Annotated in this window: 126 protein-coding genes and 1 riboswitch (2 of these 127 cut by a window edge); of the genes, 84 read left to right on the top strand and 42 right to left on the bottom strand. The window is 45.6% G+C overall.

Translation table 11 applies throughout. The features are described 5' to 3' along the window. Positions 1-280: the final stretch of a hypothetical protein gene (locus tag CL55_RS10305; protein ID WP_052728830.1), read on the top strand. Its footprint begins 665 nt before the window's first position; the window shows 280 of its 945 coding nt (coding positions 666-945); its start codon lies beyond the left edge, outside the window; the stop codon is at positions 278-280. Between the two features lie 2 nt (positions 281-282). On the opposite strand, the gene CL55_RS10300 is transcribed toward CL55_RS10305, so the two are convergent. Further along, positions 283-996 (bottom strand): GGDEF domain-containing protein, encoded by a 714-nt coding sequence (locus tag CL55_RS10300; RefSeq protein WP_052728829.1) that lies wholly within the window; start codon positions 994-996, stop codon positions 283-285. A gap of 272 nt (positions 997-1,268) precedes the next feature. Here CL55_RS10300 and CL55_RS10295 point away from each other — a divergent pair, with 272 nt between their 5' ends. From CL55_RS10295 to CL55_RS10285, 3 genes are all read left to right on the top strand, one after another. Continuing rightward, positions 1,269-2,282: an HD domain-containing phosphohydrolase gene (locus CL55_RS10295; RefSeq protein ID WP_052728828.1), complete on the top strand. Its 1,014-nt coding sequence runs from the start codon at positions 1,269-1,271 to the stop codon at positions 2,280-2,282. Between the two features lie 357 nt (positions 2,283-2,639). Next, complete coding sequence (locus CL55_RS10575) at positions 2,640-3,494, top strand: cupredoxin domain-containing protein (RefSeq protein WP_052728827.1); 855 nt, start codon at positions 2,640-2,642, stop codon at positions 3,492-3,494. A 166-nt stretch (positions 3,495-3,660) separates the two neighbouring features. Then, positions 3,661-4,056 carry a COG4315 family predicted lipoprotein gene (locus CL55_RS10285; RefSeq protein WP_052728826.1) on the top strand — a complete coding sequence of 132 codons (396 nt, stop codon included), beginning with the start codon at positions 3,661-3,663 and terminating at the stop codon, positions 4,054-4,056. Between the two features lie 243 nt (positions 4,057-4,299). Here CL55_RS10285 and CL55_RS10280 read toward each other — a convergent pair whose 3' ends face one another. Further along, positions 4,300-5,091 (bottom strand): energy transducer TonB family protein, encoded by a 792-nt coding sequence (locus tag CL55_RS10280; protein WP_046331003.1) that lies wholly within the window; start codon positions 5,089-5,091, stop codon positions 4,300-4,302. Between the two features lie 176 nt (positions 5,092-5,267). Between CL55_RS10280 and CL55_RS10275 the strand changes: the two genes are divergently transcribed. The 12 genes from CL55_RS10275 to CL55_RS10220 all read left to right on the top strand — a co-directional run bounded on the left by CL55_RS10275 (position 5,268) and on the right by CL55_RS10220 (position 14,103). Next, entirely contained in the window at positions 5,268-6,224 is a 957-nt protein-coding gene (locus tag CL55_RS10275) for a sodium-dependent bicarbonate transport family permease (RefSeq protein WP_046331002.1), read from the top strand. A 254-nt stretch (positions 6,225-6,478) separates the two neighbouring features. Beyond that, entirely contained in the window at positions 6,479-7,213 is a 735-nt protein-coding gene (locus CL55_RS10270; RefSeq protein WP_046331001.1) for a serine aminopeptidase domain-containing protein, read from the top strand. 244 nt (positions 7,214-7,457) lie between these two features. Next, entirely contained in the window at positions 7,458-7,697 is a 240-nt protein-coding gene (locus CL55_RS10265; RefSeq protein ID WP_046331000.1) for a hypothetical protein, read from the top strand. Positions 7,698-7,813: 116 nt separating this feature from the next. Next, entirely contained in the window at positions 7,814-8,665 is an 852-nt protein-coding gene (locus tag CL55_RS10260; protein ID WP_046330999.1) for an LpxL/LpxP family acyltransferase, read from the top strand. Positions 8,666-8,785: 120 nt separating this feature from the next. Next, positions 8,786-9,892 carry a patatin-like phospholipase family protein gene (locus CL55_RS10255; RefSeq protein WP_046330998.1) on the top strand — a complete coding sequence of 369 codons (1,107 nt, stop codon included), beginning with the start codon at positions 8,786-8,788 and terminating at the stop codon, positions 9,890-9,892. A 196-nt stretch (positions 9,893-10,088) separates the two neighbouring features. After that, the gene (locus CL55_RS10250) at positions 10,089-10,484 is read left to right on the top strand and encodes a COG4315 family predicted lipoprotein (RefSeq protein ID WP_052728825.1); all 396 of its coding nucleotides are present in this window, start codon (positions 10,089-10,091) and stop codon (positions 10,482-10,484) included. A gap of 157 nt (positions 10,485-10,641) precedes the next feature. Further along, positions 10,642-11,325: a haloacid dehalogenase type II gene (locus CL55_RS10245; RefSeq protein ID WP_052728858.1), complete on the top strand. Its 684-nt coding sequence runs from the start codon at positions 10,642-10,644 to the stop codon at positions 11,323-11,325. Between the two features lie 75 nt (positions 11,326-11,400). Then, positions 11,401-11,967, top strand: coding sequence for an SRPBCC family protein (locus CL55_RS10240; RefSeq protein ID WP_046330996.1), 567 nt, complete (start codon positions 11,401-11,403; stop codon positions 11,965-11,967). 30 nt (positions 11,968-11,997) lie between these two features. Continuing rightward, positions 11,998-12,558, top strand: a complete 561-nt coding sequence (locus tag CL55_RS10235) for a peroxiredoxin (RefSeq protein ID WP_046330995.1) — start codon at positions 11,998-12,000, stop codon at positions 12,556-12,558. Positions 12,559-12,752: 194 nt separating this feature from the next. Continuing rightward, positions 12,753-13,310 (top strand): phasin family protein, encoded by a 558-nt coding sequence (locus CL55_RS10230; protein ID WP_046330994.1) that lies wholly within the window; start codon positions 12,753-12,755, stop codon positions 13,308-13,310. A 178-nt stretch (positions 13,311-13,488) separates the two neighbouring features. Continuing rightward, complete coding sequence (locus CL55_RS10225; protein ID WP_052728824.1) at positions 13,489-13,683, top strand: hypothetical protein; 195 nt, start codon at positions 13,489-13,491, stop codon at positions 13,681-13,683. A gap of 180 nt (positions 13,684-13,863) precedes the next feature. Next, entirely contained in the window at positions 13,864-14,103 is a 240-nt protein-coding gene (locus CL55_RS10220) for a hypothetical protein (RefSeq protein WP_046330993.1), read from the top strand. A gap of 45 nt (positions 14,104-14,148) precedes the next feature. On the opposite strand, the gene CL55_RS10215 is transcribed toward CL55_RS10220, so the two are convergent. From CL55_RS10215 to CL55_RS10200, 4 genes are read right to left on the bottom strand one after another with little or no spacing between them, the layout of a single operon-like run. After that, positions 14,149-14,796: a histidine phosphatase family protein gene (locus CL55_RS10215; protein WP_046330992.1), complete on the bottom strand. Its 648-nt coding sequence runs from the start codon at positions 14,794-14,796 to the stop codon at positions 14,149-14,151. Between the two features lie 19 nt (positions 14,797-14,815). Beyond that, on the bottom strand, positions 14,816-15,211 hold the full coding sequence (locus CL55_RS10210; protein WP_046330991.1) for a GNAT family N-acetyltransferase: 396 nt from the start codon (positions 15,209-15,211) through the stop codon (positions 14,816-14,818). Continuing rightward, a complete protein-coding gene (locus CL55_RS10205) occupies positions 15,208-15,714 on the bottom strand; it encodes an MOSC domain-containing protein (protein ID WP_046330990.1) in 507 nt (168 codons plus the stop codon). The genes CL55_RS10210 and CL55_RS10205 overlap by 4 nt, the downstream gene beginning before the upstream one ends. Before the next feature lie 52 nt (positions 15,715-15,766). Then, positions 15,767-15,973 carry a hypothetical protein gene (locus tag CL55_RS10200; protein ID WP_046330989.1) on the bottom strand — a complete coding sequence of 69 codons (207 nt, stop codon included), beginning with the start codon at positions 15,971-15,973 and terminating at the stop codon, positions 15,767-15,769. Between the two features lie 129 nt (positions 15,974-16,102). Between CL55_RS10200 and CL55_RS10195 the strand changes: the two genes are divergently transcribed. Continuing rightward, positions 16,103-16,327, top strand: coding sequence for a DUF2798 domain-containing protein (locus CL55_RS10195; protein ID WP_335337479.1), 225 nt, complete (start codon positions 16,103-16,105; stop codon positions 16,325-16,327). A gap of 35 nt (positions 16,328-16,362) precedes the next feature. Further along, the gene (locus tag CL55_RS10190; RefSeq protein ID WP_156156300.1) at positions 16,363-16,611 is read left to right on the top strand and encodes a hypothetical protein; all 249 of its coding nucleotides are present in this window, start codon (positions 16,363-16,365) and stop codon (positions 16,609-16,611) included. Between the two features lie 2 nt (positions 16,612-16,613). Here CL55_RS10190 and CL55_RS10185 read toward each other — a convergent pair whose 3' ends face one another. The 4 genes from CL55_RS10185 to can form a co-directional block, all read right to left on the bottom strand. Then, the gene (locus tag CL55_RS10185) at positions 16,614-18,242 is read right to left on the bottom strand and encodes a peptide chain release factor 3 (RefSeq protein ID WP_046330986.1); all 1,629 of its coding nucleotides are present in this window, start codon (positions 18,240-18,242) and stop codon (positions 16,614-16,616) included. A gap of 51 nt (positions 18,243-18,293) precedes the next feature. Then, positions 18,294-19,031 (bottom strand): pseudouridine synthase, encoded by a 738-nt coding sequence (locus CL55_RS10180; protein WP_046330985.1) that lies wholly within the window; start codon positions 19,029-19,031, stop codon positions 18,294-18,296. Between the two features lie 80 nt (positions 19,032-19,111). Further along, complete coding sequence (locus CL55_RS10175; RefSeq protein WP_046330984.1) at positions 19,112-19,999, bottom strand: LpxL/LpxP family acyltransferase; 888 nt, start codon at positions 19,997-19,999, stop codon at positions 19,112-19,114. An 8-nt stretch (positions 20,000-20,007) separates the two neighbouring features. Next, positions 20,008-20,673, bottom strand: a complete 666-nt coding sequence (gene can / locus CL55_RS10170) for a carbonate dehydratase (RefSeq protein ID WP_046330983.1) — start codon at positions 20,671-20,673, stop codon at positions 20,008-20,010. A gap of 22 nt (positions 20,674-20,695) precedes the next feature. Here can and CL55_RS10165 point away from each other — a divergent pair, with 22 nt between their 5' ends. Next, the gene (locus CL55_RS10165) at positions 20,696-20,992 is read left to right on the top strand and encodes a DUF167 domain-containing protein (protein ID WP_046330982.1); all 297 of its coding nucleotides are present in this window, start codon (positions 20,696-20,698) and stop codon (positions 20,990-20,992) included. 3 nt (positions 20,993-20,995) lie between these two features. Here CL55_RS10165 and CL55_RS10160 read toward each other — a convergent pair whose 3' ends face one another. Continuing rightward, complete coding sequence (locus tag CL55_RS10160) at positions 20,996-21,898, bottom strand: aspartyl/asparaginyl beta-hydroxylase domain-containing protein (protein WP_046330981.1); 903 nt, start codon at positions 21,896-21,898, stop codon at positions 20,996-20,998. A gap of 161 nt (positions 21,899-22,059) precedes the next feature. Here CL55_RS10160 and CL55_RS10155 point away from each other — a divergent pair, with 161 nt between their 5' ends. Together CL55_RS10155 and CL55_RS10150 are read left to right on the top strand one after the other, a co-directional pair. Next, entirely contained in the window at positions 22,060-22,425 is a 366-nt protein-coding gene (locus CL55_RS10155; RefSeq protein WP_046330980.1) for a hypothetical protein, read from the top strand. A gap of 113 nt (positions 22,426-22,538) precedes the next feature. After that, entirely contained in the window at positions 22,539-22,823 is a 285-nt protein-coding gene (locus tag CL55_RS10150; RefSeq protein ID WP_046330979.1) for an HU family DNA-binding protein, read from the top strand. A gap of 93 nt (positions 22,824-22,916) precedes the next feature. On the opposite strand, the gene rodA is transcribed toward CL55_RS10150, so the two are convergent. Genes rodA through CL55_RS10125 form a run of 5 tightly spaced genes read right to left on the bottom strand, consistent with a single transcriptional unit; the run spans position 22,917 to position 28,484 of the window. Next, the gene (rodA, locus tag CL55_RS10145) at positions 22,917-24,068 is read right to left on the bottom strand and encodes a rod shape-determining protein RodA (protein WP_046330978.1); all 1,152 of its coding nucleotides are present in this window, start codon (positions 24,066-24,068) and stop codon (positions 22,917-22,919) included. After that, positions 24,050-25,957 (bottom strand): penicillin-binding protein 2, encoded by a 1,908-nt coding sequence (gene mrdA, locus CL55_RS10140; RefSeq protein WP_046330977.1) that lies wholly within the window; start codon positions 25,955-25,957, stop codon positions 24,050-24,052. Before mrdA ends, rodA begins: the two co-directional genes overlap by 19 nt. 8 nt (positions 25,958-25,965) lie before the next feature. Then, complete coding sequence (gene mreD / locus CL55_RS10135) at positions 25,966-26,490, bottom strand: rod shape-determining protein MreD (RefSeq protein ID WP_046330976.1); 525 nt, start codon at positions 26,488-26,490, stop codon at positions 25,966-25,968. Next, a complete protein-coding gene (mreC, locus tag CL55_RS10130; protein WP_046330975.1) occupies positions 26,487-27,416 on the bottom strand; it encodes a rod shape-determining protein MreC in 930 nt (309 codons plus the stop codon). Before mreC ends, mreD begins: the two co-directional genes overlap by 4 nt. Positions 27,417-27,440: 24 nt before the next feature. Further along, positions 27,441-28,484, bottom strand: coding sequence for a rod shape-determining protein (locus tag CL55_RS10125; protein WP_046330974.1), 1,044 nt, complete (start codon positions 28,482-28,484; stop codon positions 27,441-27,443). Positions 28,485-28,546: 62 nt separating this feature from the next. Here CL55_RS10125 and gatC point away from each other — a divergent pair, with 62 nt between their 5' ends. From gatC to CL55_RS10065, 12 genes are all read left to right on the top strand, one after another. Beyond that, complete coding sequence (gene gatC / locus CL55_RS10120; RefSeq protein WP_046330973.1) at positions 28,547-28,840, top strand: Asp-tRNA(Asn)/Glu-tRNA(Gln) amidotransferase subunit GatC; 294 nt, start codon at positions 28,547-28,549, stop codon at positions 28,838-28,840. Further along, positions 28,837-30,354: an Asp-tRNA(Asn)/Glu-tRNA(Gln) amidotransferase subunit GatA gene (gene gatA / locus CL55_RS10115; RefSeq protein WP_046330972.1), complete on the top strand. Its 1,518-nt coding sequence runs from the start codon at positions 28,837-28,839 to the stop codon at positions 30,352-30,354. Before gatC ends, gatA begins: the two co-directional genes overlap by 4 nt. Beyond that, entirely contained in the window at positions 30,351-31,823 is a 1,473-nt protein-coding gene (gene gatB / locus CL55_RS10110) for an Asp-tRNA(Asn)/Glu-tRNA(Gln) amidotransferase subunit GatB (RefSeq protein ID WP_205621276.1), read from the top strand. The genes gatA and gatB overlap by 4 nt, the downstream gene beginning before the upstream one ends. A 35-nt stretch (positions 31,824-31,858) precedes the next feature. Further along, a complete protein-coding gene (locus CL55_RS10105; RefSeq protein WP_046330971.1) occupies positions 31,859-32,533 on the top strand; it encodes a DUF484 family protein in 675 nt (224 codons plus the stop codon). Further along, entirely contained in the window at positions 32,514-33,515 is a 1,002-nt protein-coding gene (locus tag CL55_RS10100; protein WP_046330970.1) for a tyrosine recombinase XerC, read from the top strand. The genes CL55_RS10105 and CL55_RS10100 overlap by 20 nt, the downstream gene beginning before the upstream one ends. Before the next feature lie 66 nt (positions 33,516-33,581). Continuing rightward, positions 33,582-34,643 carry a CobW family GTP-binding protein gene (locus tag CL55_RS10095; protein WP_046330969.1) on the top strand — a complete coding sequence of 354 codons (1,062 nt, stop codon included), beginning with the start codon at positions 33,582-33,584 and terminating at the stop codon, positions 34,641-34,643. 225 nt (positions 34,644-34,868) lie between these two features. Then, positions 34,869-35,246, top strand: coding sequence for an RNA polymerase-binding protein DksA (gene dksA, locus CL55_RS10090; RefSeq protein WP_046331310.1), 378 nt, complete (start codon positions 34,869-34,871; stop codon positions 35,244-35,246). 26 nt (positions 35,247-35,272) lie between these two features. After that, positions 35,273-36,175 carry an acetylglutamate kinase gene (argB, locus tag CL55_RS10085; RefSeq protein WP_046330968.1) on the top strand — a complete coding sequence of 301 codons (903 nt, stop codon included), beginning with the start codon at positions 35,273-35,275 and terminating at the stop codon, positions 36,173-36,175. A gap of 22 nt (positions 36,176-36,197) precedes the next feature. After that, positions 36,198-36,854 (top strand): nucleoid occlusion factor SlmA, encoded by a 657-nt coding sequence (gene slmA / locus CL55_RS10080; protein ID WP_046330967.1) that lies wholly within the window; start codon positions 36,198-36,200, stop codon positions 36,852-36,854. Further along, the gene (gene metX / locus CL55_RS10075) at positions 36,851-37,990 is read left to right on the top strand and encodes a homoserine O-succinyltransferase MetX (RefSeq protein WP_046330966.1); all 1,140 of its coding nucleotides are present in this window, start codon (positions 36,851-36,853) and stop codon (positions 37,988-37,990) included. The genes slmA and metX overlap by 4 nt, the downstream gene beginning before the upstream one ends. Then, positions 37,987-38,568 carry a methionine biosynthesis protein MetW gene (metW, locus tag CL55_RS10070; protein WP_046330965.1) on the top strand — a complete coding sequence of 194 codons (582 nt, stop codon included), beginning with the start codon at positions 37,987-37,989 and terminating at the stop codon, positions 38,566-38,568. Before metX ends, metW begins: the two co-directional genes overlap by 4 nt. Then, positions 38,561-39,895 carry an AmpG family muropeptide MFS transporter gene (locus CL55_RS10065; RefSeq protein WP_046330964.1) on the top strand — a complete coding sequence of 445 codons (1,335 nt, stop codon included), beginning with the start codon at positions 38,561-38,563 and terminating at the stop codon, positions 39,893-39,895. Before metW ends, CL55_RS10065 begins: the two co-directional genes overlap by 8 nt. Here CL55_RS10065 and CL55_RS10060 read toward each other — a convergent pair. Then, positions 39,888-40,670, bottom strand: coding sequence for an exodeoxyribonuclease III (locus CL55_RS10060; RefSeq protein ID WP_046330963.1), 783 nt, complete (start codon positions 40,668-40,670; stop codon positions 39,888-39,890). The two genes, CL55_RS10065 and CL55_RS10060, sit on opposite strands and share 8 nt — an antisense overlap. Before the next feature lie 8 nt (positions 40,671-40,678). On the opposite strand from CL55_RS10060, the gene pyrE reads away from it, so the two are divergent. Further along, positions 40,679-41,347 (top strand): orotate phosphoribosyltransferase, encoded by a 669-nt coding sequence (gene pyrE, locus CL55_RS10055; RefSeq protein ID WP_046330962.1) that lies wholly within the window; start codon positions 40,679-40,681, stop codon positions 41,345-41,347. A 36-nt stretch (positions 41,348-41,383) separates the two neighbouring features. Here pyrE and dapF read toward each other — a convergent pair whose 3' ends face one another. From dapF to CL55_RS10040, 3 genes are read right to left on the bottom strand one after another with little or no spacing between them, the layout of a single operon-like run. Beyond that, positions 41,384-42,238, bottom strand: coding sequence for a diaminopimelate epimerase (gene dapF, locus CL55_RS10050; RefSeq protein WP_046331309.1), 855 nt, complete (start codon positions 42,236-42,238; stop codon positions 41,384-41,386). Positions 42,239-42,297: 59 nt separating this feature from the next. Next, positions 42,298-43,197, bottom strand: coding sequence for an LpxL/LpxP family acyltransferase (locus CL55_RS10045; protein WP_046330961.1), 900 nt, complete (start codon positions 43,195-43,197; stop codon positions 42,298-42,300). 24 nt (positions 43,198-43,221) lie between these two features. Next, entirely contained in the window at positions 43,222-44,082 is an 861-nt protein-coding gene (locus CL55_RS10040) for a lysophospholipid acyltransferase family protein (protein ID WP_046330960.1), read from the bottom strand. 202 nt (positions 44,083-44,284) lie between these two features. On the opposite strand from CL55_RS10040, the gene metK reads away from it, so the two are divergent. The 3 genes from metK to metF all read left to right on the top strand — a co-directional run bounded on the left by metK (position 44,285) and on the right by metF (position 48,033). Then, positions 44,285-45,451, top strand: coding sequence for a methionine adenosyltransferase (metK, locus tag CL55_RS10035; protein ID WP_046330959.1), 1,167 nt, complete (start codon positions 44,285-44,287; stop codon positions 45,449-45,451). A gap of 78 nt (positions 45,452-45,529) precedes the next feature. After that, a riboswitch (S-adenosyl-L-homocysteine riboswitch) is annotated at positions 45,530-45,641 on the top strand. A gap of 61 nt (positions 45,642-45,702) precedes the next feature. Continuing rightward, entirely contained in the window at positions 45,703-47,148 is a 1,446-nt protein-coding gene (ahcY, locus tag CL55_RS10030; protein WP_046330958.1) for an adenosylhomocysteinase, read from the top strand. A gap of 54 nt (positions 47,149-47,202) precedes the next feature. Next, entirely contained in the window at positions 47,203-48,033 is an 831-nt protein-coding gene (metF, locus tag CL55_RS10025) for a methylenetetrahydrofolate reductase [NAD(P)H] (protein WP_046330957.1), read from the top strand. On the opposite strand, the gene CL55_RS10020 is transcribed toward metF, so the two are convergent. Next, complete coding sequence (locus tag CL55_RS10020; protein ID WP_237150502.1) at positions 48,023-48,646, bottom strand: 5-formyltetrahydrofolate cyclo-ligase; 624 nt, start codon at positions 48,644-48,646, stop codon at positions 48,023-48,025. The genes metF and CL55_RS10020 overlap by 11 nt on opposite strands. Before the next feature lie 106 nt (positions 48,647-48,752). Here CL55_RS10020 and CL55_RS10015 point away from each other — a divergent pair, with 106 nt between their 5' ends. From CL55_RS10015 to CL55_RS10005, 3 genes are read left to right on the top strand one after another with little or no spacing between them, the layout of a single operon-like run. Continuing rightward, on the top strand, positions 48,753-50,660 hold the full coding sequence (locus CL55_RS10015) for a lytic transglycosylase domain-containing protein (protein WP_046331308.1): 1,908 nt from the start codon (positions 48,753-48,755) through the stop codon (positions 50,658-50,660). Positions 50,661-50,683: 23 nt separating this feature from the next. Further along, entirely contained in the window at positions 50,684-51,592 is a 909-nt protein-coding gene (locus CL55_RS10010) for a complex I NDUFA9 subunit family protein (RefSeq protein WP_046330955.1), read from the top strand. Between the two features lie 4 nt (positions 51,593-51,596). Beyond that, positions 51,597-52,736: a tRNA nucleotidyltransferase/poly(A) polymerase-related protein gene (locus CL55_RS10005; RefSeq protein WP_046330954.1), complete on the top strand. Its 1,140-nt coding sequence runs from the start codon at positions 51,597-51,599 to the stop codon at positions 52,734-52,736. Here the strand turns inward: CL55_RS10005 and CL55_RS10000 are convergent. Further along, positions 52,733-53,860, bottom strand: a complete 1,128-nt coding sequence (locus CL55_RS10000; RefSeq protein ID WP_237150501.1) for a class I SAM-dependent methyltransferase — start codon at positions 53,858-53,860, stop codon at positions 52,733-52,735. The two genes, CL55_RS10005 and CL55_RS10000, sit on opposite strands and share 4 nt — an antisense overlap. A gap of 90 nt (positions 53,861-53,950) precedes the next feature. On the opposite strand from CL55_RS10000, the gene CL55_RS09995 reads away from it, so the two are divergent. The 9 genes from CL55_RS09995 to CL55_RS09955 all read left to right on the top strand — a co-directional run bounded on the left by CL55_RS09995 (position 53,951) and on the right by CL55_RS09955 (position 66,339). Continuing rightward, entirely contained in the window at positions 53,951-54,766 is an 816-nt protein-coding gene (locus CL55_RS09995) for an SDR family oxidoreductase (RefSeq protein WP_046330952.1), read from the top strand. 44 nt (positions 54,767-54,810) lie between these two features. After that, the gene (locus CL55_RS09990; protein WP_046330951.1) at positions 54,811-55,206 is read left to right on the top strand and encodes a dihydroneopterin aldolase; all 396 of its coding nucleotides are present in this window, start codon (positions 54,811-54,813) and stop codon (positions 55,204-55,206) included. A gap of 28 nt (positions 55,207-55,234) precedes the next feature. Beyond that, positions 55,235-56,143 carry a tRNA 2-thiocytidine(32) synthetase TtcA gene (gene ttcA, locus CL55_RS09985; protein WP_046330950.1) on the top strand — a complete coding sequence of 303 codons (909 nt, stop codon included), beginning with the start codon at positions 55,235-55,237 and terminating at the stop codon, positions 56,141-56,143. Beyond that, positions 56,140-57,600 (top strand): bifunctional UDP-N-acetylglucosamine diphosphorylase/glucosamine-1-phosphate N-acetyltransferase GlmU, encoded by a 1,461-nt coding sequence (gene glmU, locus CL55_RS09980; protein ID WP_046330949.1) that lies wholly within the window; start codon positions 56,140-56,142, stop codon positions 57,598-57,600. Before ttcA ends, glmU begins: the two co-directional genes overlap by 4 nt. Continuing rightward, positions 57,600-59,432: a glutamine--fructose-6-phosphate transaminase (isomerizing) gene (gene glmS / locus CL55_RS09975; RefSeq protein ID WP_046330948.1), complete on the top strand. Its 1,833-nt coding sequence runs from the start codon at positions 57,600-57,602 to the stop codon at positions 59,430-59,432. Before glmU ends, glmS begins: the two co-directional genes overlap by 1 nt. Positions 59,433-59,442: 10 nt before the next feature. Then, a complete protein-coding gene (locus tag CL55_RS09970) occupies positions 59,443-60,306 on the top strand; it encodes a pirin family protein (protein WP_046330947.1) in 864 nt (287 codons plus the stop codon). Positions 60,307-60,451: 145 nt separating this feature from the next. Next, positions 60,452-61,987 (top strand): efflux transporter outer membrane subunit, encoded by a 1,536-nt coding sequence (locus CL55_RS09965; protein ID WP_046330946.1) that lies wholly within the window; start codon positions 60,452-60,454, stop codon positions 61,985-61,987. A 169-nt stretch (positions 61,988-62,156) separates the two neighbouring features. After that, on the top strand, positions 62,157-63,296 hold the full coding sequence (locus CL55_RS09960; RefSeq protein ID WP_046331307.1) for an efflux RND transporter periplasmic adaptor subunit: 1,140 nt from the start codon (positions 62,157-62,159) through the stop codon (positions 63,294-63,296). A gap of 7 nt (positions 63,297-63,303) precedes the next feature. Beyond that, positions 63,304-66,339, top strand: a complete 3,036-nt coding sequence (locus tag CL55_RS09955; RefSeq protein WP_046330945.1) for an efflux RND transporter permease subunit — start codon at positions 63,304-63,306, stop codon at positions 66,337-66,339. A gap of 92 nt (positions 66,340-66,431) precedes the next feature. Here CL55_RS09955 and CL55_RS09950 read toward each other — a convergent pair whose 3' ends face one another. Genes CL55_RS09950 through CL55_RS09940 form a run of 3 tightly spaced genes read right to left on the bottom strand, consistent with a single transcriptional unit; the run spans position 66,432 to position 67,911 of the window. Then, the gene (locus tag CL55_RS09950; protein WP_046330944.1) at positions 66,432-67,094 is read right to left on the bottom strand and encodes a glutathione S-transferase family protein; all 663 of its coding nucleotides are present in this window, start codon (positions 67,092-67,094) and stop codon (positions 66,432-66,434) included. 22 nt (positions 67,095-67,116) lie between these two features. After that, on the bottom strand, positions 67,117-67,605 hold the full coding sequence (locus tag CL55_RS09945; protein ID WP_046330943.1) for a flavin reductase family protein: 489 nt from the start codon (positions 67,603-67,605) through the stop codon (positions 67,117-67,119). Positions 67,606-67,626: 21 nt separating this feature from the next. Then, positions 67,627-67,911, bottom strand: a complete 285-nt coding sequence (locus tag CL55_RS09940) for a hypothetical protein (protein WP_046330942.1) — start codon at positions 67,909-67,911, stop codon at positions 67,627-67,629. 87 nt (positions 67,912-67,998) lie between these two features. On the opposite strand from CL55_RS09940, the gene acuI reads away from it, so the two are divergent. Continuing rightward, entirely contained in the window at positions 67,999-68,982 is a 984-nt protein-coding gene (gene acuI, locus CL55_RS09935) for an acrylyl-CoA reductase (NADPH) (RefSeq protein ID WP_046330941.1), read from the top strand. Between the two features lie 21 nt (positions 68,983-69,003). Here acuI and CL55_RS10570 read toward each other — a convergent pair whose 3' ends face one another. Beyond that, a complete protein-coding gene (locus tag CL55_RS10570) occupies positions 69,004-69,180 on the bottom strand; it encodes a DUF1289 domain-containing protein (protein WP_205621275.1) in 177 nt (58 codons plus the stop codon). 22 nt (positions 69,181-69,202) lie between these two features. On the opposite strand from CL55_RS10570, the gene CL55_RS09930 reads away from it, so the two are divergent. Continuing rightward, on the top strand, positions 69,203-70,288 hold the full coding sequence (locus tag CL55_RS09930; RefSeq protein ID WP_046330940.1) for an MBL fold metallo-hydrolase: 1,086 nt from the start codon (positions 69,203-69,205) through the stop codon (positions 70,286-70,288). Here CL55_RS09930 and CL55_RS09925 read toward each other — a convergent pair. After that, positions 70,200-70,649, bottom strand: a complete 450-nt coding sequence (locus tag CL55_RS09925; RefSeq protein WP_046330939.1) for a PhaM family polyhydroxyalkanoate granule multifunctional regulatory protein — start codon at positions 70,647-70,649, stop codon at positions 70,200-70,202. The genes CL55_RS09930 and CL55_RS09925 overlap by 89 nt on opposite strands. 78 nt (positions 70,650-70,727) lie before the next feature. Between CL55_RS09925 and CL55_RS09920 the strand changes: the two genes are divergently transcribed. Together CL55_RS09920 and metH are read left to right on the top strand one after the other, a co-directional pair. Beyond that, the gene (locus tag CL55_RS09920; RefSeq protein WP_046330938.1) at positions 70,728-71,792 is read left to right on the top strand and encodes a homocysteine S-methyltransferase family protein; all 1,065 of its coding nucleotides are present in this window, start codon (positions 70,728-70,730) and stop codon (positions 71,790-71,792) included. Beyond that, positions 71,789-74,536 (top strand): methionine synthase, encoded by a 2,748-nt coding sequence (metH, locus tag CL55_RS09915; protein WP_082091932.1) that lies wholly within the window; start codon positions 71,789-71,791, stop codon positions 74,534-74,536. The genes CL55_RS09920 and metH overlap by 4 nt, the downstream gene beginning before the upstream one ends. 30 nt (positions 74,537-74,566) lie before the next feature. On the opposite strand, the gene CL55_RS09910 is transcribed toward metH, so the two are convergent. After that, positions 74,567-74,884, bottom strand: coding sequence for a DUF1840 domain-containing protein (locus CL55_RS09910; protein ID WP_046330936.1), 318 nt, complete (start codon positions 74,882-74,884; stop codon positions 74,567-74,569). 35 nt (positions 74,885-74,919) lie between these two features. Here CL55_RS09910 and argS point away from each other — a divergent pair, with 35 nt between their 5' ends. The 3 genes from argS to CL55_RS09895 are packed head-to-tail and all read left to right on the top strand — an operon-like array spanning position 74,920 to position 77,971. Continuing rightward, a complete protein-coding gene (gene argS / locus CL55_RS09905) occupies positions 74,920-76,647 on the top strand; it encodes an arginine--tRNA ligase (protein ID WP_046330935.1) in 1,728 nt (575 codons plus the stop codon). A 50-nt stretch (positions 76,648-76,697) separates the two neighbouring features. Next, positions 76,698-77,312: an SPOR domain-containing protein gene (locus CL55_RS09900; protein WP_046330934.1), complete on the top strand. Its 615-nt coding sequence runs from the start codon at positions 76,698-76,700 to the stop codon at positions 77,310-77,312. Beyond that, positions 77,309-77,971 carry a thiol:disulfide interchange protein DsbA/DsbL gene (locus CL55_RS09895; protein WP_156156298.1) on the top strand — a complete coding sequence of 221 codons (663 nt, stop codon included), beginning with the start codon at positions 77,309-77,311 and terminating at the stop codon, positions 77,969-77,971. Before CL55_RS09900 ends, CL55_RS09895 begins: the two co-directional genes overlap by 4 nt. Positions 77,972-77,980: 9 nt before the next feature. Here the strand turns inward: CL55_RS09895 and CL55_RS09890 are convergent, their stop codons facing one another. The 5 genes from CL55_RS09890 to CL55_RS09870 are packed head-to-tail and all read right to left on the bottom strand — an operon-like array spanning position 77,981 to position 82,780. Further along, on the bottom strand, positions 77,981-78,757 hold the full coding sequence (locus tag CL55_RS09890; protein WP_046330933.1) for an SDR family NAD(P)-dependent oxidoreductase: 777 nt from the start codon (positions 78,755-78,757) through the stop codon (positions 77,981-77,983). Beyond that, positions 78,754-80,049 (bottom strand): SAM-dependent methyltransferase, encoded by a 1,296-nt coding sequence (locus CL55_RS09885; protein ID WP_046330932.1) that lies wholly within the window; start codon positions 80,047-80,049, stop codon positions 78,754-78,756. Before CL55_RS09885 ends, CL55_RS09890 begins: the two co-directional genes overlap by 4 nt. After that, positions 80,046-80,831: a DUF1365 domain-containing protein gene (locus CL55_RS09880; RefSeq protein WP_046330931.1), complete on the bottom strand. Its 786-nt coding sequence runs from the start codon at positions 80,829-80,831 to the stop codon at positions 80,046-80,048. The genes CL55_RS09885 and CL55_RS09880 overlap by 4 nt, the downstream gene beginning before the upstream one ends. After that, entirely contained in the window at positions 80,832-82,220 is a 1,389-nt protein-coding gene (locus CL55_RS09875) for an NAD(P)/FAD-dependent oxidoreductase (RefSeq protein WP_046330930.1), read from the bottom strand. Next, entirely contained in the window at positions 82,220-82,780 is a 561-nt protein-coding gene (locus CL55_RS09870; protein WP_418054936.1) for a glutathione peroxidase, read from the bottom strand. The genes CL55_RS09875 and CL55_RS09870 overlap by 1 nt, the downstream gene beginning before the upstream one ends. Before the next feature lie 102 nt (positions 82,781-82,882). Here CL55_RS09870 and rfaE2 point away from each other — a divergent pair, with 102 nt between their 5' ends. Next, positions 82,883-83,374 carry a D-glycero-beta-D-manno-heptose 1-phosphate adenylyltransferase gene (gene rfaE2 / locus CL55_RS09865; protein WP_046330928.1) on the top strand — a complete coding sequence of 164 codons (492 nt, stop codon included), beginning with the start codon at positions 82,883-82,885 and terminating at the stop codon, positions 83,372-83,374. Positions 83,375-83,387: 13 nt separating this feature from the next. On the opposite strand, the gene CL55_RS09860 is transcribed toward rfaE2, so the two are convergent. After that, a complete protein-coding gene (locus tag CL55_RS09860; protein ID WP_046330927.1) occupies positions 83,388-84,209 on the bottom strand; it encodes a type III pantothenate kinase in 822 nt (273 codons plus the stop codon). Continuing rightward, a complete protein-coding gene (locus tag CL55_RS09855) occupies positions 84,206-85,006 on the bottom strand; it encodes a biotin--[acetyl-CoA-carboxylase] ligase (protein ID WP_046330926.1) in 801 nt (266 codons plus the stop codon). Before CL55_RS09855 ends, CL55_RS09860 begins: the two co-directional genes overlap by 4 nt. Positions 85,007-85,052: 46 nt before the next feature. On the opposite strand from CL55_RS09855, the gene CL55_RS09850 reads away from it, so the two are divergent. Genes CL55_RS09850 through CL55_RS09820 form a run of 7 tightly spaced genes read left to right on the top strand, consistent with a single transcriptional unit; the run spans position 85,053 to position 89,760 of the window. Next, entirely contained in the window at positions 85,053-86,147 is a 1,095-nt protein-coding gene (locus tag CL55_RS09850; protein WP_046330925.1) for a VanZ family protein, read from the top strand. 12 nt (positions 86,148-86,159) lie between these two features. Continuing rightward, entirely contained in the window at positions 86,160-86,468 is a 309-nt protein-coding gene (locus tag CL55_RS09845) for a (2Fe-2S) ferredoxin domain-containing protein (protein WP_046330924.1), read from the top strand. A gap of 22 nt (positions 86,469-86,490) precedes the next feature. Continuing rightward, on the top strand, positions 86,491-87,207 hold the full coding sequence (locus tag CL55_RS09840; protein WP_046330923.1) for an alpha/beta hydrolase: 717 nt from the start codon (positions 86,491-86,493) through the stop codon (positions 87,205-87,207). Between the two features lie 36 nt (positions 87,208-87,243). Further along, positions 87,244-87,513, top strand: coding sequence for a YbeD family protein (locus CL55_RS09835; RefSeq protein WP_046330922.1), 270 nt, complete (start codon positions 87,244-87,246; stop codon positions 87,511-87,513). A 9-nt stretch (positions 87,514-87,522) separates the two neighbouring features. Next, positions 87,523-88,167, top strand: a complete 645-nt coding sequence (gene lipB / locus CL55_RS09830; protein WP_046330921.1) for a lipoyl(octanoyl) transferase LipB — start codon at positions 87,523-87,525, stop codon at positions 88,165-88,167. After that, positions 88,164-89,180 carry a lipoyl synthase gene (gene lipA / locus CL55_RS09825; protein ID WP_046330920.1) on the top strand — a complete coding sequence of 339 codons (1,017 nt, stop codon included), beginning with the start codon at positions 88,164-88,166 and terminating at the stop codon, positions 89,178-89,180. Before lipB ends, lipA begins: the two co-directional genes overlap by 4 nt. A gap of 4 nt (positions 89,181-89,184) precedes the next feature. After that, complete coding sequence (locus CL55_RS09820; RefSeq protein ID WP_046330919.1) at positions 89,185-89,760, top strand: hypothetical protein; 576 nt, start codon at positions 89,185-89,187, stop codon at positions 89,758-89,760. A gap of 25 nt (positions 89,761-89,785) precedes the next feature. On the opposite strand, the gene CL55_RS09815 is transcribed toward CL55_RS09820, so the two are convergent. Continuing rightward, positions 89,786-90,040: an accessory factor UbiK family protein gene (locus CL55_RS09815; protein ID WP_046330918.1), complete on the bottom strand. Its 255-nt coding sequence runs from the start codon at positions 90,038-90,040 to the stop codon at positions 89,786-89,788. Positions 90,041-90,303: 263 nt separating this feature from the next. Here CL55_RS09815 and CL55_RS09810 point away from each other — a divergent pair, with 263 nt between their 5' ends. From CL55_RS09810 to ptsP, 8 genes are all read left to right on the top strand, one after another. Then, positions 90,304-91,146 carry a TorF family putative porin gene (locus CL55_RS09810; RefSeq protein WP_052728822.1) on the top strand — a complete coding sequence of 281 codons (843 nt, stop codon included), beginning with the start codon at positions 90,304-90,306 and terminating at the stop codon, positions 91,144-91,146. A 25-nt stretch (positions 91,147-91,171) separates the two neighbouring features. Next, entirely contained in the window at positions 91,172-91,510 is a 339-nt protein-coding gene (locus tag CL55_RS09805; protein WP_011903792.1) for a P-II family nitrogen regulator, read from the top strand. Between the two features lie 13 nt (positions 91,511-91,523). Beyond that, positions 91,524-92,984: an ammonium transporter gene (locus CL55_RS09800; RefSeq protein WP_046330917.1), complete on the top strand. Its 1,461-nt coding sequence runs from the start codon at positions 91,524-91,526 to the stop codon at positions 92,982-92,984. Between the two features lie 106 nt (positions 92,985-93,090). Continuing rightward, positions 93,091-94,389, top strand: a complete 1,299-nt coding sequence (gene gshA, locus CL55_RS09795) for a glutamate--cysteine ligase (RefSeq protein WP_046330916.1) — start codon at positions 93,091-93,093, stop codon at positions 94,387-94,389. A 17-nt stretch (positions 94,390-94,406) separates the two neighbouring features. Next, positions 94,407-95,348 (top strand): glutathione synthase, encoded by a 942-nt coding sequence (gene gshB, locus CL55_RS09790; protein WP_046330915.1) that lies wholly within the window; start codon positions 94,407-94,409, stop codon positions 95,346-95,348. A gap of 2 nt (positions 95,349-95,350) precedes the next feature. Then, positions 95,351-95,785 carry a PTS sugar transporter subunit IIA gene (locus tag CL55_RS09785; protein WP_046330914.1) on the top strand — a complete coding sequence of 145 codons (435 nt, stop codon included), beginning with the start codon at positions 95,351-95,353 and terminating at the stop codon, positions 95,783-95,785. 8 nt (positions 95,786-95,793) lie between these two features. Beyond that, entirely contained in the window at positions 95,794-96,063 is a 270-nt protein-coding gene (locus CL55_RS09780) for an HPr family phosphocarrier protein (RefSeq protein ID WP_046330913.1), read from the top strand. A gap of 2 nt (positions 96,064-96,065) precedes the next feature. Then, positions 96,066-97,817, top strand: coding sequence for a phosphoenolpyruvate--protein phosphotransferase (gene ptsP / locus CL55_RS09775; protein WP_046330912.1), 1,752 nt, complete (start codon positions 96,066-96,068; stop codon positions 97,815-97,817). A gap of 4 nt (positions 97,818-97,821) precedes the next feature. Here the strand turns inward: ptsP and CL55_RS09770 are convergent, their stop codons facing one another. The 3 genes from CL55_RS09770 to gpmA are packed head-to-tail and all read right to left on the bottom strand — an operon-like array spanning position 97,822 to position 100,733. Next, positions 97,822-98,574: a HesA/MoeB/ThiF family protein gene (locus CL55_RS09770; RefSeq protein ID WP_046330911.1), complete on the bottom strand. Its 753-nt coding sequence runs from the start codon at positions 98,572-98,574 to the stop codon at positions 97,822-97,824. Between the two features lie 21 nt (positions 98,575-98,595). Next, positions 98,596-100,029, bottom strand: a complete 1,434-nt coding sequence (locus tag CL55_RS09765; protein ID WP_046330910.1) for a S41 family peptidase — start codon at positions 100,027-100,029, stop codon at positions 98,596-98,598. A 14-nt stretch (positions 100,030-100,043) separates the two neighbouring features. After that, complete coding sequence (gpmA, locus tag CL55_RS09760) at positions 100,044-100,733, bottom strand: 2,3-diphosphoglycerate-dependent phosphoglycerate mutase (protein WP_046330909.1); 690 nt, start codon at positions 100,731-100,733, stop codon at positions 100,044-100,046. A 22-nt stretch (positions 100,734-100,755) separates the two neighbouring features. Between gpmA and CL55_RS09755 the strand changes: the two genes are divergently transcribed. The 4 genes from CL55_RS09755 to CL55_RS09740 are packed head-to-tail and all read left to right on the top strand — an operon-like array spanning position 100,756 to position 103,033. Further along, positions 100,756-101,169, top strand: coding sequence for a rhodanese-like domain-containing protein (locus tag CL55_RS09755; RefSeq protein ID WP_046330908.1), 414 nt, complete (start codon positions 100,756-100,758; stop codon positions 101,167-101,169). A gap of 17 nt (positions 101,170-101,186) precedes the next feature. Further along, the gene (gene grxC, locus CL55_RS09750; RefSeq protein WP_046330907.1) at positions 101,187-101,441 is read left to right on the top strand and encodes a glutaredoxin 3; all 255 of its coding nucleotides are present in this window, start codon (positions 101,187-101,189) and stop codon (positions 101,439-101,441) included. A gap of 21 nt (positions 101,442-101,462) precedes the next feature. After that, positions 101,463-101,984: a protein-export chaperone SecB gene (gene secB / locus CL55_RS09745; protein ID WP_046330906.1), complete on the top strand. Its 522-nt coding sequence runs from the start codon at positions 101,463-101,465 to the stop codon at positions 101,982-101,984. A gap of 26 nt (positions 101,985-102,010) precedes the next feature. Next, positions 102,011-103,033, top strand: coding sequence for an NAD(P)H-dependent glycerol-3-phosphate dehydrogenase (locus CL55_RS09740; RefSeq protein ID WP_046330905.1), 1,023 nt, complete (start codon positions 102,011-102,013; stop codon positions 103,031-103,033). A 4-nt stretch (positions 103,034-103,037) separates the two neighbouring features. On the opposite strand, the gene trmL is transcribed toward CL55_RS09740, so the two are convergent. Both trmL and CL55_RS10815 read right to left on the bottom strand, forming a co-directional pair. Further along, the gene (trmL, locus tag CL55_RS09735; protein ID WP_046330904.1) at positions 103,038-103,508 is read right to left on the bottom strand and encodes a tRNA (uridine(34)/cytosine(34)/5-carboxymethylaminomethyluridine(34)-2'-O)-methyltransferase TrmL; all 471 of its coding nucleotides are present in this window, start codon (positions 103,506-103,508) and stop codon (positions 103,038-103,040) included. A 15-nt stretch (positions 103,509-103,523) separates the two neighbouring features. After that, a complete protein-coding gene (locus tag CL55_RS10815; RefSeq protein WP_237150500.1) occupies positions 103,524-103,928 on the bottom strand; it encodes a ComF family protein in 405 nt (134 codons plus the stop codon). A 371-nt stretch (positions 103,929-104,299) separates the two neighbouring features. Between CL55_RS10815 and CL55_RS09725 the strand changes: the two genes are divergently transcribed. The 7 genes from CL55_RS09725 (at position 104,300) to CL55_RS09700 (ending at position 109,904) form a co-directional block, all read left to right on the top strand. Next, on the top strand, positions 104,300-105,103 hold the full coding sequence (locus tag CL55_RS09725) for a class I SAM-dependent methyltransferase (protein WP_046331304.1): 804 nt from the start codon (positions 104,300-104,302) through the stop codon (positions 105,101-105,103). 264 nt (positions 105,104-105,367) lie between these two features. Beyond that, positions 105,368-106,441 (top strand): cytochrome c oxidase subunit II, encoded by a 1,074-nt coding sequence (gene coxB, locus CL55_RS09720; RefSeq protein ID WP_418054935.1) that lies wholly within the window; start codon positions 105,368-105,370, stop codon positions 106,439-106,441. A gap of 43 nt (positions 106,442-106,484) precedes the next feature. Beyond that, positions 106,485-108,104, top strand: a complete 1,620-nt coding sequence (gene ctaD / locus CL55_RS09715) for a cytochrome c oxidase subunit I (protein WP_046330901.1) — start codon at positions 106,485-106,487, stop codon at positions 108,102-108,104. After that, a complete protein-coding gene (locus tag CL55_RS10810) occupies positions 108,088-108,219 on the top strand; it encodes a cytochrome oxidase small assembly protein (RefSeq protein WP_215305446.1) in 132 nt (43 codons plus the stop codon). The genes ctaD and CL55_RS10810 overlap by 17 nt, the downstream gene beginning before the upstream one ends. Before the next feature lie 16 nt (positions 108,220-108,235). Beyond that, positions 108,236-108,829, top strand: a complete 594-nt coding sequence (locus CL55_RS09710) for a cytochrome c oxidase assembly protein (RefSeq protein ID WP_046330900.1) — start codon at positions 108,236-108,238, stop codon at positions 108,827-108,829. Beyond that, positions 108,826-109,020 carry a DUF2970 domain-containing protein gene (locus CL55_RS09705; RefSeq protein ID WP_046330899.1) on the top strand — a complete coding sequence of 65 codons (195 nt, stop codon included), beginning with the start codon at positions 108,826-108,828 and terminating at the stop codon, positions 109,018-109,020. The genes CL55_RS09710 and CL55_RS09705 overlap by 4 nt, the downstream gene beginning before the upstream one ends. Positions 109,021-109,049: 29 nt before the next feature. Beyond that, a complete protein-coding gene (locus CL55_RS09700) occupies positions 109,050-109,904 on the top strand; it encodes a cytochrome c oxidase subunit 3 (protein WP_046330898.1) in 855 nt (284 codons plus the stop codon). A gap of 64 nt (positions 109,905-109,968) precedes the next feature. On the opposite strand, the gene CL55_RS09695 is transcribed toward CL55_RS09700, so the two are convergent. After that, complete coding sequence (locus CL55_RS09695) at positions 109,969-110,181, bottom strand: twin transmembrane helix small protein (protein ID WP_046330897.1); 213 nt, start codon at positions 110,179-110,181, stop codon at positions 109,969-109,971. 14 nt (positions 110,182-110,195) lie between these two features. Here CL55_RS09695 and CL55_RS09690 point away from each other — a divergent pair, with 14 nt between their 5' ends. Beyond that, positions 110,196-110,838, top strand: partial view of an SURF1 family protein gene (locus CL55_RS09690; RefSeq protein ID WP_082091930.1) — the 5' portion only. The gene runs 140 nt beyond the window's last position; 643 of the gene's 783 nt are visible here — the first part of the coding sequence; it begins with the start codon at positions 110,196-110,198; its stop codon lies beyond the right edge, outside the window.

The following is a 110,838-nucleotide window of genomic DNA, read 5'->3' as shown; positions in this document are numbered from 1 at the left end:
TTACTTTAATCCATCAACCTATAACGAGACGATGATTGCGTTTGGCGCAAGAAAAAGAATTGCGGGATGGGTGCTCAGCGGCACAGCAGGTGTTGGGCGGCAAACGGTGAATCAGGATCCAAGCACTACTACACAGCTCTATGAGTTCGCGGCTACTAGCCCAGTAGCATCAAATGATTATTATTTTAAGACTCGAGCAGGATATGGAAAATCGGCTGGTTTTTTAGGCCCTAATTACTTTTATCGCTACATTATGGAAGAGCTCATCATTCCGTTTTAACATCATGCCATTTTTAAAGGTGGGGTAGAGGCACTCCAAAAGGAAACACGATTGCGCCCTTCATTCTTTGCTTGATACATTGCTAAGTCAGCCTTACTTATGAGTTCATTGAGTGCGATGCTACGCGACATTCGAGGATTGTCGTCGGGATTAAAAATGGCAATTCCAATGCTAATGGTGATTCTTATTGGCGTTAGAGCACTCGTTTCATTTGTTGTATTAGCAATGTGTTCACGCAAACGCTCAGCAATTTGAGCGGCTCCATCGGCTCCTGTTTCTGGCAATAGAATCAGAAATTCTTCTCCACTTATTCGACCAACTGTATCGATGGAGCGAATTGCTTCTTGAGAGTGCCGAACTAGGTTTAATAGGACTTCATCGCCAACATGATGCCCATATTGATCATTTACATTTTTAAAGTGGTCAATGTCCATCTCTAATAAAGCAAAAGTATGCTTATTTCTCCGTGATCGATCAATTTCTTCCGAGATTCGATAGAGTATTTCGGTACGACTTAAACTATTAGTGAGGGGGTCGTGCTGAGCAAGAGTCTCGAGCATCAGTTGATTGTTGTCAGCCTTGAGAAGCAATTTTCTTAGACCAAGAACGCCGAGTAATAAGAATCCTGAAATTGGTAGCGATAGTATCGCGTCCAATAAGTCGAAGCGGCCAGATTCAAAGACGTGGAATATCGGACCAATCCTTCGGCCGATCATTAAACTAAGGCCGATAGCTAAAAATAACCAGCCCCAGCGATATATGGTTGCTGAATGTCGAAATAATGAAAGGCTAATAAGCGAGGCAAAGACCTGGCAGAGTAGTGATAAGCAGTAAAGGCCAATTGCTATATACAAAGCGTGCCTTAAATTTCATGATTAGATTAGATAGATTACAACTAAAAATTTAAAGAAAGTCTATAGATGTAAGAAATAATGGGTATACACTCAAATAAAGGGTGAGAGTCTTCAAAGAACTCACAAAAAATCATATGGCAGATGAATTAAGCAAAGAGCAGTTAGCTAAACAATCAGAGCTACGCTACAGGCGATTATTTGAGACAGCTCAAGATGGCATCTTGATCCTTGATTTTCAAACAGGAGTCATTCAAGACGCCAATCCATTCATCACTAATTTACTTGGGTTTACAAGAGAAGAGCTCATCGGTAAAGAGCTTTGGGAAATTGGCGCGATGGTAGATAAAGCCGCGGCTTTAACAGCCTTTACTGTGCTTAAAGACAAAGGCTACATACGATACGAAGACCTTCCATTAAAAAGAAAAGATGAGAAGATTGTTAATGTAGAGTTTGTCAGCAATGCTTATGGTGTTAACGGTGATCGCGTTATTCAATGTAATATTCGCGACATTTCAGATAGAAAAAAACTAGAAAAAGAATTGCTTGAGTATCAACACTCCGTCAATATTTCTATGAATGAAATGGTCGATACTCTTGCCAACGTCATTGTTGCTCGAGACCCCTATACTGGAGGACATCAAAAGCGTGTAGCAAATCTAGCTGTAGCAATTGCTGCCGAAATGAATTTACCTTTACATACTATTGAAGGTATTCGAATGGCCGCTTTAGTTCACGACATTGGCAAAATTACAATTCCCGCAGAAATTCTAACGAAGCCTATTGCCTTAAGCAACTTCGAAGTTGCCATGTTAAGAAACCATGTTCAAGCCGGTTACGACATGCTCAAACATATTCACTTTCCTTGGAATATTGCTCAAGCAGTTCTTCAGCATCATGAGCGTTTGGATGGCAGTGGCTACCCCAACGCAATTAAAGGCGATATAGTCTGTGAAGAGGCCCGAATTCTAGGTGTGGCTGATACTGTAGAGGCAATGTCATCAGATCGCCCTTACCGAAAAGGTAAGGGTATAGATGCCGCATTAGAAGAGATCGCTATGGGCAGTGACAAGCTATTTGATGCTGACGTCGTAAATGCTTGCTTAAAAGTATTTAAAGTTGATGGATATACATTTCCACCGCTAATTTAAAGACTCTTCCAGAGATGTCGTTTTAAACGACATTTCAATACGCTATGGCTATTTACTGGAAGGGTATGGCAACACAATCTGTACACACAGAAAAATTGCCCCTCGCAAGATTCTGATTTCATTGCTAAATTTGACCGGCACAAGGACGCACAATTTTTAGACAAGTCAAGACTGGTGACCCAAGCCCTTGAAATCAAAGCGAAAGCGGTCTATCGGAGGATATTTGAAAATCCTTGTGTCGGTGGTTCGATTCCGCCCCGGGCCACCAAGAAACACTAAAACCACCTTCGGGTGGTTTTTTATTTATGGGTAATGGTGTTTTAGGCAAGATTCGTTAATTTCTCTTAAGATACGCCCATGAACTTTCCACTCAGCCACATCGCCTCTCTTTGTAAATATACGGGAATTAGCTTTACTGCTGGCGCCATTACCCATGGATTTTTCAGTGAAGAACGAGCATTCTTGACTGCCGTATTCGGAGTCGTGATTTATCTCGTTGGGGGCACATTAGAAAAAATTGCCAACCCTGATAAAGATCACAGCTGGACCGATGTTCTGGCCATTGGTATTGTTGCCTCAATCGGTTTGGGTTTCTTTACTGGAGGGCTCCAGCATTTCCCAGACTCCCCCGGTAGAAGCTCATGGGTCGTGCCTGTCGGATTTGCCATGTCTTTGTTGGCCATGTATCTAATGGAAGGCAAGGGCAAAATAAAAGTTAAGGCAGTACTGATTTATGGGGGCATTAGCCTAGCCCTTGTTATTGCCGCATCTTTATATTCCCTTTCCTACTTTAATGAGCATGGTGGGGACGGCCATGGCCACAGTCATGGACATGGAACACCAGCACCAGTGATTACCCAAGCAATGAAAGAAGTTCGTATTGAGGTTGATGACACGATGCGTTTTTCCCCAGCAATATGGGAAGCACAAGCGGGTGAGCCCATTCGCATTATTTTGGTTAATAAGGGCAAGTTAGACCATGAGCTGGTAATTGGAACTGAAAAAGAAATCATTACTCACGCTAAAGAGATGGCAAGTCCTGGAGCTAAGGGGCATCATCATACGAATGAAATCGCTGCAAAACCAGGACAACAATCGGAATTGGTTTGGACTTTTAAAAAGCCCGGGCAATATGCCATGGCATGCTTTGAGCCCGGGCACTATGAAGCTGGAATGAAGGGCGTCATCAATGTAGTGGCAAAAAAGCACTAGGCGGATTGATATCCTCGGCCCTGGTCAATTCCGCCCCGGGCCACCAAGAAACACCTAAACCACCTGCGGGTGGTTTTTTCATTTATGTGGCGAAAGTGTAATGTCGTTTAAAACAACAGACATAAAATAGAGTTAAAGTAGTTACTCAACAAACAAAGGGGTAAACATGAATCGAATTAAAACAGTATTAATGGGCTTAGTCGCAGCAGTTACTCTTGCCGCTTGTGCGTCAATGACTGGAGTGGCATTGGCACCATTTACAAAAGCTAACGACGGTGTATTGGCCGGCAATAACAATATGACCTTATATATCTTTACCAAGGATGTGGCCGGTTCAGGTAAGTCGGTATGTAATGGAATGTGCGCAACGAACTGGCCACCATTATTGGTTGATGGTAGCCCTGCAGTATCTGGCGGCTATTCTATCGTTACTCGCGATGATGGCAAAAAGCAGTTAGCCTTTAATGGCATGCCTTTGTATTTTTATGCCAAGGACACAAAACCAGGGGACAAGATAGGTGATGGCCGCTCAGAAGGTGCGTGGCAGATTATCAAGATGTAACAGTTATTCAGGATTAGTGCCCTGAGGCCCTGGTCGATTCCGCCCCGGGCCACCAAGAACCTCAATAGCCCACTTTTTGGGCTATTTTCTTTTGGGGCTTGGCAGGGTTAATCGCCATTAGTCTTGGATATCCCCATCATGAACTGTCCTTTAAAAGGACAAATCAATTAGACATCCTTGTGTCAGTCATGTCGTTTAAAACGACATTACAAATATATGCGTATATACGTATGTATAGAAACCCTACTTTCTTTGATTAAGTTTTTCCGAGCTCCATATGTCTAGTTGCCGTTGAGCCTCAGCAGTGATGCCATCAATAGAGTCTTGGGGTAATTGCTTTAGGCATTCAGCCAACGCTTCGGGGCTGAGCTTTTCAGCAGGCTTGTTCTTCTTGATTTCTTGGGATGATTTGCCATCCCAGGCAAATGGATTGCTAAACGCTGGTGTATCGGGGAGACAATCATCTCTATAGACTGGCGCATCATTTGTAGCAAATGGCGTAAATGAAATTGTTCTTTCGAAGATGAGTGATTTGCCTGTTGGCGTGGGTGGCAAAGCAGGCATAGACTTCATTGCCTTTCTAGCTAATTGCTCCGCCTTATCGGAAGTTTTCCAAAGCGTTTCTACTTTAGTGACGGTACCATTTGGAGCAATTTCAATACTGAATCTGACTTGCCCTTGATCTGGTCCCTCAACAGCAGTCCCCATCATGCTTCTCACTTGTTGACCAAAAGAGTGACGATAGCCTTTGCTATTTTTTAAAGTATATTTGGATGCGAAAGCCCACTCTTCTGCTGTTGGGGCTGATGGTGCCCCTAATGATGCTGGTTGTTTATCACTATTTAGACTGGTATTTAAGTCGCTATTATTTTTGGCAATAGGCTCTTCAAGCTGAACCTCAATAATGTCTGGATTTTTAACTTTGGGTTTTAAGTAGGTGAAACCTTCATATGATGTCCACAGCAGAAATAGACCTAGGTGGAGGACAACGGATAGAGAGAGCGCAAAAAGGAGCCCGAGTAGATTTTTTCTCATCAATCTAGGAGCTTAGCCGATATTACCCAGTATAGGATAAGGCAACCTCGGCCCTGGTTCGATTCCGCCCCGGGCCACCAAGAAATACCAAAACCACCTTCGGGTGGTTTTTTCATTTAGTCCTCAGGTTCTATGGGGCCAATACAAAAGTCTTAGAAAATAACTAAGATGTTTATATGAGCAATTTCTTGGATCCAGCAATTCTATTCTTTGTTTTTGGTGCCTTTGCTGGCGCGGTGAAATCTAATCTAGAAATTCCTCAGCCCATAGCTAGATTTTTATCTTTATATCTGTTGATGGCTTTGGGGTTGAAGGGAGGCTTTGCGCTTCATAAATCAGGATTTACTCTTGAAATTGGTTTGGCGCTTGGATTGGCAGTATTTCTCGCAATCATTATTCCTTTCATTGGATATTTGGTTTTAAGAACCAAGCTGAATAACTACGATGCCGCCGCCGTTGCCGCAACTTATGGCTCTGTTAGCGCCGTTACTTTCATCACCGCAACACAAGCGCTTGACCAATATGGTATTGCTTTTGGGGGTCATATGGCGGCCGCGATGGCTTTGATGGAGTCCCCAGCAATTATTCTGGCAATCTTATTGGCGAATAAAGCAAGAGCATCAGCTACCAATTCAAAGCAGTCCACAGGAATATCAAAGATTCTTCATGAATCATTTACTGATGGCGCACAGCTTCTTTTGTTGGGCTCGATGTTAGTTGGCCTGGTAAGCGGTGATGATGGACAAAAAATAATGGCCCCATTTTCTATTGATTTGTTCAAGGGTATGCTTGCCTTTTTCCTGCTGGATATGGGCTTAATGGCTGCTAAGAACTTTGAGGGATTAAAAGGTAAACCCCCAATTACTTTGTTTTACGCAATTGGAGCCCCATTAGTTCACGCCTCTATCGCATTGGGGCTGTGTAAGTTGCTAGGCCTACCTCTAGGTGATACTGTTTTATTGATGGTGCTTGCTGCCAGCGCTTCTTACATTGCTGTGCCGGCCGTATTAAGGCACGCACTTCCCGAAGTAAATCCTGCCCTATATATGGGGATGTCATTAGGCATTACTTTCCCTTTCAACATCATCTTGGGAATTCCTCTTTATACCTATGTAGCTGGACTTACTTACTAGGTCGGATGCGCATCCTCGGCCCTGGTTCGATTCCGCCCCGGGCCACCAAGAAACACGATAGCCCACTTGTTGGGCTATTTTCTTTTCAGGGCCTCACAGGCTTAGGCGCAATAAGTCTCGGACATCCCCATCATGAACTGTCCTTTAAAAGGACAGTTTTGTTTGAAGGGATTGTTCATCCATGTGCCAGTCGGTGTCGTTTAAAACGACAACGTAGATGATGCTAATATTTAGAGCCAATGGAGACGCCCTCGATGAAAATAATCATTTGTCTGATATCACTTTTTATGCCGGCTTTTGTCTATGGACAGTTGCTAGAGGTTCCACAGACTGGTGAGACACCTACAAAAACATTTCTAATTGAGACTGCCAAGCCAAAAGCAGTTGTTCTTCTATTCATTGGTGGCGATGGGGTATTAGATTTAAAGTCTGACGGGTCAACCACCAAGCAAAATCCGCTAAATCGTTCGGCAGGATTATGGCAGCAGTATGGAATTAATTCAGTATTGGTGGATTCGCCCTATGATTTGGGTGACGCAAGGCGCGGGAATGTACGCGGCAAATCTGAACACCTAGCACGAGTTGAAAGTGTCGTTAAATATTACAGAAATAAATTCAATGTACCCGTCTGGATTTTTGGACACAGCATGGGAACGGTAACAGCAGTTCAATTTGCCAATCAGAATGAGAAGTCTGGAGCAGTAGCTGGGATCATCATTGCCGGGACACATATTGGGGAAACTTTAGGCAATAACTTTAGTAAGCCGGTAATGGCAATCCACCATAAAAAAGAAGCGTGTGCCGCTACACCAATAAGCGCATCAGAATCAATTATTAAGGGGCGAAGTAAAGAAACTAAATCAGAATTAGTCATGATTGATGGGGGAGAAGACGTAGGCTTGCCATGTATGGGATTGGCATACCATGGGTTCAATAAGGTAGAAGATCAAATGGTAAGTGCTGCCGCTAAATTTATTTTGGCAAATTAGACGAGCGGATAAGCCATCCTCAGCCCTGGTCGATTCCGCCCCGGGCCACCAAGAAACACCAAAACCATCTTCGGGTGGTTTTTTCATTTGGGCTGTCAGGAATTTAATTGTAAAAAAGTATAGAATATTTGGAAATTAAGGATTTATAGACAGTAAGCCAAACGTGAACAAGTTTTCTATTCTTTGCATTGTGGTGTTTTTGATTTCTTGTGCGAGTCAACCTCCGCCACTAGACTCAGCGCCTATGAGCGTTAGCATTACAGGCGATAAGTACTGGACCTTAGATTTTTTCTATTTTCATAAGGGCAAGCAAACCCATACAAAAGCATTTGAGTTTGTGAATAGAAGAGATTGTTTTGAAACAATGTATCAAATGCAGGTAGACGCAAAAAAGCTCGCAAATCAAAGTGGTTCGGGAATATGTAGTAAAAGATTCTTAGAGGGTCAAAAAAGAACTCAGGACGATGTTCTGGGTTATAGATAGACTCATACTCTTAAGGGATTCATATCCTCGGCCCTGGTCGATTCCGCCCCGAGCCACCAAGAATCACCAAAACCACCTTCGGGTGGTTTTTTATTTGATAGCGTCTAGAATGGCAAATGTTATATTTCATATTGAGGCTCTTTAGCTCTCTTCCATTAGCAGCCATTCAAATAATTGGAGCTGGTATAGGTGTATTGGTTTACTTGTTTTCTCCTAGGTACCGACGACGCCTATATAAAAATTATCAGAGCGCGGCTCATTATTCTGGATTCCAATTAACCCCGTGGAGGGTCGCTGCTGAATCGGGAATGATGTTTGCGGATACATTGTGGATTTGGAGGCATCCAAAATCCTCCATTAATAAAGTAACCATAGAAAACTGGAATGAAGTTATTGAGCTATCCAAAAATGGAAAAGGCTTAATTGTTCTTGCTCCACATTTGGGGGGATTTGAAATAGTGCCCCGTATTTTTGCTGAGCATACAAGAGCAACAGTAATGTATAGGCCGGCCCGAAAAAGATGGGTGAATGAGCTTATGCTTAGATCACGCAAACATTCTGAGATTGAGTTTGTTGAAGCAAATATTGGCGGGGTTCGTCAAATTAAGAGGGCTTTATTAAAAGGCGAGGTAGTGGGTCTATTAGCAGATCAGGTGCCAAGCGTTGGCGATGGGGTATGGGCTAAATTTTTTAATCAATATGCGTATACAACATCATTTCCAGTTAAGTTGGCTCGCCAAGCGAACGTGGCAATTCTTTTTGTAGGAGCAGAAAGGCTGGGATTGGGAAAGGGCTGGCTAATTAAGAGCCGATTGATGGCAGAAGCGTTTCCAGATTGTCTAGTTGATGCCTGTACAGAAATGAATCACTATTTTGAAGAGATGATACTTTCAAGACCACATCAATATATGTGGTCTTACAACCGCTACAAAAGACCAGCTGGAGCAGAGATGGCTCCCATAGAGTAAGACCTCCTTATGTCAGTGGTTCGATCCCGCCCTGGCCACCAAGAAACACCAAAACCACCTTCGGGCGGTTTTCTCATTTGCAGATCTGCTATAAATTGATTAACTATCAATGGAGCCGATATGACGCAATCTTCACGCCGTAATTTTTTAAAAACTTCCGCTGTTGGTGCTGTAGCCATTACTGGTGCTTCTGGAATCATGGCTGATGCAGCTAAAGCGCAGTCAACGCACCCAAAGTCAAATATTCAAATTAAGGCTAATGAAATATCTAATAAATTATTTGCCGATGATGGTCTGGCAATTCCTATTGCTACTAAGCCTACAGTTTCAAAACTAGCAAAAGGACTTGACCGAACCATGGTACTCGGCGGCGGCGGAGAATATTACATTGCCTGGTATTGCGGATTCTTTCATGGCCTTATTGAGGCCGGGTTAGACATGGCCCAACTTCCTGAAATGGTGGTGGGCACCTCTGCTGGATCTTATATGGGCTCATCACTACTCTCGGGCGAATTTACTCGCCTACGAACTGAGTTTGATTTCTTTGGGAAGTTCCCCGAGATTTTTGCCAAGATTGCGCCTTTAAATAAGCCCAATACAAGTCAGATGAGAGCCGACCAAATTAATATGAGTGCATCCGATGGAAGCATAGAGACGCGCAAAATAATCGGCCATGCAGCTTTAGCATCTAACAATAAATTAAATGGCAATCACGTTGAAAGACTAGTTGCATTATTAACAGGTGATAGTAAAAAAGATTGGTCTACAAGTCGGATGTACACAACAGGTATTGATTGCTATACAGGTGAGCGCATTGTTGTAGGGCAACAAGTTGCTAGAAAAAATAGCATTCCCTTGGCGCATGGTGCAGCAGCAAGCAGCTCCTTGCCAGGGGTAGCAGGACCAACATTATTGGGCCAACGTTACGTTATGGATGGGGGAATTTGCTCAAATCCAGCCCATGTGGATTTGGTGGCTGGCTCAAAAAGAGCTCTGGTCATTACCTTGACCGATGGGGTGACGGGAGCAATTCTCACAACCATTCCACATCCCGTTGCTCAAAATATTGAAGACATTAAGGCGACCGGTACAAAAGTAAAGTGGATAGTTGCTGGCACCCCCAAGGGTGTTGACTTGCTTGACCCAAAACAAATTGCTGGTGCATTGCGTACCGGCTACGATCGATCAAAAATTGAGGCACCAAAAATAAAAGAATTCTGGGCATAGAATTAGGATCTTTGGTTTTGGTTGATTCCGCCCCGAGTCACCAGGGAGCACTAAAACCACCTTCGGGTGGTTTTTTCATTTGGGCTGGCGAGTGAGACTCCGTTAATTAGGTTGGCACCCTTATTAAGAAATTTCGTGTAAAGCAAAAGACATAAATTAGAGTTAAAGTACAAAATCAACTAACAAAGGGGTAAACATGAATCGAATTAAAAGTCTATTAATAGCCTTAGTGGCTACAGCTACTCTTGCCGCTTGTGCTTCAATGACTGGTGTGGCATTAGCACCATTTACAAAAGCTAACGATGGCGTATTGGCCGGTAATAATAATATGACTCTATATACTTACAGCAAGGATGCGTCAGGCTCAGGTAAGTCGGCTTGTAATGGTATGTGCGCAACGAACTGGCCGCCTCTATTGATTGAAGGAAGCCCTGCAGTTTCTAGCGGCTATTCAGTTATTACCCGTGATGATGGCAAAAAGCAGTTAGCCTTCAATGGTATGCCATTGTATTTCTATGCTAAAGATGCCAAGCCTGGCGATAAGATTGGCGATGGTCGCTCAGAAGGCGCATGGCAGATCATCAAAATGTAATTAATAAGGATTTGACATCTTGGTTCCTTTAGTCGATTCCGCACTGGGCCACTAAGAGATAAGAAAACCACCTTCGGGTGGTTTTCTTATCTGTGAGTTTAAGAAATATTTTTTTAAACGACAATAGAGATTCATAATAAAAAATATGGCAAAAATTATGTACAAGCTAATTGCCTTTGACGCCTATGGAACATTATTCGACGTTTACTCCATGAGTGAGTTGGCTGAAGAATTATTTCCAGGACATGGCCAGGCACTTTCTTTGATGTGGCGCGATCGTCAAATTGAATACACCCGCTTAGTGACGATGAGCGACCCCAACCCAAATGGGAGCAAGCACTATCTCCCATTTTGGGAATTAACCATTCGTTCATTGCGCTATGTTTGCAAGCGGATGAATTTGAATCTCACATCAGAATATGAAAAGCAACTAATGAATCAATATGCCAAGCTAACTGGTTTTGAAGATAGTTTGAGCGTTCTTAAGAGCATTAAAGAAAAAGCTATTTCTACGGCTATATTGTCTAACGGCAGCAAAGACATGCTCGCCACTGTAGTGGACAGTAACGGCCTGAAGCCCTATTTAGATAAAGTAGTGACAGTAGAAGACATTCATTTATTTAAAACTGCTCCGCAAGCCTATGAGCTTCTTTTAAAAGCATTTCCAATTAAAAAAGAAGAGGTTCTTTTTGTATCGAGTAATGCTTGGGATGCGCTAGCTGCCAAGTGGTTCGGTTTTGATGTATTTTGGGTCAATCGCCTAGGTCACCCCTTTGAAGAAATTGGTGAGAAACCAAATTATGAAGGTAGCTCCTTAACCAAAGTCTTGGAAGTAATTTAATCTTCGGATGCCGAGCCACAATCTTTCGCAATGGCATTCGTAAGCGGATCACTTTAATACTGCTAAATTACCAGCATGAAGCAGCTCCTTTACTTTTTTCTGATTGCATCGTTCGGCATTGCTTTGGCGCAAGAGTCATCCAGTGCATATGACTTAAAAGTAGCGGTCACGAGAGCCGGCGATCGCTTTCAGGTAAATGCAAGCTATGAGGTTCCGATCACTATATGTGAAGCTTTTGTTTTTATTACTGACTATGAGGGCGCTAAAAATCTACCCGGAGTAGTCGACTCAAAAGTGCTTTCTAGATCTGGCAACAAGGTGAAGGTCGCTCGTTCGCTTGAGGAAAGAATTCTATTCATTCCATTTGAGATGCGTTCTGAGTTGGAGTATGTAGAGATCCCTAACAGAGCATTACTTTTTGAGCAATTAAGTGGAGATACAAAGTATTACAAGGGAAGTTGGCGGTTATTTTCTGAAAAGGATTTCACTGCCTTTAAGTACGACGCCCAAATTGAACCAAATTCTTTAGTGCCATCAGTAGTGATTGAATTCTTCATTAAAAATATATTACGTCGACAGTTTGAGTCAATGGCCGAGGCCGCATTACTTAAGAGGTCAGTGCCGCCAAAGACTTGTAGATAGACCCTGACTTAGTAGGCTAAGATTACATTTATGACAAATCTCAATGAATTACCTGGCGACTTACCTATCCCTCAAGATGATGGAGCCGCCGATCACTTAGTGGGCATGCGCTTGCCAGCCATTTCACTAGAAACAACGACCCATAGCCAATTTAATCTTGGTCAGACTAAGGGGCGTACCGTGATTTACTGTTACCCAATGACAGGTCAGCCCAACGTTCCATTGCCAGATGGATGGGACCAAATTCCGGGAGCAAGGGGATGTACCCCACAAAGCTGCTCATTTAGGGATCACTATCAAGAGCTTCGGTCACTTGGTGCCGATGTTGTAGGGCTGAGTGTGCAATCTACTGAATATCAGCAAGAAATGGCAGATCGTTTGCATTTGCCATTCCCCGTGCTAAGTGATGCAGATTATCTATTTCAGCAAGCTTTGCGCTTGCCCACCTTTGTTGCTGCTGGAATGACCTTATTAAAGCGCATCACCCTGATCGCAAATGATGGTGTGATCGAGGCTGTTCACTACCCCATTTTTCCAAGCGACAGCGATCCGGCTTGGGTGATTGACTATTTAAAAAATAGAGCTGCTTAATTATTTTTGGGGTGAATGTATTTTGCCCGCTAGGCGCAGATGCGACCTGAGAACGCAGATTCTTATGGTCAATTGAGGTCATAGAGAGCGCTCTCAGAAATAAAATGTTGCTTTGCAGCAAAATTCCCTTGCTAAGCCCCAAATATGCCATTAATATGGTGCAGTGCAACAAATAACCAATTAATGGAAAAATCATGTTTAAAAATCAATTTGCAGAAAACCAAACTAAATCCGTAGAAAGTGCACGTGCACTAGGCCAAACCGCACTTGAAAATGCTCAAGAATTAGCGGAAATCAATTACCAAGCTGCACAACAGGCTGTTGCAAATGCACAAGCCAAAGCAGCTGAGCTAATGAAAGGTAAAGATGCAAAAGCAGCATTAGACCTTCTGCAAAGCCCAGAAGTACAAGAGGCTGTTGCTGAAGTTGCTGATTATCAGAAAAAAGTTGCTGCAGTATTGCGTCGCGGTAACCAAGAATTAGTTGAAGCTGTAGAGGCTGCTATCGATCAATCGCAGGATGGCCTAAAGAGCTTTGTTGCTGCCGCTACATCAAAGGCGCCTGCTGGGTCAGAGGCTTACATCAGTGCCTTTACATCCGCATTCAATACGGCAATGCAAAACTTTGATCAAGTACGTTCAAGCACTCAAGATGCTTTTGCCAACTTTGAAAAAAATGTAGAAACTGCAATGAAGGGTGCGCAGGGCCAATTTAGTCAGACTCCTAAAGCGGCAAAAAGTCGTACTAAATAATTGGTATAACTCAGACAGATAAAAAGCCCCGTGTAAACGGGGTTTTTTATTGGAAACATTGCCCAGCGGGATGGGAAAAAATGAAGGGCTAAAAAGTATTACTCTGACGGTATTGTTAGATTCAATGCTTGATAAGACCATACAATCAAATAAAACTTGAAAACACTATGAGACTTGAATGCATCCTTTCTACTTTCTTCTAGATGGACGCTATAAAGAAGTGCCATCTAAGCTCATTAAGGTTGCCGTATCGCTCACGATCCCACCAATGATGTTTGAGAAAGATGGGAAATATTCAGGCATAGATTCAGAAATATTTGAGGGCTACCGCAAGTCACGAGGTTGTACATTTAAAGTAACTGCCTATGATTAGCTTGGAATGTTGGGAGTGGTAACCAGTACCCAAGCTGATATGACATTTTCAGGAATCTCTATTACAGACAAGCACAAAGAAGTAATGGATTTTTCAAATCTATATAAATTGAAGTGATTCACATAGATTAGGTTAAAGTGTTTCTGAGGTCAATTATTTCAATAATATATAAGGAAAAACATGTCCCATCATGACAAGCTAATGGCTGCTTTTGAGGTGTACCAGTCAGAGAATGAAAAGTTTCACGGAAAAGGGGTTAAAGCTTCTGCAGCGAGAGCCCGTAAAGCTTTGCAAGAGATAGCTGGTTCGTGTAAAGAGCGCCGTAAAGAAATTACCGCCGAGAAAGAAGCCCTTGAAGGAAAGCCAAAGGCTGAGGGTATGTCACAAGATGCTGCTCGTCACGCCCATATTAGAAAGTAAGTCTTCTTTAATAATACAAAAAGTCACCTATGGGTGACTTTTTGCTTAGAGATCTACGCCATCCAAGCTTATACCTTCAAGGTGGCGAGTATCAGCCCATTTCTCGATTGACCAGCCATCATCTGGCTGATGTGTAATCCAATTTAACGAGGCATTTGGTACTGAGGCAACCCGCTCAGTACTCAAATCTTGCTTGCTAGCAATTCGATACATCATATCGAGAGTGCCGCCATGACTAACAAGCAAAATTGTTTTGCCTGAATGCTGTTCTTGTATTTTCTCTAAAGCAGTATGAACGCGCAATGCAAATTGCTGAATACTCTCACCGCCTTCAAGATCATGCTCTAAGTCACGAGTAATATGCGCTTGCCAAATCACAGGCTGCAGTAATGGAGCCTCTTGAATCGTGAGCCCCTGAAGTGCGCCAAAGTGGCGCTCTCGTAAAGCGCTATCCACCCTTGCCTCTACGCCAAACAACTCAACAATGGCATTTGCAGTGTCCGCCGCTCTTTTAAGGTCGCTGGTATATAAAACATCGAACAAGAGTTTTGAGTTTTTAATGGCCTGCGCCATTTGGCGAGCCTGAAGGACGCCTTTTTCATTCAGGGGAATGTCGGTATGCCCTTGAAGGCGTCTTTCAGCATTCCAGGTGGTTTCACCATGGCGAATTAGGCAGAGTTTGGTGGTCGACATATTGCAATATTCAGTTTAATTATTTTTTCATGATCCAAGCGCGTGGATTGTGCTCAAAGCCCAAGTGCTCATAATAGGTATTTGCTTTCGGAGCTGCAAGTAACACAATCATGCAGCCAGGCTCTAAGCGCTCCTGAGTTTCTTCAATGAGTCGCTTGCCTATTCCCTGTCGCTGGTAATGTTCATCTACTGCAAGGTCGGCCAAATATGCCACATAGGCAAAGTCTGTCAGGCTACGACTGATCCCAATTAGATTTTCACCATCCCATGCGGAAATGGTGAGATTTGCATTGGCAAGCATCGCCGCAAAGGTTTCAATGCTATCGATTGGACGGCGCTCACCGAGAGTGGATCGGATATAGAGGTCGATCGCCTGTTCAGGACTAATGCTTGCTTGCTCGGTATAGGTAATCATTTTTCTTGGTCTGGTGAGTAAGTGAGAAAATCCCCGTTGCTAATGCTCCCAGAGTCTAGCGCTTCCGCTCTGAGACCGCCCCTATTATCAAAAGCGTTCATAAAGTCCGGTCTTTTCAGTAAATTAGCCGGTCGCTGACAAGGCTCGCATAATTCAGTGCCTTTAAATGCGAGACCTCCTAAATAGAAAATCCGTCCAACTAGATCATTTAGCTCCCCCTCAGAAATTCCCTTAATTACAAGATTTCTTCTGGTATCACCCTCGCCAAATAAAACTTGCTGTTTAGTGCGCAATTGGTCATTAGCGTTTTCTATAGCTGAGAGGGCAATGAGGGAAACATGGCGAATTTTCGGCTTAGTTTTAGAGAATGCACCTAGACCTAGTGCGTAGCGATCTCCCACAATTCCCTCTCCGGCAATAATTTCAGCTTGCGCAAGCTGCATCATCAAATCACCTGCTCTAGCTGCAATATAAATGGAGTGAATTTGGGGAGATGCTTTCATAGTGACAGCATATTACATAGGAAAAAGCCCCGATAATTTCGGGGCTTAGTACTTATGCTGCGGCTGCTGTTGCAGTGGGCGCCGCGACCGGAGGGCGCTTATTAAGAGCCCTCTGTATCTTTGCCTTTTCTTTAGGCTTGGTGCTGGATTCGAGCAATTTATTGAGTTGAGTAACAGTAAGTGGCCCCAATTTAGCTTTACCAGTTTTGCTCACCATGGGGTCGTTTTTTCTATTTCTTTGATTTTGGCCAACAGCCATATATTTTCCTAGAGTCTTGGAATGATGAACCTCTGAGCTTGCTCAGCAGACTCCCCTATGTAGGGCGCGGAATAGTGATCATAAATCAGAATAACAGCTAAGCAGTCAAGACGCTATGATTAGATCCTGATGAATATACCCAATCTTATTTTTGCCGCCATTATGGGTGGGCTCATGTCAATAAGCATTACTTTGGCCACCACTTTGGTGCGGGTAGGTTTTGCACAGGATTTCTTTTGGGTGTGGCTGGAGGTTTGGGCGGTTGCTTACCCAGTGGCGATGATTTGTATTTTGATCTATCGCCCATTTGCTAGCAAGCTCACTGCCAGTTTGGTCAAGAAGCTGGGGCGATGAGTAGGCGAATGCCTTTATTGAAAAAGAGAATTTTTATGACCCATTTCAAATATATTGTATTGCTAGGCATGGTTGGCTTAAGTGCTTGCGCCGCGGTTTATACCGACGCATCAGATTCGAATCATGTGACCTTTCTAATTAGTCATGGCGAATCTACTGCCTCACTTACACCAAAGGCCAATGCGTATTGCGCACAATATGGCAAGACTGCATCGTTTAGAAAAAGTGATACTCAGTTACTTGCGGTATTTGATTGCAATTGGCCGCAATTGAGCCCACGCTAGATTTAGCCAGCGAGGTCTGATTGATAGATCAGGCCTGCATGCTCTCTTAGGGCATGGAACTGAATAGATTCCCAGCGCTGTTGAGCAACATCTAATTCAGATTTATGGCTAGCTAAAAATACGGAAGCACCCACCACATCCTCTGCCATGCGGTGAATATTTTCTAGTATGAATTTTTTGAGTGCTATAGGATCTTCTGAGCTTACCCAGCGAGCCAAGTTATAGCGTGCCGGTAGTAGGCGCACTTCCGCCCCGTATTCCGTTTGTAGGCGATGGCTTACTACTTCAAACTGCAGTTGTCCAAATGCGCCAAGCAGCATGGTGCCACCAGTCATAGGGCGAAATACTTGAATCGCACCCTCTTCGCCAAGCTGCATTAGGCCCGTGCGTAATTGCTTGGAGCGCAATGGATCTGCAGACTCAACCATACGGAAAATTTCTGGAGCGAAAAATGGTAAGCCTGTAAATTGCAATTGTTCGCCTTCGGTGAGCGTGTCGCCCAATCGAAGTAGGCCATGATTTGGCAATCCAATAATGTCTCCAGGGAAAGCTTCATCCAAGATATCGCGTCGTTGCGATAAGAAAGATAGCGCATTGTTGGTGCGCACTTCTTTGCCGTTACGACAAATCTTCAATTTCATGCCACGCTGAAAATGTCCCGAGCAAATACGCAAGAATGCAACGCGATCTCGATGGGCTGGATCCATGTTTGCTTGAATCTTAAACACCACTGCAGAGAATTTATTCTCTGCAGGACTAACTTCTCGTTGTAAAGCTTTGCGTGATCCCGGTGATGGTGCAAGCTCAACTAAGGTGTTGAGAATTTCACGTACACCGAAATTATTAATTGCTGAACCAAAGAATACCGGTGACTGACGACCTGCTAAAAAGGCTTCTCGATCAAAGGCGGGCATCGCATTTTTAATTAAATCTACTTCAGCAAGTGCATTTTCAAGATCAGTGCCAAGGCGCTCTTTTAGAGCGGGATCATTAATATCAACAATTGCATGAGAATCCTCAGTAACGCGATCCTCACCCGCCTTGAACATACGCATTTGAGAGTTGGCAATATCAATCACGCCTGCGAAGGATTTACCCATACCTACTGGCCAAGTAAAAGGAACTACTTCAATGCCTAGTGCAGTTTCAATCTCATCCATGAGTTCCATGGGCGGCTTTACTTCACGATCCATTTTATTGATGAAAGTCACAATGGGCGTATTGCGCGCACGACAGACTTCAAGCAAACGTAAGGTCTGTGATTCAACACCATTTGCGGCATCAATCACCATGAGTGCAGAATCTACCGCAGTCAATACGCGGTATGTGTCTTCAGAGAAGTCTTGGTGACCCGGGGTATCGAGAAGATTAATAATGCAATCACGATATTCCATTTGCATTACAGAGCTAGCTACAGAAATGCCGCGCTGTTTCTCAATTTCCATCCAGTCTGAGGTCGCGTGTCGGCTAGCCTTGCGAGCTTTTACGCTACCCGCAATTTGAATCGCCCCCGCGTACAGCAAGAGTTTTTCAGTAAGCGTGGTCTTGCCAGCATCTGGGTGGGAGATGATGGCAAAGCTACGGCGCCTTAAAACTTCTGCGCCGGGAGTGCTGGAGGTGGTGGTATCGATGGTAATTCTGCGCTTAATCTAATTGACAGAATTATAGACGGGCAGAGCTTCTTAGAATTGCTCTTCGGGCCTTACAAAGCGCCATTTTCCAGGGGGCAGGGCGCCCAGAGAAATTCGACCCATACGCACGCGCTTGAGACCTAAAACCCTGAGGCCAACCAATTCACACATGCGACGAATTTGACGCTTGCGGCCCTCGCGTAGCACAAAGCGAAGCTGATCTTCGTTCTGCCAGCTGACTTGAGCTGGCTTCAAAACGACACCATCCAATTCCAGACCATGTTTTAGGCGATCTAAATCTTCAAAAGAGAGTGCGCCTTCAACTCGGACTAAGTACTCTTTTTCGATGGGGCTATTTTCACCAATGAGGAGTTTTGCGATGCGACCATCTTGAGTTAAGACTAGCATGCCAGTGGAGTCAATATCCAGGCGACCGGCAGGCGCTAAGCCACGAGTATTAAAGCGTGGATTACGAGCCTTGTCTAATTGGCTTGCAAAGTAATTCTCAGGAGTGATGAGCGAGGCTGCGGGTTGATACTCTTGCTCGTCATCGTAGTGAGAGATGAAGCCGACTGGCTTATTCAAAATAACTGTAATACGCGATGCCTGCTGTGCTTTGGCGCCAGACTGGAGCTCAATCTTCTGGTGGCGAAAAGCCCGGGAGCCTAGCTCATTGACCACTTCACCATCAATAGTAACCAAGCCTTGCTCAATATAGGAGTCTGCCTCACGTCGTGAGCAAAGACCTAGCTCAGAGAGTAGCTTAGATACACGTATTTTTTCTTCCATGACTATATTATCGGGCAATTGCCTCGATAGAGACTAGGTCCTGACAATATGCATGCTGCAAAGGAATCTCGGCAGAAGTGCTAGTAGGGGCTCGCTTCATTGTGAGGTCTGTTTTTGAAGCGCTTATGAACCCAGTAGTATTCGGCTGGCCTGAGCCTAATTTCTTTTTCAAAAATGCTGTTGAGCCGAGCTGTATCAGCTTCAGGATTTTCGGTTGGGAAATTTTCAAGGGGCTTGCTAATAGTGCAAATGTAGCCAGCCTCATCTTTTTTCAGAGTAGTAGTCATCATGCAGACCTGTGCCCCTGTGATTTTGGCTAGACGCGATACGGCTGTGATCGTATTAGTTTGAATATTAAAGAAGGGGACGAAGGCGGAGTCTTTAAGTCCTAAATCAATATCGGGCGCAATAATGATGAAGCTACCTTTGCGGATTTCTCGAATGAGCTCAAGCGAGTTTCCTTGGCGATCAATTGAATTTCCACCGAAACGATTGCGCCATTCAATAATTTTTTTGTTGAAGAAAGGGCTTTTCATTCTTTGAAAAAAGCCAGAGGTGCGTGGCCAACCCTTTTCCTTGGCAAGTGCACTCAAAATAATGCTGCCTTCAATACCAATAAAATGCATATTTACTAAAATACGAGGCCGCCTATCACTTAGATCAATCTCCGAGCGAACCTCAATCATATCGGCAAGCTGTTTTTTGCTGCCCAGCCAAATAATGCTTTTTTCAACCAAGCTACGACCCAGTAGTCGCCAATGTTGCTTTCTAAGTTGGTCAACTTCTGTTGCGCTTAGCTCAGGGAAACAGAGTTCCAAGTTTTTTTGGACTACGCGATTACGATCATTGGGAATGTTGGCTGCCAGATAGCCTAAGCCATAGCCAATAGAGACTAAAGTCTTATAGGGAAGCGAAACCAGAAGTCTTAGGAGTGCTACCCCAGAATAGTTTGAAAAGTTTTTAAACAAAACTCAATTTATTCAGTGTCATAGCGAGATAAAGATTTAGCGTAGCGCACGTTCATTTCTTCGGTAGAGCTAATGGACATGCCTAAATCGTTGACTAGGCCGGTCTCCAGACGGTAAGTCCATCCGTGCACTGTAAGGTCTTGCCCTCTGGACCACGCATCTTGAACAATGGTGGTTTCACAAACATTGACTACTTGCTCAATAACGTTGAGCTCACATAAGCGATCTTGACGTTTTGGAGATGGGATCACTTCACCAAGATAGCGCTCATGTTTTTGATGTACATCTTTCACATGACGTAGCCAATTGTCAGCAAGGCCAACCCGTTTATCAGTTAGGGCGGCATGTACGCCTGAGCACCCGTAATGACCCACCACTAAAATATGTTTGACCTTTAATAAGTCGATGGCAAACTGAATCACGGATAAGCAGTTCAAGTCAGTATGAACCACCACGTTGGCAACATTACGATGTACAAAAAGTTCGCCAGGCAGCAGGTTCACAATGTCGTTCGCGGGTACGCGACTGTCTGAACAGCCAATCCATAAATATTCTGGCGCCTGCTGCGAAACTAAGCGCTTAAAAAAATTAGCATCTTTGGCGACCATTGCTTCTGCCCATTCCCGATTATTGGCAAATAGCTGGTCTAAGGCGTTGGAGTTCTTCATAATCATGGTTTGAGTTTAAAGTAATTTAATGATGCCTATTTGGTTAAAGCAAACCCCTACCGGCATTGTTCTTCATCTACATTGCCAGCCGGGCGCTAAGCTGACTAAGGTGGTTGGCCTGCATGACGGCTGTCTCAAGATATCTCTGCAGGCCCCTGCTCTGGAAAACAAGGCAAATGAAATGCTGCTGTCTTGGCTTTCTAAGCAATTGAGGGTGCCACAAAAACAAATTCAGCTCTTATCGGGACAAAGCAGCCGCATAAAGCGAGTGGAAATCTGGGGCTCAATCACCCCAGAGCAGATTGCTCAAGCATTAAGCCCTTAGGGCTTACCAAAATAGTGCGTACAAAATTCCCAAAATCAAAACCCATTTTCCGATGTAATAGACGCTGCGATGTTTTGCTTTGAGCTTTTTAGCTTGGGCTCTGAGGTGGTAAAAATACTTAAAGAGAACGTTTACAAATCCCACTTTCTCTCCTTCAACGTTCTGGGAAGAGGCTGCGCTCATGACGTAACGCCCAAACCAGCGATTTAGCAGTTGCACCACTTTAGTGTGAACCGGCCGCTCTACATCGCAAAATAAGACAATTCGTTGGTGATCTGTTTCGTTGGCCGCATAGTGGATGTAGGTTTCATCAAACATCACTGGCTCACCATCTTTCCAGTAATACCGCTCCCCATCCACATTAATAAAGCACTTGGGATCATTTGGAGTGACAAGGCCAATGTGATAGCGTAGGGAGCCTGCATAAGGGTCTCGGTGCCTTACCAGCGTTGCTCCGGGGGGTAGTGAGGCAAACATTGCTGCCTTGATCGAGGGGATTGATTTGAGAAGGGCAACAGTTTTAGGGCACTGCAGTTGCGCTGACGGCATTTCTTTGCCATACCAATAGAGGTGAAAACGTTTCCAGCCTGTCCGAAAAAAGGAGTTAAATCCAATATCGTTGTATCCCGTAGCAGCTGCTATGGCTCCATCTGAGTTCAAAGCGAGTGCTTCATCACGGATGATCTGCCAATGATCTTGCAGGGGCTTCATTTCAGGAAAGTCTGATACTGGAATAAATGCCCCAGCCTTGGTTTTTGAAAACAAGTAGAGCAGGCTGTTAATTGGCGCTAAAAGAACTTGGTAGTCTGTTAGAGAGCGAACTAAGCCAAATCGAACCGAACCCCTAAAGTAAACATAGATGGCTGATACAGCAAAGATCAGAAAAATGATGTGACGTAGTTCCATTAAATGTACCAATAAGCGTTAACACTTACATTTTAATTTGTACGGAGCACCATTTCATCCCTATTTTTGCAATGAGTATGCTCCAATGTTAATTGAAGCCCAATGGGCCACAAAAACGCACCTAATCAGTGCTGCAAAGATGATTTGTTAAGGAAATTCACATGAATAGATTCGTAAAATGGCTTTCAAGTTTGATATTGATTGGATTAGTTGGCTTAGTGGCATACACCTGGGTTATGCTTAATTGGAGCTACGGGAGTGGTGAGCGTGCTGGCTATGTGCAAAAGTTTTCCAATCGAGGCTACGTATGTAAGACTTGGGAAGGTGAGCTAGCTATGGTTTCAATGCCTGGAACCATGTCAGAAAAATTCCTCTTTACGGTCCGTGAAGATGCTGTGGCACAAAAAATTAACGCTAATCTAGGTAAAAAAGTTGCCCTTAAATATGAACAGCATATCGGATTGCCTACAAGCTGTTTTGGCGATACTGAGTATTTTGTGTCCGATGTGATAGTTATAGAAGAGTAAAAAATAGGCAATAACAAAATTTGCTGTGCCACAGCTTTATTTTTGTAATTTTTTGTGGTTAAAATCATGTAAGCGCAAGGTGCGCTGATATCAATATCTATAAGGAGCTTCACTTGAACAAAGCAGAACTAATCGCAGCGATTGCTGACGACGCTGAGATCTCAAAAGCCAAAGCTGAATTTGCATTGAATTCTGCTATTGAGCAAATCATTAAAGCTGTTACTAAAGGCGACTCAGTACAGCTGATCGGTTTTGGTACTTTCTCTTCTGGTAAGCGCGCTGCACGTATGGGTCGTAACCCAAAAACTGGTGAGCCACTCAAAATTGCTGCTGCTAAAACTGTTAAGTTTTCTGCTGGTAAAGCATTTAAAGATTCAGTTAACAAGCGTAAGAAGTAATTCTTGCTTTGTTGATGAAAAAGCCCGGCATGCCGGGCTTTTTTGTTTTTAGGGGCTGTAAAAAAATCCCATACACATGCCCAAGCTGAATACTTAACTTTGAACCAGGCGTCGATGGCGATGAATGCTCATCAAAATACCAGCACCAAACCCTAAAGTCACCAAAGCAGTTCCTCCATAGCTGATGAAGGGTAGAGGGACTCCAACTACAGGTAATAAACCGCTTACCATGCCGATGTTGACAAAGGCGTAGGTGAAGAAAATCAGCGTGACAGATCCGCCTAGTAAGCGAGTGAATAGATTGGGTGCACTGGCAGAGATGGCTAAACCTCGTTTAATTAAAGCGAAGAAAAGCGCCAACATAACTAAGTTACCCAGCAAGCCAAACTCTTCTGAGAAAACAGCAAAAACAAAGTCGGTATGTTTTTCAGGAATAAACTCGAGATGCGCTTGCGTACCCTGAAACCAGCCTTTACCAAAAAATCCACCTGAGCCAATTGCGATCATCGATTGAATTGTGTGAAAGCCTTTTCCAAGGGGGTCGCTACTCGGGTCGAGCAAAGTGCACACTCGATTTTTTTGATAGTTATGAACTAATGGCCAGACAACATCGTGCGCACAAATCGTGCTGCCAAAAATAATGATGAGGATGATGCCAAGGGCGCCAATACCTAAGAACGGTAGGATCCATTTCCACGGCAATCCGGCAAGAATAATTGCATACATACCTGCAGCAAACACTAAGAGCGCGGTGCCTAAGTCAGGTTGACGCGCAATGAGCAGCACTGGAATCCCAAGAATGATTGCTGCCACCCCATAGTCCCAAGATTTTTGTATGCCTTCGCGTTTTTGGAAGTACCAAGCCAGCATGAGTGGCATAGCAATCTTCATGAGCTCAGATGGTTGAATTACAAAACCAATATTGAGCCAACGTCTTGCACCTTTTTTAATTAACCCAAATATGGCGACTGCAATCAGCAGTGCAACGCCGATTCCATAAATCCATACTGCAGCCATCTCTAACCACTTTGGTGGAATGCGAGAAACAATCCACATGACTGCAAAAGAAAGCGCTAAATTGCGTAGTTCATCCTCAAAACGGACTGGCGTATTTTGACTTGCAGATAAGAAGGTAATAAATCCAATACCCGCTAAGCCAAGTAGAATAAGACCAAGCTGGCGATCGAGTCCGCTAAAAATACTGAAGAATATTTTCTTTGCTTTATTTATGGCGCTCTTTTCCATTCAGGAATCTCCTTTGGCCATTTACCTTCAAGATAAAAATCTAGCGCTTTGCGCGCAATCGGTGCAGCATGCTGCGCACCAAATCCTGCGTTCTCTACAACCATCGCAAGGACGATTGTCGGCTTTTCTGCAGGGGCAAAAGCAACATACAAAGCATGATCACGTAAAAATTCTGCTGTAGATCCGTGGTGATATTCTTTCGAATTCAAGCTGAATACCTGCGCTGTTCCAGTCTTACCGCCAACTTGGTATCCAGTACCTTTGAAAACAGATGCAGAGGTTCCAGAATTATTTACCTCGACCATTGCTTTCTTAATCATCTCAATATTCTCGGGTACGAGATCAATTCGATAACTTTCCTTAGGCGTAGTCAGGGTGCGATTTCTCGTGAAGGGGTCTTCAATCGCCTTGACTAAATGCGGCTTCATCACAATGCCGTTATTAGCTAAATTGGCCATGCCATGGGCTAGCTGCAAAATAGTAAATGCGTTATAGCCCTGACCAATTCCCAAGGAAATAGTTTCACCTTCATACCATTTTTGCTGCTCCGGCTTTTTGAAGGTATTTTTCTTCCACTCGGTGGATGGCAGTACACCTTTTGATTCACCTTGTAGGTCAATGCCAGTAATTTGACCAAAGCCAAATGGTTTCATGAAGTCATGCATCATGTTGACGCCCATATCGCGCGCCAAATGGTAGTAGTAGGTATCACAAGACTCAACGATCGACTTTTGCATATCAACAATGCCGTGCCCACCTTTTTTATCATCACGGAAGGTATGGTTACCAAAATCAAAATAACCTGGATCAGAGATGGTTTGTGATGGTGTCCGCTTTTTCGTTTCTAAAGCTGCTAGCGCCATAAATGGTTTGTAAGTTGATCCCGGCGGATAAATACCTTTAAGCGGCCGGTTATACAGTGGCTTTTGTGGCGACTCATTCAGCTCTTTCCACGTTACTGAGTCGATACCCTCAACAAAATCATTGGGGTTAAAGTTGGGCTTAGAAACAAATGCCAAGATATCGCCAGTCTCGGGCTCTATCGCAACAAATGCACCTCTAAAATTTCCATACAGTTGCTCAACTAAGTATTGCAACTTGATATCAACCGAAAGGACCACATTTTTACCTGGCACCGATGGTGAGCTAGAAAGTGTGCGCACGGGTTTGCCGCCTGCAGTAATCTCCACCTCATCATATCCTGGCCTACCTCGCAATACTGTTTCGTAACTTTGCTCTATACCAATTTTCCCCACATATTGGATGCCCGGCAGAAATGAAGTTTGTAGCGCATCAGGATCACTCGCTTTGGAGTTATCAATTTCAGTTTGCATGCGCTCGATGTCTTGCTTAGAAGCTCGCCCAATATAGCCAATCAGATGCGAGGCAAGCTCGTTGTAGGGGTACTCTCGAAAGCTTCGGGCGCGTATCTCGACACCCGGAAAGCGGTAGCGATTAACCATAAAGCGAGCTGTTTCCACTTCGGTGAGCATAGATCGGAGGGGAAAGGTGCCCATTTTGCGAGAATCTTCAAGTGAGCGCTTGAAATTTCTTCGATCTCTAGGAGAAATCAATACAATTTGAGAGAGCTCGTCGATCAGCTCATCAACATTGCCTTTAACTTCTTCCGCATTGACATCTAAGGTCAGTGCCGAATAGTTTCTGCCAATCACGATTCCATTGCGGTCTATCAATAGACCGCGATTCGCCGGTGCGGGAACTAAAGCGATTCTATTGCTCTCTGCAAGTAGAGCGTATTTGGTATGACTCACTATTTGCAGCCACACCAATCTCGTCACTAGTAATAAGAAACAGACGGTGACAAACAGGGTCGCAATATGAATGCGCTCTTGAAACGAGTCGAGATCTGGTTTTTTAAAAGAAACCATATGGCGTTTTAAAGCGGACGATTATGATCAACATCAATAGGACGACGTTGAGGCGATAGCAAGATACGTGTTGCTAAAGGCCACAACATTGCCTCAATTAGCGCTTGAATGGCGCCGGTGAGCGCCCACCAATAGACTTCACCACTTAAGAACCAATGGGCGAGTACTGGGAATAATGAAACGAGCAAGAAGATTGGTAGTAAATGCATCGCTTGGGTGAAGGCGGTTAAAGCGACGATCCGTCGATGCCAGGAGATAGCAAAATAAGCCACCAATGAATAGCTAAAAGCGTTAATGCCTAACAAGTCAGAGTTATGAACGTCCATCAACAAGCCAAGAATAAATGCGATGATTACGCCAACGTAGCGATGCTGGTGGATGTTCCAAAATATGATGCAAATAATTAGCCAGTCTGGTACCCAGCCGTAATTACCAATTGGTAAAAGATTGAGTAGTAGTGCGCAAAATAAGCTGAAATAAATAAAGACTGCACTTACCGGGCGAAGAATATAGCCGCTTTGAAAGTCGATCATTGCATGCCTCGCGCACGGGTTTGGCGACGTCCTGGAGTATTCGTCAGCGGTGCATCAGGCTTGCTGTTTGCGGTAGATGCTTTGGCATCCCATTGCGGATCGTAAAGTAATGCTAGAGCTTGTCGGTAGCGGTTTGCCGGTGCAACTGGCACACAAAAGACGTTAGAAGAATTTTTATCAGCATTTCGTTCAATGCGACTAATCACAGCAACTGCAAAGCCAGGTGGATAAACGCCATCAATACCTGAGGTAATCAACACATCGCCTACTTCTAAGTCGCTAGCTACAGGTAGGTAACGCAGCTCAAGCGGGTTAGCGCGCCCAGTTCCAAAAACAGCAGCTCTTAAGCCATTGCGTGCCACTTGTACGGGTACCGCAAAGTCACGATCTTCTAATAGAGACACTTCTGCCGAGTGATCGTATACACGGATTACTTGACCTAAGATACCTGAATCACTTGCAATGGGATTGCCCAGCTTAAGACCGTCATTACGTCCACGATTAATCACAATGCGCTGAGAAATTGGATTGGGTGGATTGAACAGAATTTCAACTGGTAATGTTTCGAATGGAACTTGCTTTTGCAAATCCATTAGCTGACGTAGATTTTGGTTCTCTATCAGCAGAAACTCGGATTGATTTGCAAGCAAAGAGAGTTCCGCTTGCCGCACCTTCATTTCTCGATTTTCTTTTTCTAGAGTTCCGCGGCTAGTGAAGTATTCTGATGTCGCCTCAAATAAATTGCGCGGCATCATCATCACATACTCTAGTGGGCGCAATAACCAATTGACATTATTGCGAATGGGATCGAGTGCTTTGTAGCGAAAATCGATCAACATCAATGCGATGCTAATCGAAAGACAGACAATCAGTTTAACTAAAGCCGGAACGCCTTGTCTAAAAAGAGGTGGAGCGCTATGTTGCAATTCCCTAATCGACGCTTAAGTCAATTACTCTTGTGAGAACACGCCGCCCAGCTTGTCCATGCGCTCTAATGCAATACCGCAACCTCGAGCGACGCAAGTGAGGGGATCTTCAGCAACATGAATTGGCAGACCAGTTTCTTCTAGTAATAGGCGATCGAGATCTCGCAATAGTGCACCGCCACCAGTTAGCATCATGCCGCGCTCGGCGATATCTGATGCTAGCTCTGGTGGAATCTGTTCGAGAGCAGCTTTTACAGCAGTAACGATTTGATTCAATGGATCGGTTAAGGCCTCCAAAATCTCATTACTAGTGACAGTGAAGCTACGGGGAATACCTTCAGAAAGGTTGCGACCCTTCACTTCCATCTCACGTACTTCAGCCCCAGGGAAAGCAGAGCCAATTGTTTTTTTAATTAACTCAGCAGTTTGTTCCCCGATCAACATACCGTAGTTACGACGAATGTAGTTTGTGATGGCTTCATCAAACTTATCGCCGCCAACACGAACAGAGCCCTTGTAAACCATGCCGCCGAGTGACATCACGCCAACCTCAGTTGTGCCGCCGCCGATATCAACGACCATAGAGCCAGCCGCCTCGGAGACTGGCAGACCTGCACCAATCGCGGCAGCCATGGGCTCTTCGATTAAAAATACTTGTGATGCCCCTGCACCTAATGCGGATTCGCGAATAGCGCGACGCTCAACTTGGGTGGAGCCGCAAGGAACGCAAATAATGATGCGTGGGCTTGGCTTGAGCAGTTTACTTTCATGCACCATTTTGATAAATTGCTTGAGCATTTGCTCGGTAATGGTGAAGTCGGCAATAACACCGTCTTTCATTGGGCGAATAGCCTCAATATTTCCCGGAACCCGCCCCAGCATGGCCTTCGCTTCTTTTCCAACGGCCAAAATGGTTTTTTTGCCATTTGGACCACCTTCAGTGCGAATTGCCACAACTGAGGGTTCATCAAGCACAATACCCCGTTCACGCATGTAAATTAAGGTGTTAGCGGTACCTAGGTCGATGGCCAGGTCATTAGAAAAGTAGCTGCGAAAAAAACCAAACATGATGTAGTGAGAAAATAAGTAGGTGTTAAAAAATATATTTATGAATGATACCCTAGCGCCCCATGAAACTGAATGATGTCCAGCGCATTGCGCACCTTTCCAGTCTTGACTTAAGTCAGGCAGAAGCCGAGGCGGTACTACCTCAATTACAGGCGGTTTTTGCTTTAGTTGAGGAGATGCAGGCGGTCGACACGAGCGGTCTCGCCCCCTTGGCACACCCCATCCTCTTTTTACGCGATTTGGCGCAACCCTTGCGAAGTGACGCAGTGACTGAAGTTGATCATCGTGCCGAAAACATGCAATCTGCCCCTGCTGAGCAGGATGGCTACTTCTTAGTTCCACGGGTGATCGAATGAGCTGGCATCAACTCCCTATTGCACTGATGGCCAAAGCATTGGCTGCTAAAGAGGTCTCCAGCGTTGAGCTGACGCAGTACTTTCTGGATCGAATTGAGGCCGGAAAGCATTGGAATGCATATCTTGATGTAAGTGCTCACTTAAGTTTAGACCAAGCCTCTAAAGCAGATAAAATTATCGCCTCCGGTAAAGCTGGAAAGTTAACGGGCATCCCAGTTGCTCATAAGGATGTCTTTGTGACCCGTGGCTGGAAGTCGACAGCCGCTTCTAAAATGCTTGAGGGTTACCAGAGCCCATTTGATGCAACAGTGGTCTCTAATCTCGGAATTCCAGACGAGCTGAACCCAAATGGTGCTGGTATGGTTTGTCTTGGCAAGACCAATATGGATGAGTTTGCAATGGGCTCCTCTAATGAAAATTCAGCCTATGGACCAGTTTTAAATCCTTGGAATTCAGAATATGTTGCTGGCGGTTCATCCGGAGGATCTGCAGCGGCAGTGGCAGCAGGATTAGCCCCCATTGCAACAGGTACTGATACTGGAGGCTCAATACGTCAGCCAGCAGCTTTTTGCGGGCTGACCGGCATCAAGCCCAGTTATGGGCGTGTATCTCGTTACGGGATGATTGCTTATGCCTCTTCACTGGATCAGGCGGGTCCAATGGGAAAAACAGCCGAAGATTGTGCTTTATTGCTCTCGGCGATGTCCTCACACGATCCCCGAGACTCAACCTCTCTGGCAGATTCTGGGGAAGATTATGGGCGCTACCTCACTCAGTCATGGATAAAAGATAGCGCTAACTCAGCAAAGCCCTTAGAAGGTTTGAGAGTGGGCTTGCCGAAGGAATTCTTTGCTGAAGGCCTTGCGCTGGAGGTAGCCAATGCAGTAAATGCCGCAGCAAAAGCTTTACAACAATTAGGCGCAGAGTTGATAGAAGTGAGTTTGCCAAAAACTAAGCTATCAATCCCGGTGTATTACGTTTTAGCTCCAGCTGAAGCCTCAAGTAATTTGAGTCGCTTTGATGGTGTACGTTACGGACACCGCGCAAATGAATATCGTGATTTATCTGACATGTATAAGAAATCACGCACAGAAGGATTTGGCGCAGAAGTAAAGCGCCGCATCTTGGTTGGCACTTATGTACTTTGTCATGGCTATTACGATGCTTACTACTTGCAGGCTCAAAAAATTCGTCGCATTATTGCAGCGGACTTCCAAGCGGCATTTGAGAAATGCGATGTCATCCTAGGGCCAGTTGCCCCAGATGTTGCATGGCGCTTAGGTGAAAAATCAAAAGACCCAGTACAAATGTACTTAGAAGATATTTATACACTCTCCACTAACTTGGCGGGGCTACCTGCAATGAGCGTACCTTGTGGCTTCAATACAAGTAATTTGCCGATCGGTATGCAGTTAATTGGTAATTATTTCTCTGAGGCGCGCTTACTTCAAGTGGCGCATCAATATCAGCAAAACAGTGATTGGCATTTGCGTCAAGCAAGCGAGGGGGCATGATGCAATGGGAAATCGTTATTGGTCTTGAGACCCACGCACAGTTACAAACTCAATCTAAAATTTTTAGCGGTGCTAGTACGCGTTTTGGTGCTGACCCAAATACCCAAGCCTGTGCTGTTGACTTGGCTTTACCAGGGGTATTGCCGGTATTAAATCGTCAAGCGGTTGAGCATGCTATTCGTTTTGGTTTGGCCGTCAATGCCAAGATTTCACCAGCAAGTATTTTTGCTCGTAAGAATTATTTCTATCCTGACTTACCAAAGGGCTACCAGATTAGCCAGATGGACCTCCCCATAGTGGTTGGTGGTCATCTCGAAATATTGGTTGGTGATCAAGTCAAAGTAGTAGAGCTCACGCGCGCCCACATGGAAGAGGATGCTGGTAAGTCAGTTCATGAAGAAGGATTCTTAGGTCCACATGGCGAGGCATCGAGCGGCATCGATTTAAACCGTGCTGGTACACCATTATTGGAAATTGTGACCGAGCCAGTGATGCGCAGTGCAGCCGAAGCAGTGGCATATGCAAAAGCATTACATTCATTGGTAGTGTGGTTGGGTGTGTGCGATGGCAATATGCAAGAGGGCTCTTTCCGTTGCGATGCTAACGTATCTGTTCGACCTGTAGACCAAAAAGAATTTGGTACCCGCTGCGAAATTAAGAACTTAAATTCCTTCCGCTTTTTGGAAGAGGCAATTCAATACGAAGTGCGTAGACAAATTGAATTGATTGAGGATGGTGGCAAAGTTGTCCAAGAAACTCGGCTATACGATCCCGATCGTCAAGAAACTCGCAGTATGCGCAGTAAAGAGGACGCTAATGACTATCGCTATTTCCCGGATCCAGATTTATTGCCGGTAGTAATTGATGATGCCTGGATTGCCGATGTGCGTAGCCAAATGCCAGCTTTACCAGCACAGCTTCGTGAGCAATGGCAAAGTGAATTTGGCTTAAGCGCCTACGACACACAACTACTCACGCAAGATCGCGAGACTGCAAAGATATTTGAAGAGCTACTAGCGATTGTTGGTAATACTTTGGCAAAAGCTGCGGCTAACCTAATTGCAGGTGAGTTTGCTTCATCACTGAATCGCGCAGGAATTGCTACTGCGGATGCACCACTAAAAGCTAAACATTTAGCACCGCTATTAACTCGTGTAGCAGATGGCACGATCTCTAACAAGATTGCAAAAGATATCTTTGCAATCTTGTGGGAAGAGGCTGCAGCAGGTAAAGCCATCAGTACCGTTGATCAAGTGATTGATGCTAAAGGTTTGAAGCAGATTAGCGATAGTAGTGAGCTTGAAGTCATGATTGATCAAGTGTTAGCGGCCAACGAGAAGTCCGTTGAAGAATTCCGTTCTGGCAAAGAAAAGGCATTCAATGCCTTGGTAGGCCAGATTATGAAAGCTTCGCAAGGCAAGGCGAATCCAGGTCAAGTGAATGAGCTGCTACGTAAAAAGCTGAGCTAAAAAATGAAATCAGAACATAAGCGAGAAAGAGATAGATGAGCGCAATCGATCCTAAGCAAGCCGAGCAAGAAGAATTGGTAGCAGAGTGGTTGCGCGCAACCCCCGGCTTCTTTGAGCGTTACGCTAATCTTTTAAATGAAATTCGCTTGAAGCATCCCCATGGGGATCGTGCAGTCTCCTTGCAAGAGCGCCAGATGACTTTGTTGCGTACACAAAACCAAGAACTCAATCGTCGTCTGAGTGAGATGCTTCATTTTGGAAGTCGGAATGATAAAACTCAGCAAAGTCTAGTCGCCTGGCTGTTGCGTCTGATGAGCGCTAATTCGAAGGCAGAAGTAGAGTCTGCGGTGACTTCGGGTTTGGCAGAGGTATTTGAAGTCGAGTCGGCCCAACTCTTGTCGCCCAATACGGCATTCGGACCTTGGATTGATACACCGCTTTGCGGCTCTGCCAAAGAGCTAGCTGCAGCGAGTGTCGATTTGTTGGCAACTCAAGTGAGTATCGATCCTGCCTGGCAAAGCATGGTGGCTATTGGCCTGCCATTGGGCAAAAGTATTGGTATGGCGCAATCACCCGCAGTGCTTTTACTGGCAAGCAAAGACGAGTCCCGTTTTACTGCGGATATGGGCGCGTTCTATTTGCGTCAGATTGCTGAACTTACCGCTGCAGCTTTGGATCGCATCCAGGCTTATGAGCCGAGTACCAGCTAATCTGCATCCCCTGATGCAAGAGTATCTGTACGAGCTGCATGTATTAAGGCAGCTCTCACCGCATACGCTGAAAGCGTACCGCATGGATCTAAGCGAGTTACAAACGCTGGCCGCAGACGATACTATTGACCTGTTAAAGGTAAGCAACGCTCACGTACGTCGCTGGGCTGGTCGCCTACACTCCAAAGGAAAGTCATCTCGCACGATTGCAAGAGCGCTTTCTGCTTGGCGCGGCTGGTATGACTGGTTGACTGAGAAAGATGCACGCAAGGATGCACAGGCAGGCAGGATTACTGCAAACCTAGTCGCCAATCCTGTTGATGATGTAAAAGCACCTAAACGTTTGAAGTCTTTGCCAAAGGCGCTTTCAGTTGAGCAAGCCCTCTCCTTAGTAAATCAGGCCGTCAAAGAAGCTGAGGAAAAAAAGGATCTAGAGACGGTGCGTGATGCTGCGATCATTGATTTGCTTTATTCCTCTGGCCTGCGTTTATCAGAACTATTGGGAATTGATGTGATGCAAAGCAAGGATCGTCAACATGAGTCTGCTGGCTGGCTGGACTGGGATGCTGCAGAGGTGACGGTTTTGGGTAAGGGCGGTAAACGTCGCTCAGTTCCTATTGGTGGACCAGCAATGCAGTCTCTCAAAGTTTGGCGTGCAGCTCGAGACTTGCTTGAACAGGCAGATGCATCAATGGCTTTATTTATTTCCGCTACGGGAGCGCGTTTGTCTCCCCGTACCGTTCAAGCGCGCTTACGCACCTTAGCCATGCGGGCGGGTCTTCCTACCCATGTACACCCGCACATGATGCGCCATAGCTTCGCTAGCCATGTATTGCAGTCTTCTCAGGATTTGAGGGCGGTGCAGGAGATGTTGGGGCACGCCAGCATCGCCAGCACCCAGATTTACACCTCTTTAGACTTCCAGCACCTAGCACAGGCATATGACAAGGCGCATCCTCGTGCGAAAGCCGGCAAAGCTTGAAGAACTCGGTAAGATAGAAGGTTTCCCGTTTGGGAAATGTATTTATAGATTTTGATAGGATCAAAGATGGCGTTAATTCCGGTAACAATTCTCACGGGCTTTTTGGGTAGCGGCAAAACCACTTTGCTCAAACACATACTGACTGCAGAGCATGGCAAAAAAATTGCTGTGATCGAGAACGAGTTTGGCGAAGAGAATATCGACAACGACATCTTGGTTCAAGATAATCAAGAGAACATTGTGCAAATGAGCAATGGTTGTATTTGTTGCACCATCCGTGGAGATCTGGTTGAAGCTCTGAATGAGCTTTGGGAGCAACGTAGGGACAAAAAAATTAGCTTTGAGCGCGTGGTTATTGAAACCACTGGTGTGGCTAATCCGGGCCCGGTAGCTCAAACCTTCTTTATGGATGACGACGTAGCAGACCACTATGTTCTAGATGCCGTAGTCACTTTGGTGGATGCCAAGCATGGCCCGCAACAATTAACCGAACATGAAGAGGCACAGCGCCAAGTGGGCTTTGCTGATCAAATCTTTATTACTAAGACCGATTTGGTGACGCCTGCCCAAGTAGATGCCTTGCGCAATCGCCTAATGCACATGAATCCCCGGGCCCCAATTCAGGGAATTTCTAAAGGGATCGTTCCTCTGGATGCTGTTTTGGATCTTAAGGGCTTTAATTTGAACGCGAAGCTCGATATTGATCCTCACTTTTTAGGACAAGATGATCATGATCACGCTACTTGTGGCCATGATCACAGTCATGACTATCACGATCACAGCACCTGTGGTCATGATCATAGTCACGATCACCATGATCATGCAGGCCATACAGACCGGATCCAATCCTTCGTTTTTCGTAGTGATAAACCCTTTGACCATAAAAAATTAGAAGACTTCCTGGGGGGCATTTTGGAGGTCTTCGGTGAGAAGATGTTGCGCTACAAAGGCGTCCTCTATGTGAAGGGGAGTAACCGAAAAGTCGTGTTCCAGGGCGTCCATCAGATGATGGGCAGTGATATGGCTGGTTTATGGGGTGCAGAGCCCAAGCAAACCCGCATGGTCTTTATTGGAATAGATTTGCCCAAAGACACCCTGCTGGCTGGGCTTGAGGGCTGTTTGGTCTAGGAAATTTAAAGTACAATCCCGCGCCACGGCCAACATTAATAAATATTGGCTAAAAGGGTAGTAAAAATTTGGCAGAATGAAGTAATAATGATTTAGATCCATGGAAAGAATGAAATGACGGTAAAAACACCAACGAAATCTACGGCTGCAGCAAAAGCCCCTAGTAAAGCGGCAAGCACAAAAGCTGCCAAAGGTGCCCCTTTAACAGAAGCTGAATTACTCAAGATGTCCGAAAAGGACTATATGAATGCCGGCCAGTTAGATTTTTTCCGTCAGAAGTTATTGACCTTAAAGGGCGACATTCTGAAAAATGCCTCGGAAACAACAGAGCATTTGCGCGAAAATATTTTAGTTCCTGATCCAGCGGATCGGGCAACGATTGAAGAGGAACATGCTCTAGAGTTGCGCACGCGTGATCGTGAGCGCAAGCTCTTGAAAAAAGTTGAGCAGGCCTTAGCCCGTATTGAGTCTGGTGATTACGGTTGGTGTGAAGAGACTGGTGAGCCGATTGGCCTGAACCGCCTCATTGCACGCCCAACGGCCAATCTCTCGCTAGAGGCGCAAGAACGTCGTGAACTGCGTCAAAAGTTGTTTGGCGATTAATCAGTAGACCGAATATAAAAGTAGCAATGACAAAGCAATCCCCAACTATTAGTGACATCTCTCCTTTATTAAAGGCGGAGATTTTGGCCGAGGCCTTGCCTTACATTCGCGCTTATCACGGTAAGACCATTGTGATTAAGTACGGTGGAAACGCCATGGTTGAAGAGCGCCTGAAGGAAAGCTTTGCACGCGATGTCATTTTGCTGAAGCTGGTTGGTATGAACCCAGTAGTGGTGCATGGCGGCGGCCCACAAATTGATGAAGCTCTGAAAAAGATTGGTAAGACTGGCACTTTTATTCAAGGCATGCGCGTGACCGATGAAGAGACCATGGAAGTGGTTGAGTGGGTTCTGGGCGGTGAAGTGCAGCAAGATATTGTGATGTTGATTAATCACTTTGGTGGCCAAGCGGTTGGTTTGACTGGCAAAGATGGTGGCTTGATTCGTGCAAAGAAGATGCTGGTTGCCGACGAAAAGAAGCCTGGCGGAACTATTGATTTAGGTTTTGTTGGTGAGATTGATACGATTAACCCTGCAGTTGTAAAAGCGTTGCAGGATGATGCCTTTATTCCGGTGATCTCTCCAATCGGATTTAGCGAAGAGGGTCAGGCCTACAATATTAATGCTGACTTGGTGGCTGGCAAGATGGCAGAAATTTTGCATGCAGAAAAATTAGTTATGATGACCAATATTCCAGGTGTAATGGATAAGAGCGGTACGCTTTTAACCGACCTGACTGCACGTGAAATTGATGGCTTATTTGCTGACGGCACCATTTCTGGTGGCATGTTGCCAAAGATTTCTTCTGCATTAGATGCGGCAAAGAGTGGCGTAAATTCAGTACACATTATTGATGGACGAATTGAGCACTCCTTATTACTGGAGATTCTGACAGAGCAAGCATTCGGTACGATGATTCGTTCCCGCTAAGAGTTGAACAAGAGATATAAATATGCGTGATTCTTTTGATCCTAGCGCCTCAGAGATTGAGACGACAACTGCCGAAGAGGGCAAGACACGTAAGCGCCCACGTCCAGGTGAGCGTCGCCTCCAGATTTTGCAAGTATTGGCAGAGATGTTGCAAAACCCCAAGGGTGAGCGAGTAACAACTGCAGCATTGGCAGCAAAAATTCAAGTCTCAGAAGCGGCACTCTATCGACATTTCGCCAGTAAGGCGCAGATGTTTGAGGGTCTGATTTCATTTATTGAGCAAACGGTTTTTGGTCTGATTAACCAGATTAATCAAAAAGAAGAGTCTGGACTTGCGCAAGCGCGTGGAATTTTGCAGATGCTCTTATTCTTTGCAGAAAAGAATCCCGGCATGACCCGCGTACTTTTGGGCGACGCTCTATTGCAAGAAGACGATCGCTTACAAGAGCGCATTACACAAGTGCTTGATCGTGTTGAGACATCTTTAAAGCAGGCACTGCGTATTGCCCAAACTCAAGGCGGTACGTGGGCAAATGTATCTCAAGATGAAGTCAGCATCCGTGCGGCGATGTTGATGAGTTATGTTTTGGGCCGTTGGCATCGCTTTGCTCGTAGCGGCTTTAAAAAGCTTCCAACTGAAGCGTCTGACATCAGTCTTCGCATTCTTCTATCCGAATGAGCGAGCTACATCTCTCTAGAAATACTATCCACTTTGCCGAGCCCTTGCCTTTGCAAAGTGGCGCCATTTTATCGGGCTACGATTTAGTTATTGAAACGTACGGCAAGCTTAATGCCGATAAAAGTAATGCTGTCCTAGTTTGTCACGCACTCAATGCATCACATCATGTGGCTGGACCCAATCCTGATGATGCAAAAGATATCGGATGGTGGGACAACATGATTGGGCCGGGCAAGCCTGTAGATACCAATCACTTCTTTGTGATTGGCGTTAATAATTTAGGATCTTGCTTTGGATCCACTGGTCCTATGAGTATCAATCCTGCCACTAAGAAACCCTATGGCGCAGACTTCCCGGTAATTACGGTGGAAGATTGGGTAAACACCCAAGCGCGCTTGGCCGATAAGTTGGGCATTCGTCGTTTTGCTGCAGTCATGGGCGGAAGCTTAGGTGGCATGCAGGCATTAGCTTGGGCTATCCAGTTCCCAAAACGTCTTGCACATTGTTTAGTAATTGCGTCGACGCCAAAATTGAGTGCACAGAACATTGCATTTAATGAAGTAGCTCGCAATGCAATTTTGTCTGACCCAGATTTTTATGGTGGTAATTACTACGAATATGGCGTAGTGCCTAAGCGCGGCCTCAAGTTGGCTCGCATGGTCGGACATATCACTTATTTATCTGACGATGATATGGCTGAAAAATTTGGGCGCGAGCTGCAAAGACCTAGCGGCGAGTCTCAAGACTATCGCTTTAGCTTTGATGTGGAGTTTGAGGTTGAAAGCTATTTGCGCCATCAAGGTGACAAGTTCTCTGTTTACTTTGATGCCAACACGTATTTGCTAATTACTAGGGCGCTAGATTATTTCGATCCTTCTCGTCGTTATGAAGGCAGCTTAAATCGCGCTCTAGCCGAAGTACAGGCTAAGTTTTTAGTTGTGAGTTTTTCTACTGATTGGCGTTTCCCACCTAATCGTAGTCGTGAGATTGTGGAGTCTTTACTTAGCAATAAGAGTGAAGTCAGTTATGCAGAAATTGATGCTCCGCATGGGCATGATGCTTTCTTGTTGGATGACCCGCGTTATCACAACTTGATTCGTGCTTATTTTGAACAAATGCTCGAGGTGAAGGCATGAAGCGCACAGACTTTGCCGCAATAGCGAATTGGATTGCACCTAATAGTGAAGTGCTTGATCTCGGTTGCGGTGATGGTAGCTTTTTAGAATATTTGCAAAAACAGAAACCTGTGCACGCTTATGGAGTTGAGATTGACGATGCGCGCGTACTTTCTTGTGTGCAAAAAGGTTTGAACGTTATTCAGCAAAATCTGGAAGGGGGCTTGGCGCTCTTTGAGAATAATAGTTTTGATACAGTTGTCCTCTCACAAACGCTGCAAACTATTCATGAAACTGAAAAGATCTTGCGTGAAGTCGTCCGGGTTGGCAAAGAGTCGGTTGTTTCTTTTCCGAACTTTGGTCATTGGTCGCATCGCTTAGCCGTTGGCTTTGGCCGTATGCCAGTTTCTAAAAGCCTGCCATATCAGTGGTACAACACACCCAATGTACGCGTTCTCACAGTGGCTGATTTTGAAAAATTAGCTTCGAGCTTAGGCTTACAGATTCTGGATCAATGCATCCTGCATGAGGGGCGGCAAGTTACCTTGATGCCCAATCTTTTTGGAAGCTTAGCGCTGTTCCGCGTTCGACGTGCTTAGTAGTGCTCAGTCCTGGCTGAAAGATTTTCGGGTTTATCTCGAATGGCCATGTCTTCGAATGCTCTTCTTGGGCTTCTCCGCTGGTCTACCCCTGCTGCTGGTTTTGGGAACACTCAGCTTTTGGTTGCGAGAGGCTGGCATTGATCGCAGCACGATTGGGTACCTCACTTGGGTTGGCTTGATTTATGCCTTTAAGTGGATGTGGGCTCCCTTGGTAGATCGATTATCTATTCCCTTATTGTCAAGATTTTTTGGCAGAAGGCGTAGCTGGCTACTTTTTGCGCAATTTCTAATTATTGTTGGTCTAGTCGGTATGGCCAGTATTGATCCTAAAGTGCAGCTGACGCCGATTGTGTGGTGTGCACTGCTAGTTGCATTTGGTTCTGCAACTCAAGATATTGCTTTGGATGCTTTCCGGATTGAGTCTGCAGATAGTGATCACCAGGCGGCTCTGGCGGCTACTTATCAAACAGGCTATCGATTAGCTTTAATTTGGTCTGGTGCTGGTGTTCTCTGGTTAGCCGCCCGCGCTGAAGCTGGTGCTACTGGCTATGATCCAGCCGCCTGGCAATTTGCTTATCTTTGTATGGCGTTCTCTATCAGTGTTGGTGTGCTTACTACCTTGTTTAGTAAAGAGCCTGTTCGCATTGAGCTAGCAAAAGCCCGAAATGCAAAAGCGTGGCTACATCAAACTTTAATTGAGCCATTTACAGATTTTATTCAACGTTACGGTTGGCACGCTATTTTAATTTTGTCCTTAATTGCCATCTATCGCATTAGTGATGTGGTGATGGGAATTATGGCCAACCCATTTTATGTGGACATGGGTTACACCAAAGATGAAGTGGCAGCAGTGAGCAAAGTCTTTGGGGTAGTGATGACATTGGTCGGCGCCTTCGTCGGAGGCGTCCTTACCTTACGTTTTGGCGTGATGCGGATTTTGTTTCTGGGTGCAATTTTATCGGCTGTCAGTAACTTGTTATTTGCTTGGCTTGCCACGCAGGGCCATGACTTGCATGGCTTGATCTGGGTTATCTCGGCTGATAATCTGAGTTCTGGAATTGCCACAGCTGCTTTCATTGCCTTCTTATCGGCGCTAACGAATATTCAGTACTCCGCAACGCAGTACGCCTTGTTTAGTTCAATGATGCTCTTATTGCCAAAGTGGTTGGCTGGGTTCTCAGGCGTCTTTGTAAATCACTTTGGCTACTCAAACTTTTTTATTAGCACTGCAGTTATTGGTGCGCCAGTATTAATTCTGATTTGGCTCACTATTCATTTCAAAGTGGTGGAATTTAAAAAGCACGACTCACAGGTTTTTAAATAGACCAGTCGTAATCTACTGTCAGTGGCGCGTGATCTGAAAAGCGATCATCTTTATACACAGTAGTATTTTTGGCGCTTGCTGCAATCCCGGGAGTGGTGATGTGATAGTCGATGCGCCAACCAACATTTTTTGCATACGCTTGACCACGATTACTCCACCAGGTGTAGCAGGTATCCGTAGTCTCGGGTTCTAGTTTTCTGTAGACATCTACAAAACCAACTTTACTAAATAGGTTTGTCAACCAAGCGCGCTCTTCTGGTAAAAATCCGGAGTTCTTAAGATTGCCTTTCCAGTTCTTGAGGTCAATCTCATTATGGGCAATATTGACATCCCCGCACAGCACAATCTCACGACCTGATTTCTTAAGTTCTACTAGATGCGGTAAGAAAGAGTCGAGATAACGATACTTAGCTTCCTGCCTTTCTGGTGAGCTTGAGCCTGAGGGCATGTACACGGAAATCACTGAAAGATTTTTAAACCGAGCTTCGACATAACGCCCCTCAGCATCAAACTCTTCATTACCATAGCCATAGAGCACCTTGTCAGGCTGATGTGGGGTATAGATGCCGCAACCGCTGTAGCCCTTTTTTTCGGCATGATGAAAGAAGCCGTGCAGGCCATCTGGGTTGAGGATGGCATCTTCCAAATCGTCTTGTTGAGCCTTAAGCTCCTGCATGCAGACAAAGTCTGCCTTTTGCTTTATGGCCCAGGGCAAGAAGCCTTTTTTGACCGCCGAGCGGATACCGTTGAGGTTGGCAGAAATGATGCGTAACATATAGGCCTATGAGCTCAAAAAATTCAAATCAAGATAACTTTATTCAATTTGCCCTAGAGGCAAATGTTTTGTCATTTGGGGAGTTTAAAACTAAAGCGGGGCGCCTTTCACCTTATTTCTTTAATGCCGGTGGGTTCAACGATGGCGCTCGCTTAAGTGCGCTAGGCCGTTATTACGCCAAAGCCCTGCAAGAGTCTGGTCTCCAGTACGACATGCTGTATGGCCCTGCTTATAAGGGAATTACTTTGGCTGCCGCAACAGCAATTGCATTGGCTGATACTGGTCTTAATGTGCCTTATGCCTACAACCGGAAAGAAGCAAAAGACCATGGCGAGGGCGGTTCATTGGTAGGTGCCCCAGTAAAAGGCAAGGTGGTCATCATTGATGATGTGATTTCTGCAGGTACGTCTGTGCGAGAGTCTGTCAAACTCATTCGTGAGGCGGGTGCTGAGCCTGCAGCAGTATTAATTGCCTTGGATCGTATGGAGAAGTCAGGGACTGCTACTGAAGTTGGTGACAAGTCAGCAGTTCAAGCCGTTGAGCAAGAATTTGGCTTACCAGTGATAGCAATTGCGAGCCTGGCAGACTTGATGACTTTCTTAACCGCCTCGAGCAACGCGGATTTAACAAGTTACCTGCCAGCGGTAAAAGCTTATCGCGAAAAATACGGCATTTAATCTAAGAGTGGTTACAGAAACTGTCTAGCCCCGCTCTTAGATTTTTACCTCGCCTTCGAATACGGTAATGGCTGGACCGGTCATGATCACAGGTTGAATCACTTCATTGATGAGGCCGCCCCAGGCAATTTGTAAATCGCCCCCGCGGGTACGCACCTTCACCGGTGAGTCAAGCAAGCCACGACGAATGCCTGAAACCACTGCAGCGCATGCGCCAGTGCCACAAGCGAGAGTCTCGCCAGCGCCGCGCTCATAGACGCGCAATTGGATTTCATGGCGATTCAGGATTTGCATATAGCCTGCATTCACGCGTTTTGGAAATACAGGATTTTTTTCAATTGATGGACCCTCTTCGAGTACAGGCGCGCTATCGATATCGCCCACTACTTGTACTGCATGAGGATTGCCCATCGAGACAACACCGATCCAGCTGTCGTGTGCGGCAGGAGCTTTAATGGGTAGCGCATACAGCATTTCATGAAACTCTTGCTTACTTGCTAGGTCGCTCGCATTAAAAGGAATTTGGTGATGCTCAAAAATCGGCGTACCCATATCCACTTCCACCTGACCATCATCATGAGACTTCAGGATGAGAACAGTGTGGGCCACTTCTACACGTAAGGGATTCTTCGTAGAAAGGCCTTGGTCGATCACAAAGCGTACAAAGCAACGTGAGCCATTGCCACATTGCTCAACTTCACCGCCATCAGAATTAAAAATGCGATAACGAAAGTCAGCATCGGGGCGCGTAGCTTTTTCAACGAGCAGAATTTGATCGGCGCCAATGCCAAGCTGACGGTGCGCTAGTTTTTGCCATTGCTCGCGGGTGATGTTGGTGAGATCTTGATCAATCCCATTGAGCACAATGAAGTCATTGCCTGCACCATGCATTTTGGTAAAGCGTAATGTGCGTGCAGGCCTGGTTAAATTCGTGCTCACAAGAATTCCAATTAGTTATAAAGACTAGGCTCGCCAGGCGGCCTATACTTAAAGCGTTTGTGTACCCAATAGTACTCTGCCGGCCTTTCTCGAACAAGCTCTTCTATGTATTTATTCAGGCGCGTAGTATCCGCTTCCACATCATCTGTTGGGAAGTTGGGAAGTGGGGTGCTGATATTGCAGGTATAAGCTTTGCGATCAGGATTCAGGGTGGTAGTCATGAGGCAAACTTCTGCGCCACTAAGCCTAGCTAAACGTGACACAGAGGTAATCGTATTTGTCTGAATACCAAAGAAGGGTACAAAAATAGAGTCACGTGGACCGAGATCAATATCGGGTGCAATAAAAATAAAGTTCCCCGTCTGAATTTCCCGAATCAAATCACGTAAGCGGCTTTGTCTCTCAATCGATTTCCCTCCGAAACGATTTCTCCATTCAATCATTTTTTGATTGAAGAAGGGGTTTTTCATATTTTGATAGAGGCCGGCACCGCGAGGCCAGTCATGCTCGCTTGCTAAGACGGAGAGGGCCATAAAGCCACCTTCAAGTCCAATAAAGTGGGGGTTAATCAGGAGTCGTGGCTTACGATCGCCTAGAGTAATAGCAGAGTTGATGGTGACGATATCAGTAATCTGTTTTCCACTGCCAAGCCAGATGCGACTTCTCTCCATCACGCTACGACCAAATAATTTCCAGTGCTCTAGCGCAAGGAAATGAATTTCCTCTTCGCATAGATTGGGAAAGCACAGGCGCAAGTTCGTTTTTACAACCTTGGCACGCTCATTGGATATATGTGCTGCTAACCAGCCAAGACCATAGCCAATCTGAATAGTGAAACTATAGGGTAAAAATGCAAACAGGCGCAGCAAGCTCAGCGCTAGAAAATTAAAAACATTTTGTAACCAGGTCATGAGAGCAAATTATAAATTTACTAACTAATTACTTGGTGGCAATTCTGCTCCGCTTGGATGTTTGTAGCGGTTATACGCCCAGATGAATTGATTGGGTGCAACTAAGATGGCATTCTCAATGGCAACGTTCAGTTCAGCCGCTGCCAGTGTGGAATCTTCAGAAAGTGGCTCTAGCCTCTTGGCTTGCATGAGCCAGCCTTTGCCTAGCCCTTTGCGTTTAGCGGTAAACATGACAACAGGTGTGTTGTTGCGATTGGCTAAGCGTGCTGGCAGTGGCGTTGTATAAGCTAAGCGCCCAAAGAACGGTACCCATACGCCTTCACCGCCACTCGGTACTTGATCTGGAAGAATCCCTATGGCTTCACCGCGGGTGAGGGCGCGCGTCATTTGACGAACGCCATTCAGGTTAGTTGGTACGAAGTGCATATTGGGATAGGCGCGACCCTCTTCCACTACTTCATTGAGCCATTCTTGGCGAGAAGGGCGATAGAGGATGGTGGCCGGAAAGTGCTGAGCCAATACTCGGGGAATGATTTCAAAGCCGCCTAGGTGTGGCGTGAGCATGACTAGGCCATGACCTCCATTAATGGCTGCCTCAACTAGATCCCAGTCTTGTATTTCAACCAGGGAAAGAGCTTTTTTGGGATTTCGCCAAATCCATAAGCTGTCTGAGAAGAGCTGCCCTGAGGCCGCCGCTGCACTCCAGATTTGAAGTGGTAGATGATGGCTTTTAGTAACCGCCTCATATTGAGGACGGAAAAGTGATCGATATTGTTTGGATCCTACGTAGGCGAAGATTCCTAAGGCAGCCCCAATCACCTGAACTACGAATAAGGGCAAGACTGCAATTGCAGCAAGGGTGAGCTTGAGAAGGAGTTTGTACACCCTCTAATGATATTCAATGCGGGCGATAGGGCCAAATTTTCAGCTTCGCTTGATGAATGTGATGTTTTTCGAATAGAATTGACCCATCGCTGAGTTAAGGCAACTTGCAGGGCGATTCATAAATTCTGCTAAAACGTCGCCGTTGAAATTCCTGGCACGTCGAGTTGTCCATAGATCGTGTTAATTTTTAAAGGAATATGCAATGGCAAATGATTACTTCTTCACCTCCGAATCAGTTTCTGAAGGTCACCCCGACAAAGTAGCAGACCAAATCTCTGATGCGATCTTGGATTCGATCCTGGCTCAGGACCCTACTGCGCGCGTTGCTGCAGAAACTTTGTGTAATACCGGCTTGGTAGTGTTGGCTGGTGAGATTACTACAAATGCCAACGTGGACTATATCCAAGTAGCCCGTAACACTTTGCGTGAAATTGGTTACGACAATACTGACTACGGCATTGACTACAAAGGTTGTGCGGTTTTGGTTGCCTATGACAAGCAAAGCCCTGATATCGCTCAAGGCGTTGATAAGGCGCATGACGATGGCTTGGATCAAGGTGCTGGTGATCAAGGCTTGATGTTTGGTTATGCCTGTGATGAAACGACAGAGCTCATGCCTTTACCGATTCATTTGTCACACCGTTTGGTAGAGCGTCAATCTCAATTGCGCCGTGATGGCCGTTTGAACTGGCTGCGCCCAGATGCCAAGTCTCAAGTGACCTTGCGTTATGTGGATGGCAAGCCTGACTCAATCGATACCGTGGTTCTCTCCACGCAGCATGATGAAGATATTTCTCTTGAGAAATTACGTGAAGCAGTGATCGAAGAAATCATCAAACCAGTGCTACCAAAGCACTTGATCAAAGGTGCAATTAACTTCTTGGTGAACCCAACAGGTCGATTTGTGATCGGTGGCCCGCAAGGCGATTGTGGGCTAACAGGTCGTAAGATTATTGTGGACACTTACGGCGGTGCGGCCCCTCACGGTGGTGGTGCATTCTCAGGTAAGGATCCTTCTAAGGTAGATCGTTCTGCTGCCTATGCTGGTCGTTATGTAGCGAAGAACGTAGTTGCTGCTGGTTTGGCAAGCAAGTGCTTGATTCAGATCTCTTACGCAATTGGTGTGGCGAAGCCAACTTCAGTAATGGTCAGCACCTTTGGCACTGGCAAGATCTCTGATGAAAAGATTGCGCAACTGGTATCTGAGCATTTTGACTTGCGTCCAAAAGGCATCGTCAAGATGTTGAACCTCTTGCGTCCGATTTATCGCAAGACTGCTGCATATGGCCACTTTGGTCGTGAAGAGCCAGAATTTACTTGGGAGCAGTGCGATAAGGCGCCTGCATTACGTGCGGCAGCTGGCTTGTAATCTGCTTTCTAGGTAGTAAATTGGCAGTATGTTTTGTTTTGAGGCGAAATATGGCGAAATTGATTACAATTTCGCCATACCTTCAAGGAGCGTTGCAAGGAATACTGAGAACCAGTGTTTCCCCAGGCTTGAAGGGAGTGAACTCCTAGGTAACCCCAGAGTTTGCTAATTGCAACTGCGCTCGCTAACCCATGATTCAATGGCTAGCGAGTTTCTACTCCAGCATTGGATCGTATTTAGCTGGAGCATTCATGAGTACCGTTTCCGATTTAGATAACTTTGTAGCAACCCGTTGCGCTATTGCTGATATTTCTTTGGCTGACTTTGGCCGTAAAGAAATCGCCATTGCTGAAACTGAAATGCCAGGTCTTATCGCCATTCGCGATGAGTTCGCAGCGCAGCAGCCATTGCGTGGTGCGCGCATCACTGGCTCATTGCATATGACCATTCAAACTGCAGTTTTGATCGAGACGCTGGAAGCGCTTGGCGCTGAAGTGCAGTGGGCATCTTGCAATATTTTCTCTACACAAGACCACGCTGCTGCAGCGATTGCTGCTAACGGCACACCGGTGTTTGCGATCAAGGGTGAAACGCTTGAGCAATACTGGGATTACACCCACCGTATTTTTGAGTGGGCTGATGGCGGCTTCACTAATATGATTTTGGATGACGGTGGTGATGCGACTTTGTTGCTGCACCTCGGTGCAAGCGCTGAGAAAGATCAGGCTTGCTTGAATCACCCAACTAGCGAAGAAGAAACTATTTTGTTTGCGGCCATCAAAAAGAAATTGGCGCAAGACCCAACTTGGTATTCCACCCGTTTAGAAAAAGTTAAAGGCGTTACAGAAGAGACCACTACTGGTGTACATCGCCTCTATCAGATGTTTGCTAAGGGCGAATTAAAGTTCCCGGCTATTAACGTCAATGACTCTGTTACCAAGAGTAAGTTTGATAACCTCTATGGTTGCCGCGAGTCTTTGGTCGACGCGATCAAGCGTGCAACTGATGTGATGGTTGCCGGTAAGGTTGCCGTTGTTTGTGGTTATGGCGACGTAGGTAAGGGTTCAGCACAAGCTCTGCGTGCTTTGTCTGCTCAAGTTTGGGTTACTGAAGTGGATCCAATTTGTGCATTGCAAGCTGCGATGGAGGGCTACCGCGTTGTCACAATGGATTACGCTGCAGATAAAGCGGATATCTTTGTTTCGGCAACTGGTAACTACCATGTGATTACACACGACCATATGGTCAAGATGAAGAATCAAGCCATCGTTTGTAACATTGGCCACTTTGATAATGAGATTGATGTTGCTGGTATTGAGAAATACAAGTGGGAAGAAATTAAGCCACAAGTAGATCACGTGATTTTCCCAGCAGCTAACGGCAATCCCGAGAAGCGCATCATCATCTTGGCTAAAGGTCGTTTGGTTAATCTCGGTTGTGGTACCGGACATCCTTCATACGTAATGAGCTCTTCATTTGCAAACCAAGTGATTGCACAGATCGAATTGTGGAATGCAGTTGGTACAGATAAATACCCAGTCGGTGTTTATACCTTGCCTAAGCATTTGGATGAAAAGGTTGCGCGTTTGCAGCTCAAGACATTGAATGCTCAGTTAACTGTATTGTCAGATCAGCAAGCTTCTTACATTGGTGTGACGAAGGAAGGTCCTTATAAGACCGATCACTACCGTTATTAATCCGCTCCTTGCATGAATTGTTTAACAGAGAAATAGAGACACAGGCCCAAGATTATGGAATTAAGCGTTGAATTCTTTCCTCCAAAAACACCTGAAGGTGAGAATAAGTTACATCTCGTGCGTGAGCGTTTTAGTGAAATGCTCAAGCCCGCTTTTTATTCTGTGACCTTTGGCGCTGGTGGCTCTACTCAATCTGGCACATTAAAAGTGGTGAGCGATATTCACGCTGCTGGTGCAGCGGTTGCTCCCCACTTATCTTGTGTTGGTAGCTCACGTGATAACGTGCGCGAGATGTTGAAGCAATATCAAGCTTTAGGTATCAAGCGTATCGTAGCTTTGCGTGGCGACTTACCATCTGGCATGGGTCAGTATGGTGAGTTCCATCATGCGAATGAATTAGTTGAATTTATTCGTACAGAAACTGGCGACTGGTTTCATATTGATGTAGCGGCCTATCCTGAATGCCATCCTCAGGCCAAGTCACCTGCAACGGATGTCGACTTCTTTGTGCAGAAGATGAAGGCTGGAGCAAACTCCGCAGTCACACAATACTTCTATAACAGCGATGCCTATTTCCGTTTTGTCGATGAGGCATATGAATTAGGTGTTACTCAGCCGGTGATTGCAGGAATCATGCCGATTACCAATAGCACTCAGTTGCTCCGCTTCTCGGATGCCTGCGGTGCAGAAATCCCGCGTTGGATTCGTTTGCGTCTACAGTCCTATGGTGATGACACTGCTTCTATTCGTGCATTTGGTGAAGAGGTAGTTACCGATCTTTGCGACCAGCTTTTAGTAGCAGGTGCGCCTGGATTGCATTTCTATTCATTAAATCAGGCCGACGCCGTTTTAGCCATTGCAGATAATTTAAGTCTCAATAAGTAATTACTAAGCCTGACTCAGTCAGCATGGCATCTAAAGGCTCATCATGTGTTTGAGCTTGCCACTGCGCATCATCTAACTTTTGCCAATCAAAGCCAATTCCTATGCAGAGTAGGTTTGGCTTGGCTTTACGCAATTGCGCTAAAGTGCGATCAAAGTAGCCGCCCCCATAGCCCAGCCGCCAATAATGGGTTTTATCCCCCACCTTGGATTGTGACCAACCAACGCAGGGAATCAAAATACAGTCTGGAGTAATTTGAGGTCTGCGGGGATTGTTGGGGTCTGGCTCTGGTACGCCGTGGCGACTTGGAATCAGCAGGTCATCCTCTTCCCAGACATAGAAATCTAAATGTTTATCGGGACGCGCAAAGGGGAGTGCCAGCGTTTTATCCGGATTATTCTTAGCCCAAGCTAATAATGCAGGTCGTAAATCAAGCTCATCTTGTATGGGGCAATACAAGGCAATGGATTGAACTTGGGCGTCATGGTCAGCCAGAAAACTAGCTAGTTCGGCTAAAACGGACTCTTCAATTGTGGAATAGCCTACGCTGGCCGCAAACCGTTTCCTTTGGGCTAACAAGTCCTGCCGTAGCGATTTTGGAGAATTGCCGTGCATATCGACCATTATCAGGCGAAAATTGAGAGATATAGTAAATCGATAAGGTATGACGGTGAAAAAGAGTTTTAATCTTTCTGGTGGCTGGCAAAAAATCGTGGGCGGAATGCTGCTTTTGACCCTGGCAGTTTCTACGCCCAGTATTTCTGCAGAGAAAGTTAAGAAAACTCCTTCGAATAAAGAAAGCAGAATTTCAGCTTTTGAAATCACAGAAGGCGATCGCACTTTTATTGAGTTACGCGAAGCTGCTAAAAGAAATGACGTAGCTCGTGCACAAACATTAGCTGCTAGCCTCTCCAGTTACCCCTATGACGACTATGTAGCTTATTTCCGCATTAAGCCCCAGTTATTTGACAGTGCTGGTAGCGCACGTGCCGATAGTAATGCTGACTCTCAGGTGGCAGCTTTTCTAAATCAATATCAAGGTACGGCTTTGGCTGATCGGATGCGTAATGATTGGTTGCTCGTTTTAGGTAAGCGTAAAGATTGGTCTCGCTTTGATGTTGAATATCCAAAGTTTGTTTTGGATGACGATACTCAGGTGAAATGCTATTCACTGCAGTCGAAATTAGCTCAAGGTGAGAACCCAACCAAAGTGGCGATTGATGCGCGTGCAGTATTGTTGGACCCACGCTATTTTGGCCAAGCTTGCCAAGAGTTAGTGCCCGCCTTGGTTGGTGCCGGAGGTATGACACCGAGTGAAGCAAAAGCAATTGGTCGCGCTGCCAGTGAGATGGGTTTTGACACGATGTCACGTCGCTTAGGTGGTGAAGATTCTATTGCCGAGATCGTGAAAGCTGCCAAGGCGGATCCTGCAAAAGTATTTAAAGATTTTTCACAAAATGCATCACGATACAGCAAAGAAAATCAAGCTGTAGCTTGGGGTGTCATCGGTCAGTTCCTTGCAAAGAAATTAGACCCTAATGCAGACGATGCCTATCGTTTTCAACAAGAGCTTGGTTATAACGAACTGCTCTCTACTGAAGGTCAGGAGTGGAAGGTACGTGCTGGCTTACGCGCTAAGGATTGGACGCTAGTAAAAAATGCGATTGAAGGTATGAATCCTGCTGTACGCAGTAAAGATCCTGCCTGGACTTATTGGTATGCGCGTGCATTAAAAGTCGATGGACAAAATGAAAAGGCACGCGAGAATCTTGAGCTCGTTGCCGATCAATACAATTTTTATGGGCAGCTTGCGCGAGAAGATCTTGGTAAATCCAATCACGTGCCCTCGCGTACTAAGGTTGGTGAAGCGGAAATCGAAGCGATGTCTCAGCGCAAAGGCTTTATCAGAGGTGAGCGTTTCTATGCCATGAATTTGCGCTTTGAAGGTAATCGTGAGTGGAATTGGGAATTGCGTAACATGACTGATAAGCAACTCTTAGCATCTGCTGAGTATGCCAAGCGTATTGGTCTATATGACCGCGTTGTCAATACTGCTGACCGTACAAAGCAAGAGCATGACTTCAGTTTGCGCTACCCCACGCCCTATCGTGATGAGCTATCTCCGATTGCAAAACAAATTGATTTGAACTTGGCCTGGACCTATGGATTGATTCGCCAAGAGTCACGCTTCATCATGAATGCTTCCTCTTCGGTCGGCGCTTCAGGATTGATGCAAGTGATGCCAAACACAGCAAAGTATGTAGCCAAGAAGATTGGCATGACTTCTTACACCAATGACAAGCTCACCGATACCAATACCAACCTGACCTTAGGTAGTAATTACCTGAACATGGTCTTAGTAGATCTAGATGGCTCTTGGGTACTAGCATCTGCAGCTTATAACGCTGGTCCATCGCGTTCTAAAACCTGGCGGGAAAAACTGACTAGCCCAACAGAGGGTGCAATTTTTGCAGAAACAATTCCGTTTAATGAAACACGAACTTACGTAAAAAACGTTTTGGCTAATGCAACGTACTATTCATCGGTAATGCATGGACAAACGCAATCTTTAAAGCAGCGTTTAGGAGTAATCACTCCTAAAGTGGCAAATGCTTCTGAGCTGCCTTAGTCATTTAACTAGATAGGATCTTTATGAAATACGACATTCTGCTAATCGGTGGTAACGGCTTTGTAGGCAGGGTCTTGGCTGCCCAATTACAAGCAGAGGGCTATTCCGTTTTGCTGCCTACTAGACACTTAGCATCTGCACGTGAATTACGCATGTTGCCAAAGATACATTTAGAAGATGCTGATGTGCATGAGTTTGATTCATTACAAGAGCTTTGCTCACGAATCCAGCCTAGCGGTGCCGTCATTAATTTGGTGGGTGTATTGCATGACAAGCCAGCAGAGCCTTATGGAAAAGTATTCCAAGCGGCACATGTTGATCTCCCAAAAAGTATCATTACCGCTATGCAGATGAATGGTCTTAAGCGCTATCTACACATGAGTGCATTAGGGGCAGACTCTCATGGCCCGTCAATGTATCAGCGCAGTAAGGGTGATGGAGAGGCCGTAGTAAAAGCTAGCAATCTCGACTGGACTATTTTTAGACCTTCAGTCATTTTTGGCGCCCACGATCAATTTATTAACTTGTTTGCCAAGTTAACGAAATTATTTCCGGTGATGCCTTTGGCAAACTCAGGAGCGCAGTTTCAGCCGGTGAGCGTGGATGATGTGGCTACTGCATTTACAAGATCTTTAAAAATGCCATCGACGATTCATCAGTCTTATGATTTAGTGGGGCCTACGGTCTACACCATGAAAGAAATTGTGGAATTTGCTTCGCGCAAAGTCGATACAAAATGCGCAATCATTCCCGTGCCCGATTTTGTTGGTTACCTCCAGGCTTTGGCTTTTGAGTTCCTGCCTGTCCCAACGTTAATGTCGCGCGACAATATTGCGTCAATGCAAGTACCCAACATCCTGCCGCTCAATGGAGTGGATGCCCTAAGTAAAGTATTTGGTATCAGTCGTCGCACGCTAGAAGGCATGAAATAAGTCGATGAAGATCTATGCAGTCGGTGGTGCTATTCGGGATACCCTGATGGGTCTGCCAGTGCATGATATTGATTACGTAGTGGTGGGCTCTAGCGTAGAGGAGATGGTTGCGCAGGGATATCGTCCAGTGGGTAAAGATTTCCCCGTCTTTCTGCATCCAGAGACTCAAGCTGAATATGCCTTGGCTCGTACGGAGCGTAAGACAGGCAAGGGCTACAAAGGATTTCTGTTTTATGCCGACCCAACTGTCACGCTAGAACAAGACTTAGAGCGCCGTGATCTGACGATTAATGCAATGGCCCAAGAGGTGGGGGCAAATGGCAAATGGGTGGGACCCATTCTAGATCCCTTCAACGGGCAAGACGATTTGGCGTCAAAAATTTTCCGGCATGTATCTGATGCGTTTGCAGAAGATCCTTTGCGCCTATTGCGTATCGCTCGTTTTGCTGCTCGCTTTCCTGACTTCATAGTTGCGCCAGAAACAATGAATGCTTTGCAGGCCATTGTTCGATCCAATGAATTATCAGCACTCTCAGCCGAAAGAATTTGGCAGGAGTTAGCTAGAGGCTTTACTGCCAGCAAGCCAATGCGAATGCTCCAAGTGTTGCTTGATGCAGATGCCGCTAGAGTGCTGTTGCCATCGAAACTGGTGAGCAACTTAGCTAAAGAAGAATTCCGTGAGCAGCTTATTGCATATTTGCTTACAGCGGATAGCAATCTAGAAGATCGCTGTGCTGTCACTCTCATGCATTTGTCCGCTAGTGAAATTCGATTATGGGCAGCGTGTGTCAAAATGCCTAATGAGGTGCGTGACTTCAGTGAAATATTTAGCGAGCTCAATTTATTAAATGAGCAGATGACAGGAGATACATATCAATCTTCCGATGTACTGGTATGGTTCAATCGTGCGGATGTTTGGCGAAAACCTGATCGTGGTCAGGCTTTATTGGACTTAGCTAAACGCATCGGCTTGAACGTCGACACTTTAATTTTGGCAATGCAAAATGCTCAGGCGCTCAACACAGCTGAAATTATTGATGGTATTCCTGCGCAAGAGCGATCTCATGGTGAAGTTATTCGCCGTGCTGTAGATGCCGCAAGACTCTCGGCAATCACTTCAGCATTAACTAGTCAATCAATTTAAAGCCGATTTCTGCCTCGCAGGCCAGGCAAGTCCTCTAATGTATGGTCTGGCAATATGTCAGATAGTTTCTTTGAGAATGCGAAGACCTTAAAGAGCTCACCCATCTCCGCTTCAGACAGCAGTTTTTGCAGAGAGTTTGAAATGGGTAAAAAAGTTTCTGGATTGCTGGGATCGCCAATCTCTAATGCAATATCGCCAATACCCGCGTCTAACAAATAAGATGCTTGATTACTGAGATAGACATCATCAACTCTTTCTTCTAGCGCACTACGCGCAATCTGTGACCACTCTACATGGGTAGTCACATCAGATAGACCTGGAAGATAAAACGGATCTTGAATCGCATGATGGCGATGGTGCACCATTAAGGTCCCCTCGATTCGTTGAGCGTGATAGTACTCACTCTCTGGAAACCCATAATCAAAAGTGAGGAAGAGGCCAGTATCCAGATGATTAGCCACTTGACCCATCCAAGCATTGGCTGGTGTGTGTAGTTCTGTGACATAGCCTTCAGAAAAACTTCCATTCACCAATGCTTCTGGAAGTAGATCTTGTTCAACGGGCTTTCCTATTGACCAAGTAAGTCTGCCTTTAGCAACTGAAACACCCTGCCAATACCAGAAGCCGTCTTGGAAAATGATGGCATCACAAGGAATGGCATCAATTACCTCATTTGCTAGGATGATGCCTTTGAAGTTTTTGGGTAAAGAGTTAAGCCAGCGGCATTGAGTTGGTAAACTAAGTTCTTTGGAAAGATGTTGAAGTCGCTCTTCTTGCCTTTGGGCTAGGTCGGGCGAGATTTCGATGATGTCGTAGTGATCCAAAGTGAAACCAAGCTCATGTAGTCGGCTGAGAATGGATTGGGCCAACTTACCCGTGCCGGCACCAAATTCTAGAATTTGGGTGGGGAGTCCTTGAGCCTGAAGACCCTCCAAAATAGGAAGCAACGTCTCCACAATGGCAGCGCCGAATAGTGGTGAGAGCTCAGGTGCAGTCGTGAAATCACCACCAGCGCCCAATTTATGGGCCCCAGCACTGTAATAACCCATTCCTGGCTCATAAAGAGCCATTTCCATATATCTTGAAAAGGGTATCCAGCCGCTGTTTGAAGCGATTTCGGCCATTATTTTCTGCCTAAGAAGCTCGATATGAGCCGTTTCAAGGCTGGTCAAGGTAATATCCATAGCTCGCTAGTCTAAGAGAATTTAGGTAACTTGAGTTCAAACCCACAACCCCAAGAAAATAAAGCGGTTTTAGTGACCGGCGCTGCTAAGCGCCTTGGTCGAGAAATTGCTTTAGAGTTTGCTCGTCAAGGCTGGGATGTGGCGGTTCACTATGGCCGGTCAGAATCCGAGGCCCAAGCTACCGTAGCTGAGATTCAAAGGCTAGGGTGTAAAGCTGTGGCAATTAAGGCTGATCTCGCCAGCGAAGCAGAAATCAATTCTCTGTTTAAAGCAGTGTTGGCCAAGTTCAGTAATTTGCAGTGCCTGATCAATAGCGCCTCGATCTTTGAATATGATCGCGCTAACTCAGATACCCCGCTCAATAGTCAGATTTTGCGAGACCACATGCAGGTCAATTTAGCTGCACCTATTTTGTTATCTCAGTTGATGTTTGAACATCAAAAGAGCCAGAAAAAGAAAACAGGAGAGGGTGATTTAACTATCCCCTCAGTAATCCAGCTACTCGATCAAAAATTAATTAATCTCAATCCCGATTATTTGTCTTACACATTATCGAAAGCTGCACTCCTCACTTCGGTTGAGGTCTTGGCGGTAGATTTTGCTCCGCACTTACGAGTGATTGGTTTGGCCCCCGGTATTACGCTGACCTCAGGCGATCAAACCGAAGCTGGTTTTACTAAGGCACATCAGATGACGCCACTAGGAAAGTCATCAACACCCAGTGATATTGCAAAAGTAGCCGTATTTTTAGCTGGCTCGAATGCGATCACGGGCACAACCTTATATGTGGACGGCGGACAACATCTCTTGCCATCATCACGCGATGTGATGTTTAAAACAAGCTAAGAATTGAATACAGAATAAAAAGTTAAAAAGAGTTAATAAAAATTATGCATGCCATTCTTTCTCATCCAGCACTTGCTGATTGTCGCCGCCTATTTCTACGTGACTATGAAATTTATATCAATATTGGTGTCCATGATTTTGAGAAAAAAGCTGAACAGCGCGTTATTCTCAATGTAGACCTCTATGTCCCGCTGAATATGAACACGCCTTCTAAAGACTTATTGGAAGAGGTGGTGGATTACGACTTCATGCGTGAAACCATTAAGACGCTGTCTTCCCGGGGTCATATCCATTTACAGGAAACGTTTTGCGATGACATTGTGACTGCAATGCTATTGCACCCTAAGGTCACCGCTGCGCGCGTTAGTACCGCTAAGCCTGATGTTTATCCAGACTGCCACTCTGTTGGTGTTGAGGTGTTTCGGATGAAGCAGGCTTAAAGAAACTCCAGAAAAGAATTTAGCAGCCATGAGCGATAACCGTAAAGTTGTCTTAGAAGAAAACAAGCTGGAGAAAAAGCTGTGCCGTTTAGTTGGCCAAGCTATTGGTGACTTTGGCATGATCGAAAATGGTGACAAGGTAATGGTTTGCCTGTCAGGTGGTAAAGATAGTTACGCCATGCTCGATATCCTTTTAAAGTTACGCGAGCGCGCCCCAATTGATTTTGAAATTGTGGCTGTCAACCTAGATCAAAAGCAACCAGGATTTCCAGCGGAGATTCTGCCGAATTATTTAAAAGCTTTAGGTGTTCAGTACCATATTGAAAATCAAGATACCTACAGCATCGTCAAGCGTGTAATTCCGGAAGGCAAAACTACTTGTGGACTTTGCTCTCGATTACGTCGTGGCATTTTATATCGCGTAGCGGATGAGTTAGGCGCCACTAAGATTGCCTTAGGCCACCATCGTGATGACATCTTAGAGACATTAATGCTCAATATGTTTTTTGCTGGCAAGCTCAAAGGTATGCCGCCAAAGTTGCGATCTGATGACGGAAAGCACATCGTCATCCGCCCTCTAGCCTACGTTCCTGAAAAGTTACTTGAGCGTTACGCGGTAGATATGAACTTCCCGATTATTCCGTGCAATCTGTGCGGTAGTCAGCCCAATCTTCAGCGTGGCGCTATGAAAGAAATGTTGCGTGAATGGGAGAAAAAGCACCCAGGGCGTGTCGAGAATCTTTTTCGCTCAATGCACCACATCGTGCCATCCCATTTAATGGATGTTGAGGCCTTTAGTTTTAAGAATCTGGAGATTTCTACAGAACTATCGGGTATTGCCGCAAGATCGGCTGGCGATAAGGCAATTGACGAGACAGAAATCGATGAAATAGCCTGTGGAACGCTCATTCAGGGGTCTTATAATCCCTCTTTATGAACATCGTTATTTTGGCTGCTGGGCAGGGAAAGCGGATGAAGTCCGCCTTACCCAAGGTTCTTCAAACCTTGGCTGGGAAACCCCTTCTCCAGCACGTTTTGAATACGGCTTTAGACCTACAAGGTAAAAGCGCAAAAACTGGCCCCATCGTCGTTGTGGGGTATGGCGCTGCTGATGTTAAGGAATTTCTTCAAATTATCAGCGAGCAAGATTCTCGCTATGGCAAAGTGGGTACTGCATTGCAGGCTGAGCAAAAAGGAACGGGCCACGCTTTATTACAAGCTTTGCCTAAGCTAGATGTAAATAAGCCTACTTTGGTTCTGTATGGTGATGTCCCTCTGACAAGTAAGAAGACGCTCTCTAAATTAGCTAAATTGGCTGATGGAGTGCGTGGTCAAGATTCTGCATTGGCGCTTCTAACTCAAAACCTCAATAATCCAGCGGGCTATGGCCGTATCGCACGGAATATTGATGGGTCAGTAAAAGAGATTGTTGAAGAAAAAGATGCTTCACCTGAGCAAAAGCGTATTCAAGAGATCAATACCGGCATCATGGTGCTGCCAACCAACTCACTCAAAAAATGGTTGAAGTCTTTGCGTGCAAGCAATGCCCAAGGTGAATACTATTTAACTGATGTAATTGCAATGGCAGTCAAAGATGGGGTGCCTGTTCGCACTGCACAAGCAGATGCTGTATATGAGATTGTTGGTGTTAACAGTCGCAATCAGTTGGCTGCATTAGAGCGAGTACATCAACTCAATCAAGCAAATGTATTAATGGATGCCGGTGTTTCTTTAGCCGATCCGGCGCGGATTGATATTCGTGGAACTCTAGAGTGCGGCACGGATGTCTTTATTGATGTCGGTTGTGTATTCGAGGGTTGCGTCACTTTGGCTGCGGGTACAGCAGTGGGTCCGTACTGCATTATTCGTAATAGCGTGATTGGAAAGAATGTCACCATTCACCCATACAGCCATTTAGACGGCGCAAAAGTTGGCGCTAGTTCACTGATCGGACCTTATGCTCGCTTGCGTCCTGGTGCAGATTTGTCTAACGATGTGCATATTGGCAACTTTGTAGAAGTGAAGAATAGCAAGATCGCTGCAAATAGTAAGGCTAATCACTTGGCTTATGTGGGTGACTCCATCGTGGGCTCTAGAGTCAATATCGGCGCAGGTACGATTACTTGCAACTACGATGGCGTGAATAAACACCAAACCATTATTGAGGATGACGTTTTCATTGGTTCTGATACTCAGTTAGTTGCCCCAGTTCGTGTTGGCCGTGGTGCTACTTTGGGCGCGGGAACTACCTTAACTAAAGATGCACCCCCCAATCAGTTGACCGTATCACGAGCTAAGCAAATCTCTTTACAGTGGCAGCGCCCAGTAAAGAAAGAAAAGAAAGTAGCTACCAAGAAGGTAGCCACCAAAAAATCCGTGAAGGCTAAAAAATAATGTGCGGAATTGTTGGCGCAGCATCGCGTAAGAATATTGTTGAAGTTTTAATTGAAGGCTTACGTCGCCTTGAGTACCGTGGTTATGATTCTTGTGGCTTTGCTGTAATTAATGGTGATGATGCCAAACATCTGATTGAGCGCGCACGTACTACTGCTCGTGTTTCTGAGTTGGCAGAGCAGGGTAAAGATTTTCATGGCACCTTAGGTATTGCGCATACTCGCTGGGCGACGCACGGTAAGCCAGATACACAAAATGCACATCCGCATATTTCAGGTGGACTTATTGCTGTTGTTCATAACGGCATTATTGAAAACTACGAAGTACTACGCACTGAGTTGAAATCAGCAGGTTATGTATTTACCTCGGAAACTGATACTGAAGTCATTGCGCATCTAATTCATCAAGCCTATGTATCCAGTAAGCCGGTAGATTTAGTTGCTTCAGTCCGTTCTGTATTGCCGCGACTTCATGGTGCTTATGCGATTGGCGTGATTGCACAAGATCGACCAAATATTTTGGTGGGCGCGCGTGTTGGCTCACCATTAGTTGTCGCTCTTGGTGAAAATGAAAACTTTCTTGCTTCTGATGCTTTAGCGCTTGCTGGTCGAGCGCACTCCATGATGTATTTAGAAGAGGGCGATGTTGCTGTTCTCAAGGCAGAGAGTGTTGAGATCATTGATCACGCAGGAAAGACGGTGCAGCGAGAGCAAAAGCCTATGCCCGCTCAGGCTGACTCAGTAGATCTAGGGCCTTATCAGCACTACATGCAAAAAGAGATTTTTGAGCAACCTAGAGCTATTGGTGACACGCTTGCTAATATCGCCAGCTTTGGTCCACAACTCTTTAATGCCGATCCCGAGCAGTGGAAAAAGTTTGATCAAATTTTGATTTTGGCTTGTGGCACTAGTTACTACTCCGCCTGTGTTGCTAAATATTGGCTGGAGGATTTGGCGGGTATTCCGACACAGGTTGAGATTGCTAGTGAATATCGCTATCGCACAACCGTACCCAATCCCAATACATTAATTGTGGTGGTTTCCCAGTCTGGAGAGACTGCGGATACTCTGGCGGCACTACGTCATGCGCAAGCCTTAGGCCATCAATACACTCTCGCGATTTGCAACGTAGCTTCCAGCGCCATGGTTCGTGAAACCAATTGGAGTTTCTTGACCAAGGCTGGTACCGAGATTGGTGTCGCTTCTACTAAAGCTTTTACAACCCAGCTAGTTGCCCTTTATCTATTGGCTGTTTCATTGGCTAAGCGCGCAGGAAAAGTAAGCCCCGAGCGAGAGAAAGAGCTCTTACGTGACTTGCGACATCTTCCAAAAGCATTGCATGCCGTGCTAGCACTTGAGCCACAGATTATTGCTTGGAGCACAGCATTTGCTAAGTGTGAAAACGCTTTATTCCTAGGGCGTGGCATGCACTATCCGATTGCTCTTGAAGGTGCTCTCAAGCTTAAAGAGATTTCGTATATTCATGCTGAAGCCTATCCAGCAGGTGAGTTAAAGCATGGGCCACTAGCGCTGGTTACTGAAAAGATGCCAGTAGTTACAGTAGCTCCTAAGGATGACTTGCTGGAAAAGCTTAAATCCAATATGCAGGAAGTTAAAGCTCGCGGTGGAAAGCTCTATGTCTTTGCTGATCAAGACACCGAGATTACTAGCAGTGAAGGTATTAATGTGATTCGTTTGCCTGAGCACTATGGCAATCTTTCACCAATTTTGCATGTAGTTCCTCTTCAGCTCCTGGCGTATCACACTGCTTGTGCTCTAGGTACTGATGTCGATAAGCCTCGCAACCTCGCAAAGAGCGTTACAGTGGAGTAATCCCAAGAGCATGAAAAAAGTAATCGGCATTCAAGGCAATGATCAGGGTCACTGGGTTGGCGATGGCTTCCCTGTGCGAACCTTGTTTTTCTATCAAGACCTGGGAAAACAGATGAGTCCATTCTTGATGCTGGACTACGCGGGTCCAGCGGAGTTTCCCCCAACAACTGAGCGTAAGGGTGTGGGCTCACATCCCCATCGTGGTTTTGAAACTGTCACGATTGTGTATGAAGGCGAAGTAGCTCATAAGGATTCCACCGGTCAAGGCGGTGTGATTGGCCCTGGAGATGTTCAGTGGATGACTGCGGGCTCCGGCATTATGCATGAAGAGTTTCATTCTGAAGGCTTTGCCAAAAACGGCGGTACTCTGAATATGGTGCAGTTGTGGGTCAATTTGCCGGCCAAACTCAAAATGACCAAGCCAAGTTATCAAGCCATTTTAGATAAACAAATTCCTACGATTGATTTGAAGGGTGGTTCGGGGCAAGCTCGTATCATCGCTGGAGAGTTGGATGGTCATCAAGGTCCTGCTCGTACATTCACTCCTATGCAAGTGATTGACCTGAAGTTGAGGAAGGGTTCGAAAAGTATTCCAGTGCCTGAGGGTTGGAATGTATCTCTAGTCGTGCTTAAGGGTGCTATTGAAGCTGGTGAGGGGGTAGTGGCCAAAGATGCTCAGATGTTGATGTTTAGCAATCAAGGTCAGGATATTCAAGTGAATGTGCTGGAAGACTCTATAGCCCTGCTACTGAGTGGCGAACCTATCGATGAGCCTATCGTTGGCTATGGACCATTTGTCATGAATACCAAAGAAGAGATTGCTCAGGCAATGCAGGATTTCAATAGCGGGAGTTTTGGAAGAATTGCCCACTAAGAAGATGCCAGGGGTATAAAAAATCCGTTTGACTTCTGTGTTTAGCTGTGTGCAAAATTCATTATTTAAATCATGGTGTTACACAGACTGGTTTAGAAAAGTGTGTTCAAATATCTGCTATATAAAAGGATGTTTGTCACAGTTCATGCTCGGCTTCAAAGATTTCTCTAGTTTGCGTTTGCTCTCGCTACTTTTCGCGGGACTTCTCTCTGCATGTGCAGCGGGTCCAGACTTTAAGCAACTTGATGCTCCGAATACATCTAAATATACTGAAGCTACCCTTCCTCAGAAATTAGCTACTGCACCTGGAGTACCTGGCGGAACCAATCAAGAGTTTATTGAAGGCGCTGATATTGAGGCTCAGTGGTGGGAGTTATTTAAGTCTCCTGAATTAGACGCTCTTATCAAAAAGGCCCTGCAGCAAAATCCTAATTTAGGTGCTGCTGATGCTGCTTTACGCGCGAGCCAAGAAAATGTCAGCGCACAAATTGGCGGTCAGTATTTCCCGGCGATTGGTTTAAATGGCGGCGCCACACGGCAGCTACAGCCTTCTGCAATTTATGGTCTGCCTTATGGCTCTGATACCTACAACCTCTATAACGCTTCTGTAAATGTTACATATAAGCTAGACGTCTTTGGTGGAGCACGTCGCGCAGTTGAAGGTGCGAGAGCGCAAGCAGAGATTGCACAGTTTCAGCTTGAAGGCGCCTACCTTTCTTTGACGGCCAACATTGTTACTAGTGCAGTACGTGAAGCTGCTTTGCGTGCACAGATGCAAGCTACAGAAGAAATTCTGAAGGCACAAACGAATTTAGCTGAAGTTACAGAAAAGCAATTGGCAATTGGTACAGTCTCTCGAGTAGATGTAACATCGCAAAGAACCTTGGTCTCTAACTCGCAAGTAGATTTATTTACTTATGAACGCAACCTATCATTTACACGTAATCAGTTAGCGGTGTTGGTTGGTGAATTGCCTAGTAATGCCAACATCACTAAGTTTGACCTGAAGTCTTTGTATTTGCCAGAGAAGTTGCCACTCTCCGTGCCATCAAGCTTAGTGCGTCAGCGTCCAGATGTACGCGCAGCGGAGGCGCAACTGAAGGCTACCAATGCTTTAGTAGGTGTTGCTACTGCTAATTTATTGCCACAATTTAATATCACTGGAGCTATTGGTTCCGCAGCATTAACAAGCTCAGCCTTGTTTGGGCCGAACGCCACTCTATGGTCTATTGCTGGCGGTATCTTTCAGCCACTCTTTCAGGGCGGGCAGTTATTAGCGCAACGCCGCGGTGCGATGGCTAATTACGAACAAGCAGTTTTTCAATATCAAGCTACTGTGCTCAAAGCTTTTCAAGAAGTTGCTGACTCCTTGCGTGCTTTAGAAGCTGGATCACAAGCATTAAAGTCTGCATCGGATGCTGAGCGCTACGCTTATGAAACTTTAGAGTTGGTGCAGCAGCAATACAAGTTAGGCACTGCTAGCTACTTGGCTGTCCTGTATTACCAAAATCAATATCAAATTGCTAAAGTTAAATCGGTTTCTGCGCAAGCAACCCGATTCTCTGATACAGCAGCATTATTTGCAGCATTGGGCGGCGGTTGGTGGAATCGTACCGGCCCAGCCTTTCAACCAAAAGCCATAGCGAACAAAGATCAAAATGAAACTTCTGGAAACAATTAAAACCAAAGTAACTGCTATTGCAGTCGCCTTGTGGGCATGGATGCTTGCGAAGGCGATCGAGTGGAAACTTCGCGACAGGCTCATTGCTCTTTGGGAAAAGATAAAAGGGTTTTGGGTGCGTTTACGCGAACGATTCATGCGTAGCAAGATCAATGCAAAATTACAATCCATGACTCCTTTGGGTCGACGTATGACCATTATGTTATGCGGTGTATTTTTATTATTGGGCTTGATATTTGGATTTAATCAACTCAAGACTTTCATGATTAAGTACTTCATTGCTGGTATGGGTTTGCCGCCAGCAACAGTTTCTACGATGGTTGTGGAAACTTCAGCATGGCAACCTAAATTATCTAGCGTTGGTAATGTGCGTGCATTTAGGGGTGTAGAACTCAGCACTGAAATTGGTGGCTTGGTACAAAACGTATACATTAAATCAGGCATGGATGTTAAAGAAGGCGAGTTACTCATTAAATTGAATGATGCCTCTGATGTTGCCCAACTCAACTCTTTAAAAGCATTAGCAGATTTGGCTCAAGTAATTAATGAGCGCGATAGACAGCAACTAGAGATTCAGGCGATTAGTAAGAACGTGTTCGATACTAGTAAAGCAGATGCAAAGTCAAAGCAAGCTCAGGTGGAGCAGCAAACGGCCTTAGTTGCTAAGAAAAATTTAAAGACTCCTTTTAGTGGACGTGTTGGTATTGTGATGATCAACCCTGGTCAGTTTGTGAATCCAGGTGATAAGTTACTTACTCTTCAAACCTTGGATCCGATTTTTGTGGACTTCAATCTCCCACAAAGTAATGCTGAACAAATTCAGGTTGGGCAAGAAATTGTGGTGACGACGGATGCATTCAAGGGTGCAAGCTTTACTGGAAAGATTACTGCGGTCAGCCCAAAGGTCGATACGAATACACGTAATATTCAGATTGAGGCTCAGTTAGCCAATCCAGATAAAAAGATCTTACCGGGCATGTTTGCTAATGTGAATATCAAGTTAGGTGATCAAGTAAAGCTGCTGACCTTGCCTCAGACGGCGGTAACTTACAACCCGTATGGCTCAACTGTCTTTATTGCTAAGCCCACTGGTAAAAAAGATAAGCAGGGCAAGCCTGCACTGGAGGCTCAACAAGTCTTCGTGACTACTGGGCTAACTCGTGGAGATCAGGTAGCGATCCTCAAAGGAGTTGAAGAGGGCGCCACGGTTGTTACAAGCGGTCAACTCAAGTTAAAGAATGGAACTCCGCTGATTGTGAATAACAAGGTGTTGCCAGCTAATTCACCCAACCCGCAGCCACAGGAATAAGTCCTAGATGAATTGGACTGACATATTTATTCGTAGGCCGGTACTCTCACTGGTAGTGAGTGCACTCGTCTTGGTATTTGGTTTAAAGGCAGTAGGATCTTTGCCGGTTAATCAATATCCCCAAACTCAAAATGCCATTGTTACGATTACAACGGCTTACTATGGAGCTGATCCAGAGACGATTGCTGGATTTATTACGCAGCCCTTAGAGACAGCGATTGCCCAGTCTCAGGGCATTGATTATTTGTCCTCGATGAGCGTGAGTGGTCTCTCAACCATTACGGCTACTCTTAAGCTGAACTACGATTCGAATGCGGCATTGACGCAGATCCAGACCCAAATAAGCTCAGTCAAGAATCAGTTACCCCCGCAAGCCCAGCAACCTGTATTGACTGTACAAATTGGTCAATCGACTGCGGCCATGTACATGGGTTTTTATAGTGACGATATTCCAAACAACGCGATTACTGATTACTTATTGCGGGTAGTGAAACCAAAGCTGGATTCTATAGACGGCGTCCAGAACGCTGAAATTACTGGAGGCAGAAAGTTTGCTTTGCGTGCCTGGCTCGATCGCGAGAAGATGGCTGGGCTTGGTGTGGGTGCGGATGATGTGTATAGCGCCATGGCAGCTAACAACTACTTATCTGCAGTTGGTAGTACTAAAGGCGACATGGTTGCAGTGGACTTGGTGGCAGGCACTGATTTGCATACGCTTGATGAGTTCCGCAAGCTAGTCATCAAAAAAGACGGCATCAACATTGTGTATTTGGATCAAGTAGCCAGCGTGACTATGGGTTCTGAGGATTACAACACCAATGTCGCATTTAGTGGCAAGAGGTCGGTATTTATCGCGATCAAGGTAGCTCCACAGGCGAACTTACTCGATGTAGCCGAACGGGTTCGTGCTGCAGTGCCAGATATTCAGAAGCAGTTGCCAACCGGTATGTCTGGAAAGGTGGTGTATGACTCTACTAAGTTCATTACTACCTCGATTGATGAAGTAGTGGCCACATTGTTAGAGGCGCTGTTGATTGTGACAGTTGTGATCTATCTTTTCTTGGGAAGCGCACGCGCAGTTGCGGTGCCAGTGATTGCGATGCCACTCTCTTTGATTGGCACATTCTTTTTAATGCAGGTCTTGGGTTACTCCATTAATTTACTGACACTACTTGCTCTAGTCTTGGCAATTGGTTTGGTGGTCGACGATGCCATTATTGTGGTTGAGAACGTGGACCGCCATATGAAGGAAGGCAAGTCTCCATTAGAAGCCTCTCTAATTGCTGCGCGTGAGTTGGGCGGCCCTATTTTGGCCATGACCATTGTGCTGATCGCAGTGTATATTCCGATTGGCTTTCAGGGTGGGTTAACGGGCGCGCTTTTTACAGAATTTGCTTTTACCTTGGCTAGCGCAGTCGCAGTATCGGGGTTGATTGCTTTAACGCTTTCTCCCATGATGTGTTCCCGTATCTTTACCGAAGCACAAGAGGCTTCGCCGTTTGTTCAAAAGATTGACCGTATTTTTGAAAAAGTTCACCACAGCTATCAAAATACTTTGCGTGAACTCTTAAGCACTTGGCAGGTCATTATTGTGATGGGTGTGATTTTGCTAGGTGGAGTGGCTTATCTTTATTCCACTGCACGTTCTGAATTAGCGCCAACGGAAGACCAGGGTATTGTGTTGATGCAGGCTTCGGGGCCGCCTAACGGCACAGTCAACCAGATGCAGACTTATGCTGATCAGATTTATCAAATATCAGCAGCGGAGCCTGAGTACGAGCAAATGTTTCAGATCACCAGTCCTACAAGCAGTTTTGGCGGTGTGTTGCTTAAGGATTGGGATCAACGTAGTCGTAATGCTACTAAGTTTCAAGAAGATATGCAGAGTAAGTGGAATTCGATTGCTGGTGCTCGCGTAGCGGCTTTCCAGTTTCCGGCCTTACCTGGCGCACAGGGCTTACCTGTTCAAGTAGTGATTAATACCACTGAGTCTTACGAATTGTTAAATGAGGTATCCCAAGCTGTTTTAGATAAAGCGCGTCGTAGTGGCAATTTCTTTTTCGTAGATTCTGATTTGAAGATTGATAAACCACAAGATGTTTTGGAAATTGATCGGGAAAAAGTGGCTGCACTGGGCATGACCCAACAGCAAGTGGGTAGTGCGCTATCTGCTGCTTTGGGCGGCGGCTATGTCAATTACTTCTCTGTTGCTGGGCGCTCTTACCGCGTCATTCCGCAGGTGAAGCAAGTAGATCGTTTAAATCCAGACCAAATCCTCGACTACTACATACGCACCCCTAGTGGACAGATGATTCAGGCTCGTACCATCGCAACAATTAAGCAAAGAGTAGTGCCGCAGTCAATTAACCACTTTCAGCAACTCAACTCGGCGACGATATTTGGTGTGAGTACCCCATTTATTTCTCAAGCAGATTTACTGGAGTTTATGCGTCAAACTTTAAAAGAAGTTGCCCCTAATGGCTACACCATGGATTATGCCGGCCCGTCCCGTCAGTTCATGGCAGAGTCTGGCGGTTTCTTGGTGACGATGTTCTTTGCGATCTTAATTGTGTTCTTGGTCTTGGCTGCCCAGTTTGAAAGCTTCCGTGACCCAATCGTCATTTTAGTTTCAGTACCACTCGCTTTGTTTGGGGCGCTAATCTTTATTAATTTGGGCTTCACAACCTTAAATGTGTATACCCAGGTTGGACTAGTTACGTTGATGGGGCTGATTAGTAAGCACGGTATTTTGATTGTGGAATTTGCTAATGAATTACAAGAGGCTGGTCGTAGTAAGTTGGACGCTATCGTAGAGGCGAGTAGTGTGCGATTGCGCCCAATCTTGATGACGACTGCTGCAATGGTATTAGGTGTTGTACCTCTAGTAATTGCCTCTGGTGCAGGTGCTGCTGGCCGTCAATCGATGGGTATTGTGATCTTTACTGGCTTATCCATTGGAACGCTATTCACACTCTTTGTAGTACCCGCCATGTACTTATTTATTGGCGCAGATCACCATCAGAAAAAATTTAAGCAACAGTAACTTATTAGTATCGGTAACAGAGAAAAAGGGTGAACTTAGTTCACCCTTTTCTACTTAATGCCTCTGATTCTGATGCTCTAACGTGCTTTGCCTTACTTCACAACATTAAGTTCTTTTTCTGCAACCACACCGTACTTAGTTTCCGCTTCTATGCGCTGCATCCATGCGTCAATATTGTGTAGGGAGGGGCGAGGGCCGGTTTGGTCGGGGAAGGTTTGATTCAATAGAATCCAACGGCTTACGCAAAGTGCTAGCGTAATATCCCCAATGCTGAACGTATTTCCAGAGCAATAGTGCTGGCTTGCCAACTGCTGATCTAGTAAGGTAAATAGTGCATTGCTATCTTGATAAGACTTACGAATTGCTTCGTTGTTTCGTTCGTTTTCAGGCGTACGAGTGAGGCCCAAAAAGGCGGTGCGTAAGGCTGGCCACATAGTGCCCAGCTGCCAGTCCATCCACTTCTCAGATTGATATTGAGAGGCAATATCGCTTGTTAAGCGATTCGATTGATCGTACTGACGAACCAGGTATCGCAAGATCGTATTGGATTCCCAAAGTACCAGCTTACCGTCCTCTAAGGTGGGCACTAGACCATTAGGATTGAGTGCTAGAAATTCAGGTGTACGATTTTTGCCAAAATGAAGGCCGGCATCAATGCGTTCAAAATCCTTACCTTCCTCTAGTCCTAACTCTGCAAGGCACCACAATACTTTTTGAACATTGATGGAACTTTTTCTTCCCCATAAGCGAATCATTTCAATTCCTATTTAATTATTTTTAAAGTGATGAATCTAAACCCATGAACTTACTGTGTGCAAATATGAGTGGATGACTTGTAGGAGCGTGCTTTAGGTTAAGGACTTTTGCAACAATGATATTATGGTCGCCGCCAGTATGTACAGATACGGTCTCACATTCAAAGTAAGCGCAGCATCCTTCAATTTGGGTAAGCCCACTTGCTGCAATTTTATGGGGGATGCTGGTGAATTGATTTTCTTTCACAGTAGCAAAGTGCATCGCCATGGCTTCTTGCGAGCGTTCAAGTACATGAATTAATTGTTTGTGACCCACTTCAAAGTTGGGCATCAAGTTCGAATGCTTCTTAAGGCTCCACAAAATCAGTGGTGGCTCTAAGGAAACCGTATTGAAAGAGCTGATAGTGATGCCATGAGCTTGCTGGTCGGCATCTAGGCAAGTAATTACTGTGACCCCGGTTGCAAAGGAAGCGAAACCCTTGCGGAGCTCTTGGGAGTTAAATGGGGTCATCTTGCCTATTTGTTTGGTGGCTTACTTCGTTGTAGTTGGAATGGTAGTGCCTGGGATGGGGGTCAGAATTTCGTTCTCTTCAGCTTTGACACATTTGAAGCGGTATTCCTTGCCGGCCTTAGAAAGGAAGCTAGCACCTTGGTAAAAATCATTTTTACAAGTTGTGCTGGCAAAATCCATTACCTCTTGCGGTGCGGCGCTGGAGGTGATCAAGCGCATATTGCCCATAGACATATTAATCTGGCTCGATGAGCACCCAATGAGTGCTAGACCACAAGTTGAAGTTAATAGTAGAATTTTTTTCATGGAAACCTCCATAATCAGCAATGCTCGTTAGGATAAACCTATTACGTATTTGCTGTGGAGAATGCAGCGCTTTTAAAAGGAAGAGACATGTTTAAGGCTATTTTGGTAAATAAAGATGATCAAGGTTATCGGGCTGAGCTTGCTCAAGTCGATGAGGCTAGCTTGCCTGAGGGCGATGTCAGGGTTAAGGTGCTCTATTCCACGCTGAACTACAAAGATGGTTTGGCAATTACTGGCAAGGGTCCGGTAGTGCGTAGCTTTCCGATGGTGCCTGGGATTGATTTTGCAGGTGAAGTCTTAGAGAGCGCTAGCCCAGAGTTTAAAGTTAGTGACATGGTGCTGCTCAACGGTTGGGGTGTTGGCGAGGGTCATTGGGGTGGTTTAGCGCAGCAAGCACGTGTGAAGTCAGAATGGCTTATTCCTTTGCCAAAGGGTTTTACTGCTAAGCAAGCTTTAGCTATTGGTACTGCTGGCTACACAGCAATGCTGTGCGTGATGGCTTTACAAAAGCATGGCTTGAAGCCCAGTGATGGCGAAGTACTGGTGACTGGCGCCGCAGGTGGAGTTGGCAGCTTTGCGATTACGCTGTTGAGTAAATTAGGATTCACCGTTGTAGCCAGTACCGGAAGAATGTCCGAAGCTGATTATTTAAAGAAATTGGGCGCTAATGAGGTGATTGATCGTGCAGTACTGTCAGTCCCTGGTAAGCCTTTAGCAAAAGAGCGCTGGGCGGCAGTAGTCGATAGTGTTGGTAGTCATACTTTGGCTAATGCCTGCGCGCAAACCAAGAGTGATGGTGCTATTGCCGCATGTGGCCTTGCTCAAGGCATGGATTTTCCATCGACAGTTGCGCCATTCATTTTGCGTGGCGTAACTTTGTATGGCATTAATAGTGTGACAGTCGCAAAAGTAAAACGTATTGCTGCATACGAGCAGTTAAGTAAGTTGGTGGATCTTAAAACTTTGGAACAGATCTCTCACGAAATTAATTTAGAAGATTCTATAAAGTATGCCGCAGAGCTGATGGCTGGTAATGTACGCGGTCGTTTAATTGTAGATGTAAACAAATAAGTATTGGTTAATGGATAGTGCTTACTGCGAAGCTTGAGGTTTTCGTGCTGTTAGTTTTTCTAAAACCTCAAGCTTGTCTGAGTTAGAAAGTTCAGACCAGTCTGCAATCTCAGGGAGCGTGCGATAGCAGCCACGGCAAAAACCATTGTCGGGGTTGATGTCACACCAGTTGATGCAAGGTGATGGAACTGTTGTCAAAGCAAACCTAAAATAGAAATAGATGAATACTAAAAACCAATCTAGCGATCTGAGTGCCATTCATTATCCCCTAGCGGATGCTTTACCGGAAGCGGGCAGTTCAATCGAGGTCGCGCCTGGTGTACGCTGGCTACGGATGCGCTTACCGTTTGCTTTGGATCACATCAATCTATGGCTAATACGGGATGAGTTCGAGGGTCTTCAAGGCTGGACCATTGTAGATTGTGGCATTGCTAATGATGAGACAAGAGCGGCCTGGGATCGGATCTTTGCTTCGCAGCTAGAGGGATTGCCAGTGTTGAGGGTAATAGTGACCCATATGCATCCAGATCATGTGGGACTCTCTCAGTGGCTCTGTGAGAAGTGGCAAGCACCACTCTGGATCTCCATGACAGATTATTTAACTGCGCAATGGCTTAGTCATAAAGAGGGCGGGGCTGCGGTTGGTGCACGCGCTGGTGGCGGGGGCTCTGCAGACCACTTTCAAAAACATGGACTCAATGCACCAGAGGATTTAGAAAAAATTCGTGCTCGCTCGAATTACTACAGCAATATGGTTCCGGGTGTGCCACGGCAATATCGCCGCATCATTGATGGTGAAATGATTTTGATTGGTGGACATGAGTGGCAAGTGATTATGGGGTTTGGTCATGCGCCTGAACATGCTTCATTATTTTGCAAAGATTTGGAAGTATTGATTTCTGGAGATATGCTGTTGCCACGCATTTCTACTAATGTTAGCGTTTACGATGCAGATCCGGATGCAGATCCCTTAGGCCTGTATTTGAGTTCTTTGGATCGATATCTGCCCTTGCCCGATCACACTCTAGTACTGCCATCTCATGGCAAGCCCTTTACAGGAATGAAGCCCCGGGTTAGTCAGCTAAAAGCGCATCACGATGAGCGCTTGGCGGAAACACTGGGAGCCTGTGTAAAACCAGCAACTGCTCGTGAGATAGTGCCGGTTTTGTTTAGACGTGAATTAGATATTCACCAAATGACATTTGCTATGGGCGAGGCTATTGCCCATCTGAATTACCTACTTCGTCGAGGAAAGTTGAGTCGCCAGCTTTGCGACGACGGCGTGTTGCGGTTTTGCGTGGTTTAGAAGCTTTTGTTCCGGAGTCTTTAGGAGTTTCACCAGTGGCAGCAGTGGCGCTTGCCGAAACGGCATCCCCAAATGATTTGAGTGCCATCATGGTGGCGTGCTGCACTTCTAGTCCCTGAATGGTGGACTTCAAAATATTGAGGTTGAGGTTCAGCCAGTTTTCAACACTTTTCAGGTCTTTGATGCGCTTTTCAAGTTCGTCTGTATCTAGCCCTGGAAAAGCTGAGCCAAAACCCCCTGCAGCCTTGGAGGCGTCCGTGGTGAAGGGAAATTGCCCTGGTGTTTGCCCGCCCGATCCCTGACCCCACATGGTTTTCATCATTTCAAGGCTTTGATTGAATTCTGGGATAGTTCCAAACATAGGGGTGGCTCCGGGTCAGATAAAAGTAGCTTATTGCCAATACAATAGAGGATTCTAGAGATTAATCCCGGTTACGCAATGCAATCTAATGGTTTATCCCAGCCTTACACCCGCGGTCAGGCACTTCCCGAGCTACTAAAGCAGCGCATTCTGATTTTGGATGGCGCCATGGGCACCATGATTCAGCAATACAAGCTGAGTGAGGCGGATTACCGTGGATTACCAGCCAGCACACGCTTTGAGAGTCACCCAGGCGACATTAAAGGCAATAACGAACTCTTGGTGCTGACCCAACCCCAGATTATCAGCAAGATTCATGAGCAGTATTTGGATGCGGGTGCAGACATTATTGAGACTAATACCTTTGGCGCTACCTCAGTTGCGCAAGAGGATTACAAGATGGCTGATTTAGCTCGTGAGATGAATGTCATCTCCGCTCAATTGGCTCGCGCTGCCTGTGAAAAATACTCTACGCCAGATAAACCACGTTTTGCAGCGGGTGCAATTGGACCTACGCCAAAGACTGCAAGTATTTCTCCTGATGTAAATGATCCCGGTGCACGTAATGTGACGTTTGATGCACTGCGAGCTTCCTATCGAGAGCAGATTGAAGGTCTCTTTGAGGGTGGTGTTGATTTATTTTTAGTGGAAACTATTTTCGACACACTCAATGCCAAGGCTGCATTGTTTGCTTTAGATGAGTTCTTTGAGGAAACCGGTGAGCGTTTGCCGGTAATGATTTCAGGTACGGTTACTGATGCCTCTGGTCGAATTCTATCTGGCCAAACAGTAGAAGCATTTTGGAATAGCTTGCGCCACATTAAACCGCTCACCTTTGGCCTGAACTGCGCCTTAGGTGCAGCACTTATGCGCCCTTATATTGCTGAGCTATCCCGCATCTGCGATGTTGCAGTATCTTGCTATCCCAATGCCGGTTTGCCTAACCCAATGAGTGACACAGGCTTTGATGAGACTCCGGATATTACTTCTAATTTGGTTGATGGTTTTGCAAAAGATGGTTTGGTAAACCTAGTAGGTGGCTGCTGTGGAACTACGCCAGATCATATTCGTGCAATCGCTAACGCAGTTGCAAAGCGTAAGCCGCGACCTTTCTACCGTGAAAGTGCGGAGCTGTCAGCATGAGTAAGACTATAAAAGCCATGTCACCGATGAAGCTTTCAGGCCTAGAGCCTTTTAACGTTACAGCCGATATCCGCTTTGTGAACATTGGAGAGCGCACTAACGTAACAGGCTCCAAAGCATTTGCTCGCATGATTTTAAATAATCAATTTGATGAGGCCTTGGTAGTTGCAAGACAGCAAGTTGAGAATGGTGCTCAAGTAATCGACATCAATATGGATGAGGCGATGTTGGATTCGGAAGCGGCAATGACACGCTTCTTGAATTTGATTGCTTCAGAGCCAGACATCGCTCGTGTACCGATCATGATTGACTCTTCTAAATGGAGTGTGATTGAGGCAGGTCTGAAGTGCATTCAGGGTAAGCCGATTGTGAACTCGATTTCACTCAAAGAGGGTGAAGAGCCGTTCAGAAAACAAGCACGTTTGATTCGTCGTTACGGTGCAGCATCTGTAGTGATGGCATTTGATGAAGTGGGTCAAGCAGATACCTTTAAGCGCAAAACAGAAATTTGTCAGCGCTGCTATCAAATTCTCGTTAATGAGATTGGCTTTCCAGCAGAAGACATTATTTTTGACCCTAATATTTTTGCAATTGCTACCGGCATTGAAGAGCATGACAACTATGCTGTAGATTTTATTAATGCTACACGCTGGATTAAAGAAAATCTGCCGGGCGCGAAAGTCAGTGGCGGCGTTTCCAATGTCAGCTTCTCTTTCCGTGGCAACGATCGCGTACGTGAAGCCATTCATACGGTGTTCCTGTATCACGCCATTCAGGCTGGCATGGATATGGGTATTGTGAATGCGGGACAGCTCGGCGTATATGCAGACCTAGATCCTGAATTACGTGAGCGTGTTGAGGATGTGGTACTTAACCGCTTTAAAGAAAAAGATGGTAAGACGCCAACCGAGCGCTTACTGGATATTGCCGACCAATTTAAGGGCGGTGGCGCAAAACAAGTAGAAAACTTGGTGTGGCGTGAGGCCCAGGTGCGTGAGCGTTTAACCCATGCTCTGGTACATGGAATCACGACCTTTATTGAAGGCGACACTGAAGAGCTGCGCGCTCAAATTATGGGTGCAGGTGGTCGTCCGATTGAGGTGATTGAAGGCCCCCTGATGGATGGCATGAATGTCGTTGGTGACCTATTTGGCGCCGGTAAGATGTTTCTACCTCAAGTAGTCAAGAGCGCACGTGTAATGAAGCAAGCGGTAGCCATTTTGATTCCTTATATTGAGGAAGAGAAGCGTCTTCACATTGCCGCTGGTGGTGAAGCAAAAGCCAAAGGCAAGATTGTGATGGCGACTGTTAAGGGTGACGTTCACGATATTGGCAAAAACATTGTGACGGTGGTGCTGCAATGTAATAACTTTGAAGTTGCCAATATGGGTGTGATGGTGCCCTGCTCAGAAATTCTGAAGCGTGCCAAAGAGGAAAAAGCGGATATTGTTGGCTTGTCTGGTTTGATCACGCCATCTCTAGAGGAGATGACCTACGTTGCTCAAGAGATGCAACGTGACGATTATTTCCGTGAGCGTCAAATTCCGCTGATGATTGGTGGTGCCACAACTTCTCGTGTACATACTGCAGTCAAGATTGCGCCGCATTATGATGGACCAGTAGTCTATGTACCTGATGCCTCCCGCTCTGTGTCTGTAGCATCAAGCCTTCTGTCAGATGAAAGCGCCAAGAAATTTATTCAAGATCTGCGCGATGACTATGTACGTATTCGTGAGCAGCATGCCAATAAAAAAGCATCTCCGACTATTTCATTAGAAGCCGCGCGTAAGAATCGGGAGCTGATTGATTGGGCCCAATACGTGCCTGAGAAGCCTAAGTTTATTGGCCGTCGTGTTTTCAAGAATTTTGCTTTAAGTGACATCGCCAAATATATTGACTGGACACCGTTCTTTCAGACTTGGGATTTGGCTGGCAAGTTCCCGGCAATCTTGGATGATGAAGTTGTGGGTGTAGAGGCGCGTAAGGTATTTGAAGACGGCCAAGCGCTATTGGACAAGTTGATTAAGGGTCAGTGGTTACAAGCCGATGCAGTAGTAGCTTTCTACCCAGCAAACACGATAGGTGATGACATTGTCTTGTACAGCGATGAATCCCGCGAGCATCCATTATTTGTTTGGCATAACTTGCGTCAGCAGGCTGAGCGTCCAGTTATTGATGGTATTCGTCGACCTAATCGTTGCTTGGCCGACTATGTTGCGCCTAAAGATTCACATGTGGCTGATTATCTAGGCTGCTTTGCTGTGACAACTGGCCATGGGGTTGAGAAAAAAGTGGCTGAGTTCCATGCGAAGCATGATGACTACAGTGCAATCATGTTGCAATCTTTGGCCGATCGTCTGGCAGAAGCATTTGCAGAATTGATGCATCACCGTGTTCGGACCGATCTTTGGGCTTATGCGACTGATGAGATTTTGACGAACGATCAAATGATTAATGAGGAATATCGTGGTATTCGTCCAGCGCCAGGATATCCAGCTTGCCCTGCGCATGAGGTGAAAAAAGATTTATTGCGTGTCATTGGTTCGGAAGATATTGGCATGACCTTGACCGAATCGATGGCCATGAACCCAGCTTCCAGTGTCAGCGGTTTTTATCTGGCACATCCGGATGCGCGTTATTTCAATGTGGGTAAGTTGTCAGCAGACCAGATTGAAGATCTTGCTAAGCGCCGCAATGAGTCCGTTGAAGACATTCGTCGCCAGTTGGCAAGCTCGATAGACTAAATTGGATTTGGGTGGAGGGAGATGAGGCCTTTAAACGCCCCACATCACCGGTTCATCTTTGGCTTTAGCCTGTTTCATCAGCTCTAGGAAAGGATAGGCACGCTGCCCCAGCCTGTCGGCAAGTTTTGGTTTTTCAGCACTTTCTTGCTCCGCTGTATTACTTTTAGAGCGCTCTTCTAAGTCTTTCAAAATAGCGGTTTCTAGGGAGATGATGAAACTTGGTAGTTGCTCTACCGTCAAAATTCCCCTAGGTTCTAATGAGCGACCCAAAATTTCAAAGATTCGTTGGGTGAGGTCAGCCAGCATGATGACGTCAGGGCCCGCTTTGGAGCGAAATTGATAGATCATTTCAATAGCTTACCACCTGATAAACTCACTTATCTATGTTGTTAACTAATAAAAATCGTTTAATTGAAATGCTAAGTGCAGCCCTTCAGGGTCTCGCCCAGGACGGTGGTTTGGGGGATGCCCCCGCGCCGCGCTTAGAGCGCCCTAAAGCGGTAGACCATGGGGATGTCGCTTGTAATATTGCGCTCCAGCTATCCAAGGCTTGGAAGTTAAATCCCAGGGAATTAGCGCAAGCACTGGTCGAGCGCCTTGAGCAGCAGCCTGGCTATAGTGAGCTCATTGCCTCCTGCGAAATTGCGGGACCTGGATTTATTAATTTTCGCCTGAGCAACACTGCTAAAACTGCAGTGGTGCAAGAAGTCCTCACAGCAGGATCTCAGTTTGGTCAGCTAGCACCAGAGGCAGCCCCCGTTTCTAGTGCCATGATTGAGTTTGTCTCTGCTAATCCAACTGGCCCACTGCATGTGGGTCATGGTCGTCAAGCTGCCTTAGGCGATGCCCTAGCAAATCTATTGGCAACTCAGGGCATCAAGGTGCATCGTGAGTTTTATTACAACGATGCTGGAGTCCAGATCGCAAACTTGGCACTCTCAGTACAAGCTCGATTAAACGGACTTAAACCAGGGGATGCTGCTTGGCCAGAGAGTGCTTATAACGGTGAATATATTGCAGAGATTGCGATTGCCTTTAAGGCTTCGCCTGAATATAAAGATAACCTGGAAGCTATTCGTCAATTTGCCGTCGCGTATTTACGCAATGAACAAGACATTGACTTAAAAACATTTGGCGTGAAGTTTGATTGCTATTACCTAGAGTCTTCCTTGTATACCGATGGTAGTGTTACAAAGATTGTTGAGGAACTACAAAGTATTGGTAAGACCTATGAGTCTGAGGGCGCGCTTTGGCTCAAGACAACAGATGATGGCGATGATAAGGATCGCGTTATGCGTAAGTCTGATGGTAGCTTTACCTACTTTGTGCCTGATGTCGCCTATCACACCAGCAAATGGAATCGTGGCTTTCAAAAAGTGATTAACGTCCAAGGGAGTGATCACCACGGCACCATCGCCCGTGTTCGCTCTGGCTTGCAGGGTGTGGCACAGAAGCGTGGTTGGGATATTCCGCAAACCTATCCTGATTACGTATTGCACAAGATGGTGACGGTGATGCGCCACGGCGAAGAGGTCAAAATTTCTAAACGTGCCGGCTCCTATGTGACTGTACGCGACTTGGTAGAGTGGTCTGGTGGTGTTGCACCAGAGATGACTGCTGATGAGCGTGAACTAGCACTTCAGCGTGGAAGAGATGCCGTGCGTTTCTTCCTCATCTCCCGCAAGGCTGATACAGAGTTCGTCTTTGATATTGATTTGGCATTACAGCAGAATGATGAAAATCCCGTGTTCTATGTGCAATATGCCCATGCGCGTATTTGTTCAATTCTGACCCAATGGGGTGGAAAAGTATCCGACCTCAAAGGTGCGAACCTCTCCCTACTGCAAAGCAAAGCCTCAGATCATCTATTACGTCGTTTGGCTGAATATCCAGAAATGCTGACTAACGCTGCTGCAGACTTGGCGCCGCATGCATTAGCTTTCTACTTGCGCGATTTGGCTGGAGACTTCCATACCTTCTACAACGCAGATCGCGTTTTGGTGGATGATCCCGCATTGAAATTAGCGCGCCTTGCATTGCTCTTAGCGACGCGCCAAGTGCTTGAAAATGGATTAAAAGTATTGGGTGTATCAGCACCCGCTAAGATGTAAGCTGTAGTACTTGCTAGCGCTTAAGAAGTAAAAAGAAGGATGAAGATACGATGAAAAAAAATAATCAACACACTAGCTTTACGCCGAAGACCCAGTCTTCGAGTTCGGAGTTTGGCGGCACTATTCTTGGCTTCATCTTAGGGCTTGGTGTTGGCCTTGGCGTTGCTTTTGTGATTGCCTTTTACCTTTCTAAAAACACACCGCAAGAGCGTCCTGGAGTCAGAGCCCCTAATCTTCCTTTAACAATTAAGCCGGGATCAGAATCGGTGGAAGGTGAGGTGATTGCCCCAGCAGAGACTCTGGATTTGAATAAACCACTACAAGGTAAGTCAGCTGCACCCACAGCGAGTACGCCAGATCCAATTGCTGATGTAGCTAATGGTAAAAAGCCGGGAGAGATAGCCCCAGCACCTACCGCAAAATCGGATGCAATTTATTTCTTACAAGTAGGTGCATTCAATAGGCGTGCTGATGCAGATGCGCAAAAAGCGAGTTTAGCGATTCAAGGCATTCAATCTCAATTAAGTGAGATTAATAGTGAGGGCAATATGCTTTGGCGTGTGCGTATTGGCCCATACAACAGTGTTGAAGAAAGCAATCCCGTGCGTGATAAGCTTAATGGCATGGGTATTAAACCGAGCGTCATTAAATCTAGCAAATCATGATTATATTATCTAAATCTAAAAGAACCCTTTTATCTGCCGCCATTCTTGGCTTGGCATTTTCTTTTTCAGGGCTTGCTACTGCGCAAAGTCCTAAGATTGAGGAGGGGTTTGATTACCGTATTTTGCCTACCCCTCAGCCAGTTGAGGCCAAAGGAAAGGTCGAGGTTATCGAATTCTTTTGGTATGGTTGCCCGCATTGCTATGACTTTGAACCAGAGCTTAATGCGTGGCTAAAGCGCCAAGCAAAGGATGTGACATTCCGTAAGGTGCCCGTTGCTTTCCGAGATGACTTCATGCCGCACAGCCAATTGTTCTATGCCTTAGAGTCCATGGGCAAGGGTGACGCCATGAATGACAAAGTCATGTACGCCATGCATAAAGAAAACAAGCGCCTCATGACAGAAAATGAGATCGCCGATTGGGTAGCTTCACAAGGTATCGATCGCAATACTTTCTTAGCCACCTATCGCTCATTTGCCGTTATATCAAAAGCACGTGCCGCAAGACAGATGGCCGATGCTTATCGAATTGATGGTGTGCCAACGATTGTGATGCAGGGCCGCTACGTAACATCCCCATCTATTGCTGGTACTAAGGCAAAAGCGATTGCTGTAATGGATCACTTGGAGCAAAAAATCCGTAGGGATAAGTACAAGTAACTCAGAATTTTATATTTTGACGAAGCGTCGAATAATCCAGAAGTAAAGCGGGTAAGGCAGGATTCTGAGGAACTTTAAGAATCCTGAAAACCGCTTAGGGAAGTGAATATCAAATTCTCCAGCCTGAAGTCCAGCGAGAATTTCTTGTGCTGCCTCATCAGCAGTAATGAGCGCTGGCATCTCAAAATCATTCTGTGCGGTAGCCTCGGTTGCAACAAATCCCGGTGAGATCATATGCACACTCACACCTTGGGGTAGTAAGTCGTAATAAAGAGTTTCACAGAAATTAATAATCCCCGCTTTACTTGGCCCATACGCTAAGGCTTTAGGTAATCCGCTATATCCCGCTACGCTACCAACGATCGCAATATGTCCGCTATGCACTTTGAGCATATCAGGCATGACAATACTGACTGCCCGCATGGGGCCGAGCAGATTGGCATCAATTGTTTTCTGAGCAATATTAAATTCGAAGTTATCAGCACGTAAGGGGGTATATACACCTGAGACAAACAACAGTAGATCTAGGCCACCCCAGGCTTCTAGGATGCCTCGGTAAGCGGAGTCCAGCTGTTCTTGACGGGTGACATCTAGTGGGAAAACCAAAGCCTGTCCAGGTTTTGCAGATTGTGCGAGAGTATCTAGCCGCTCGGCACGGCGGCTAGAAAGCGCAACTTTTGCACCCGCCTTGATAAATGCTTTTGTGCAGGCCTCACCAATACCGCTGGAAGCCCCAATGACCCAAATCCGTTGATTGACAAAAGAATCTATTCCTTTTTGTTTCATGGGCGTAGTGCATCGCTTGAGCGAATAACATCTTTGTGTTTGAGGGTGTATTGCACTACATCAATACTCTTTTCAGAGAATCCGGCGGCGCAATACATGAGATAAAAATTCCAGAGTCGAATAAATGCCTCATCAAAACCAAGGCGATAAATTTCCTCAATCTTTTGATTAAAACTATCGCGCCATAGACATAAGGTTTTGGCATAGTCAGCACCAAAGGCAAACTCTGCCTCAAGCTCTAAACCTGCACTTGCTGCGGCTGCCTTAAATTTAGCTGGAGAGGGAAGCATGCCCCCTGGAAAAACATACTGCTGAATAAAGTCGGTGCTTTGGCGATAACGATCAAATAAATCGTCTGCGATCACGATAGTTTGGATGCATGCTCTGCCACCCGCTTTGAGTCGTTTTGCAACTGTTTGAAAGTATTCAGTCCAATGGTTTTCACCAACTGCTTCAAACATTTCAACAGAGGCAACACCATCAAATTGCTCTGTACAGTCCCGATAGTCTTGTAGCCGAACCTCAAATTGCTTTGCATTGCTTACCTCTGTAGAAATCTTTTGAAGTCGAGAGTCTGCAAACGCTTTTTGTTCCGTTGACAATGTCAGGCCAGTGACTTGGTTGCCATTGCGTAAGGCTTCTTCCATGAAGCCGCCCCAACCACAGCCTATTTCTAAGAGTTGATCGCCCTCTTTAGCATGGATAGAGTCTAAGATACGTTTGATTTTTGCACGCTGGGCATCCATAAGTGATTGCTTGTCACCCTCAGAGAACCATGCACTCGAGTAGCTCATGGTGGGGTCTAGCCAAAGCGTGTAAAAGGCATTACCTAAGTCATAGTGCGCATGAATATTTTTTCGGCTTCCGGATTTAGAGTTATCTCTAAACCAATGCCTCAGGCGATAGGCTATAGATCCAAACCAACTGCCATAAATTGCCTTCTCAAGGATGGTGCGATTTCGAATGACTAGCTCTAGGACCGCTTTGAGATCGGGCGTATTCCATTCGCCTCGGATATAGCTTTCGGCAAAGCCGATATCACCATGAGATAAAACCCGCTTAAATACAGACCAGTCTAAAACTTGAATTTCTGCATGTGGTTGGTCTGCGCTGTTGCCAAACTTTCTTACTTCATTATTAGGAAGGGTGAGTACTAGATGCCCGCTGCGCAATTGATCCAAAAGACCCAATAAAGCCACAGTGCTTGCATTACCTTGCTGCAGTTTAGATTTGCGCCTTTCAGGGCGAGAGAAGGTAAGGCGAGACAGTAGTGTTTGACCGGGGCGATTCATCGAGTAACTTCAAGTTCTGGTGGTTTAGGTTTTGAGTGAAAGGGTACACCTTTTAGCCATAATTTCAATGCTTGCCAGTGAATTCTACCAATGACACCTAAACTCATGAGGGGGTAGCGCAGAAAGGCAAGATAGAGAGCACTTTTAGTCAACGGTTGAGCTAGGCCGCTGATGCTAGTGTTGATTAATGGGGAGCCATCCTCGTGCAACTCAATCCGACAAACAATATTCCGCTTTGAATTGCTATCTTGGGGAAATAAAAAACGGAAGTGATACTCCCCTCGCACGTCACAAAAGGGTGAGACATGGAATACCTTGTTGCTAACAAGTGTCTCTCCGGATTGCAGGGCTTTACCGGAGTCATGATGAAGCAGATAGCAGTGTCGTTCGCCAAAGGTGTTATTGACTTCCGCTAGTACCGCTTGAACTTGACCATTGGGTTGGGTGCAGATCCAAAAGCTCACCGGATTAAAGACATAGCCGAGAACTCGAGGAAAAGTGTGTAGCCAAATCTCACCATCATCATGATGAACGTGATTGTCCTTAAGGATCGATTCAATCCAGGACAGACTGTTTTCACCGCCTAATCCATGGTCTTGGTCAAAAAAGGAAAAAAGTCCAAATTGCTTATCTTTGAGCCCATGTTTGCTAAGTAATGTTGGATCATTCCTGCGCGCACGCATTGGAATAGATAAAGTAAATACACCATAGCCAAACGCATTGATAGCAGGGCGAAAGCGTCGATGCTTTACAGCTCCAAAATTAATCGTTGGCAAATTCATTTACTGAGAATCTTTAATGGAGCTAGATTTAACATGATGAGAAATGCTCTCCATGAGATCCATTGCTACCAATTCGCCTGAGCGCAGACCATCTTCATGAAAACCAAACCCTGTCCATGCTCCGCAATACCAGATTGAGGAGTGACCCTGAATTAAAGGCAGCTCTTTTTGTGCCTGCACGGCGCGCATATCAAAGACAGGATGCGAGTAATGGATTTCTTCATGCACTAATTTTGGATTGGGATCCGTCAGTGGGTTCAGGCTCACAATAATTTGCGTGCCCTCGAATGATTTGGGTAGAGGTTGTAGGCGATTGATTAAATAATTTACACTCACATGTTGTTGTGCAGTCGGTGTTGCACCAGATTTTGCGGTGTAGTTCCAAGCTGCCCAGCAGCGTTCAGTAGCCGGCAAGAAATTGACATCAGTATGCAAAATTGCACGATTTTTTTGGTAAGGCACCGAAGCCAAAATATTGCGCGCATCTTGCCCAATGCCATGTACTAACTCTAAGGATTGATCGCTATGACATGCCATTACCACTTCATCAAACTGATGTACCCCAGAAGATGTAACCACTTCGACTGGAGAGTCTTCCGTCTTTTTTGCATTAACTCGAGTAACGGCTTCACGTACAAATTGGACTTGATGTTCCTCAAGAGTCGCCACTAAAAGTTTCACATATTCTCGAGATCCGCCTTTAACCGTAAGCCATTGCGGGCGATTTTGGATTTGCAAGAGACCATGGTTATGACAGAAGCGAACCATAGTCTGAATCGGAAACTCTAGCATCTGCTCAACAGAGCATGACCAAATAGCGCCAATCATTGGTAGGAAATAATTTTCTTTAAAGCTGGTGCTAAAACGATTGCGATCTAAAAAATCTTTAATGCGCTCATCTGGCTCTGAGTATTCAAGTTTGGTAGTGATTTGCTCTTCAGCCAGTCGAGTGGCGATACGATTGAAGCGCAAGATGTCGTAAGCCATTCTCCAGAATGACAGGGAGAACACATTAGATCTTTGACCAAAGAAGGAGTTGAGATCGTTACCAGCCCACTCAATTTTTTTATTGCGCCCTGTTTTTCTTCCTGTTTCAATAGATACTGAAAAGGACATTTCTGATGGCGCAATCGGAACCTGAATTTCCTCAAATAGTCGAACTAAGCGAGGATAGGTTTTGCGATTAAATACTAAAAATCCAGTGTCAACCCCATAAGTTATCTGACCGTCAGGAGTTTCTAGTGTGAGATCTACGGTATTGCTATGGCCGCCAATATGATTGCCACCTTCGAATAAGGTGATCTCTAAATCTGGGTGCAGCCTTAATGCGTATGCGCATCCTAAGCCAGATATACCAGCGCCAATGATGGCAACTTTTTTCTTACCCACTAAATTTTTTCTCCAAGAAGTTTCTCTATTTCACCTGTAATACTGCTGCTTGCGGGTTTTGTCATGCTGCCAAACGAATCAACGACATTACCGTTCCGATCAATGAGGTACTTATAAAAATTCCATTTCGGTGTTGTCCCAGTTTTAGCAATGAGCATTTTAAATAGTGGGTTTGGATTGCTTCCACTTACTGAGCTCTTAGCGAACATGGGGAATTTCACATCATAGGTATTTTTACAGAACTCAGCGATATCTTTATTACTACCTGGCTCTTGTTTGCCAAAATCGTTTGATGGAAATCCTAATACAACTAATCCACGGTCTTTATATTTGGCATACAACTTCTCAAGACCCTCATATTGGCTCGTAAAGCCACAAAAACTGGCTGTATTAACAACGAGAATGACTTTTCCTTGGTATTGGCAAAGGCTTTGAGGTGCCTCATCCTGCAATCTTGGAAAAGTGTGGGACAAGAGGGGGCTACAGCTGGCGGCGGGAGTAGCCTTTGCAAACGGCATAGCTGTAAGCAAGAAAAATAGTGCCAGTAAGTACCGCGGCATGGAGCGAATCATCTTGAGCCTTTAGGTGGGACGGGGATGCCCAAGTCTAAGACATTCTGGCAAATATCGTTGAATTTAGCCCAATGCCATTAATATGGCGCTATGAGCTCTTTATCCCCACCTTCTTTTGAGTCTAAAGTCTGCGTTCCGACTGAGCTGGAAGCCCGTATTGCGGCGCTTCCGAGACCCTTGGTATTTACGAATGGCGTCTTCGACATCCTACACAGAGGGCACGCCAGCTACTTAGCTCAAGCTAGGGAGCTTGGCGCGAGCCTTGTAGTGGGGGTGAATTCAGATGCCTCAGTCAAGATGCTGGGTAAGGGTGACGACAGGCCTATTAATACTGAGGCTGATCGCCAGGCTTTATTGGCAGCGCTTGAGAGTGTCGACTTGGTCGTCTTATTTACAGAGCAGACTCCGGTTAATCTGATTGCCAAGATTCATCCAGATATTTACGTTAAGGGGGGAGATTATGAAATCGACTCCTTGGAGGAAACTCGCCTCGTGAAAACTTGGGGTGGTGTGGCAGTGGCTATCCCCTTTTTATACGAGCGCTCCACAACAACCCTGTTGGGCAAGATCCGCACAAGTTGACTGGCATGGTGGTTTACAGATTCTGTAAGAGCCAAGCCCAAAGTCCACGTAACACTAAACCTTCAATGGGCTCTACTGGCAGTATTGCTAACTCTGGAAACTGTTTAATTTCTTGTGCCAAAATTTTGGCATTGCCCCCATCAAGCCAAATTCGCTCAACTGGATGATTCATGGTTTTAGCTAAGTAGGCTGCGCGCAGTATTGCCCCTATTTGCGCTGCATCACAACCGCCCGTAATCGCCTTATCAGTAGTGCTGCCAAAGCTCGCTTGAGCTTCAGGCTTGTTGGCGCGAACTGCTAATGGAAGTTGGACTGTATTTTGTTGAAGACTGTCTTGCATCAGACTTAAGCCTGGCAAGATCCAGCCACCGTAATGGACGCCATTGCCACCCAGTAAGTCAATGGTAGTGGCCGTTCCAGCGTTGATGACTAGTGTATTGGTACTGGAGAGAGCTCTTGCACCAATCAGTGCTGCCCACCGATCTGCGCCTAATTTACTGGGGTCTTGATAGAGTGTTCGTAAGCCTTGGTAAGGACTGCTACCTCTCAACTGTTTCCACTCAAGATCTTGCCATTGCGGAAAGAGGCTGCGTAGATTTTCGATCGCAGCATCGCCTGCTACGCAGCAAAAGCCAATGGCATCTGGTTTAGGTAAGGTTTTGGAAATATAGTCAGACAGTTCAGCCCGTAATTCAGGTGACTGGAAAGATTTGGTGCTGATCGACCCAGAGTATGCCCACAGTTTTTTATTTCGGTCTGCAATGTTTTGTGTAGATTCGACTGCGGCCCATTTGAGCCGAGTGTTACCAAGATCAAATACCAAATACAGACTCATGATTGAACTCGCAAAGAAACATCGCCCGCATAAATGGCGATAGATTTGTCATGCTGATGAAGAATAAGGGCGCCAGAGTTATCTACTCCGGAAGAGATTCCGATGATAGATTCTTTGCCGGCGCCTGATATGCAAACAGACTGACCGTTAAAGGCGTCCCAGTGTGACCAAGAATCTTTAAAATAGCTAAATCCATGCTGTTCAAATTGGATCAAGTGGCTTTCAAATGTCTCAATCAGCTTGAGCCAAATGAACTCCGCATCTGGAATCGGTGTTTGATGAGGCATTAGTTGATCCAAAGCAGTAGCTGCAAAAGAGGCTTGATTTTCTGAGTTCTGAGTAATCAATTCTGCATTACGTAAGTTCAGGCCTATGCCGATTACCATCCAAGTGGGTGAATTTGGACTGCTTTGTCCGCCTTCAATCAGGATGCCACCAAGCTTGGCATTGTTCAGTAGTAAATCGTTGGGCCACTTTAATCTTAGACCTTGTTGATGGAGAGCTGCCTCATTGATCCCTAATACTCCAGCAATGCCTGCAATAACCGCTAGCCCAATGACTAGACTAAGTCCGCTCACTTCATGGGGACGTTTATTGAATGGGTAAGCTAAGGAGAAGCACAGCGTATCTCCAGGGTTAGAAAGCCACACTCTTCCTGCTCTGCCCTTGCCAGAGGTCTGATCGTGGGCGATACGTGCAACGGGATCAATTAATTCACCGGCACGCCAGCGAGCTAATAAATCATCATTAGTTGATTTGGTGGTGGCAACGCGTTCGAGAATGCAATTCGGGCTCATTTTTCTATTGTAGAAAGATCTAGGCTAGCTGACCTAGAATAAGGGGATGCATCACGAAGATCAGCGTCCTCGCAAGTTTGTTTGGCCTCTCCAGGCAATGCCTTTGGCTCGGGCCATTAGCTTGAGCTATGCGCTTTTAATCATTTATGTCAGCCTGAATCCCTTTGATTTCAGTTTTGATAATGGGATCGCCCCATGGGCATGGATAGATGCTCCTCTACCCCGCTTCATTACGCTCTTTGATGTGTCAGTCAATATCTTGGCCTACATTCCCTTGGGGTTTCTGCTGGTCTTTGCCTGCTACCCACGTTGGCGTAATTTTGTTGCCTTAAGCGTCGCCTTGAGCTTTAGTGCGGCATTGGCTTTTAGTGTTGAGTCGCTACAAACTTGGTTGCCTACCCGCATTCCTAGCCAAATGGATTGGTGGGCCAATGTGTTGGGCGGTTTGATGGGCGGATTATTGGCCATCCCCTTGGGCCCCCAGTGGCTCTCTGGGAGTGCAATACGTCGTCGCTTTGATCAATGGTTTGGTTCGAACTGGGCAGCTTGCGCTTTATTTTTACTTTTCCCTTGGGCTCAAATTTATCCCCAAAGCTCATGGTTGGGTACGGGGGTATGGGGACATGCCATTTTTGCCTCCATCGACTGGGGCACTATGGTGGTCAATCATGTCATTCAAGAATCCATCATTACAGCGGTTTGTTGGCTCGGTACCGGACTCTTGCTATCTTTGGGGATGCGTGCAAAAGCGCCCCAGTGGAACATCCTAAATAGCCTGCTTTGCTTCACTGTCTTAGTGAAAATTGCCTTTACTGCATTGCAGTTCGGTGCGGAATCTGGTTTGTTGTGGCTCACCGCAGGGGCTATTTGGGGAATGGTGCTGGGCAGTCTATTACTTAGATGGACCCTCCAGTTTTCCTTAGCTAGTAAAGCTTGGCTTGCAATCGCCTGTTTAGTCACTGCTACCTTGGTAATTAATCTCCTGCCGGACAACCCGTATTTCATTCTGACATTACGACATTGGTATCAAGGTCGGCTATTACACTTTAATGAGCTAATGCAATGGGTTTCAGTAGTATGGTTGCCACTGGCATTATTTTGGGTACTTCGAAATAGGACCACCTTTAATTTAAAACCTTGATTGAGATGACATATGAGTTTTAAACACCATGTTTTTTTCTGCCTAAACCAGCGCAGTAATGGCGAAGATTGTTGCGATCGCCATAACGCTTTTGCTCTTTTTGATTTCGCAAAAAAGCGTGTCAAAGAATTGGGCTTATCTGGCCCGGGAAAAATCCGCATTAACAAAGCAGGATGCTTGGATCGTTGTGCTGATGGCCCAGTGGCAGTAATTTATCCAGAGGGCATTTGGTACACATTTATTGATACTGAAGATGTTGAAGAAATTATTCAGTCGCACTTAATACAAGGGCGTCCAGTAGAGCGCTTGCAATTGACTTAAAAAGATTTCAGAAAGTTTTTTCATGAATAGCCGCACAAAAATAATTCATATTGAAGGTGTTGTGGGTCAAATTGAAATGTCAATTGATCTACCAGATGAATTAAAAAATAATCCTGATTTTCCGGTGAGAGGCTTAGCTTTGGTTGCGCATCCACACCCACTGATGGGTGGAACGATGGATAACAAAGTTGCACAAACCATGGCACGCGCCTTTAATCAATTGGGTTACATTAGTGTGCGCCCTAATTTTCGCGGAGTAGGGGCTACTGCCGGTGTGCATGATGACGGTGTTGGCGAGATGGAAGACTTGCTACACGTCACTGATTGGATGCGTACCCCTTCTAGTTGGAATCAATTTGAGGCGACTGCACAACAGGCGTGGGTACAGACTGCCAATACTTTGCCTTTGGTGGTTTCTGGTTTTTCATTTGGCAGTTTTGTTGGCACCCATTTGGTTCAGCGCTTGGCAGAGCTAGGACGCCCAGCTGAGCGGTTTGTCATGGTGGGTAGTGCGGCTGGTAAATGGGTCTTAGCACCTGTGCCTGCTGATACCATTTTGATTCATGGCGAGTTGGATGAAACTATTCCCTTGATCGATGTCTTGGATTGGGCGCGTCCTCAAGAGTTAACCGTACAAGTAGTGCCAGGTGCCGATCATTTTTTCCATCGACGTTTACATTGCATTCGCAACATCATTACTAGCGCTTGGTTGGGTATGCCTGATCATCGCAATCAATAGAGTAAATAGAAAAGTTAATAGAAAAGTTAAAAGAATATGACTGAAGATAAAAAATCCCTCATTGAATACCCATCAGAGTTTCCAATCAAGGTGATGGGTAAGTCCAATCCAGAGTACCTACCTGCAATCTTGCACATTGCCCGTCAATTTGATCCTACATTTGATGAGAGTAAGGTTGAGCAGCGACCCTCAAAAGATGGAAATTATCTAGGCATTACATTGCCAATCACTGCCACTAGTCGAGAGCAGTTAGATGAGTTGTATCGCACCTTATCCACGCATCCCTTGGTTAGTGTTGTCCTCTAAATTATTTGCATGAGTTTTTTAGTAAAACATTTGGGGGTGGCTGAATACGAGTCAACGTATCAAGCGATGCGGGATTTTACGCAGCAACGAGGTGGTGACACCCCGGATGAAATTTGGATTCTTGAGCACCCCCCAGTTTTTACTTTAGGTTTGGCTGGAGATACAGACAATTTACATTCCCCTAGTAATCAAATTCCATTAGTGCAGGTTGATCGTGGTGGTGAGATCACGTATCACGGACCTGGGCAAATCGTGGTGTATTTGCTACTTGATCTGAGACGTTTGGGTATTTTTGTAAAAGAGCTTGTCTCTCGAATCGAGCAAGCTTTGATTAATACCTTGGCAGATTTTGGTATTCGGGCAGAAAGACATGCTGGCGCGCCTGGTATTTATATTGCTCATGAGAGTTCAGTACAAGCAGAGTATCGAGGTGCCAAGATTGCCGCCTTGGGTCTTAAGGTCTCCAAGGGGTGCTCATATCATGGGCTTGCCCTAAATGTATCTACCGATTTAGCTGCTTTTGCCCGTATTCACCCATGCGGGTATGAGGGCTTAAGGACGGTGGACATGCAAACTCTTGGGATCAAGGACAATATAGACATTATTAGCCAAACCCTTTTGGGGCATTTGCAAAAGCAACTGATTTCATTATGACCACCAATAAGCCGGACCTCGATACCACCGCCACTAGTAATAGTCGCCAGGATCTTAACTACGATGCTTCACGTAAGCAGAAGTCGAGCGAGAAAACTGCACGCATTCCGATCAAGATTATTCCTTTGGAGCAAGTGCTCAAAAAGCCCGATTGGATTCGAGTAAAAGCCGCTTCTGGAAATTCTCGCTTTTCTGAGATTAAAAAGATTCTTCGTGAAAATGAGTTGGTCACAGTTTGCGAAGAGGCAAGCTGCCCTAATATTGGCGAGTGCTTTGGTAAAGGCACGGCTACCTTCATGATCATGGGTGATAAATGTACACGTCGTTGCCCATTTTGTGACGTGGGCCATGGCAGACCAGATCCATTAGATACAAAAGAGCCGGGTAATTTAGCGCGCACGATCGCTGCTCTGAAATTAAATTATGTGGTGATTACTAGTGTAGATCGCGATGATTTACGTGACGGTGGCGCAATGCACTATGTTGACTGCATTTCTCAGTCACGCGATCTCTCCCCCAATACACGCATTGAAGTGTTAGTGCCAGATTTTCGTGGTCGCTTAGATAAAGCTTTGGATATTTTTTCAGAGCATGCGCCGCAAGGTTTACCTGATGTGATGAATCACAATTTAGAAACGGTTCCGCGCTTATACAAAGAGGCGCGACCCGGTGCTGACTACGCACATTCTTTAAAGTTACTAAAGGATTTCAAAGAGCGCTTCCCGCATATTCCAACCAAGAGCGGTTTAATGGTTGGCTTAGGAGAAACTGACGAAGAAATTTTAGAAGTCATGCGCGATATGCGTGAACACAATATTGATATGCTGACTATTGGACAGTATTTAGCTCCTTCAGGACATCACCTGCCGGTTCGTCGCTATGTGCATCCCGATGTCTTTAAGTATTTTGAAGAAGAAGCTTATGCAATGGGCTTCTCACATGCTGCTGTGGGCGCGATGGTGCGCTCTAGCTATCATGCTGATGAGCAAGCACACAGTGCAGGTGTTATCTAAACTTATGCTTCAAAAGTTTGGCGTAGTTCTGGCACTTGCATTTCTACTTTCTGCTTGTAGTCCTAAATTAGATTGGCGGACTGTGCAGTCTCCACAAGAGGGTTATAGCGCTCTCTTTCCAGGTAAGCCTGAAAAGATTGATCGACGACTACCTTATCAAAATCAAGAAATTCCACAAACCTTGGAAGCGGTAAAAATTGAGGATGATATTTATTCGGTGAGTGCGATTCGTTTGAGCAAAGAACAGGCTAGCTTGGCGCCTAATTTATTAGAGCAGGTGCAAGGTAATTTATTTGGTCGTGCAAATGTAAACCAGGAAACCGCTGTTGGTGTTGATGCTCTATATCGGACTGCAAATAAACAGCGCGTAGCTACTAAAGATTATTTTTTAGAGTTTCCATCTTCTGGCAGAGTAGAGCAGTCGATGCGCGTCCGTTGGATCACCAGAATGACACCAGATAATGGAGTTTGGATTTATCAGATCTCGGTTTTACATACTGCACCAGCGCGAGTGGATGCCAAAACATTTTTCTCTGAAGAAGCGTATTCAAACTTCTTTGATGAGTTTCATCCGGAATAATTTCCAGATGAAACAAAAATTCTGCTTAAGACTTTTCTAGGGCAGCAACTTTAGCTTCGAGAGCTTCAAGCTTTTCTCTAGTCTTGGTCAATACTTTAGATTGCAACTCAAACTCTTCACGAGTAACTAAATCCATTTTCTGAAAACCTTGATTCATCATTGCGCGCACATTCTTTTCAATCTCTTGCGCTGGTGAATTACGAATAGCATCCCCAACCTTGTTTTGCATATCACTAGCAATACGCTGGATTTGCTCTAGGATTTCGCCTGGTTTTTGCATAATGCCGCCCGCCGTTCTATTGAAATTTGCTTAAAAGATACAGAATGTATTTTAAGTTGTTGGGCTCAAAACAGGCGAACCTAGCTAAAAAATGCTGCATGTGCACCAAAATGAACGAAAATGGGGCACATCCAAGCACCAAAATTGTGCATACGCCTTATTTAGGGGAATTTCAAAAAATTTCAGAGAGCTTCAAGATCCATTATCACTCCATGCAATAAAGCATTCATCCCCTTTTCATTTCACACAGCAAGGAGCAATACATGAAAACTATTCAAAAGACAGCCATCGCTCTCGTAGCATCTGGCTTATTTGCAACATCAGCGTTTGCACAAACAGCACCCGCCGCAGCTCCAGAAGTAAGCCCAATTACGGCTAACGTTACAGTTACCAATAACTATGTTTACCGTGGTTTAACGCAGACAGACTTTAAACCAGCGATTCAAGGTGGCTTCGACTACGCTCACGAGAGCGGTTTCTATATTGGTAACTGGAACTCATCAATTAGCTGGGTTTCAAATCAAGATTATGCAATTGCTAAGTCATCTTCAATAGAGATGGACGTGTATGCTGGTGTCAAAAAAGAAATAATCGGTGAAGGTTTTGCGAGTGATCTTGGTGTTTTGCAATACTACTATCCAACTTCTGGAACACTTGCTACCAAAACCAATCCAAATACTACTGAATTGTATGTAGCACAAAACTTTACCCTGGGCTCTACTACTGGCTTTTTAAAATTCTCTTATGCAGTAACTAATATTTTCGGTACTGCAAATAGTAATGGCTCATACTATCCTGACCTTACAGTTAATCACGACACTGGAATGTATGGAATAAGTTTAAATGCTCACGTAGGATATCAAAAAATTGCAGGTCAAACATTAGCTGCGGGGCAGCCCTCACCAAGTTACGTTGACTATAAGCTTGGTTTAACAAAAGATTTTGGAGGTGGTTTATCTGGGTCTATTGCTTATGTTGGTACAAATCTTAAAAAGGGTTCCGGAGCAACATACGGCAACACTTATGCATATAACTCTACTTCCGGGGGATCAACAAGAAGTCAGGGCGCATCTACTGGCTTAATTTCCTTAACAAAAACTTTCTAATTCCTTCCTCTGAACGGAGAAACATATGAAATTAATTACCGCAATCATCAAGCCCTTCAAGCTTGACGAAGTGCGCGAAGCTCTCTCGGAAGTGGGAGTTTCGGGCATTACCGTCACTGAAGTTAAAGGCTTTGGCCGTCAAAAAGGTCACACTGAGTTGTATCGCGGTGCTGAGTATGTAGTCGACTTTTTGCCGAAAGTAAAAATTGAAGCTGCTGTTGAAGATGGCATCTTGGAGCGAGCGATTGAAGCAATTGAAAAATCTGCTCGTACTGGAAAAATTGGCGATGGCAAGATTTTTGTATCCCCAGTTGAACACGTCATTCGCATTCGCACCGGTGAAACCGGCGCGTCAGCACTTTAAAGAGAGGTTCAAAATGTTAACTTGGATGAAACGACTCCTAGCTGGAAGCGCAATGGCCTTGGCTATTGGCGCAACTAGCGTGATGGTAGCTTCACCAGCTTTTGCTGATGAAGCAAAGCCAGTAGCTGCAGCAGCAGCGGCAGTTGTAGCCGCTCCTGCTTTGATTCCTAATAAGGCTGATACAGCTTGGTTACTAGTGTGTACTGCATTGGTAATCTTGATGACATTGCCTGGTTTGGCTTTGTTCTACGGCGGTTTGACACGTAGCAAGAACATTCTTTCTGTGCTCGTACAGTGTATGTTTGTATTTGCATTGATCACCGTGTTGTGGTCCCTTTATGGATACAGCTTTGCATTTACTGAAGGCGGTGCATTTATTGGTGGACTCGATCGTTTGTTCTTGCAAGGTATTACTCCAGATTCAGTTGCCGCAACGTTTAGTAAAGGCATTGTGATTCCTGAGTATGTATTTATGGCCTTCCAAGCTGCATTTGCAACTATTACTTGCTGCTTGATTATTGGTTCATTTGCCGAGCGCGCGAAGTTTTCTGCAATCGTGTTGTTTGTTATTCTTTGGTTCACTTTCAGCTACTTGCCAATCGCTCACATGGTTTGGTTCTGGCCTGGTCCTGATGACATCAAAGATGCTGCATCACTTGAAGCAATCACAGCGCGTGCTGGTTGGTTGTGGCAGAAGGGTGTTCTCGACTTTGCTGGCGGTACCGTTGTTCACATCAATGCTGCGATTGCAGGTTTGGTAGGTTCATTCGTAGTTGGCAAGCGTTTGGGTTACGGCAAAGAAGCAATGAAGCCACACAACTTAGTGTTCGTCATGATTGGTGCCTCACTTCTGTGGTTTGGTTGGTTTGGTTTCAATGCGGGTTCTGCTCTCGAGGCAAACGGTAGCGCAGTCTTGGCATTCGTAAACACATTGTTGGCAACAGCTGCCGCAGTATTGGGTTGGTCATTTGCTGAGTGGATTACTAAAGGCAAGCCCTCCATGTTGGGCGCTGCATCTGGTTGCGTAGCCGGTTTAGTTGCAATTACTCCAGCTGCTGGTTTTGTTGGCCCGATGGGCGCACTCGTTATCGGCGTTCTTGCCGGTGTAGTTTGCTTGTGGGGTGTCTCTGGTCTCAAGAAGATGTTGGGTTCAGATGACAGCTTGGACGTATTCGGTGTGCACGGCGTTGGCGGTATCTTGGGCGCTTTGTTAACCGGCGTGTTCGCAGACCCAGCTTTGGGTGGAACAGGTATTTGGGATTATGTAGCGAATGCTGCAGCCCCTGATTACTCCATCGTTAGCCAGTTGTGGATTCAGAGTCAGGGCGTAATCGTGACCTTAATTTGGTCTGGCGTAGTTTCTTATATCGCCTTCAAATTGGTTGATATCGTGGTTGGCTTGCGCGTTAAAGAAGATGAAGAGCGCGAAGGTTTGGATATCAGCTCCCACGGTGAGTCCGCTTACGAGTCTTAATTAGCTTTTTTACCCCTCACTGGGCGGCTTTGGTTAGCTGCCCAGTTTTTAAGCGCGGGATCCTCGGATTCCGCGTCTTTCTTTTAAAAAATCTTACAATGGTGAAATGGTTCCACATCTCATCACTGCCCTTAGCGGCCCTCTTCTCGATCTTGAGTCGAAGGTATTAGAAGCAACCCCAACGATTGAGCGCTGGTTCAGGCTTGAATGGCAAGAGCACACTCCGCCGTTTTACTGTTCGGTTGACTTACGTAACGCGGGCTTTAAGCTTGCACCAGTTGATACCAATCTCTTCCCAGGTGGCTTTAACAACCTCTCACCCCAAATGTTGCCTTTAGCAGTTCAGGCAGCAATGGCAGCAATCGAGAAGATTTGTCCTGAGGCAAAAAATTTACTATTGATACCCGAGCGACACACTCGTAATACCTTCTACTTACAGAACATTGCACGTTTATCTTCGATCTTGCGTCAGTCAGGTCTTAATGTCCGCTTAGGCACTTTGTCTGATGAAATTAAAAAGCCGACTTGGATTGACTTGCCCGATGGCAACCGCCTCTTGATGGAGCCTTTGTCTCGTTTGGGTTTGAAGAAGCAGCGTCTTGGTTTGAAAGATTTCGACCCTTGCTCAATTTTGCTGAACAATGATTTATCAGCAGGCATTCCTCCGATCTTAGAAAATCTACACGAGCAGTATCTCTTGCCGGGTCTGCATGCTGGCTGGCATGTCCGCCGCAAGTCTAAGCACTTTACTGCTTACGATGAGGTTGCTAAGAAGTTTGCGAAGGTAGTTGATATTGACCCCTGGATGATCAATCCTTATTTTGCTAGCTGCTCTGATGTGAACTTCCATGAGCGCAAGGGCGAAGAAGAATTACAAGCTGCTGTCGAGAAAGTTTTAAAGAAGACTGCCAAAAAATATCGTGAGTACGGCATTAAAGAGAAACCTTACGTTGTTGTCAAAGCAGATGCTGGTACATATGGCATGGGTGTGATGGTGGTGAGTGACCCCGCGCAACTTAAAGACCTTAACCGCAAAGACCGCAATAAAATGAGTGTTGTAAAAGAAGGTCTTGAGGTAAGCGATGTTTTGATTCAAGAGGGTGTCTATACCTTCGAGAAGGTCAATGAAGCTGTTGCGGAGCCAGTGGTGTACATGATCGATCGCTATGTGATTGGTGGCTTCTATCGGGTGCACACTGACCGCGGCCCTGATGAGAATTTGAATGCCCCAGGCATGCATTTTGTACCCTTGGCATTTGAGCAAAACTCTATCCCAGATTTAGGTGCAAAGACTGGCAGCGCACCGCCAAATCGTTTTTATCTATATGGTGTCGTCGCTCGTCTAGCCTTACTGGCGGCCTCTCTGGAGCTAGAGCGCTCTGATCCTAATGCTGAAGCTGCTTAATTTATTCGGATACTGACATGAACCTGCTTTTCATTGCGGATCCTTTAGCGTCTTTTAAGATTAGTAAGGATTCCACTTTAGCAATGATGCGAGTTGCTCAAGAAGCGGGACATCAACTTTGGTTTTGCGAAAGTCGCAATATCCTCTGGAGAAATAATTTTGTTGTGGCAGATTGTCAGTCTCTCGACATCAAACCAGGCGGTACTACATGGTTTGAATTGGGCTCTGTAGAAGATCGCCCACTCAATACTTTCAGCGCAGTCATGATGCGTACTGATCCGCCATTTGATATTGAATATCTCAATACCACTTGGTTACTATCTGCAGCGGTTCGACAGGGTGCAAAAGTATTTAATAATCCAACCGCCATTCGGGATCACTCTGAAAAGATATCCATCACCGAGTTTCCCGAACTCATTCCACCAACTTTAGTAACACGTGAACTTAGCGCGATTGAGGTGTTTCATCAAGAGCATCAAGATATTGTGATTAAGCCCTTGGACGGTATGGGTGGTATGGGTGTATTCCGCGTTGGGCCAGATGCTTTAAATCTGGCCAGTATTGTTGAGACGCTAGGTGAGAATGGCGCACGTACTTTGATGGTGCAAAGATTCTTACCGGAGATTATGCAAGGCGATAAACGGGTGTTGCTGATTGGCGGTGAAGTAGTGCCCTTCTCATTAGCGCGCATTCCGCAAGGTAGTGAAATCCGTGGCAATTTGGCTGCTGGAGGTAAGGGAGTGGCAATGCCGCTAACGGATGCTGAGATCAAGGTTGCGGAGCGCTTAGCCCCTATTTTGAATGCCCGAGGCTTATTCTTGGTAGGATTGGATTTAATTGGCGCATACGTCACAGAAATTAATGTGACTAGTCCAACCTGTTTTGTAGAAATTACTGAGCAAAGTGGATTTGATGTCCCAAAATTTTGGTTAACCGCGCTTGAAAAGGCATTGGCATAAACATGGTTGGAATTGTCATAGTTGCCCACACCCCGGTAGCAAGTGCAATGCTTGGTTTTGCTGAGCATGCTTTCGGCGTGCTGCCAGAGAGAGTGAGAGCAGTCGACGTTCCGCCCTACGAAGATATCAAAGTCAGTTTCGATCGGGTTCTAAAAGCAGCCTACGGAGTAAATTCAGGTCAGGGTGTTTTAATTTTGACTGATGTGATGGGTGCCACCCCAGCTAATGTAGCCTCTAAGCTTGAAGCGTTGGGCCCACTTTCAGGCTTGAATGCCCCCGTAGTTGTTTTGGCGGGCCTCAATTTACCCATGTTGATGCGATGCATCTCCCATCGTGGCGAGGGCTTGGAAGAATTGGCTCATAAGGCGCTTCAAGGTGGCCAAAATGGCATTCTGCGTTTAGGTTCCAAAACCCCGCAAACTACTTCAGAAAAATAGGATTCGATATGCCAGTTACTGAAATCGAAATTATTAATAAGCTGGGCTTACACGCTCGAGCATCAGCCAAGCTATCGCAACTTGCCGCTGAGTTTCCTTGCGAAATATTCTTGTCCCGTAATGGTCGTCAAATCAACGCTAAAAGCATTATGGGTGTCATGATGCTGGCCGCTGGGATTGGAAGCACGGTCACTCTAGAAACTGTTGGGGAGAAGGAAGACGAGGCAATGCAGGCTTTAACTGCACTAATCAATGATCGATTTGGTGAGGGCGAATAAGGATGACTTTTGCGTTGCACGGAATAGCAGTCTCTAAGGGCATTGCCATTGGGAAGGCCGTATTGATATCGCGTGCTGCTTTAGAGGTTAGTCATTATTTGGTTGAAGCAGGCAAAGAAGAGGACGAGGCTCAAAAATTATTAGATGCTTTTGAGCAGGTGCGTCAGGAATTAGAGCAATTACGTCAAGGCTTACCGAAAGATGCGCCACAAGAAATGGCCGCGTTTTTAGATGTTCACGGCATGATCTTGGCTGATCCCGCTCTAGCTGAGAAACCTATCAAATTAATTCGTACTCAGAGGTTAAATGCTGCTTGGGCTTTAACAACAGAACTAAATGATCTTTTAGAGCAGTTTGCAGATATTGAGGATGCCTATTTAAAAGAGCGCGCTAACGATATTCGTCAGGTAGCAGAGCGGGTCATCAAGGCCTTGAATGCCCAGAAAAAAGACTCTTTAAATGATGATGATTTTTTGCCTGCAAGCGATATCGGCGTTGAGTCAATTATTGTTGCCCACGATATTGCCCCTCATGACATGCTGCGTTTCAAAGACCATGCCTTTACAGGATTTGTAACTGATCTTGGCGGCAAGACCTCTCATACTGCTATTGTTGCGCGCAGCATGGAAATTCCGGCAGTAGTCGGTGTGCGACATGCTAGTGAAATGATTCGTCATGGCGATTGGTTGATATTGGATGGAGAGCATGGGGTTGTCGTTGTTGCGCCCGATGAACAACTGCTTGCTGAGTATCGGAAGCTACAGGCTCAAGCTTTAAAAGAGGCTCGCAAGCTAAGGCAGTTAAAGCATTCAAAAACAGAAACAACTGATCGTGTCGAGATTGAGTTATTTGCCAATATCGAATTGCCCGAAGATGCAATTCAGGCGGTGAAGTTGGGTGCAGTAGGTGTTGGTTTATTCCGCTCCGAATTTTTATTTATGGATCGTAAGCAAGCTCTTCCAGATGAAGAGCAGCAGTACCAAGAATATCGTCGCGTTGTCGATTTAATGCATGGTCTGCCTGTCAATATCAGAACCATTGACGTTGGTGCTGACAAGGCCCTCGGTGGAGGCAGCGATGTTTCTCAAACTGGTGCATCACCACTTGGATTGCGAGCGATTCGCTGGTCTTTGACAGAGCCCGAAATCTTTTTAACGCAACTCAGAGCGATTTTGCGAGCATCGGCCCATGGTCAGGCGCGCATTATGATTCCGATGCTAGCTCATGCTAAGGAAATTGATGAAACATTTAGATTGATTGAAAAAGCAAAGCAGCAATTACATCAGCGTGGCAAGGCATTTAATCCGAATATTCAAGTTGGCGCAATGATTGAAATTCCGGCAGCTGCCCTGATGCTACCCTTATTTATCAATCGATTTGATTTTCTCTCTATTGGCACGAATGATTTAATTCAGTACACCTTGGCAATTGATCGCGCAGATCATGCTGTAGCGCACTTATACGATCCTTTGCATCCGGCTATTCTGAATTTACTGTCTAGCATCATCGATCAAGCCAAGCGCGCCGATGTGCCAGTTGCTATTTGTGGCGAGATGGCTGGCGACCCTGCTTTAACAAAACTATTGCTCGCCTTTGGACTGACTGATTTCTCCATGCACTTCAGTCAACTGTTGTTAGTTAAGCGCGAGATATTAAAAGCAAATGTAGGACTATTAAAGACTCGTGCCCCTAGAGTCCTTCGTGCCTATGAACCCGAAGAACAGGCCAAAGCCTTAGAGTATTTACTTTCTTAACTCTTTAGTTTTGGGGGCCGCAAACCTTACATGCGGCATTTCGAGCAACACGAATCTCATCAATCTGAGTATTGATGGCATTCCACAGCAACATTCTTCCAACTAGGGGCTGGCCAAAGCCAATCAATACTTGAAGTGCTTGGGCTGCTTGCATCGCACCAATAATGCCAACGAGAGGGGAGAAGATGCCCATGCTGGCACAGCTGACTTCTTCAAACTGCTCATCTGGAGAAAAAAGGCAGGCGTAGCAGGGTGATGTTTTATTGCGAGAGTCAAAGACACTGAGTTGACCATCAAATTTGAGGGCAGATCCAGAGACGAGCGGAATCTTGTGAATAAAGCAGGCTTGATTGATCAGTTGGCGAGCGGCAAAGTTATCCGTGCAATCTAAAACGAGATGGGCTGTCGGTAATAGTCTATTCAGTAAGTCTTCCGAAGCCTTTTCTGCAATTGCGTTAATCGTGAGGGCGGGATTCAGACTTTGTAAAAATTGTTTTCCGGACTCCACTTTGGTCTTACCAATTGAGATTTGGGTATGCATGATTTGTCGCTGCAAATTAGTGAGCTCAACTTGGTCATGATCAACTAGCGTGATTTTTCCGATTCCAGCTGCAGCTAAATAAGGTGCGGCAGCACTTCCGAGTCCACCAGCGCCAATGATCAAGACGTGCGAGCCAAGAAGCTTTTCTTGGCCAGCAACATCAATTTCCTCTAGTAGTAAATGCCGCGAGTAGCGAAGCAGCTGCTCATCATTCATATATGTGCCTAATGCTAGAACTTACTCTAGCTTCGAGGCTGAACGTTTTACAGGCTCACCATTGATGAATGCGACTGCCTGAGTCAGCATGAAGTCGTCTGCACTACCCAGTTCGACTGGCTTCTTCGACTTTTCTTTTTCTTTCTCTTCAGGAGTCTTCTTGGCATTTTTTTCTTCAATGCGCTGTAACTCTTCTAACCGACGTTTTTCTCGTTCAGAGGCTAGTTTTTCTTCTGACGATTGCTTGTTACGCAAATGCTTCTCACTATCGATCTCACGAGTGATCAATACATCATCAGGATCACCATCTTTATTTTGATCTACTGCGATATCGGGTTTGATGCCATAAGCTTGAATAGATTTACCACTTGGTGTGTAGTAGTACGCCGTAGTGATTTTCAATGCTGAGTCATTGGTCAACGGGCGAACTGTTTGTACGGAGCCCTTACCGAAAGTCGTTTTACCAATAATGGTTGCACGTTTGTAATCTTGTAATGCACCAGCCACAATTTCAGAAGCTGATGCTGAATAGGCATTTACTAAAACTACCATTGGTAATTTTTTATACATTGCTGGAACGCCAGCTAAAGGATCACCAGGCTCACTAAGACGGTACATCGCCGGTGTCGCATTAAAAACTTGCTTAGAGTCAGCTGTCTGACCTTTGGTAGAGACGATGACAGCATCTGCCGGCAAGAAAGCGGCGGCAACACCAACTGCACCTTGTAGTAAGCCGCCGCCATTGTTTCTGAGATCCAGAATGATGCCCTTCATTTTAGGATCTTGATTTGCAAGCTCAGTTAATTTCTTGGCAAGATCAGGAATGGTGCGCTCTTGAAAACTCGTTACTCTAACCCAGGCGATATTGTTATCCAAAATTTTCGCTTTGACCGATTGCACTTTAATTTCAGCGCGGGTAATAGTTACCGGAAAACTGCGCTCTTCGCTCTTACGGAAGACGGTCAAGGTAATTTTTGTGCCAGGTGTTCCACGCATAGTGCGCACTGCTTTATCTAGTGACATCCCACGAACTGGTTTGTCGTCTAAGCGAGTAATGAGATCACCAGCTTGCAAGCCAGCGCGTGCAGCAGGACTGTCTTCAATCGGATTAAGTACCTTAACAACGCCATCTTCTGAGGTGATTTCAATACCAAGCCCAGCAAACTTACCGCTGGTTTGCTCTTGCATTTCAGAGAAGTCTTTTTTATCAAGATAGGTTGAGTGAGGATCAAGACTGCTCACCATGCCCTTGACTGCATCAGTTAGCAATTGCTTATCTTCGATTGGCTCAACATACTCACGCTTGATTTGCGCAAAGACATTCGACAGTGTGCGCAACTCATCTAAAGGCAGTGTCGTACCCTGTTGAGCTGTAGCTGAAAGCTGGATGGTGGCTGCAACCCCGGCGATGAGGCCGACAGAGACTAGGGCAAAGTTCTTGAAAAATACGCGCATATTTCTGTTTTACCTTAATCCAAATAAAAATGCTGAATAGGTTTGAGATTGTCATCGAGCTCATAAACCAGCGGGATGCCATTGGGGACATTGATTTCCATAATATCTGTATCGGAAACCTGGTCGAGATACTTAATTAAAGAGCGAATGCTATTACCGTGTGCGACGAGCAATACGCGCTTACCTGCTTTGAGGGCGGGAGCGATCGATTCATTCCAAAGGGGTAATACACGCTCGACATTGTCCTTAAGGCACTCCCCCAAGGGAATATCAGAATCATTGAGTTTTGTATAACGTGGATCATTTTGCGGATTACGCTTATCACCTTTTTCTAGGAGCGGTGGGCGTACATCGTAGGAGCGGCGCCAAATATAAACTTGTGCATCTCCGTACTGTTGGGCAGTTTCCGCTTTATTTAGTCCTGTGAGTGCGCCATAGTGACGCTCGTTCAGTCTCCAGCTATGCACCACTGGTAACCACATGAGGTCCATAGTGTCTTGAACATGCCATAGGGTACGAATGGCTCTTCTGAGTACTGAGGTGTACGCCACATCAAATTCATAGCCAGCTTTACGGAGGTTTTCACCTGCAGCAAGGGCCTGTTCAGTGCCCTTGGGGGTTAAGTCAACGTCCGCCCAGCCGGTAAAGCGGTTTTCAAGGTTCCAGGCGGATTCGCCATGACGAATAAGGACAAGTTGTTTCATAGAGCCATTCTATAATCCGGTGATGAACTTTCTTACACAAATTGATAACTTAGCGCTAATTGCCCTCCTACTGGTTACGGGCTCAGCACTCTTCTTTCCTACATTATCTACGCTTATTAGCGGAAAAGGCTTATCTCCTACAGAAGCGACTATTTGGATAAACCGTCGCAAAGCAGCCGTTTTGGACTTGCGTCCTGCATCCGATTTTAAGATTGGTCATCTACCAGGATCAAAGCACATTTTGGCCGAGCAAATTCCATCTGGGATCGACAAGCTCAAACTAGATCGTAACAATCCCATTATTTTGGTCTGTCAGTCTGGTGCGAATGCTCGCAAGCTTGTCCCAGAGCTCAATAAGCTAGGGTTCCCAGAGGTTGCAGTCCTCGATGGCGGCGTTCAAGCTTGGCAAGCCGCAGCCTTGCCATTGGTTAAATAATTTAGCGAGTCTCGGATATGCCACCAGTCACGATGTACAGCACTCAAGTTTGTCCGTATTGCGTTATGGCAGAGAAGCTTCTGCAAAAGAAGGGTGTTGCCAATTTAGAGAAGATTTTGATTGATCGGGATCCTGCACAGCGCGAGATCATGATGACCCGCACTGGTCGACGTACAGTGCCACAAATTTACATTGGTGAGACCCATGTTGGCGGTTATGACGACCTAGTTGCCTTGGATCGCGCTGGCCAACTTGATCCATTACTAGTTTAAAAATTTACACAGAAAGTTTCCATGACCGAACAAACTACTTCCGCTCCAGATGCAGCCGATAATTCAAAAGAACCTGGTTTTCGTATTCAACGGATCTATCTCAAGGACTTATCTTTAGAACAACCAAACGCCCCCCAAATTTTATTGGTTGCGGCAGAGCCTCAAATTGAGGTTGAGATTGATGTTGCAGTTACTCGCTTAAGTGATGAAATTTTTGAGGTTGCTTTAATTGCAACAGTAACCGCTAAGGTGGAGAGTAAAGTGCTCTTCTTGGTTGAAGCAAAACAAGCGGGTGTTTTTGAATTTAGTAATATTCCTGCAGAGCAAATTGATCCAATGTTGGGTATTGCTTGCCCAACAATTTTGTATCCTTATCTGCGCTCAAATATTGCTGACATTATTAGCCGCGCTGGTTTCCAGCCAATTCATTTGAACGAGATTAACTTCCACGGCATGTATGAACATCGTCTAATGCAGGCTACGCAAGCGGCTGCAACGGAAGGCGCCTCTGCCGATGAAAGCAAAATCATTCTTCCTCACTAAGCTGATTTAATTAAAGCCCACAGATCATGAAAGTGACGCTGCTTGGAGCTGGCTCATGGGGTACGGCTATGGCAGCGCAAGCTGCACGATATCTTCAGCCGGGCGATGTTTGTCTTTGGTCTCGAAGAGTTGAGCAAATCGAAGGTATGCAGCACTCAGGTGTAAACACAGCCTATTTGCCTGATGTCGTCTTGCCTAAGGGTTTGCAATTGGAGGTGAGTTTTGAGCGGGCCATCGAACGCCTTTCTGAAAATGATCTTTTGATAATTGCTACCCCGATGTCCGGTTTATCAGAAACAGTGGCGCAGGTATTGCGCCTTGCAAAACATCCGCTCAATATTGTTTGGCTTTGCAAGGGTTTAGAGCCTAGCACTACCTTGTTGCCGCACCAAGTAGTGGAACGCGAAGATCAACTACACAGTCATGGCATACGTCATTCTTACGGCGCTCTATCAGGACCTAGTTTTGCGCAAGAAGTTGCTAATGGTATGCCTTGCGCATTAACTGTCGCTAGTCAATCCAATACCTTGTGTGACATTGTTCAAGGCGCCTTCCACCATGGCAATATGCGCATCTATGCCAGCGATGATTTAGTGGGTGTCGAATTAGGTGGCGCTATTAAAAACGTTTTAGCGATTGCAGCGGGTATTGGTGATGGCTTGGATCTTGGCTTAAATGCACGTGCTGCAGTATTAACTCGTGGCCTTGCAGAAATGATGCGTTTAGTAAAAGCGGCTGGCGGCAGACCAGAGACCTGTATGGGACTAACCGGTGTAGGCGATTTGATCTTGACGGCTACTGGCGATCTCTCTCGTAATCGTCGTGTTGGTTTAGCGCTTGCAGCAGGAAAACCGTTGCCTGAAATTTTGGGAGGCTTAGGACATGTTGCTGAGGGTGTCTTATGTGCTTCAGCTGTTGGTAATCTCGCTGCGCGTTTGGGTGTCGAGATGCCAATTACTGCCATGATGGGTGAAGTCTTATCTGGAAAGCTTTCACCACACGAAGCAGTGAAAAAACTGATGGGGCGCGACCCTAAGCTCGAAGTCTAAGCTCTTAACTTCCGCCCAGCAATCCATTTTGGCGCCAAGCTTCATAAACTACGATCGCCACTGTATTCGAGAGATTTAAGCTACGACTGCTATCTTGCATTGCTAGGCGCATTTGATTGAGCGCTGGAATCGAACTTCTCACTTCTTCAGTAATACCTTTGGTTTCTGAACCAAAAACAAAATAATCCTCGGGTAAATATTTGCCATCATGAAACTTGCCAGATCCCTTGGTGGTTAAGGCAAAAATATGTTCCGGCTGAGGTTGTTCATCAGCCAAAAATTGTTCCCAGTTTTGATGAACTTTTACTTTAGCAAACTCGTGATAGTCCAGACCAGCCCTGCGCAGTTTGGCATCTTCCATTGGAAAGCCAAGCGGCTCGATGAGATGAAGCTTTGCGCCCGTATTTGCACACAGGCGAATAATATTGCCCGTGTTGGGTGGAATTTCTGGTTCGAATAAAACGATATTAAACATGTGCTGAGCTTTATATTACATTCTTGAGGCTGGGTACAACGTTCGTAAAAGAACCCAATTGGTAACACGAGATACCCCATTGTCCTTCAATACGCGAGCGATTTCATTTAAGGTTGCACCACTAGTCATGACATCGTCAAACACAATTACGCTTGCGGATTCTAGTTGGCCTTGAAATTGGGGGTTGATATAGAACATGTCTCGAATAGCCATTTGACGATTTGCACGATTCTCTTTGGCCTGATGCTGGGTATGGTGATAGCGTCTTAAGATGTGTGGGTTCTTATGGATATTTTTACCGCAATCAATCCGTCTGGCTAATTCCCAGCTTTGATTAAAGCCGCGAGAACACAATTTTTCTGGACTCAGCGGCACTGGTAGTAAATAGTCTGCTTCAAAATTATTTAAGCTTCGAGTCATCAGCTGATTCCATGCTGATACCAATCCCTGTGCGCAAGCAAGTCGTCGCTGATATTTAAATAGATGCAAGGCAGACTGTAATCTACCCTCGTAGCGATCAAGACAATAAGTTTCATCAAAGTAGGGCGGGTTAGCAATGCACTCTTTGCATTTATTTTCTGTTAGCTCACCAACTTCAAGAGTAAGACCGCATTGCTGACAGCATTCGTAATTGAATAGCTGATCTGATTCTAATTGGATGAGGCAATCAAGGCAGAGAGTGTGTCGCTGAAATGTACCGCAAACAATACAAGCGCTCGGTAGTAGGTGAGAACAAATTACTTGGAAAATATTCTCTATTGGATGCATGGGTCGCTGAGTATACTGAGCCAATGACCCAATCAATCAGATGGCTTCAGGATGAAATTGCAACGCGCATGTTGCAAAAATTAGACATCGTGAAATTAGAACCAAAAGACATTTTGCTGATTCCAGATTTTACTGGAGTACATAGTTCTTTTCTGACAAAACGCTTTCCAGGAATTCGTTTTCACAGTGCGCCCGAAGGTGAGCTATCGGGTTTTAATTTATTTAAATTGAGGGCAGCTCGTTTTTGGAATTCAAGAATGAAGTCGGCATCTATGGTTTCTCTCAATGATTACAAGAAAACAGGCCACCTTAAGCTTCCTAGTAATTCTGTAGATTTAGTGGTGAGCATTCTCTTAATTCAGGATTTAGCTGACCCCAAGCATTTTTTGCAGGAGTGCCGGCGAGTACTCAAGGAAGGTGGATTACTAAGCTTTAGCTATCTGGGCCCAGATACTGCAAAAGAGCTCAGATCAGAGCACTTGGCACAACAATTGCCCATTCAAAATTTGGCTAGCCCTTGGGACATGCACGATATGGGGGATGCCCTACTCAGTGAGCGTTTTTCTGACCCCGTAATGGATATGGAGTTTTTGGGTTTAGATTACGACTCTGACAAGGTCCTACTGTCAGACGCAAGGGCTCTCAATTTAATTTGTTCTGACTATCAAAACAGCATCCCAGCTACTCATTTGCCTCAAAAACTGACTTTAGAGGTGATTTATGGGCATGCCTGGGCTTTGGGTAAGAACCTCGCTAAGGTGCAAGATGATGTCGCTTATATTGATTTAAATCAAATAGGGCGCAAGACTAGGAATGATTCTGCTTAAGTGTAAGTGTTCACTATCTTTTAAACCATTGCCAAGATTGGGAGTGGCATAGTTAGTCCCGTTTGTTCTTGAGCCTAATTAACCCTATAATTGGTGCTAGTTGAATTGCTTGATACCGTTTTTTTGAGCTTCCTGAGGGTGTATTTCTGCAGGAACTCATGACAATAAACAGAGAATAAGATGAATTTATTTGGAAAAGTCACTAGGGCTTCGCTCTATTTGGTAGCAGCCTTTGGCACTGCATTTGCACGTGCAGCAGAAGATATGCAGGGTGGTCCAGCTGTAAACCAGCTCAATTTTACTGCCCCAGCCACAAAAATCATGGCAGAGATTCATTGGTTGCATTGGATGATGTTGATCATCTGCGCGCTTATTTTTGTTGGCGTATTTGGCGTGATGTTTTATTCCATTCTGAAGCACCGTAAATCTTTGGGTGCTAAATCCGCGTCATTTCACGAGAGCACTATTGTTGAGATTATTTGGACAGTGATCCCGCTATTGATTGTTATTGGCATGGCCTTGCCAGCAACCAAGACAGTTGTGGCAATGAAAGACACCACCAATTCAGACATCACCATTAAGACTACTGGTTATCAGTGGAAGTGGGGTTACGATTACATTAAGGGCGAGGGCGAGGGAATTAACTTCTTATCCACCTTATCCACTTCACGCGAGGCTGTTAATAATTTGGCACCAAAATCAAATACGTATTTGATGGAAGTGGACAACGAGATGGTTGTTCCGGTCGGTAAAAAGATTCGCATTATTACCACTGCAAATGATGTGATCCATGCTTGGGCAGTTCCAGCATTTGGCGTGAAGCAAGATGCAATCCCTGGTTTCGTTCGTGACACCTGGTTTCGTGCAGAAACAATCGGCACTTACCGTGGTCAATGCTCGGAGCTATGCGGCGCACAACATGCGTTTATGCCGATCGTAGTGAGAGTGGTTTCCCAAGAGGACTACACCAAATGGGTAGACGAGAAGAAAAAAGAAATGGGCTCGGCTTCTGATGATCCAACGAAGGTTTACACCATGGATGATCAAAAGGACCGTGGTGCCAAGGTTTACGCAGCTAATTGCGCAGCATGCCATCAGCCAAACGGCAAGGGCGCAGGCGCTTTCCCAGCGCTAGATGGCAGCAAAATGGTGCTTGGACCAAAGGCGGCTCAATATGACATCCTGATTAACGGCAAGGGTGCAATGCCAAAGTGGGCCGGAGTGATCTCTGATGGTGACATTGCCGCAGTAATGACCTATACCCGCAATGCATGGGGCAATAAAACGGGTGATGTAATTCAGACTCAAGATATTGTCTCTGCGCGTGCTGGCAAGTAATTTTTTAATAATTTATACAGATCAAACTAAACCGGAGTAATCCATGAGCACCATTTCAACTACCCACGATCACGCACACGACCATGCGCATGATGACCATACGCCACATGGCTGGCGCCGTTGGTTGTTTGCAACTAACCATAAAGATATCGGTACGATGTACCTGATCTTCTCGTTTATCAGCTTGCTGGCTGGTGGTGTGATGGCTCTGGGTATTCGTTTGGAGTTGTTCCAGCCAGGTCTGCAGTTTTTGCGCCCAGAGTTTTTTAACCAGCTAACCACGATGCATGGTCTAGTAATGGTGTTCGGCGCCATCATGCCGGCCTTCGTTGGATTTGCGAACTGGATGATTCCTGTTCAAATCGGAGCATCTGATATGGCGTTCGCACGCATGAACAACCTTAGCTTTTGGATTCTGCCAGTGGCTGCTTGTTTATTGTTTGGTTCATTCTTAGCGCCTGGAGGTGCTCCTGCTGGCGGTTGGACTTTATATGCGCCACTGACATCACAGATGGGCCCAGGTTTAGATATGGCCATCTTTGCACTTCACTTGTTGGGCGCTTCTTCAATCATGGGCTCGATTAACATCATCGTGACCATCTTGAACATGCGCGCTCCTGGACTGACTTTGATGAAGATGCCTATGTTCTGCTGGACATGGTTGATCACTGCTTACTTGTTAATCGCTGTTATGCCAGTATTGGCAGGTGCGATTACTATGGTGTTGACAGATCGTCACTTTGGTACTTCTTTCTTTAACGCAGCTGGCGGTGGTGATCCAGTTATGTTCCAGCACATTTTTTGGTTCTTTGGTCATCCAGAGGTTTACATCATGATTCTTCCAGCTTTCGGAATCGTGAGTGAAATCATTCCGGCTTTCTCAAGAAAAACTTTGTTTGGTTATAGCTCCATGGTTTATGCAACTGCATCCATTGCAATCTTGTCATTCATCGTTTGGGCTCACCACATGTTTGCAACTGGTATGCCGGTAACTGGCCAGCTGTTCTTTATGTATGCCACGATGTTGATTGCAGTTCCAACAGGCGTCAAGATTTTCAACTGGGTTGCAACCATGTGGAAAGGTTCCATGACCTTTGAAACCCCGATGTTGTGGTCCGTTGGATTTATATTTGTATTTACTATGGGTGGTTTTACTGGATTGATCTTGGCGTTAGCGCCAATTGATATTGGCTTGCAAGACACGTATTACGTGGTTGCCCACTTTCACTATGTCTTAGTAGCCGGTTCTTTGTTTGCAATGTTCGCTGGTTTCTATTACTGGTGTCCAAAGTGGACCGGCTATATGGCTAATGAAGCTCGCGGCAAGATCCACTTCTGGACTTCCATGATTTTCTTTAACATCACTTTCTTCCCAATGCACTTCCTGGGCTTGGCGGGTATGCCACGTCGTTATGCTGACTACCCAACCCAGTTTGCTGACTTTAATACGATTGCATCTATTGGTGCACTCGGATTTGGTTTGTCTCAGGTTTACTTCTTGCTGTTTGTTGTGTTGCCGGCCTATAACGGCAAAGGTGAAAAAGCTTCAATGAAGGCTTGGGAGGGAGCTAAAGGTTTGGAGTGGACAGTACCCTCACCAGCGCCACACCACACATTTGAAACACCACCAACTGCTGCAGAGTTAAATGCTGCAGGAATCTAAAGTAGCCGCACACAAATCCCAATCTGCCAGTAATCGCAGATTGGGCTTCATTCTTTTGACGGTTGTTCTAGTATTCTTTCTGGGCATCCTGATTAAACGGGGCTTATTGGGTTAAAGCCCATCAAATACTCATGTCTGCTATTGCCTCCATTAACCGCCAAATCTTGCTCAAGCTCTTGATAGCTTCAGTCATGATGTTTGGTTTTGGTTACGCACTAGTGCCGATGTACAAAGCTTTGTGCGAGGTGACAGGCATTAATGTAGTTACCAGCAAGAACGACTATGGTATCCGTGCCTATAGCGCAAATAAGGTTGGCAATACCCAGGTCGACTATTCTCGTAAAGTGACTATTGAGTTTGACTCTAATAGCCGCGGTCCTTTTACGTTCCGCCCAGTGAAGAACTACTTGGAAGTGCACCCAGGTGAAATGACCGAGATTGTTTATGAGGTTACCAATAATTTGAGCCGCCCTGTTGATGCACAAGCTATTCCAAGCTATGCACCGAAAAGCGCCATGGAATTCTTTACCAAGCTAGAGTGTTTTTGTTTTCAGCAGCAAACTTTGGCAGCGCATGAAATGAAGAAGATGCCGGTGGTATTTGTAATTGACGCAGGCTTACCTGCTGATGTGAAAACGATTACTTTGTCTTACACCTTCTTTGAATTGGGGGTTGGTCAGCAGCCTGCAGGCTCAACAACACCTAAATCGAAAACGGCGTCATGAGTAAGAAAAGTTCATTTATGCAATCGATGATCGCGGTCTTGTGGGCCTTTTTAGGTGTGCGTAAGAAATCAGGTTTACAGGAAGATGTTGCTTCATTAAGTTTTGTCCACATTATTATTGCGGGAGTTTTGGGCGCCTTGATTTTTATGGGCATACTCCTTTTGATAGTTAAAGCAGTTGTGTCCCATTGATTATTTTTTGATTGAATAGAGAGAATAAGATGTCATCCAATTCAACCCCTTACTACTATGTTCCTGGACTATCCAGTCATCCAGCTTCGGCAGCTTTAGGTTTGCTTGCTTTTGCTGCTGGTATGTCTGGCTGGGTAAACCACGCTGCTTGGGGCGGCCCAGTAACTGCGGTCGGCGTGCTCTGGGTGATATTTGTTTTGTATAACTGGTTTGGGGACACCATTGCTGAGTCTAACTCTGGTAAGAATGGTATCAACGTAGATATTTCTTATCGTTGGTCGATGGCTTGGTTTATTTTCTCAGAGATTATGTTCTTCGGCGCATTCTTTGCGGCATTGTTCTATGCGCGCAATATTACGATGCCTTGGATGGGTGATGTAGAAAGTAAATTGCTCTGGCCTGATTTTCAAGCTGTTTGGCCTAATGATGGTCCTGCTGGTTTAGTGGAGAAATTTACCACTATGGGTCCCTGGCCTATTCCAACGATTAATACTTTATTGCTCTTGTCTTCTGGTGTCACGGTGACCTACGCTCACCATGCAATTCGTGAAAATCACATGAAGAAAGCCATTAATGGCTTGGCTGCCACAGTTTTTCTCGGCATTATCTTCTTGGGCTTCCAGGTGTATGAGTACGTTCATGCCTACTCTGATCTGAATTTGAAGTTAACGTCAGGTATCTATGGCTCAACCTTCTTTATGTTGACCGGTTTCCATGGTTTCCATGTATTCCTTGGTGGCTTGATGTTGACGATCGTATTGCGTCGGATGATACGCGGTGACTTTACTGCTGAAAATCACTTTGCGTTTGAGGGCGCCGCTTGGTATTGGCACTTCGTTGACGTAGTTTGGCTGGGTCTGTACATCGCTGTTTACTGGATGTAAGGAAATAAAAATCGGGGCATTGAGCCCCGATTTGTTTTGAGAGCTTATTCGTGGTGGAGGATGCTTAGTTTGTTCCCACTCGTACACCAGTAGCTTCGATATAGCCAAAGTAGTGGGCAATCAAGATTCCTAAGAAGAGTACGATTGATAGTCCAATACGCAACATCAGCGACTGAACCATTCTTGAGCTGCGACCCTTGTCTTTCATCATGAAATAGAGTGCTGAGCCTAAGCTCCCAACAATGATTAGCAGTGCAACTGGAATAACCCATTTCATCTCAAAGTACCCTTGTGAATATCTTTTCTAGCTTAATTACTAGTCGTGTAGTTGCTACATTATCAGCTCTTGTGGTGATTGTAGTTGGCTGCGGTGCTGGTATTTGGCAGTTAAATCGAGCAGAGCAAAAGATTCGTCTAGGTGAGTCTTTAAGTGCAAGACTGCAAATGCCCATTCTGAATGCCAATGCCGATAGCTTGACTTTAGAGCAGGCTACAGAGCGCCGAATACTGGCGCGTGGACGTTTTATTCAAGATGAGGCGATTTGGCTGGATAACCGTCCCCGCCCTATTCCTGAAGGTGGCGCTGGTGCTGCAGGGCAATCCGGATTTTATGTGATGATGCCTCTGAAGTTGGATGGCCAAGAGCTTGTGCTTTGGGTTAATCGGGGATGGGCTCCTCGTAATCACGAGAACCGTATTGAGTTACCTCCAGTTAAAACAGTGGGTGAAGTGGTGACTATTGAGGGAATTGCTTTCCCTCATCCCGGAAGGGTGTATGAGTTGGGAAAAAAGGACGCTACGCAAGCCAGTCCTCGGATTGAGCAAAACTTTGATTTGGATTTTGAGGCTCGAAGCCATGAATGGAAGCAACTCCCGTTCATTGTTCGAGAGTCTGGCTCTTCGAAAGAGGATGGTTTATTAAGAAATTGGCCCT

The sequence above is a fragment of the Polynucleobacter duraquae genome, from assembly GCF_000973625.1.
GTDB classification, from domain to species: Bacteria; Pseudomonadota; Gammaproteobacteria; order Burkholderiales; family Burkholderiaceae; genus Polynucleobacter; species Polynucleobacter duraquae.
Note: the sequence above shows the minus strand (reverse complement) of the source record. Positions and strands in the feature narration are given on the sequence as shown.

Excerpts from the sequence above, each read along its gene's own strand:
- dksA (WP_046331310.1), top strand. The coding sequence starts at position 34,869 with ATGTCCGAAAAGGACTATATGAATGCCGGCCAGTTAGATTTTTTCCGT.
- ctaD (WP_046330901.1), top strand. The coding sequence starts at position 106,485 with ATGAGCACCATTTCAACTACCCACGATCACGCACACGACCATGCGCAT.
- glmS (WP_046330948.1), top strand. The coding sequence starts at position 57,600 with ATGTGCGGAATTGTTGGCGCAGCATCGCGTAAGAATATTGTTGAAGTT.
- CL55_RS09805 (WP_011903792.1), top strand. The coding sequence starts at position 91,172 with ATGAAATTAATTACCGCAATCATCAAGCCCTTCAAGCTTGACGAAGTG.
- CL55_RS10020 (WP_237150502.1), bottom strand. The coding sequence starts at position 48,646 with ATGCACGGCAATTCTCCAAAATCGCTACGGCAGGACTTGTTAGCCCAA.
- CL55_RS09695 (WP_046330897.1), bottom strand. The coding sequence starts at position 110,181 with ATGAAATGGGTTATTCCAGTTGCACTGCTAATCATTGTTGGGAGCTTA.
- CL55_RS09880 (WP_046330931.1), bottom strand. The coding sequence starts at position 80,831 with ATGAATTTGCCAACGATTAATTTTGGAGCTGTAAAGCATCGACGCTTT.
- CL55_RS09895 (WP_156156298.1), top strand. The coding sequence starts at position 77,309 with ATGATTATATTATCTAAATCTAAAAGAACCCTTTTATCTGCCGCCATT.
- CL55_RS09930 (WP_046330940.1), top strand. The coding sequence starts at position 69,203 with ATGAATACTAAAAACCAATCTAGCGATCTGAGTGCCATTCATTATCCC.
- ahcY (WP_046330958.1), top strand. The coding sequence starts at position 45,703 with ATGAGTACCGTTTCCGATTTAGATAACTTTGTAGCAACCCGTTGCGCT.
- CL55_RS09765 (WP_046330910.1), bottom strand. The coding sequence starts at position 100,029 with ATGCGCGTATTTTTCAAGAACTTTGCCCTAGTCTCTGTCGGCCTCATC.
- CL55_RS09810 (WP_052728822.1), top strand. The coding sequence starts at position 90,304 with ATGAAAACTATTCAAAAGACAGCCATCGCTCTCGTAGCATCTGGCTTA.
- CL55_RS10225 (WP_052728824.1), top strand. The coding sequence starts at position 13,489 with ATGCATCCTTTCTACTTTCTTCTAGATGGACGCTATAAAGAAGTGCCA.
- mreD (WP_046330976.1), bottom strand. The coding sequence starts at position 26,490 with ATGATCGACTTTCAAAGCGGCTATATTCTTCGCCCGGTAAGTGCAGTC.
- CL55_RS10240 (WP_046330996.1), top strand. The coding sequence starts at position 11,401 with ATGAAGCAGCTCCTTTACTTTTTTCTGATTGCATCGTTCGGCATTGCT.
- CL55_RS10255 (WP_046330998.1), top strand. The coding sequence starts at position 8,786 with ATGACGCAATCTTCACGCCGTAATTTTTTAAAAACTTCCGCTGTTGGT.
- CL55_RS09700 (WP_046330898.1), top strand. The coding sequence starts at position 109,050 with ATGTCATCCAATTCAACCCCTTACTACTATGTTCCTGGACTATCCAGT.
- CL55_RS09965 (WP_046330946.1), top strand. The coding sequence starts at position 60,452 with ATGCTCGGCTTCAAAGATTTCTCTAGTTTGCGTTTGCTCTCGCTACTT.
- rodA (WP_046330978.1), bottom strand. The coding sequence starts at position 24,068 with ATGGAAAAGAGCGCCATAAATAAAGCAAAGAAAATATTCTTCAGTATT.
- CL55_RS10200 (WP_046330989.1), bottom strand. The coding sequence starts at position 15,973 with ATGGCTGTTGGCCAAAATCAAAGAAATAGAAAAAACGACCCCATGGTG.
- secB (WP_046330906.1), top strand. The coding sequence starts at position 101,463 with ATGACCGAACAAACTACTTCCGCTCCAGATGCAGCCGATAATTCAAAA.
- CL55_RS09960 (WP_046331307.1), top strand. The coding sequence starts at position 62,157 with ATGACTCCTTTGGGTCGACGTATGACCATTATGTTATGCGGTGTATTT.
- CL55_RS09845 (WP_046330924.1), top strand. The coding sequence starts at position 86,160 with ATGAGTTTTAAACACCATGTTTTTTTCTGCCTAAACCAGCGCAGTAAT.
- CL55_RS09855 (WP_046330926.1), bottom strand. The coding sequence starts at position 85,006 with ATGAGCCCGAATTGCATTCTCGAACGCGTTGCCACCACCAAATCAACT.
- CL55_RS10285 (WP_052728826.1), top strand. The coding sequence starts at position 3,661 with ATGAATCGAATTAAAACAGTATTAATGGGCTTAGTCGCAGCAGTTACT.
- CL55_RS10165 (WP_046330982.1), top strand. The coding sequence starts at position 20,696 with ATGATGCCTATTTGGTTAAAGCAAACCCCTACCGGCATTGTTCTTCAT.
- CL55_RS09740 (WP_046330905.1), top strand. The coding sequence starts at position 102,011 with ATGAAAGTGACGCTGCTTGGAGCTGGCTCATGGGGTACGGCTATGGCA.
- CL55_RS10210 (WP_046330991.1), bottom strand. The coding sequence starts at position 15,211 with ATGATTACCTATACCGAGCAAGCAAGCATTAGTCCTGAACAGGCGATC.
- metF (WP_046330957.1), top strand. The coding sequence starts at position 47,203 with ATGGAATTAAGCGTTGAATTCTTTCCTCCAAAAACACCTGAAGGTGAG.
- gpmA (WP_046330909.1), bottom strand. The coding sequence starts at position 100,733 with ATGAAACAACTTGTCCTTATTCGTCATGGCGAATCCGCCTGGAACCTT.
- CL55_RS10245 (WP_052728858.1), top strand. The coding sequence starts at position 10,642 with ATGTACAAGCTAATTGCCTTTGACGCCTATGGAACATTATTCGACGTT.
- CL55_RS09970 (WP_046330947.1), top strand. The coding sequence starts at position 59,443 with ATGAAAAAAGTAATCGGCATTCAAGGCAATGATCAGGGTCACTGGGTT.
- CL55_RS10235 (WP_046330995.1), top strand. The coding sequence starts at position 11,998 with ATGACAAATCTCAATGAATTACCTGGCGACTTACCTATCCCTCAAGAT.
- gshA (WP_046330916.1), top strand. The coding sequence starts at position 93,091 with ATGGTTCCACATCTCATCACTGCCCTTAGCGGCCCTCTTCTCGATCTT.
- CL55_RS10280 (WP_046331003.1), bottom strand. The coding sequence starts at position 5,091 with ATGAGAAAAAATCTACTCGGGCTCCTTTTTGCGCTCTCTCTATCCGTT.
- CL55_RS10205 (WP_046330990.1), bottom strand. The coding sequence starts at position 15,714 with ATGAAAGCATCTCCCCAAATTCACTCCATTTATATTGCAGCTAGAGCA.
- mrdA (WP_046330977.1), bottom strand. The coding sequence starts at position 25,957 with ATGGTTTCTTTTAAAAAACCAGATCTCGACTCGTTTCAAGAGCGCATT.
- CL55_RS10575 (WP_052728827.1), top strand. The coding sequence starts at position 2,640 with ATGAACTTTCCACTCAGCCACATCGCCTCTCTTTGTAAATATACGGGA.
- CL55_RS09835 (WP_046330922.1), top strand. The coding sequence starts at position 87,244 with ATGACTGAAGATAAAAAATCCCTCATTGAATACCCATCAGAGTTTCCA.
- CL55_RS10125 (WP_046330974.1), bottom strand. The coding sequence starts at position 28,484 with ATGTTTGGTTTTTTTCGCAGCTACTTTTCTAATGACCTGGCCATCGAC.
- CL55_RS09920 (WP_046330938.1), top strand. The coding sequence starts at position 70,728 with ATGCAATCTAATGGTTTATCCCAGCCTTACACCCGCGGTCAGGCACTT.
- CL55_RS10060 (WP_046330963.1), bottom strand. The coding sequence starts at position 40,670 with ATGTTACGCATCATTTCTGCCAACCTCAACGGTATCCGCTCGGCGGTC.
- CL55_RS09840 (WP_046330923.1), top strand. The coding sequence starts at position 86,491 with ATGAATAGCCGCACAAAAATAATTCATATTGAAGGTGTTGTGGGTCAA.
- pyrE (WP_046330962.1), top strand. The coding sequence starts at position 40,679 with ATGAGCTCAAAAAATTCAAATCAAGATAACTTTATTCAATTTGCCCTA.
- CL55_RS10160 (WP_046330981.1), bottom strand. The coding sequence starts at position 21,898 with ATGGAACTACGTCACATCATTTTTCTGATCTTTGCTGTATCAGCCATC.
- CL55_RS10810 (WP_215305446.1), top strand. The coding sequence starts at position 108,088 with ATGCTGCAGGAATCTAAAGTAGCCGCACACAAATCCCAATCTGCCAGT.
- glmU (WP_046330949.1), top strand. The coding sequence starts at position 56,140 with ATGAACATCGTTATTTTGGCTGCTGGGCAGGGAAAGCGGATGAAGTCC.
- CL55_RS09910 (WP_046330936.1), bottom strand. The coding sequence starts at position 74,884 with ATGATCTATCAATTTCGCTCCAAAGCGGGCCCTGACGTCATCATGCTG.
- can (WP_046330983.1), bottom strand. The coding sequence starts at position 20,673 with ATGATTATGAAGAACTCCAACGCCTTAGACCAGCTATTTGCCAATAAT.
- gatC (WP_046330973.1), top strand. The coding sequence starts at position 28,547 with ATGAAACTGAATGATGTCCAGCGCATTGCGCACCTTTCCAGTCTTGAC.
- grxC (WP_046330907.1), top strand. The coding sequence starts at position 101,187 with ATGCCACCAGTCACGATGTACAGCACTCAAGTTTGTCCGTATTGCGTT.
- ttcA (WP_046330950.1), top strand. The coding sequence starts at position 55,235 with ATGAGCGATAACCGTAAAGTTGTCTTAGAAGAAAACAAGCTGGAGAAA.
- metX (WP_046330966.1), top strand. The coding sequence starts at position 36,851 with ATGAGCGAGCTACATCTCTCTAGAAATACTATCCACTTTGCCGAGCCC.
- CL55_RS09890 (WP_046330933.1), bottom strand. The coding sequence starts at position 78,757 with ATGAAACAAAAAGGAATAGATTCTTTTGTCAATCAACGGATTTGGGTC.
- CL55_RS09755 (WP_046330908.1), top strand. The coding sequence starts at position 100,756 with ATGAACTTTCTTACACAAATTGATAACTTAGCGCTAATTGCCCTCCTA.
- CL55_RS09990 (WP_046330951.1), top strand. The coding sequence starts at position 54,811 with ATGCATGCCATTCTTTCTCATCCAGCACTTGCTGATTGTCGCCGCCTA.
- CL55_RS10000 (WP_237150501.1), bottom strand. The coding sequence starts at position 53,860 with ATGGCCGAAATCGCTTCAAACAGCGGCTGGATACCCTTTTCAAGATAT.
- CL55_RS09815 (WP_046330918.1), bottom strand. The coding sequence starts at position 90,040 with ATGCAAAAACCAGGCGAAATCCTAGAGCAAATCCAGCGTATTGCTAGT.
- CL55_RS09900 (WP_046330934.1), top strand. The coding sequence starts at position 76,698 with ATGAAAAAAAATAATCAACACACTAGCTTTACGCCGAAGACCCAGTCT.
- CL55_RS09860 (WP_046330927.1), bottom strand. The coding sequence starts at position 84,209 with ATGAGTCTGTATTTGGTATTTGATCTTGGTAACACTCGGCTCAAATGG.
- CL55_RS09955 (WP_046330945.1), top strand. The coding sequence starts at position 63,304 with ATGAATTGGACTGACATATTTATTCGTAGGCCGGTACTCTCACTGGTA.
- CL55_RS09785 (WP_046330914.1), top strand. The coding sequence starts at position 95,351 with ATGGTTGGAATTGTCATAGTTGCCCACACCCCGGTAGCAAGTGCAATG.
- CL55_RS10015 (WP_046331308.1), top strand. The coding sequence starts at position 48,753 with ATGCTGCTTTTGACCCTGGCAGTTTCTACGCCCAGTATTTCTGCAGAG.
- CL55_RS09940 (WP_046330942.1), bottom strand. The coding sequence starts at position 67,911 with ATGAAAAAAATTCTACTATTAACTTCAACTTGTGGTCTAGCACTCATT.
- CL55_RS10270 (WP_046331001.1), top strand. The coding sequence starts at position 6,479 with ATGAAAATAATCATTTGTCTGATATCACTTTTTATGCCGGCTTTTGTC.
- CL55_RS09850 (WP_046330925.1), top strand. The coding sequence starts at position 85,053 with ATGCATCACGAAGATCAGCGTCCTCGCAAGTTTGTTTGGCCTCTCCAG.
- CL55_RS09800 (WP_046330917.1), top strand. The coding sequence starts at position 91,524 with ATGTTAACTTGGATGAAACGACTCCTAGCTGGAAGCGCAATGGCCTTG.
- CL55_RS10105 (WP_046330971.1), top strand. The coding sequence starts at position 31,859 with ATGAGCGCAATCGATCCTAAGCAAGCCGAGCAAGAAGAATTGGTAGCA.
- CL55_RS10100 (WP_046330970.1), top strand. The coding sequence starts at position 32,514 with ATGAGCCGAGTACCAGCTAATCTGCATCCCCTGATGCAAGAGTATCTG.
- CL55_RS09705 (WP_046330899.1), top strand. The coding sequence starts at position 108,826 with ATGAGTAAGAAAAGTTCATTTATGCAATCGATGATCGCGGTCTTGTGG.
- CL55_RS10195 (WP_335337479.1), top strand. The coding sequence starts at position 16,103 with ATGAATATACCCAATCTTATTTTTGCCGCCATTATGGGTGGGCTCATG.
- CL55_RS09820 (WP_046330919.1), top strand. The coding sequence starts at position 89,185 with ATGCTTCAAAAGTTTGGCGTAGTTCTGGCACTTGCATTTCTACTTTCT.
- rfaE2 (WP_046330928.1), top strand. The coding sequence starts at position 82,883 with ATGAGCTCTTTATCCCCACCTTCTTTTGAGTCTAAAGTCTGCGTTCCG.
- gatB (WP_205621276.1), top strand. The coding sequence starts at position 30,351 with ATGATGCAATGGGAAATCGTTATTGGTCTTGAGACCCACGCACAGTTA.
- ptsP (WP_046330912.1), top strand. The coding sequence starts at position 96,066 with ATGACTTTTGCGTTGCACGGAATAGCAGTCTCTAAGGGCATTGCCATT.
- gatA (WP_046330972.1), top strand. The coding sequence starts at position 28,837 with ATGAGCTGGCATCAACTCCCTATTGCACTGATGGCCAAAGCATTGGCT.
- CL55_RS09710 (WP_046330900.1), top strand. The coding sequence starts at position 108,236 with ATGTCTGCTATTGCCTCCATTAACCGCCAAATCTTGCTCAAGCTCTTG.
- argS (WP_046330935.1), top strand. The coding sequence starts at position 74,920 with ATGTTGTTAACTAATAAAAATCGTTTAATTGAAATGCTAAGTGCAGCC.
- CL55_RS10155 (WP_046330980.1), top strand. The coding sequence starts at position 22,060 with ATGAATAGATTCGTAAAATGGCTTTCAAGTTTGATATTGATTGGATTA.
- CL55_RS10250 (WP_052728825.1), top strand. The coding sequence starts at position 10,089 with ATGAATCGAATTAAAAGTCTATTAATAGCCTTAGTGGCTACAGCTACT.
- CL55_RS10815 (WP_237150500.1), bottom strand. The coding sequence starts at position 103,928 with ATGACTCGAAGCTTAAATAATTTTGAAGCAGACTATTTACTACCAGTG.
- CL55_RS10215 (WP_046330992.1), bottom strand. The coding sequence starts at position 14,796 with ATGTCGACCACCAAACTCTGCCTAATTCGCCATGGTGAAACCACCTGG.
- CL55_RS10005 (WP_046330954.1), top strand. The coding sequence starts at position 51,597 with ATGAAGATCTATGCAGTCGGTGGTGCTATTCGGGATACCCTGATGGGT.
- CL55_RS09925 (WP_046330939.1), bottom strand. The coding sequence starts at position 70,649 with ATGTTTGGAACTATCCCAGAATTCAATCAAAGCCTTGAAATGATGAAA.
- CL55_RS10190 (WP_156156300.1), top strand. The coding sequence starts at position 16,363 with ATGACCCATTTCAAATATATTGTATTGCTAGGCATGGTTGGCTTAAGT.
- CL55_RS10220 (WP_046330993.1), top strand. The coding sequence starts at position 13,864 with ATGTCCCATCATGACAAGCTAATGGCTGCTTTTGAGGTGTACCAGTCA.
- CL55_RS10045 (WP_046330961.1), bottom strand. The coding sequence starts at position 43,197 with ATGACCTGGTTACAAAATGTTTTTAATTTTCTAGCGCTGAGCTTGCTG.
- metH (WP_082091932.1), top strand. The coding sequence starts at position 71,789 with ATGAGTAAGACTATAAAAGCCATGTCACCGATGAAGCTTTCAGGCCTA.
- CL55_RS10260 (WP_046330999.1), top strand. The coding sequence starts at position 7,814 with ATGTTATATTTCATATTGAGGCTCTTTAGCTCTCTTCCATTAGCAGCC.
- trmL (WP_046330904.1), bottom strand. The coding sequence starts at position 103,508 with ATGTTTAATATCGTTTTATTCGAACCAGAAATTCCACCCAACACGGGC.
- lipB (WP_046330921.1), top strand. The coding sequence starts at position 87,523 with ATGAGTTTTTTAGTAAAACATTTGGGGGTGGCTGAATACGAGTCAACG.
- CL55_RS09945 (WP_046330943.1), bottom strand. The coding sequence starts at position 67,605 with ATGACCCCATTTAACTCCCAAGAGCTCCGCAAGGGTTTCGCTTCCTTT.
- CL55_RS10095 (WP_046330969.1), top strand. The coding sequence starts at position 33,582 with ATGGCGTTAATTCCGGTAACAATTCTCACGGGCTTTTTGGGTAGCGGC.
- CL55_RS10295 (WP_052728828.1), top strand. The coding sequence starts at position 1,269 with ATGGCAGATGAATTAAGCAAAGAGCAGTTAGCTAAACAATCAGAGCTA.
- metK (WP_046330959.1), top strand. The coding sequence starts at position 44,285 with ATGGCAAATGATTACTTCTTCACCTCCGAATCAGTTTCTGAAGGTCAC.
- coxB (WP_418054935.1), top strand. The coding sequence starts at position 105,368 with ATGCAGGGTGGTCCAGCTGTAAACCAGCTCAATTTTACTGCCCCAGCC.
- metW (WP_046330965.1), top strand. The coding sequence starts at position 37,987 with ATGAAGCGCACAGACTTTGCCGCAATAGCGAATTGGATTGCACCTAAT.
- CL55_RS09780 (WP_046330913.1), top strand. The coding sequence starts at position 95,794 with ATGCCAGTTACTGAAATCGAAATTATTAATAAGCTGGGCTTACACGCT.
- CL55_RS09870 (WP_418054936.1), bottom strand. The coding sequence starts at position 82,780 with ATGCCGCGGTACTTACTGGCACTATTTTTCTTGCTTACAGCTATGCCG.
- CL55_RS09885 (WP_046330932.1), bottom strand. The coding sequence starts at position 80,049 with ATGAATCGCCCCGGTCAAACACTACTGTCTCGCCTTACCTTCTCTCGC.
- slmA (WP_046330967.1), top strand. The coding sequence starts at position 36,198 with ATGCGTGATTCTTTTGATCCTAGCGCCTCAGAGATTGAGACGACAACT.
- CL55_RS10230 (WP_046330994.1), top strand. The coding sequence starts at position 12,753 with ATGTTTAAAAATCAATTTGCAGAAAACCAAACTAAATCCGTAGAAAGT.
- argB (WP_046330968.1), top strand. The coding sequence starts at position 35,273 with ATGACAAAGCAATCCCCAACTATTAGTGACATCTCTCCTTTATTAAAG.
- CL55_RS10300 (WP_052728829.1), bottom strand. The coding sequence starts at position 996 with ATGATCGGCCGAAGGATTGGTCCGATATTCCACGTCTTTGAATCTGGC.
- CL55_RS10275 (WP_046331002.1), top strand. The coding sequence starts at position 5,268 with ATGAGCAATTTCTTGGATCCAGCAATTCTATTCTTTGTTTTTGGTGCC.
- CL55_RS09770 (WP_046330911.1), bottom strand. The coding sequence starts at position 98,574 with ATGAATGATGAGCAGCTGCTTCGCTACTCGCGGCATTTACTACTAGAG.
- CL55_RS09950 (WP_046330944.1), bottom strand. The coding sequence starts at position 67,094 with ATGATTCGCTTATGGGGAAGAAAAAGTTCCATCAATGTTCAAAAAGTA.
- gshB (WP_046330915.1), top strand. The coding sequence starts at position 94,407 with ATGAACCTGCTTTTCATTGCGGATCCTTTAGCGTCTTTTAAGATTAGT.
- CL55_RS09725 (WP_046331304.1), top strand. The coding sequence starts at position 104,300 with ATGACCCAATCAATCAGATGGCTTCAGGATGAAATTGCAACGCGCATG.
- lipA (WP_046330920.1), top strand. The coding sequence starts at position 88,164 with ATGACCACCAATAAGCCGGACCTCGATACCACCGCCACTAGTAATAGT.
- CL55_RS10010 (WP_046330955.1), top strand. The coding sequence starts at position 50,684 with ATGAAATACGACATTCTGCTAATCGGTGGTAACGGCTTTGTAGGCAGG.
- CL55_RS10180 (WP_046330985.1), bottom strand. The coding sequence starts at position 19,031 with ATGGAAGAAAAAATACGTGTATCTAAGCTACTCTCTGAGCTAGGTCTT.
- CL55_RS10265 (WP_046331000.1), top strand. The coding sequence starts at position 7,458 with ATGAGCGTTAGCATTACAGGCGATAAGTACTGGACCTTAGATTTTTTC.
- dapF (WP_046331309.1), bottom strand. The coding sequence starts at position 42,238 with ATGCATGGTGCAGGCAATGACTTCATTGTGCTCAATGGGATTGATCAA.
- acuI (WP_046330941.1), top strand. The coding sequence starts at position 67,999 with ATGTTTAAGGCTATTTTGGTAAATAAAGATGATCAAGGTTATCGGGCT.